General features: G+C 59.2%; 101 protein-coding genes, 2 pseudogenes and 1 riboswitch (2 of these 104 cut by a window edge). Of the genes and pseudogenes, 55 read left to right on the top strand and 48 right to left on the bottom strand.

Annotation, left to right across the window (positions count from 1 at the left end; genetic code table 11):
- From ACIQAL_RS25345 to ACIQAL_RS25335, 3 genes are all read left to right on the top strand, one after another.
- Nucleotides 1–221: the 3' portion of an FAD-dependent oxidoreductase gene (locus tag ACIQAL_RS25345; protein ID WP_401150308.1), read on the top strand. Its footprint begins 1,558 nt before the window's first position; the window shows 221 of its 1,779 coding nt (coding positions 1,559–1,779); its start codon lies beyond the left edge, outside the window; it ends in the stop codon at nt 219–221.
- A 379-nt stretch (nt 222–600) separates the two neighbouring features.
- A complete protein-coding gene (locus ACIQAL_RS25340) occupies nt 601–1,152 on the top strand; it encodes a cytochrome b (RefSeq protein ID WP_401150307.1) in 552 nt (183 codons plus the stop codon).
- A gap of 29 nt (nt 1,153–1,181) precedes the next feature.
- Complete coding sequence (locus tag ACIQAL_RS25335) at nt 1,182–1,778, top strand: YceI family protein (protein WP_401150305.1); 597 nt, start codon at nt 1,182–1,184, stop codon at nt 1,776–1,778.
- Nucleotides 1,779–1,838: 60 nt separating this feature from the next.
- Here the strand turns inward: ACIQAL_RS25335 and ACIQAL_RS25330 are convergent, their stop codons facing one another.
- From ACIQAL_RS25330 to ahcY, 5 genes are all read right to left on the bottom strand, one after another.
- Complete coding sequence (locus ACIQAL_RS25330) at nt 1,839–3,758, bottom strand: DEAD/DEAH box helicase (protein WP_341961402.1); 1,920 nt, start codon at nt 3,756–3,758, stop codon at nt 1,839–1,841.
- 218 nt (nt 3,759–3,976) lie between these two features.
- Complete coding sequence (locus ACIQAL_RS25325; protein ID WP_401150304.1) at nt 3,977–4,801, bottom strand: substrate-binding periplasmic protein; 825 nt, start codon at nt 4,799–4,801, stop codon at nt 3,977–3,979.
- Nucleotides 4,802–4,884: 83 nt separating this feature from the next.
- Nucleotides 4,885–5,967, bottom strand: a complete 1,083-nt coding sequence (locus tag ACIQAL_RS25320) for a hypothetical protein (RefSeq protein ID WP_401150303.1) — start codon at nt 5,965–5,967, stop codon at nt 4,885–4,887.
- 107 nt (nt 5,968–6,074) lie between these two features.
- Complete coding sequence (gene metF, locus ACIQAL_RS25315) at nt 6,075–6,920, bottom strand: methylenetetrahydrofolate reductase [NAD(P)H] (RefSeq protein ID WP_166595721.1); 846 nt, start codon at nt 6,918–6,920, stop codon at nt 6,075–6,077.
- 189 nt (nt 6,921–7,109) lie between these two features.
- Nucleotides 7,110–8,519, bottom strand: a complete 1,410-nt coding sequence (ahcY, locus tag ACIQAL_RS25310; protein WP_341961407.1) for an adenosylhomocysteinase — start codon at nt 8,517–8,519, stop codon at nt 7,110–7,112.
- A gap of 20 nt (nt 8,520–8,539) precedes the next feature.
- Nucleotides 8,540–8,648: riboswitch (S-adenosyl-L-homocysteine riboswitch) on the bottom strand.
- A 190-nt stretch (nt 8,649–8,838) separates the two neighbouring features.
- Between ahcY and ACIQAL_RS25305 the strand changes: the two genes are divergently transcribed.
- Nucleotides 8,839–9,243 carry an acyl-CoA thioesterase gene (locus tag ACIQAL_RS25305; protein ID WP_074752526.1) on the top strand — a complete coding sequence of 135 codons (405 nt, stop codon included), beginning with the start codon at nt 8,839–8,841 and terminating at the stop codon, nt 9,241–9,243.
- A 196-nt stretch (nt 9,244–9,439) separates the two neighbouring features.
- Here the strand turns inward: ACIQAL_RS25305 and otnI are convergent, their stop codons facing one another.
- The 5 genes from otnI to ltnD form a co-directional block, all read right to left on the bottom strand.
- Complete coding sequence (otnI, locus tag ACIQAL_RS25300; RefSeq protein ID WP_401150300.1) at nt 9,440–10,231, bottom strand: 2-oxo-tetronate isomerase; 792 nt, start codon at nt 10,229–10,231, stop codon at nt 9,440–9,442.
- A gap of 68 nt (nt 10,232–10,299) precedes the next feature.
- Nucleotides 10,300–11,757, bottom strand: coding sequence for an SLC13 family permease (locus ACIQAL_RS25295; protein WP_341961411.1), 1,458 nt, complete (start codon nt 11,755–11,757; stop codon nt 10,300–10,302).
- 235 nt (nt 11,758–11,992) lie between these two features.
- On the bottom strand, nt 11,993–12,631 hold the full coding sequence (locus tag ACIQAL_RS25290; RefSeq protein ID WP_401150406.1) for an aldolase: 639 nt from the start codon (nt 12,629–12,631) through the stop codon (nt 11,993–11,995).
- A gap of 8 nt (nt 12,632–12,639) precedes the next feature.
- Nucleotides 12,640–13,932, bottom strand: a complete 1,293-nt coding sequence (gene otnK, locus ACIQAL_RS25285; protein WP_401150298.1) for a 3-oxo-tetronate kinase — start codon at nt 13,930–13,932, stop codon at nt 12,640–12,642.
- 10 nt (nt 13,933–13,942) lie between these two features.
- A complete protein-coding gene (ltnD, locus tag ACIQAL_RS25280) occupies nt 13,943–14,848 on the bottom strand; it encodes an L-threonate dehydrogenase (protein WP_401150296.1) in 906 nt (301 codons plus the stop codon).
- Between the two features lie 662 nt (nt 14,849–15,510).
- Between ltnD and ACIQAL_RS25275 the strand changes: the two genes are divergently transcribed.
- Nucleotides 15,511–15,795, top strand: coding sequence for a hypothetical protein (locus tag ACIQAL_RS25275; RefSeq protein WP_401150295.1), 285 nt, complete (start codon nt 15,511–15,513; stop codon nt 15,793–15,795).
- A 117-nt stretch (nt 15,796–15,912) separates the two neighbouring features.
- Here ACIQAL_RS25275 and ACIQAL_RS25270 read toward each other — a convergent pair.
- A pseudogene (locus ACIQAL_RS25270) lies at nt 15,913–16,188 on the bottom strand (hypothetical protein); the annotation flags it as partial.
- Between ACIQAL_RS25270 and ACIQAL_RS25265 the strand changes: the two are divergent.
- Nucleotides 16,118–16,465 (top strand): hypothetical protein, encoded by a 348-nt coding sequence (locus ACIQAL_RS25265; protein WP_401150413.1) that lies wholly within the window; start codon nt 16,118–16,120, stop codon nt 16,463–16,465. The pseudogene ACIQAL_RS25270 and the gene ACIQAL_RS25265 overlap by 71 nt on opposite strands.
- 104 nt (nt 16,466–16,569) lie before the next feature.
- Entirely contained in the window at nt 16,570–17,079 is a 510-nt protein-coding gene (locus ACIQAL_RS25260) for a hypothetical protein (RefSeq protein WP_401150294.1), read from the top strand.
- A 145-nt stretch (nt 17,080–17,224) separates the two neighbouring features.
- On the opposite strand, the gene ACIQAL_RS25255 is transcribed toward ACIQAL_RS25260, so the two are convergent.
- The gene (locus ACIQAL_RS25255) at nt 17,225–18,043 is read right to left on the bottom strand and encodes a DeoR/GlpR family DNA-binding transcription regulator (protein ID WP_341961416.1); all 819 of its coding nucleotides are present in this window, start codon (nt 18,041–18,043) and stop codon (nt 17,225–17,227) included.
- A gap of 226 nt (nt 18,044–18,269) precedes the next feature.
- Between ACIQAL_RS25255 and ACIQAL_RS25250 the strand changes: the two genes are divergently transcribed.
- The 3 genes from ACIQAL_RS25250 to ACIQAL_RS25240 all read left to right on the top strand — a co-directional run bounded on the left by ACIQAL_RS25250 (nt 18,270) and on the right by ACIQAL_RS25240 (nt 20,070).
- Nucleotides 18,270–19,109, top strand: coding sequence for an EamA family transporter (locus ACIQAL_RS25250; protein ID WP_401150292.1), 840 nt, complete (start codon nt 18,270–18,272; stop codon nt 19,107–19,109).
- A gap of 13 nt (nt 19,110–19,122) precedes the next feature.
- Complete coding sequence (locus ACIQAL_RS25245; protein ID WP_166595711.1) at nt 19,123–19,509, top strand: MAPEG family protein; 387 nt, start codon at nt 19,123–19,125, stop codon at nt 19,507–19,509.
- A gap of 135 nt (nt 19,510–19,644) precedes the next feature.
- Entirely contained in the window at nt 19,645–20,070 is a 426-nt protein-coding gene (locus ACIQAL_RS25240; RefSeq protein WP_401150405.1) for a c-type cytochrome, read from the top strand.
- 186 nt (nt 20,071–20,256) lie between these two features.
- Here ACIQAL_RS25240 and ACIQAL_RS25235 read toward each other — a convergent pair whose 3' ends face one another.
- Nucleotides 20,257–20,673 (bottom strand): DUF1090 domain-containing protein, encoded by a 417-nt coding sequence (locus tag ACIQAL_RS25235; protein WP_401150290.1) that lies wholly within the window; start codon nt 20,671–20,673, stop codon nt 20,257–20,259.
- A 58-nt stretch (nt 20,674–20,731) separates the two neighbouring features.
- Nucleotides 20,732–22,417: an NAD-dependent DNA ligase LigB gene (gene ligB, locus ACIQAL_RS25230; RefSeq protein WP_401150289.1), complete on the bottom strand. Its 1,686-nt coding sequence runs from the start codon at nt 22,415–22,417 to the stop codon at nt 20,732–20,734.
- 193 nt (nt 22,418–22,610) lie between these two features.
- On the opposite strand from ligB, the gene ACIQAL_RS25225 reads away from it, so the two are divergent.
- Nucleotides 22,611–23,231: a LysE family translocator gene (locus ACIQAL_RS25225; protein WP_401150287.1), complete on the top strand. Its 621-nt coding sequence runs from the start codon at nt 22,611–22,613 to the stop codon at nt 23,229–23,231.
- Between the two features lie 83 nt (nt 23,232–23,314).
- Here the strand turns inward: ACIQAL_RS25225 and ACIQAL_RS25220 are convergent, their stop codons facing one another.
- From ACIQAL_RS25220 to ACIQAL_RS25200, 5 genes are all read right to left on the bottom strand, one after another.
- A complete protein-coding gene (locus ACIQAL_RS25220) occupies nt 23,315–30,988 on the bottom strand; it encodes a neuraminidase-like domain-containing protein (protein WP_401150286.1) in 7,674 nt (2,557 codons plus the stop codon).
- Nucleotides 30,989–31,263: 275 nt separating this feature from the next.
- Nucleotides 31,264–31,569 carry a DUF6124 family protein gene (locus tag ACIQAL_RS25215; protein WP_401150284.1) on the bottom strand — a complete coding sequence of 102 codons (306 nt, stop codon included), beginning with the start codon at nt 31,567–31,569 and terminating at the stop codon, nt 31,264–31,266.
- Between the two features lie 291 nt (nt 31,570–31,860).
- Nucleotides 31,861–32,838, bottom strand: a complete 978-nt coding sequence (locus ACIQAL_RS25210) for an antitoxin Xre/MbcA/ParS toxin-binding domain-containing protein (protein ID WP_401150283.1) — start codon at nt 32,836–32,838, stop codon at nt 31,861–31,863.
- Nucleotides 32,839–33,079: 241 nt separating this feature from the next.
- Nucleotides 33,080–34,270, bottom strand: coding sequence for a methionine adenosyltransferase (gene metK, locus ACIQAL_RS25205; RefSeq protein ID WP_341961421.1), 1,191 nt, complete (start codon nt 34,268–34,270; stop codon nt 33,080–33,082).
- Between the two features lie 20 nt (nt 34,271–34,290).
- Nucleotides 34,291–35,286 (bottom strand): ArsR/SmtB family transcription factor, encoded by a 996-nt coding sequence (locus tag ACIQAL_RS25200; RefSeq protein ID WP_401150281.1) that lies wholly within the window; start codon nt 35,284–35,286, stop codon nt 34,291–34,293.
- A gap of 258 nt (nt 35,287–35,544) precedes the next feature.
- Here ACIQAL_RS25200 and tkt point away from each other — a divergent pair, with 258 nt between their 5' ends.
- From tkt to ACIQAL_RS25155, 9 genes are all read left to right on the top strand, one after another.
- Complete coding sequence (tkt, locus tag ACIQAL_RS25195) at nt 35,545–37,542, top strand: transketolase (protein WP_166595704.1); 1,998 nt, start codon at nt 35,545–35,547, stop codon at nt 37,540–37,542.
- Between the two features lie 142 nt (nt 37,543–37,684).
- Entirely contained in the window at nt 37,685–38,734 is a 1,050-nt protein-coding gene (gene epd / locus ACIQAL_RS25190; protein WP_401150279.1) for an erythrose-4-phosphate dehydrogenase, read from the top strand.
- A 16-nt stretch (nt 38,735–38,750) separates the two neighbouring features.
- Nucleotides 38,751–39,914: a phosphoglycerate kinase gene (locus ACIQAL_RS25185; RefSeq protein ID WP_401150278.1), complete on the top strand. Its 1,164-nt coding sequence runs from the start codon at nt 38,751–38,753 to the stop codon at nt 39,912–39,914.
- Nucleotides 39,915–39,942: 28 nt separating this feature from the next.
- Nucleotides 39,943–40,170, top strand: a complete 228-nt coding sequence (locus ACIQAL_RS25180) for a hypothetical protein (protein WP_401150276.1) — start codon at nt 39,943–39,945, stop codon at nt 40,168–40,170.
- A 99-nt stretch (nt 40,171–40,269) separates the two neighbouring features.
- Nucleotides 40,270–40,593, top strand: coding sequence for an MliC family protein (locus tag ACIQAL_RS25175; protein WP_341961428.1), 324 nt, complete (start codon nt 40,270–40,272; stop codon nt 40,591–40,593).
- Between the two features lie 124 nt (nt 40,594–40,717).
- Entirely contained in the window at nt 40,718–41,782 is a 1,065-nt protein-coding gene (gene fba / locus ACIQAL_RS25170) for a class II fructose-bisphosphate aldolase (protein WP_401150274.1), read from the top strand.
- 369 nt (nt 41,783–42,151) lie between these two features.
- Nucleotides 42,152–43,171, top strand: coding sequence for a PdxA family protein (locus ACIQAL_RS25165; protein ID WP_401150272.1), 1,020 nt, complete (start codon nt 42,152–42,154; stop codon nt 43,169–43,171).
- A gap of 74 nt (nt 43,172–43,245) precedes the next feature.
- On the top strand, nt 43,246–44,124 hold the full coding sequence (locus ACIQAL_RS25160) for an alpha/beta hydrolase (protein WP_341961430.1): 879 nt from the start codon (nt 43,246–43,248) through the stop codon (nt 44,122–44,124).
- Between the two features lie 91 nt (nt 44,125–44,215).
- Nucleotides 44,216–45,484, top strand: a complete 1,269-nt coding sequence (locus ACIQAL_RS25155; protein WP_341961431.1) for an MFS transporter — start codon at nt 44,216–44,218, stop codon at nt 45,482–45,484.
- Between the two features lie 78 nt (nt 45,485–45,562).
- Here the strand turns inward: ACIQAL_RS25155 and ACIQAL_RS25150 are convergent, their stop codons facing one another.
- From ACIQAL_RS25150 to ACIQAL_RS25140, 3 genes are all read right to left on the bottom strand, one after another.
- Nucleotides 45,563–46,039, bottom strand: a complete 477-nt coding sequence (locus tag ACIQAL_RS25150) for a thioesterase family protein (RefSeq protein ID WP_401150271.1) — start codon at nt 46,037–46,039, stop codon at nt 45,563–45,565.
- A gap of 165 nt (nt 46,040–46,204) precedes the next feature.
- On the bottom strand, nt 46,205–47,170 hold the full coding sequence (locus tag ACIQAL_RS25145) for an L-carnitine dehydrogenase (RefSeq protein WP_401150269.1): 966 nt from the start codon (nt 47,168–47,170) through the stop codon (nt 46,205–46,207).
- A 149-nt stretch (nt 47,171–47,319) separates the two neighbouring features.
- Nucleotides 47,320–48,207, bottom strand: coding sequence for a 3-keto-5-aminohexanoate cleavage protein (locus tag ACIQAL_RS25140; protein ID WP_166595694.1), 888 nt, complete (start codon nt 48,205–48,207; stop codon nt 47,320–47,322).
- Between the two features lie 221 nt (nt 48,208–48,428).
- Here ACIQAL_RS25140 and ACIQAL_RS25135 point away from each other — a divergent pair, with 221 nt between their 5' ends.
- Nucleotides 48,429–49,388 (top strand): GlxA family transcriptional regulator, encoded by a 960-nt coding sequence (locus ACIQAL_RS25135; protein ID WP_401150268.1) that lies wholly within the window; start codon nt 48,429–48,431, stop codon nt 49,386–49,388.
- A 13-nt stretch (nt 49,389–49,401) separates the two neighbouring features.
- Here the strand turns inward: ACIQAL_RS25135 and ACIQAL_RS25130 are convergent, their stop codons facing one another.
- Entirely contained in the window at nt 49,402–49,539 is a 138-nt protein-coding gene (locus ACIQAL_RS25130) for a hypothetical protein (RefSeq protein ID WP_401150266.1), read from the bottom strand.
- A 111-nt stretch (nt 49,540–49,650) separates the two neighbouring features.
- Here ACIQAL_RS25130 and ACIQAL_RS25125 point away from each other — a divergent pair, with 111 nt between their 5' ends.
- Nucleotides 49,651–50,625 carry a hypothetical protein gene (locus ACIQAL_RS25125; RefSeq protein ID WP_401150265.1) on the top strand — a complete coding sequence of 325 codons (975 nt, stop codon included), beginning with the start codon at nt 49,651–49,653 and terminating at the stop codon, nt 50,623–50,625.
- 128 nt (nt 50,626–50,753) lie between these two features.
- On the opposite strand, the gene ACIQAL_RS25120 is transcribed toward ACIQAL_RS25125, so the two are convergent.
- Both ACIQAL_RS25120 and ACIQAL_RS25115 read right to left on the bottom strand, forming a co-directional pair.
- The gene (locus ACIQAL_RS25120) at nt 50,754–51,176 is read right to left on the bottom strand and encodes a DUF3010 family protein (protein WP_401150264.1); all 423 of its coding nucleotides are present in this window, start codon (nt 51,174–51,176) and stop codon (nt 50,754–50,756) included.
- Between the two features lie 48 nt (nt 51,177–51,224).
- Nucleotides 51,225–51,629: a lysozyme inhibitor LprI family protein gene (locus ACIQAL_RS25115; RefSeq protein ID WP_166595691.1), complete on the bottom strand. Its 405-nt coding sequence runs from the start codon at nt 51,627–51,629 to the stop codon at nt 51,225–51,227.
- A 228-nt stretch (nt 51,630–51,857) separates the two neighbouring features.
- Here ACIQAL_RS25115 and ACIQAL_RS25110 point away from each other — a divergent pair, with 228 nt between their 5' ends.
- The 6 genes from ACIQAL_RS25110 to ACIQAL_RS25085 all read left to right on the top strand — a co-directional run bounded on the left by ACIQAL_RS25110 (nt 51,858) and on the right by ACIQAL_RS25085 (nt 59,589).
- Nucleotides 51,858–52,835, top strand: a complete 978-nt coding sequence (locus ACIQAL_RS25110; RefSeq protein ID WP_166595690.1) for a dipeptidase — start codon at nt 51,858–51,860, stop codon at nt 52,833–52,835.
- Between the two features lie 75 nt (nt 52,836–52,910).
- On the top strand, nt 52,911–53,441 hold the full coding sequence (locus ACIQAL_RS25105) for a DUF5943 domain-containing protein (RefSeq protein ID WP_166595689.1): 531 nt from the start codon (nt 52,911–52,913) through the stop codon (nt 53,439–53,441).
- Nucleotides 53,442–53,456: 15 nt separating this feature from the next.
- Nucleotides 53,457–55,517 (top strand): dimethylglycine demethylation protein DgcA, encoded by a 2,061-nt coding sequence (gene dgcA, locus ACIQAL_RS25100; protein ID WP_166595688.1) that lies wholly within the window; start codon nt 53,457–53,459, stop codon nt 55,515–55,517.
- Nucleotides 55,518–55,629: 112 nt separating this feature from the next.
- Nucleotides 55,630–57,576 carry a dimethylglycine demethylation protein DgcB gene (gene dgcB / locus ACIQAL_RS25095; protein WP_401150262.1) on the top strand — a complete coding sequence of 649 codons (1,947 nt, stop codon included), beginning with the start codon at nt 55,630–55,632 and terminating at the stop codon, nt 57,574–57,576.
- The gene (locus tag ACIQAL_RS25090; protein ID WP_401150261.1) at nt 57,576–58,796 is read left to right on the top strand and encodes an electron transfer flavoprotein subunit alpha/FixB family protein; all 1,221 of its coding nucleotides are present in this window, start codon (nt 57,576–57,578) and stop codon (nt 58,794–58,796) included. Before dgcB ends, ACIQAL_RS25090 begins: the two co-directional genes overlap by 1 nt.
- Nucleotides 58,786–59,589, top strand: coding sequence for an electron transfer flavoprotein subunit beta (locus ACIQAL_RS25085; protein WP_341961445.1), 804 nt, complete (start codon nt 58,786–58,788; stop codon nt 59,587–59,589). Before ACIQAL_RS25090 ends, ACIQAL_RS25085 begins: the two co-directional genes overlap by 11 nt.
- Nucleotides 59,590–59,637: 48 nt before the next feature.
- Here the strand turns inward: ACIQAL_RS25085 and ACIQAL_RS25080 are convergent, their stop codons facing one another.
- Together ACIQAL_RS25080 and gbcA are read right to left on the bottom strand one after the other, a co-directional pair.
- Complete coding sequence (locus ACIQAL_RS25080) at nt 59,638–60,153, bottom strand: hypothetical protein (protein WP_401150259.1); 516 nt, start codon at nt 60,151–60,153, stop codon at nt 59,638–59,640.
- A gap of 1,037 nt (nt 60,154–61,190) precedes the next feature.
- Nucleotides 61,191–62,489 (bottom strand): glycine-betaine demethylase subunit GbcA, encoded by a 1,299-nt coding sequence (gene gbcA / locus ACIQAL_RS25075; RefSeq protein ID WP_166595684.1) that lies wholly within the window; start codon nt 62,487–62,489, stop codon nt 61,191–61,193.
- Between the two features lie 331 nt (nt 62,490–62,820).
- On the opposite strand from gbcA, the gene gbcB reads away from it, so the two are divergent.
- Nucleotides 62,821–63,921: a glycine-betaine demethylase subunit GbcB gene (gbcB, locus tag ACIQAL_RS25070; protein ID WP_166595683.1), complete on the top strand. Its 1,101-nt coding sequence runs from the start codon at nt 62,821–62,823 to the stop codon at nt 63,919–63,921.
- A 138-nt stretch (nt 63,922–64,059) separates the two neighbouring features.
- Here gbcB and ACIQAL_RS25065 read toward each other — a convergent pair whose 3' ends face one another.
- Nucleotides 64,060–65,685: a methyl-accepting chemotaxis protein gene (locus tag ACIQAL_RS25065; RefSeq protein ID WP_401150257.1), complete on the bottom strand. Its 1,626-nt coding sequence runs from the start codon at nt 65,683–65,685 to the stop codon at nt 64,060–64,062.
- A 217-nt stretch (nt 65,686–65,902) separates the two neighbouring features.
- Entirely contained in the window at nt 65,903–67,528 is a 1,626-nt protein-coding gene (locus tag ACIQAL_RS25060) for a methyl-accepting chemotaxis protein (protein WP_401150255.1), read from the bottom strand.
- 320 nt (nt 67,529–67,848) lie between these two features.
- On the opposite strand from ACIQAL_RS25060, the gene ACIQAL_RS25055 reads away from it, so the two are divergent.
- Together ACIQAL_RS25055 and ACIQAL_RS25050 are read left to right on the top strand one after the other, a co-directional pair.
- The gene (locus ACIQAL_RS25055; RefSeq protein ID WP_166595680.1) at nt 67,849–68,082 is read left to right on the top strand and encodes a hypothetical protein; all 234 of its coding nucleotides are present in this window, start codon (nt 67,849–67,851) and stop codon (nt 68,080–68,082) included.
- Nucleotides 68,079–68,381 (top strand): cell division protein ZapA, encoded by a 303-nt coding sequence (locus ACIQAL_RS25050; RefSeq protein WP_166595679.1) that lies wholly within the window; start codon nt 68,079–68,081, stop codon nt 68,379–68,381. Before ACIQAL_RS25055 ends, ACIQAL_RS25050 begins: the two co-directional genes overlap by 4 nt.
- A 168-nt stretch (nt 68,382–68,549) precedes the next feature.
- Here the strand turns inward: ACIQAL_RS25050 and ACIQAL_RS25045 are convergent, their stop codons facing one another.
- Complete coding sequence (locus ACIQAL_RS25045) at nt 68,550–69,590, bottom strand: low specificity L-threonine aldolase (RefSeq protein WP_166595678.1); 1,041 nt, start codon at nt 69,588–69,590, stop codon at nt 68,550–68,552.
- A gap of 114 nt (nt 69,591–69,704) precedes the next feature.
- Between ACIQAL_RS25045 and ACIQAL_RS25040 the strand changes: the two genes are divergently transcribed.
- From ACIQAL_RS25040 to fdhA, 9 genes are all read left to right on the top strand, one after another.
- Complete coding sequence (locus ACIQAL_RS25040; protein WP_401150252.1) at nt 69,705–70,448, top strand: TraX family protein; 744 nt, start codon at nt 69,705–69,707, stop codon at nt 70,446–70,448.
- A gap of 263 nt (nt 70,449–70,711) precedes the next feature.
- Nucleotides 70,712–71,929 (top strand): alanine transaminase, encoded by a 1,218-nt coding sequence (alaC, locus tag ACIQAL_RS25035; protein WP_341961458.1) that lies wholly within the window; start codon nt 70,712–70,714, stop codon nt 71,927–71,929.
- 324 nt (nt 71,930–72,253) lie between these two features.
- Entirely contained in the window at nt 72,254–73,507 is a 1,254-nt protein-coding gene (locus tag ACIQAL_RS25030) for a serine hydroxymethyltransferase (RefSeq protein WP_166595675.1), read from the top strand.
- A gap of 15 nt (nt 73,508–73,522) precedes the next feature.
- Nucleotides 73,523–74,773 carry a sarcosine oxidase subunit beta family protein gene (locus ACIQAL_RS25025; protein WP_401150251.1) on the top strand — a complete coding sequence of 417 codons (1,251 nt, stop codon included), beginning with the start codon at nt 73,523–73,525 and terminating at the stop codon, nt 74,771–74,773.
- Nucleotides 74,774–74,788: 15 nt separating this feature from the next.
- Nucleotides 74,789–75,103, top strand: coding sequence for a sarcosine oxidase subunit delta (locus ACIQAL_RS25020; protein ID WP_166595674.1), 315 nt, complete (start codon nt 74,789–74,791; stop codon nt 75,101–75,103).
- Complete coding sequence (locus tag ACIQAL_RS25015) at nt 75,100–78,120, top strand: sarcosine oxidase subunit alpha (protein WP_401150249.1); 3,021 nt, start codon at nt 75,100–75,102, stop codon at nt 78,118–78,120. Before ACIQAL_RS25020 ends, ACIQAL_RS25015 begins: the two co-directional genes overlap by 4 nt.
- 124 nt (nt 78,121–78,244) lie before the next feature.
- The gene (locus tag ACIQAL_RS25010; protein WP_401150248.1) at nt 78,245–78,877 is read left to right on the top strand and encodes a sarcosine oxidase subunit gamma; all 633 of its coding nucleotides are present in this window, start codon (nt 78,245–78,247) and stop codon (nt 78,875–78,877) included.
- Nucleotides 78,878–79,291: 414 nt separating this feature from the next.
- Nucleotides 79,292–80,149: a formyltetrahydrofolate deformylase gene (purU, locus tag ACIQAL_RS25005; protein ID WP_401150246.1), complete on the top strand. Its 858-nt coding sequence runs from the start codon at nt 79,292–79,294 to the stop codon at nt 80,147–80,149.
- Nucleotides 80,150–80,381: 232 nt separating this feature from the next.
- Entirely contained in the window at nt 80,382–81,581 is a 1,200-nt protein-coding gene (fdhA, locus tag ACIQAL_RS25000) for a formaldehyde dehydrogenase, glutathione-independent (RefSeq protein ID WP_401150245.1), read from the top strand.
- Nucleotides 81,582–81,629: 48 nt separating this feature from the next.
- Here the strand turns inward: fdhA and ACIQAL_RS24995 are convergent, their stop codons facing one another.
- Entirely contained in the window at nt 81,630–81,992 is a 363-nt protein-coding gene (locus ACIQAL_RS24995) for a hypothetical protein (RefSeq protein WP_401150243.1), read from the bottom strand.
- Nucleotides 81,993–82,182: 190 nt separating this feature from the next.
- On the opposite strand from ACIQAL_RS24995, the pseudogene ACIQAL_RS24990 reads away from it, so the two are divergent.
- Together ACIQAL_RS24990 and ACIQAL_RS24985 are read left to right on the top strand one after the other, a co-directional pair.
- A pseudogene (locus ACIQAL_RS24990) lies at nt 82,183–82,299 on the top strand (glutathionylspermidine synthase family protein); the annotation flags it as partial.
- Nucleotides 82,300–82,490: 191 nt separating this feature from the next.
- Nucleotides 82,491–83,141: a DUF1190 domain-containing protein gene (locus ACIQAL_RS24985; RefSeq protein ID WP_401150242.1), complete on the top strand. Its 651-nt coding sequence runs from the start codon at nt 82,491–82,493 to the stop codon at nt 83,139–83,141.
- A gap of 7 nt (nt 83,142–83,148) precedes the next feature.
- Here ACIQAL_RS24985 and ACIQAL_RS24980 read toward each other — a convergent pair whose 3' ends face one another.
- Both ACIQAL_RS24980 and ACIQAL_RS24975 read right to left on the bottom strand, forming a co-directional pair.
- Nucleotides 83,149–83,823 carry an anti-sigma factor domain-containing protein gene (locus tag ACIQAL_RS24980; RefSeq protein WP_401150241.1) on the bottom strand — a complete coding sequence of 225 codons (675 nt, stop codon included), beginning with the start codon at nt 83,821–83,823 and terminating at the stop codon, nt 83,149–83,151.
- Nucleotides 83,820–84,458 (bottom strand): sigma-70 family RNA polymerase sigma factor, encoded by a 639-nt coding sequence (locus tag ACIQAL_RS24975; protein ID WP_401150239.1) that lies wholly within the window; start codon nt 84,456–84,458, stop codon nt 83,820–83,822. The genes ACIQAL_RS24980 and ACIQAL_RS24975 overlap by 4 nt, the downstream gene beginning before the upstream one ends.
- A 243-nt stretch (nt 84,459–84,701) precedes the next feature.
- Here ACIQAL_RS24975 and ACIQAL_RS24970 point away from each other — a divergent pair, with 243 nt between their 5' ends.
- Nucleotides 84,702–85,250, top strand: coding sequence for a DUF2780 domain-containing protein (locus ACIQAL_RS24970; RefSeq protein ID WP_401150404.1), 549 nt, complete (start codon nt 84,702–84,704; stop codon nt 85,248–85,250).
- 223 nt (nt 85,251–85,473) lie between these two features.
- Here the strand turns inward: ACIQAL_RS24970 and ACIQAL_RS24965 are convergent, their stop codons facing one another.
- Nucleotides 85,474–86,367, bottom strand: a complete 894-nt coding sequence (locus ACIQAL_RS24965) for an acyltransferase (protein WP_401150237.1) — start codon at nt 86,365–86,367, stop codon at nt 85,474–85,476.
- Between the two features lie 194 nt (nt 86,368–86,561).
- Between ACIQAL_RS24965 and ACIQAL_RS24960 the strand changes: the two genes are divergently transcribed.
- The 4 genes from ACIQAL_RS24960 to creD all read left to right on the top strand — a co-directional run bounded on the left by ACIQAL_RS24960 (nt 86,562) and on the right by creD (nt 90,698).
- Nucleotides 86,562–87,062, top strand: a complete 501-nt coding sequence (locus ACIQAL_RS24960) for an ATP-dependent zinc protease (RefSeq protein ID WP_166595662.1) — start codon at nt 86,562–86,564, stop codon at nt 87,060–87,062.
- Between the two features lie 76 nt (nt 87,063–87,138).
- Entirely contained in the window at nt 87,139–87,822 is a 684-nt protein-coding gene (gene creB / locus ACIQAL_RS24955) for a two-component system response regulator CreB (protein ID WP_401150236.1), read from the top strand.
- Entirely contained in the window at nt 87,822–89,237 is a 1,416-nt protein-coding gene (gene creC, locus ACIQAL_RS24950; protein ID WP_401150234.1) for a two-component system sensor histidine kinase CreC, read from the top strand. The genes creB and creC overlap by 1 nt, the downstream gene beginning before the upstream one ends.
- An 87-nt stretch (nt 89,238–89,324) precedes the next feature.
- Nucleotides 89,325–90,698, top strand: coding sequence for a cell envelope integrity protein CreD (creD, locus tag ACIQAL_RS24945; protein ID WP_401150233.1), 1,374 nt, complete (start codon nt 89,325–89,327; stop codon nt 90,696–90,698).
- Between the two features lie 196 nt (nt 90,699–90,894).
- Here creD and ACIQAL_RS24940 read toward each other — a convergent pair whose 3' ends face one another.
- The 8 genes from ACIQAL_RS24940 to ACIQAL_RS24905 all read right to left on the bottom strand — a co-directional run bounded on the left by ACIQAL_RS24940 (nt 90,895) and on the right by ACIQAL_RS24905 (nt 100,225).
- Complete coding sequence (locus ACIQAL_RS24940; RefSeq protein ID WP_401150402.1) at nt 90,895–91,509, bottom strand: glutathione S-transferase family protein; 615 nt, start codon at nt 91,507–91,509, stop codon at nt 90,895–90,897.
- A gap of 98 nt (nt 91,510–91,607) precedes the next feature.
- On the bottom strand, nt 91,608–91,799 hold the full coding sequence (locus ACIQAL_RS24935; protein WP_401150232.1) for a hypothetical protein: 192 nt from the start codon (nt 91,797–91,799) through the stop codon (nt 91,608–91,610).
- On the bottom strand, nt 91,796–92,929 hold the full coding sequence (locus ACIQAL_RS24930) for a PepSY-associated TM helix domain-containing protein (protein ID WP_401150230.1): 1,134 nt from the start codon (nt 92,927–92,929) through the stop codon (nt 91,796–91,798). Before ACIQAL_RS24930 ends, ACIQAL_RS24935 begins: the two co-directional genes overlap by 4 nt.
- Before the next feature lie 84 nt (nt 92,930–93,013).
- Nucleotides 93,014–95,449 carry a TonB-dependent siderophore receptor gene (locus tag ACIQAL_RS24925; RefSeq protein ID WP_401150228.1) on the bottom strand — a complete coding sequence of 812 codons (2,436 nt, stop codon included), beginning with the start codon at nt 95,447–95,449 and terminating at the stop codon, nt 93,014–93,016.
- Between the two features lie 340 nt (nt 95,450–95,789).
- Entirely contained in the window at nt 95,790–96,773 is a 984-nt protein-coding gene (locus ACIQAL_RS24920) for a FecR family protein (RefSeq protein WP_401150400.1), read from the bottom strand.
- Nucleotides 96,774–96,775: 2 nt separating this feature from the next.
- Complete coding sequence (locus tag ACIQAL_RS24915; protein ID WP_401150227.1) at nt 96,776–97,294, bottom strand: RNA polymerase sigma factor; 519 nt, start codon at nt 97,292–97,294, stop codon at nt 96,776–96,778.
- A 266-nt stretch (nt 97,295–97,560) separates the two neighbouring features.
- A complete protein-coding gene (locus ACIQAL_RS24910; protein ID WP_401150226.1) occupies nt 97,561–98,280 on the bottom strand; it encodes a PolC-type DNA polymerase III in 720 nt (239 codons plus the stop codon).
- A gap of 10 nt (nt 98,281–98,290) precedes the next feature.
- Complete coding sequence (locus ACIQAL_RS24905; RefSeq protein ID WP_401150224.1) at nt 98,291–100,225, bottom strand: putative nucleotidyltransferase substrate binding domain-containing protein; 1,935 nt, start codon at nt 100,223–100,225, stop codon at nt 98,291–98,293.
- 226 nt (nt 100,226–100,451) lie between these two features.
- On the opposite strand from ACIQAL_RS24905, the gene ACIQAL_RS24900 reads away from it, so the two are divergent.
- Complete coding sequence (locus ACIQAL_RS24900) at nt 100,452–100,898, top strand: response regulator (protein ID WP_166595652.1); 447 nt, start codon at nt 100,452–100,454, stop codon at nt 100,896–100,898.
- Nucleotides 100,899–101,140: 242 nt separating this feature from the next.
- Here ACIQAL_RS24900 and ACIQAL_RS24895 read toward each other — a convergent pair whose 3' ends face one another.
- Nucleotides 101,141–103,318, bottom strand: coding sequence for a malate synthase G (locus ACIQAL_RS24895; RefSeq protein ID WP_401150222.1), 2,178 nt, complete (start codon nt 103,316–103,318; stop codon nt 101,141–101,143).
- 431 nt (nt 103,319–103,749) lie between these two features.
- Here ACIQAL_RS24895 and ACIQAL_RS24890 point away from each other — a divergent pair, with 431 nt between their 5' ends.
- A complete protein-coding gene (locus ACIQAL_RS24890; protein WP_166595650.1) occupies nt 103,750–104,265 on the top strand; it encodes an ACT domain-containing protein in 516 nt (171 codons plus the stop codon).
- A 261-nt stretch (nt 104,266–104,526) separates the two neighbouring features.
- Here ACIQAL_RS24890 and ACIQAL_RS24885 read toward each other — a convergent pair whose 3' ends face one another.
- The 5 genes from ACIQAL_RS24885 to ACIQAL_RS24865 all read right to left on the bottom strand — a co-directional run bounded on the left by ACIQAL_RS24885 (nt 104,527) and on the right by ACIQAL_RS24865 (nt 110,134).
- Nucleotides 104,527–105,501: a serine/threonine protein kinase gene (locus tag ACIQAL_RS24885; protein WP_401150221.1), complete on the bottom strand. Its 975-nt coding sequence runs from the start codon at nt 105,499–105,501 to the stop codon at nt 104,527–104,529.
- Nucleotides 105,502–105,757: 256 nt separating this feature from the next.
- Nucleotides 105,758–107,686 carry a PhoX family protein gene (locus ACIQAL_RS24880; RefSeq protein WP_401150220.1) on the bottom strand — a complete coding sequence of 643 codons (1,929 nt, stop codon included), beginning with the start codon at nt 107,684–107,686 and terminating at the stop codon, nt 105,758–105,760.
- A gap of 105 nt (nt 107,687–107,791) precedes the next feature.
- Entirely contained in the window at nt 107,792–108,556 is a 765-nt protein-coding gene (locus tag ACIQAL_RS24875; RefSeq protein ID WP_401150219.1) for a TOBE domain-containing protein, read from the bottom strand.
- 280 nt (nt 108,557–108,836) lie between these two features.
- Complete coding sequence (locus ACIQAL_RS24870) at nt 108,837–109,280, bottom strand: hypothetical protein (protein WP_401150217.1); 444 nt, start codon at nt 109,278–109,280, stop codon at nt 108,837–108,839.
- A gap of 119 nt (nt 109,281–109,399) precedes the next feature.
- Nucleotides 109,400–110,134, bottom strand: a complete 735-nt coding sequence (locus ACIQAL_RS24865) for a ComF family protein (RefSeq protein WP_401150215.1) — start codon at nt 110,132–110,134, stop codon at nt 109,400–109,402.
- Between the two features lie 107 nt (nt 110,135–110,241).
- Between ACIQAL_RS24865 and bioB the strand changes: the two genes are divergently transcribed.
- The 6 genes from bioB to ACIQAL_RS24835 form a co-directional block, all read left to right on the top strand.
- The gene (gene bioB, locus ACIQAL_RS24860; protein ID WP_166595644.1) at nt 110,242–111,297 is read left to right on the top strand and encodes a biotin synthase BioB; all 1,056 of its coding nucleotides are present in this window, start codon (nt 110,242–110,244) and stop codon (nt 111,295–111,297) included.
- A gap of 173 nt (nt 111,298–111,470) precedes the next feature.
- Nucleotides 111,471–112,661 carry an 8-amino-7-oxononanoate synthase gene (gene bioF / locus ACIQAL_RS24855; protein ID WP_401150213.1) on the top strand — a complete coding sequence of 397 codons (1,191 nt, stop codon included), beginning with the start codon at nt 111,471–111,473 and terminating at the stop codon, nt 112,659–112,661.
- Nucleotides 112,654–113,385: an alpha/beta fold hydrolase gene (locus tag ACIQAL_RS24850; protein WP_401150212.1), complete on the top strand. Its 732-nt coding sequence runs from the start codon at nt 112,654–112,656 to the stop codon at nt 113,383–113,385. The genes bioF and ACIQAL_RS24850 overlap by 8 nt, the downstream gene beginning before the upstream one ends.
- Nucleotides 113,378–114,226: a malonyl-ACP O-methyltransferase BioC gene (gene bioC / locus ACIQAL_RS24845; RefSeq protein WP_401150211.1), complete on the top strand. Its 849-nt coding sequence runs from the start codon at nt 113,378–113,380 to the stop codon at nt 114,224–114,226. Before ACIQAL_RS24850 ends, bioC begins: the two co-directional genes overlap by 8 nt.
- 88 nt (nt 114,227–114,314) lie before the next feature.
- A complete protein-coding gene (gene bioD, locus ACIQAL_RS24840; RefSeq protein WP_401150399.1) occupies nt 114,315–114,995 on the top strand; it encodes a dethiobiotin synthase in 681 nt (226 codons plus the stop codon).
- A gap of 136 nt (nt 114,996–115,131) precedes the next feature.
- Nucleotides 115,132–115,343, top strand: partial view of a pyrroloquinoline quinone biosynthesis protein PqqE gene (locus ACIQAL_RS24835; RefSeq protein ID WP_166595640.1) — the 5' portion only. It continues 85 nt past the right edge of the window; 212 of the gene's 297 nt are visible here — the first part of the coding sequence; the start codon lies at nt 115,132–115,134; the stop codon falls past the right edge of the window.

The raw sequence follows: 115,343 nt of genomic DNA, 5'->3' as shown, positions 1-115,343 counted from the left end.
CGCCGCCGCCTGCGCCGGTGGTCGAGCCCGCCAAACCTGCCGAGCCTGCGAAAAAGGCTCCGGCGAAGAAAGAACCGACCAAAAAGGAGCCTGCGAAAAAGGCCCCTGCGAAGCCAACTGCCACCCACAAGGCACCTGCCAAAGCCGATGCCGCGAAGAAGGCCCCGGCGAAGCCAGCCGCCGACAAAGCGGCAGCTCCGGCAACGGACAGCAAAAACTGATCGTTGAGATGAGGCAATGAGAAAGGCGCGGTTTGATACCGCGCTTTTTTTGCCCGCGAATAAAAGCGACGTCTAGAGTGTTGTACACCCGGTGGGCGCGAATTTATTCGCGAAAGCATGTGGGCGCTGAACGTGTAGGAGCCGGCTTGCTGGCGAAAGCGTCAGCCCGGACACCCCAATATTGGCTGAACCACCGCCTTCGCCAGCAAGCTGGCTCCTACAGGAATGAGGGATTCCATAATGTTCCGTTAATCCAGCCAAAGGAAAAATACGACGACCCGTTTCTATCGTATTCCTTGATATTTCAAAGCAGTATTTTGCGCTTTCTTTCGATAGATAAACCGATAATCTTCCACTCAGCTTCTACAGGAAAGAAACCATGCAGTTACGCAACTCTTCTTCTCGATATGGCTGGGTCAGCATCGTTTTGCATTGGGGTGTCGCGCTGACTGTGTTTGGCATGTTTGCCTTGGGGCTGTGGATGGTCGGTCTTGGCTACTATGACCCTTGGCGCAAGGCGGGACCTGATCTGCACAAGAGCATCGGCCTCACGCTGTTTCTCTTCATGCTGATTCGGGTGGTCTGGCGTCTTATCAGCGCACCGCCACCGTCTCCGCCGAACCACAGCCGATTCGTGCGTATCGCGGCAAAACTGGGGCACGCGTTCCTTTACCTGGATCTGTTCCTGGTGATGTTTGCCGGTTACCTGATTTCCACTGCCGAAGGCGTCGGGATACCGGTGTTTGGATTGTTTGAAGTGCCTGCGCTGATCAGCGGACTGCCCGACCAGGCGGACGTGGCTGGCGAAGTGCACCTGTATCTGGCCTGGACGCTGGTGATTTTTGCGGTACTCCACGGGCTGGCCGCCTTGAAGCATCACTTCATCGATCGTGATGCCACACTCATTCGCATGCTGGGCCGCAAGGCCTGAATTCGACTCACTAAACAGGAAGACGACGTATGTTGAAAAAGACTTTTGCTGCACTGGCTCTGGGTACCGCTCTGCTGTCGGCCGGTCAGGTAATGGCGGCTGACTACACCATCGACAAAGAAGGCCAGCACGCCTTCATCGATTTCAAGATCAGCCACCTGGGCTACAGCTTCATCCACGGTACGTTCAAGGACTGGAAAGGTACATTCAGCTTCGACGCTGCCAAGCCTGAAGACAGCAAAATCAACATCGAGATCAAAACCGCCAGCGTTGACACCAACCAGGCTGAGCGTAACAAGCACATCAGCAGCAAAGACTTCCTGGAAGTCGATAAATACCCGACCGCCACGTTCGTATCCACCAGCGTCAAGTCGACTGGCAAGAATGCTGACGGCAAAGACACAGCTGACGTGACTGGCGATCTGACCCTGCACGGCGTCACCAAGCCTGTCGTCATCAAGGCTGTATTCATTGGTGAAGGCAAGGATCCATGGGGCGGCTACCGTGCCGGCTTCACCGGCACCACCACCATCAAGCGCTCTGATTTCGGCAAGATGATGGACCTGGGCCCACAGTCGGACACCGTCACCTTCGACATCTCATTCGAAGGCGTCAAAGCCAAGTAACACGGCTGCAGCACCGAAAACGCCCCGAACCAGTCGGGGCGTTTTCGTTACAGCCTGTGCTTAACCTTCGCGGTTGCGGGTCAGCAGGGCAGGTTTTTCACCCCGTGGGCGGCTCGGCAGTTGATCGAGCAGCTCGGCAGACGGGAAACGGTCGCTCTTGGACTCTTTGTGCATGATCTTCGGACCAGGCTGGCCATCACGAGGACCACGAACGGCCGGCTCCTGACGAGCAGGCTGTTGATCGTCGCGAGCCGGACGACGGTTGCGTGGTTGGTCTTCGCGACGGGCCTGGCCATCACGACCGGAACCGTTGCGCGGGCCACTGCGCTTGGCAGGCGCGCCTGCACCTGCGGCGGCACCTGTGCTGGCGCCGCCACCGGAACCACTGCGAGGGCCGCTACGGCCCGGTGCCTGACCACGCGCTGCCGGAGCTGCGCCAGTGGCCGGGGCACCAGGACGACGGTTACGGCCCTGCTGGTTCTTGCCTTGATAAGGGCTCACGTAGTCAGCGCGGTTGCCGAAGTTATCGACTTCGTCATCAAGAAACTCATCCGGTGCGCGGTCCGCACGAGGCGCTGGCGGCTGTTGTGCCGAACGCGCCTCGTTGGACGGCGTGCCCTGACGAGGCTTTTGCTGACGGGCTGGACGCGCCGGGCGTTCGCCCGAGGCTGCGGCGGCTGCCGGTTTTTCCTTGCCCTTGTCTTTGCCTTTGTCCTTGCGACCGCCACCACCACCGCCGCCGTTCGGACCATCGCCACGCGGGCCACGGGCGTTGCGCGGGTTGCGCACGTCCGGACGCTCGCGAACTTCCGGCTTCTCGGCCTCGACGGCGTTGATGTCGAAGCCCATCAGATCACCGTCGGCGATCTTCTGCTTGGTCATGCGCTCGATGCTTTTCAGCAGCTTCTCTTCGTCCGGCGCCACGAGAGAGATCGCCTCACCGGTACGGCCTGCACGACCGGTACGGCCAATGCGGTGCACGTAGTCTTCGTCGACGTTCGGCAGTTCGAAGTTGACCACGTGAGGCAGTTGGTCGATGTCCAGGCCCCGTGCCGCGATGTCGGTGGCAACCATGATGCGCACGGTGCCGGCCTTGAAATCGGCCAGCGCTTTGGTCCGGGCGTTCTGGCTCTTGTTGCCGTGGATCGCCACAGCGCTCAGGCCGTGCTTGTCCAGGTACTCGGCCAGACGGTTGGCGCCGTGCTTGGTGCGGGTGAACACCAGCACCTGCTCCCACGCGCCCTGAGTGATCAGGTGCGCCAGCAGCGAACGCTTGTGGTTGGCGGGCAGGCGGAAAACGCGTTGTTCGATACGCTCGACCGTGGTGTTCGGCGGCGTGACTTCGATGCGTTCCGGGTTGTGCAGCAGCTTGCCAGCCAAGGCGGTGATGTCAGCCGAGAAGGTGGCCGAGAACAGCAGGTTCTGCCGCTTGGCAGGCAGGCGGGCGAGGACTTTCTTCACGTCGTGAACGAAGCCCATGTCGAGCATGCGGTCGGCTTCGTCCAGCACGAGGATTTCGACGTGGGACAGATCGACGCTGCCTTGGCCAGCCAGGTCAAGCAGGCGACCCGGGCAGGCGACAAGGACATCAACGCCACGGGCCATCGCCTGAACCTGCGGGTTCATGCCGACGCCGCCGAAGATGCAGGCGCTGACGAACTTGAGGTTCTTGGCGTAGATCTTGAAGCTGTCGTGAACTTGGGCCGCGAGTTCACGGGTTGGGGTCAGGACCAGTACGCGTGGTTGGCGCGGGCCGTGACGCTGGGATTTGTCCGGGTGGCCGGCGGGGAAGAGGCGCTCCAGAATCGGGAGGGCGAAACCGCCGGTTTTACCAGTACCTGTCTGAGCGGCGACCATCAGATCGCGGCCTTGCAACACGGCGGGAATGGCCCGCTGTTGCACCGGAGTAGGCTGGGTATAGCCAGCAGCCTCGATGGCGCTGACTAAAGCCTCGGAGAGACCGAGGGAAGCAAAGGACATGAGTAATCCTGTCTTAAGTTGGGGCACTGTGGCCCGAATAGGAATGAGCTGCGCGGCGCGAATTGGCATTCAAATGGCGCGATCCCGGGGTCTGTAAGTTCAACTCGTGGCATGAGCGCGAGAAAGAGAATGCGCTGCTGACGTGATCGAGAAGTCTTCTGTGAGACCGAGCATCCGGGCGATAAGCCTGGCGGGAAGGCCGGAGTATAACAGAGCAATCACAACGCGCTGCGTTCATGCTGCTCAACGGTTTTTTCCACGCTGATCGCTGACGAAACTGTCGGCGACTGCTGTGGCGTCTGCAACGTTTCCCCGGTGTAGTGCGCCACCAATTGCGCATACGCCGGTTCGCGCTTGAAGCGTTTCAACTCGGCACCGAAACGTTGTACCAGTAAATCCATGCCTGCGTTACGGCGCACTGCAAGAAATTGCTCTCGCGTGCTCAATACAGTGGGCAATTGGCTGACCTGATCCCGGAGCTTGAGTTGGTCGAGCATCTGCTGGCCCAGCCTGCGGTCGGTCACCAGCAAGTCGATGCGTCCCCGAATCAGCTTGCCGAAGTTCGCTTCGTGACTGGGGGCGGGCTCGCGGATAAAGGTCGTCGAGCTGTCGAATTCAGGCGAATACAGGTAGCCCGGCGAAACGCCCACCGTCAGTCCTTTGAGGTCGTCGAGGCTGTTAAAAGGGTGCGGGCGGGCGTTGGCTTGAAACAGCACCCAGTTGACGTCGGACATTGGCTCGCTGGGGTACAGCAACAAATCGTCGCGCTCGCTGACCTTGAAGATATCCAGCGCGCCATCGGCTTCGCCTTGCTGGAGCATCATCAGGCAGCGCTTCCAGGGCAGGAACTGCCACTGCACGTCGATCCCCAGTCGTTGAAAGACGATGGCCGTGGTGTCGTAGTCCAGACCGGACGCCTTCCCGTTTTCGACCATCACATAGGGGGCCCACGGCTCGGTGACGATGCGAATCTTCTCACCCAGTGCGCTGAAACTCAGGCAGGCGAGGAGGGCAGCGAACAATAGGCGGAAGGCTAGAGGCATGGCAGGAGATTACGACGCTCGACCCGCAAATAGAAGAGGTGGCACTTGCGAGGCGGCAAAACCCGAGCGCTCTACCTCAATGCTCAACGCGTCGATCGGGCTTGAACCAGGTGCCGATAAATCGCGATGCGCCTGCGTCCGAGTAACCGTTTCACCGCCCAGTGCTCCAGCCATTGATTCAGCTGTGACGGGGCAATCGGGCCTTTATGGCGTTTTTCAGCGTTGTGAAACGCCTTCTCCCACCAGACCGCCGAGCAGGCCCGGTCGAATTCGTTAGCGTGTTCGCAGCAGCCGTAGAGCAGTTCACGGATGAACTGGCGCTGGGCCTTGGGAACGGCCAGTGTCGCGCCTTTGTACAGCAAGCGCTGCCATGTGCTGGGGCGAGGAAGACGGGCCGACACGTTGCGCGTATCGGCCAATGCTTCATGACTCAAGGGCGCATCTTCGTGTTTGCGCAGCCAGGCGCGAACCTTGGCACGGAACACTTGCTTGCGACTCCAGTAGTGATGAATCACGTCCGTGCACTGATCGATTTTCAGCGTCCGGTACGTGGCCACTCCCAGGCAGAACTCCTCCAGCGTCACGGCGCCCGGCGTGATGGGGTAGAACTCGTCCATCAGTGCGATGGACCGGTCGAGTATCGCGACGTTGGCGTGGGTCAGTCCGATCACACCTGAATTCACCAGGCGCATGTGATCGTCAGCCAGATCCCGCTGCGCCAGCGTTTCGGCCAGCGCGGTGTAGAGCACGGTTTCCTTGCAGTCGTCGTAACGTAACTGGAAGGCATTGCAGAGGAGGGTGTCGGGCTGGACCCTTTCGAACAGCTTCATGGGGCTGTCCTGGAAGAACGTGTCGGTGTCGATCAGCACGACTTTTTCCGACTCCTGCAGCACCTTGCGGGCGACGACATGCTTGCAGCGGAAAGCGTATTGATGAGGACCGCTCCATTCACGACGTTGCTCGGCGTCGAGTGCCCGGACACGGACCGGCAATGGGCGATAGGGCGAAGGGTTGTCGGTGAACACCTGGATGTCGAATGAACGCCCGTCGCCCGCCTGCGCCAAAGCGCTCGCGATGCTGAACACGGCTTCCTGATGGTAGGTGTCGGCGCCGAAAACCAGGTAGACAAGCTGGGGGCGCGCAAGGATAGGTCTGAATGAAGTCACTGGATGTCCGTCTTAATCAAGGCTTCAGCAAGCCTCGTCATGACGAAGCCTGCTGGAGAAACGTTGCCTTAATGTGACCGGAGCATCCCGATGGGATTCCGACGACTTTAGCGGGGGAGTTGCAGGTTGTTCCAGATGGCCAGGCTCGGTTCGGCCTGATTCAGCGTGTAGAAGTGCAAACCCGGGGCTCCGCCTTGCAACAAACGGTCACACATCTCTGTGATGACCTGTTCGCCGAACGCCTGAATGCTCGCCGAATCGTCGCCGTAGGCTTCGAGTTGCTTGCGAATCCAGCGAGGGATTTCCGCACCGCAGGCGTCAGAAAAACGCGCCAGTTTGCTGTAGTTGGTGATCGGCATGATCCCCGGCACCACCGGAATGCTGACGCCCATCTTCTGCACGCGCTCGACGAAATAGAAATAGCTGTCGGCGTTGAAGAAGTACTGGGTGATGGCGCTGTCGGCACCGGCATTGGCCTTGCGCACGAAGTTCTTCAAATCGTCTTCGAAGTTGCGCGCTTGCGGGTGCATTTCCGGGTAAGCGGCGACTTCGATGTGGAAGTGGCTGCCGGTCTCTTCGCGGATGAAGCTCACCAGATCGTTGGCGTGACGCAGCTCACCGCTGGCCATGCCCATGCCGGACGGCAGGTCGCCGCGCAGGGCCACGATACGGCTGATGCCCGCATCCTTGTACTGAGTGAGCAGGCCACGCAGATCGGCCTTGCTGTCTCCGACGCACGACAGGTGCGGCGCGGCGGGAATGTTCACTTCTTTTTCCAGTTGCAGCACGGTGTTGATCGTGCGGTCGCGCGTGGACCCACCGGCACCGTAAGTGCAGGAGAAGAAGTCAGGGTTGTAGCCAGCCAACGTGCGAGCGGTGGCGAGCAGTTTTTCATGACCAGCGTCGGTCTTCGTGGGGAAGAACTCGAAGCTGTAGCGACGGTCTTGGGACATGAGAGGCTCCAGCTATGAGCCGCGAGCTGCAAGCTGCAAGAGGGCGGTGCGCCGAATCCTGTCGCTTAAGGCTTGAGGCTGGGTGCTGCTAAGGGCGTGAAGACGAAGAAGTGCAAGCCTGGCGCTGCAAATGAAGGCGATGCGGATCGCTTTCACTTGCAGCTTGTAGCTTGCCGCTCAAAGCTGCTTTTAGTACCGGTAAGCGTGCGGCTTGAACGGGCCTTCGACAGTCACGCCGATGTAGTCGGCCTGAGTCTTGGTCAGTTTGGTCACAACGCCGCCGAAGCCACGTACCATTTCCAGGGCGACTTCTTCGTCCAGCTTCTTCGGCAGCACTTCAACGGTCAGGCGCTCGGCTTTCTGAGCAGGGCTCAGGTCAGCGTATTTCTGGCCGTACAGGAAGATCTGAGCCAGAACCTGGTTGGCGAACGAACCGTCCATGATGCGGCTTGGGTGACCGGTGGCGTTGCCCAGGTTCACCAGACGGCCTTCGGCCAGCAGGATCAGGTAGTCGTCGTTCTGCGCGTCGAATTCGCCAGCGCCGGTGCGGTGAATCTTGTGCACTTGCGGCTTCACTTCTTCCCATGCCCAGTTCTTGCGCATGAAGGCGGTGTCGATTTCGTTGTCGAAGTGACCGATGTTGCAGACCACGGCGCGTTTTTTCAGCGCTTTGAGCATGTTGGCGTCGCAGACGTTGACGTTGCCAGTGGTGGTCACGATCAGGTCGATCTTGCCCAGCAGCGCTTTGTCGATGCTGGCTTCGGTGCCGTCGTTTTCACCGTCGATGAACGGCGAAACCAGTTCGAAACCGTCCATGCAGGCTTGCATGGCGCAGATCGGGTCGACTTCGGTGACCTTGACGATCATGCCTTCCTGACGCAGCGACTGAGCCGAACCCTTGCCCACGTCACCGTAGCCGATGACCAGCGCTTGCTTGCCGGACAGCAGGTGGTCGGTGCCGCGCTTGATGGCGTCGTTCAGGCTGTGACGGCAGCCGTATTTGTTGTCGTTCTTGCTCTTGGTGACCGAGTCGTTGACGTTGATCGCAGGGATCTTCAGTTCGCCCTTGGCCAGCATGTCCAGCAGGCGGTGAACGCCGGTGGTGGTTTCTTCGGTGACCCCGTGGATTTTTTCCAGCATCGCCGGGTATTTCTTGTGCAGCAGCTCGGTCAGGTCGCCGCCGTCGTCGAGGATCATGTTGGCGTCCCATGGCTGACCGTCCTTGAGGATGGTCTGCTCCAGGCACCACTCGTACTCGGCTTCGGTCTCGCCTTTCCAGGCGAAAACAGGGATGCCGGCAGCGGCGATGGCGGCAGCGGCCTGGTCCTGAGTCGAGAAAATGTTGCAGGACGACCAGCGCACTTCGGCACCCAGGGCAACCAGGGTTTCGATCAGCACGGCAGTCTGAATGGTCATGTGGATGCAGCCGAGGATTTTCGCGCCTTTCAGCGGTTGCTCACCGGCGTATTTGCGACGCAGGCCCATCAGGGCAGGCATTTCGGATTCAGCGATGATGGTTTCGCGACGACCCCAGGCTGCCAGGGAAATGTCGGCGACCTTGTAGTCGTTGAAATCGTTGGGCGTCAGTACAGCGCTCATAAGAGTCTCCATTCGTAGGGTGCGAATGGGCGCCGTTGTGCGTTTAAGGCTTGATCGGCGGAACGCCAGACCAAACAACGCCCTCTCCGAGCCTGACAGGTCTGACCTGCTGCAGCGCCCCTCGGACAGGTGGCGGGAAAACGGTATCAAGCGGTGATGACCGTTTTTTGAAGCGGTGCCGATTATAAGGCTTGGGCGGCAAGCTGCAAGCTGCAAGCGACAAGTGAAAGCGGATCTGCTTTTACTTGCAGCTTGTGGCTCGAAGCTTGAAGCTTGGGGGCACAAACGCCACGATTTCCCAAACGCCTTGGAGCCACCCATGAACTTCCACACTCGCAAATGGGTAAAACCCGAAGACCTCAACCCGAACGGCACGCTGTTCGGTGGCAGTCTGCTGCGCTGGATCGACGAAGAAGCGGCGATCTACGCCATCGTTCAGTTGGGCAACCAGCGTGTGGTGACGAAGTACATTTCCGAAATCAACTTCGTCAGCGCCTCGCGTCAGGGCGACATCATTGAACTGGGCATCACGGCCACCGAGTTTGGCCGGACGTCCATCACCCTGACCTGCCAAGTGCGTAACAAGATCACCCGCAAAAGCATTCTGACCGTCGAGAAGATGGTGTTCGTCAACCTGGGGGAAGACGGCCTGCCTGCGCCGCACGGCAAGACCGAGATCACGTACGTGAAAGACCAGTTCAAGGATGAAGTGATCAACGAGTGATCGGTAGGCTGCGTCCTTACCCGTGAACGACGCAAAACGTGGAGCTGGCTTGCTGGCGAATGCTGAGTCTCAGGCACATCAAGGGTCGATGACGCACCGCCTTCGCCAGCAAGCCGGCTCCTACAATAAAACAGGGTTCGCACGCTCGCTGATCATGCCCACGCAGATCATGGGTACGATCGAGTAGCGGATAACGTTACTCCGGATTACTCGCCTTCCAATCCCGCAACCACTGCAACCCTTCGCTCGTATCACCACGCGGGCGGTATTCGCAGCCGACCCAGCCGGTGTAGCCCAGGCGGTCGATTTCTTCGAACAGCCACGGGTAATTAACTTCGCCCATGTTCGGCTCGTGACGATCCGGTACGCCTGCGATCTGGATGTGGCCGACGCCTGCAAAGTCGCGGCGCAGTTTGCTGGTCACGTCACCTTCGACGATCTGGCAGTGGTAAAAATCGAACTGCACTTTCAGGTTGTCCGCGCCAACTTCCTTGCACACCGCCTGACCCTGGTCCTGGCGATTGAGGAAGAAACCCGGCATGTCGCGGGTGTTGATCGGTTCGATCAGCACCGTGATGCCGACTTTGGCCGCTTCTTCTGCCGCGTGGGCCAGATTCTCCAGGTACACGGCGTGGTGTTTCTGGCGCAGGTCTTCGCTCGGGAGCAAACCCGCCATTACGTGAATCCGGTCATTGCCCAATACCGCTGCGTATTCGAGCGCTTTCTGAATGCCGCTGCGAAACTCGCTCTGCCGACCCGGCAGCGATGCAATCCCGCGTTCGCCCTTGGCCCAGTCACCCGGTGGCGCGTTGAACAACGCTTGGGTCAGGCCGAAGTCTTCCAGGCGCAGCTTGATTTCGGCTGCACTGAAGTCGTACGGGAACAGATACTCCACGCCTTTGAAGCCGTCAGTCGCCGCAGCGCCAAAACGGGCCAGAAAGTCGTGTTGCGGATACAGCATGCTGAGGTTGGCAGCGAAGCGAGGCATAGCAATCTCCAAAAAATGCCAATCTGTCTGGAAGCGCCGCGAGCGCAGCAGCTTCCAGACAGGCCGGGTTATACGAAGGGCCAGAGCAGCAGTGTCATCAGGAAGCCGAGAGTCCCTAGAACGGTCACCAAAAAGGTCCAGGTGCGCAGGCCGTCACCGACGTTGAGACCAGCCAGTTTAGTGAACATCCAGTAACCGGCGTCGTTGATGTGCGACATGGCCAGACCGCCACCGCCCATGGCCAGACATAGCAGGGCCATGTGGTTAGCGCTCAGGTTCAGGGTCGCGATCAGCGGGCTGAGAATGCCAGCGGTGGTGACCAGCGCCACTGTGGTCGAGCCTTGAACGGCGCGCAACAGCAGGGTCAGGATGAAGCCCAGCGCCAGAACTGGCAGGCCGGTGCTGCGCAATGCTTCGGAAACGACCGCACCGATACCGGTGTCGACCAGCACTTTACCGAACACACCACCAGCACCGGCGATCAGGATCACCATCGCCACGCCCGGCAGCGCCGAACCGATCACGTCAGAGACCTGACTGCGGCTCCAGCCACGGCGCGAACCCAGCACCCAGGCGCACAGCAGGGTGTCGATCAGCAGCGCAACCAACGGTGCACCCAGCACGGTCAGGATGCTGCGCAGGCCGGAGTCGGCAGGCAGCATGGTGGTGGCCAGCGTGCCCAGCAGGATCAGGATGATGGGCAGCAGGATCAGAGCAACGATGAGGCCCGCACCCGGTGCTGGCGCCTTTGGCAAGCGAGCGGCCAGGCTGCTGGCGCTTTCTTCCAGCCCCAGTTCTTTGGTCTGAGTCGCTTCTTTGCTGGTTGAATAGTCGTTGTTCGCCCACGCCACCAGGTCTTCGTTGGTGATGTGCGGGCCGTAGACTTCACTGCGAATGTCGTCGGTCATCGGGTAGGTCTTGCGAGTCATGCGACCGGCAATCACATAGCCGATCAGGCATAGCACCGCGACGATCGGGATGCCGAACATCAGCACACGGCCCAAGTCCGCGCCCAATTGACCGGCAGCCGCGACGGCGCCCGGGTGCGGCGGCAGAAACGCGTGCACCGACAGCAGCGCAGCACACATCGGCAGGGCGAAAATCAGCAGAGGCTTGCGGGCCGCGCGAGCGACGCCATAGGCCAGCGGCATGAGGATAATCACGCCCACTTCAAAGAACACCGGAATGCCGACCATGAAGCCCGCGACTGTCAAGGCCAGCGGCGTGCGCTTGTTGCCGAAACGGTTGATCAGCGACTTGGCCAGTGCTTCCGCGCCGCCCGAGAGTTCGATGATCCGACCGATCATGGCACCCAACGCAATGATGATCGCGATGTGGCCGAGCGTCTTGCCCATGCCGCCTTCGATGGTCGCCACCAGATCAGCCGGTTTTACCCCGGCGACCAGCGCGACGATGATGCTGACCAGCATCAGGGCCACGAACGGCTGGAATTTGTATTTCAGTACCAGAAGCAGCAACAGCGCGATGCCGGCTCCGGCGATGATCATCAGTAATAGTGGGGTCATGTTATGTGTAGTGTCCTGTTCAGGCTGAGTGAAAACTACTGCGCTCGGCAATACGGCGTTAAAAACAGGCGGAAAATGCTCATTTAGAACACCTAGACTCCGCTTTTCCGCCTGTTTTTGCCTTGTCTTGCCTTCGCTCGCTACGTTTTCACATCAGCCTTTGTTGTTATTGTTTCCGGCAAAACCGGGTCGCCGGAGACCGCCGCGACAGTCTCCGATCAAAACACTGAGTGGATTACCAGGTCACGCCAAAGGTCTGGCGCAGTTCTTCCAGAGCCGTTGCGTCCAGCGGCTCGGGTTTGGGGTTGCTCATCAGCCACAGCCGCGCGGTCTCTTCCAGCTCTTCCAGGGCGTAGGCCGCCTTGGCTACCGAGCTTTCCCAGACCACAGGGCCCAGTCGTTCAAGCATGACGCCGCGCACGCTGTTCGCCAGTTTAGCCACCTGTTCGGCGACTTTTGGCGAGCCGGGACGCTCGTAGGCAATCAAGGGGATATGCCCGACTTTCATCACCTGATACGGCGTGATCGGCGGCAGGATGTCGTTCGGCTGCCAGACGCCCGCAAGGGTCAAGGCCACCAGATGCGTGGAGTGGGTGTGCACCACGCCGCCAACGCCCGGATTACGGTCGTAGACTTCGCGATGCAGCATCAGCGTCTTGGACGGCTTGTCGCCCGACACCCATTCACCGGCCAGATTGACCTTGGCAATCGCCGTCGGATCGAGACGACCGAGGCACGCGTCGGTCGGGGTGATCAGCCAGCCATCTTCCAGACGCGCACTGATGTTGCCCGCGCTGCCCACGGTGTAACCGCGACCGAACAGCAGACGACCGATGTCGCAGATTTCGTCGCGCAGTTTGTTTTCTGCGCTCACTTGGCTGTTCATTGGGCACCCCCTGCCAACTGCTTCAGGGCTTTGTCGAAGAAGTCACGGCCGCCGAAGTTGCCGGATTTCAGCGCCAGTGCCAGCGGTTGATCGCCGCTGCTGATGGTCGCCGGAACGCCCGGATCGATCTGCGCGCCGATTTTCAGCAGGCTCACGCCCAAGGCCTGAACCACCGCGCCCGAGGTTTCGCCACCTGCGACGACGAAGCGCTTCACGCCCGCGTCCAGCAGGCCTTTGGCGATCTTGCCCAGTGCGTGCTCAACCATTGCGCCTGCGCGCTCGACACCCAGTTCTTGCTGCACGGCTTTGACTTCTTCCGGACTGCTGGTGGCGTAGATCAGAACGGTTTGACCGGCATCACGGGCGAAGGCCAAGGCGTCTTCAACCACCGGTTTGCCGTCGGCCAGCGCCAGTGGGTCGATGCGCAGGGCAGGGCGTTTGGCGTCCAGCCACGCTGCCACCTGGCCATTGGTCGCGACCGAAGCGCTCCCGGCGAGGACCACTTCGCCACCTTCGACCTGCTCCAACTGGGCCGCGTCAATGTCGCGCAGTTTGCCCGCTTTACGGAAGTTGCCAGGCAAGCCCAGCGCCAGCCCCGAGCCACCGGTCAGCAGCGGGAGGTCGGCGCAGGCTTCGCCAAGGGTGTACAGGTCGGCATCAGACAGCGCATCGGCAATCGCCATGGTCACGCCATCGGCACGCAATTCAGCGATACGCGCCCGCACGCCTTCCACGCCCTTGGCGATGCTGTCATAGCGCAGTAGCCCGACTTTTTTCTCGGTCTGCGATTGCAGCACGCGCACCAGGTTGGCGTCGGTCATCGGCGTCAGCGGGTGATTCTGCATCCCGCATTCGTTGAGCAGTTGATCCTGCACGAACAGATGACCGCGAAAGATCGTGCGACCGTTCTCGGGGAAGGCCGGGCAGGCCAGGGTGAAGTCACTGCCCAGCGCCTGCAACAGCGCTTCGCTGACCTGGCCGATGTTGCCTTTGGCGGTGGAATCGAAGGTGGAGCAGTACTTGAAGAAAATCTGCTCGCAGCCACGATCACGCAGCCATTGCAGCGCTTCGAGGGATTCCTCGACAGCTTCGGCAGCGGGTGTGGTGCGGGACTTCAGCGCGATGACGATGGCGTCAGCGTCCAGCTCAGACAGGCTGTTTGCGCTCGGAATCCCGATGCTTTGCACGGTGCGCATGCCGCCCCGCACCAGCATGTTCGCGAGGTCAGTGGCGCCGGTGAAGTCGTCGGCAATGCAGCCCAATAGAGGGCGCGGAGTGGTGGTGCTCATGGGCGAATCCTCAGTCGTTGGCGGCTTTGGCGACAGGCAGGGTGATGCCCGGGAAGATTTTGATCACGGCGGAATCGTCTTCGCGGCCAAAGCCTGCGGTCGAGGCCTGCATGAACATCTGGTGCGCGGTGGACGACAGCGGCAGCGGGAATTTGCTGGCGCGGGCGGTATCCAGCACGAGGCCCAGGTCCTTGACGAAGATGTCCACGGCTGACAGCGGCGTGTAATCGGCCTTGAGGATGTGTGGCACGCGGTTCTCGAACATCCACGAGTTACCGGCGCTGTTGGTGATCACTTCGTACAGCGCATCAGCGTCGACACCTTCGCGCAGGCCAAGAGCCATGGCTTCGGCGCTCGCGGCGATGTGCACGCCCGCCAGCAGCTGATTGATGATTTTGACTTTCGAGCCCAGGCCGTGAACGTCGCCCAGACGATAGACCTTGCCCGCCATGCCGTTGAGGATTGCGTCGGCTTTGGCGTAGGAGTCGGCAGGGCCGCTGGTCATCATGGTCATCTGACCGGCAGCGGCCTTGGCAGCACCGCCCGAGATCGGCGCATCGAGGTACAGCAGACCTTTTTCGGTGAGGCGCTGGCCCAGCTCGATGGCGAAGGTCGGGGCGACAGTGGCGCAACCGATGACCAGGCTGCCGGGCTTGAGTGCAGCCACGGCGCCGTTCTCGCCGAACAACACGGTTTCAGTCTGCTCGGCGTTGACCACGACGGTCACGATCACGTCGCAGAGCGCGGCCATCGCAGCAGGAGAATCACAGGCAACGCCGCCTTCGCTGGCGAATTGCTCTGTCACGGCAGCGCGGACGTCGCAGGCATGAACATTGAAACCGCTGCGCAGCAGGGAGCGGGCGATGCCCAGACCCATCGCACCCAGTCCAACGACGCCGACATTCTTGTTATTCATGAAGCTCTCCTCGGGTTGAGCGCCATCATTGCGTCAGGCACTCGAACGGCGTTTGTTCTGATCTGTTAAAGATAGTGAACCTGTGAGCGGATAATGTGAAGTGATTTTTCGAGTTAACAAATATTAACATTGGTTGTTTTTTGATCAGGGAAGTGGGCAGCGGTTTCGAGCAGCGCTTTGAGTCGAGCTTGAACCATTCCTTAGCGGCGCGCCTGCGGGCTCGTTTACTGATCCAGAGCCGGTGCATACGGCGAAGAGCCTACGTTATAAGCGGCGGAACTTCATGAAGGCGGTTGTTTTTTTGAAATTATAAAAAGAGTTTTTATTTCGAAATGCGCTCTGACAAGTTCCGGTTGAGTATTTGAGTTGGCCGTTGGTCGGAGGCAAAAAATGAGAAGCTGCTGTGCCATGATTTTTATAATGCTTGGATTAATAGTGAGCACGTCACTGGTGAAAAGCTCGTGGCTGGGAGCAACAGGTAAATAGGGAGATTTCAAATGCTAAAGCTAATGGATATCAAGTTAAGCCTTAAAACTGATTCCAAATCGGACGCCACATTCGACGGGACATTGTATGCAAAAGATACTTTAGGGTATGCATTTTCCGGCAAGCTCGTTGCTAGCTGTCCTTTAGATCGCAGCGCCAAACCATTTTAGAACATTGTGCGGCTTGGGCATGGAAGCTCGTCTGCGGAGTTTACTTATCTGGAATACACGCTTGGTAATAACTCTGAGAAAGTTACTTTTGAAGTCAAGGGTGAGGGTAAGAGAAAGGCAAAAGAGAAAGTAGATCTTTGTCTGGGCTTTAATGATGAGAGTGACGGTAAGTTTGTTAACGGACCTAAGAGCAGTTATGACATGGAAGCGGCTGAGAGAAAACTCATCAATTCCGAGCCTGACCACGAAGAGGAAGAAGAGACTGAGCCGGATATTGATGAAGAGCAGTAAAGTGAGCAACGAGCCGTACTGGAAACTGTTTGGTTGAGTTAATTTAGCAACATGATGCAATCCCTGGCGGTGACAGGTGATGCTTCAAACGCTGGGACGGCCGCTGGCACGTCGCTTTCAATTTACGGCCCACCTCAACTGACGGCTGGGGTGGGCATTGGCCTTTATGTAGGAATCCACCGACGCCAACATCAAATCCACTCCGTACGCCCGGATGCTTGCCGCTGCCGCCTGCGCCATCCTGTCATCATTTATGATCGCATCGAGCTGCTCCAGTCTTGCCACTTTGTACATTCCGAATGTGCCGTAATTCGAGCGGGTGGTGAGCAATACGCCGCGCGATGCCGCTTGCATTGCTGCCTGTTTGACTTCGCCTTTCAAAGCCGAGGGCGTGAACATCCACTGGCGGGACGCGATGACGTGTGCGCGTTGGGAGGTCGAGCAGCGCTGCTCTTGCAGAGATGTCGTCAAGACGGTGTCTACAGGTGAGGGCTTGGTTCAACACTTTTTTGCCGATGGCGCAATCAATGCCTTCACGCGCATGGGCTTTCGATTCTCGTTTGATACCTTTGATCCTGCAAAGACATTAAATACTTCACATATTAATATTGGCGATATAAGTCGCGCTGGTGATTCCGATAATGTTAAACGAATCGCTATAGAAGTTTGATGGATTATCGCGGATGCTTATTGAGCCGTGTTTTAATAAGCCATCCGTCAGTTTTTACCGAGTTTAAGGGCTGTCGACTTGACCTTTCAAGGATTGAGTTGATAGTGAGTGCATGGCTGGCCGAACTTTTCGGCAGTCGGAATCAAAACAATATGGAGATTATCATTATGACTGCTATTAAGTTAGACTTGAACGCGAGTGTGCAACCAGAGGCTCGATTCGAGGGAGAAATCAGCGCGGAGGACCCGTACAGTTATGAATTTTCCGGCAAGCTCGTCGCTCGTGCCCCTCTGAGCAAACCCGACTCGATATTCGTCGTGCGGCTTGGACACGGTGGTAATACAGGTGCGTATTCATATTTGGAATATACTTTTAAAGGCGCAGGCGATAACACCTTTTCAGTAGAGGGAAGCGGCAAAAGAAAAAAAGATGAAAAGGTAGATTTCAGGCTGGGTTTCAAAGAAGGGTCAGAGGGTCAATTCAGTGATGGTGATAAATCGACTTATACACTGGATATCTTTAATGAGGATCGAATGGATATTTCTAAAATTAAAACAACCAACGATATGGAGGCTGGTTATTCCGTATCCGGCTACCCAAAAAAAGAGTATTGAATAAGTGTTGTAACAGTGATTCGGTGGCTTGGTTGCAAACAATCTTCGACACACCGCTTCGCTGTAGCCGCGCGGCATGCCTGCAATGGCGATGTCTTGAACACCGCCGCCGGCAAGTCGTGCTGCTACGGATGCCCTCGTGAGATCAGCGCTTCTCCACCGACGCCAACATCAACTCCACCCCCTGCGCCCTAATGCTGTCAGCCGCCGCCTGCGCCAATCCGTCATCGCTGATGATCGCGTCGAACTGCTCAAGCCCCGCGACCTTGTACATGCCGAACGTGCCGTATTTCGAGCTGGTGGTGAGCAATACGCTGCGCGACGCCGCTTGCATCGCTGCCTGTTTGACTTCGACTTTCAACGCCGACGGCGTGGTGGTGCCCCGTTGCAGATCCCAGGAGCTGGTGGACATGAAGGCGACATCCGTCGCGAGTTGGCGCAACGTCGCCGCAGCCAGGCCCCCGACGCAGGAGCGGTTTGGGTGGTCGAGTTGGCCCCCGGTGTGAATCACTGCCACGTGGGTCGCGTCGGCCAATGCATTCACCACGCCGAAGTCGTTGGTGACGACGGTCATGCCTGACAGCGCGACGATGTACGGCACGATTTCCAGCGTGCTGGTGCCTGCGTCCAGGTATACCGTCATTTCCGGGTGCAGCAATCCGGACGCGAGTTTCGCCATCGCCTGTTTGTGCGGCAGCTCGACCACGGCTTTCGATTGGTGGCTCGGTTCGCTGTGCACCTGGCTGGCGATGCGCACGCCGCCCGTTACGGAATAAGCCCGCCCGCTCTGTTCCAGCAGGGCGATGTCTCGGCGGATGGTCATGTGCGAGCAGTCGAACATCTCCATCAGTTGATGCACGCTCAGCACTTGGTGCTTGCGCAACTGGCGCAGCATCAACTCCCTGCGCTGGTCGGGAATCATGGGCGCTGCACCACTGACGGTGGTGTCTTCTTCGCTGGACATTCAGGCTCCTGAGGATCGGCTTACCGCGACGGTGGCAGGCATCTTAGCCAATCGTTCGGCTTGTGGCAGCAGCGAGAAATACAGGCACACCTAAATGAGGCAGATGTCTTCTGTCATGGAAAATCCCTTATCCTCAACAGCCACGGGGCTTTGGCGGTTGTCGATGCCTGCGTTGCCCGGAAGAAAAATCGCTCGGCGCTTTCGCCAGGGCGGATAAGGAGAACACGTGTTCGCAACAACGCTGGTCCTGCTTGCAGCGGTGCTGCATGCCACTTGGAACGCCCTCATCAAATTCAGCGGCGAACGCCTGCTGGTCATCGCCAGCATGGACGTGGTCGCGTTCGGTCTGTCCCTGATCGCATTGGGTTTCGTGTCGCCGCCTCCGCTGCACATCTGGCCGTGGCTGGTGGCGTCGGCGTTGTTCGAGCTGCTGTATCGCGCGCTGCTGATCAAAGCCTATCGGGTCGGCGACCTTGGACTGGTGTATCCCCTGATGCGCGGATTGTCGCCTTTGGTGGTACTGGCGCTGACTCTGATCTTCGCGGGAGAGCATCTGAGCACTCAGCAGATTCTCGGGATTCTGCTGATTCCATGCGGCATGGTCTGCCTGCTTTGGCAGGGCGGGGGTGGCGACCGTTTGCCATGGTCGATGCTGCCAGTGGTAGGGCTGATCGGACTGTGCATCGGTTTCTACACCTGGATCGACGGTCAGGCGCTCAAGCGGGGCGTCGCGCCGCTGGACTATCTGGTGTGGCTGACGTTTATCAGCGCGTGGCCCTTCCCGTTGCTGGCGGTGGTCAACAAGCGTCCGGCCTTCATGCTGTTCTGGCGCGAGCAATGGAAACTCGGCCTGAGCGTCGGTTTTTGCGTGCTGGCCAGCTATGCCCTGGTGTTGTGGGCGATGCAGCTTGGCTCGGTCGCTGAGGCCGCCGCGTTGCGCGAAGTCAGCGTGGTGTTGGTGGTGCTGTTCGGCATGCGCTATCTGAAAGAACCTTTTGGCCGGCCACGGCTCTTAGCCTGTGGGTTGGTGCTGCTTGGAATGCTTCTAATGAAGCTCAAATTTTAAAAGGAAGATGTTCATGACCGTTGCCTTCTGGTGCGTGTTGATCGTGATTTTGCTGCCGCTGGTGTGTACGTCCATTGCCAAGTTCAGTGGCGGAAAATTCGGCGCCCGGCAAAACCACAATCCCAGGGACTTTCTCGACAATCTCGAAGGCCTGCCGCGCCGTGCCCACGCCGCACAGCAGAACAGCTTCGAAGCGATTCCAGGGTTCGCCGCAGGGGTTCTTATTGCCCACGTCGCGGGTGTCGCGCAGTTGGTGACCATTGATGTGCTCGCGGTGCTCTTCGTTACCAGCCGTCTGCTCTACATCATTTTTTACCTCGCTGATCTCGCGGCCCTGCGTTCGCTGGCATGGTTCATTGGCTTGGCTTTGGTGGTCGCGCTGTTCGGGGTTTCCGTTTGACGGACACCCACCTTGGATTTTTCACGGCGGGCGCAGATACTGGCCGCCATTTTTCAGCCCAGAGCCGCCATGAAATCGAAGAGCGTTGCCGTGGAAAAACCCTATGTACCCCCGACCCTGAAAGCCGTTGGCCTGATGCTGATGGTGGGCGTGATGCTCAGCGCGTGTAGCGGGGAAGATCCGAATTCGCCGCTGTCGCAGCGCAAGGCGATTTTCAAGCAGATGCTCAAGACCAGCGAAGACACTGGCGGGATGTTACGTGGCCGCTTGCCATTCGATGGACCTAAATTCGCCGAAGGCGCTGTGAAGCTCGATGCCCTGGCGCACGAGCCGTGGAAGCATTTTCCGGCAGTGAAAGAGTCCGAGCACACCAGTGCGAAAGATGCGGTCTGGGAACGCCAGGCGCGTTTTCAAGAGCTTGCCCGGGCGCTGGAGGCCCGGACCGGGGAGTTGGTGATTGCCACCCAAACCCTTCAACTGACCCCCGCGAACATGATCCCGCCGATGAACAACGTCGAAGACGCGTGCGACGCGTGTCATAAAGAGTTTCGCAACCACTGATGCTGAGCCTGCTTCTGGCCGCAGGCCGTAGGAGCCAGCTTGCTCGCGATCTGCCGGGAACCGGCAGTAAAACCTGCAAATGCGGTGTACCTGACCCAGCCGAGGTCGTTTGATCTTGCTGGCGCTGCGCACCAGATCGCGAGCAAGCTGGCTCCTACGGCCTGCGGCCAGAATCAAATGCGGTTTTTAGTCGTCTTCGTCAGGCTGCAATTGCTCCAGCTTCTGCTGCTCGTCTTGCAACTCTTTGCGCGCCTCGGCCAGTTTGTCCTTGCGCTTGTTGATCTTGTCCGCGTCGCCTTTCTTCATGGCCTTGTCGAGATCAGCCTGACGGGTGCTGACCTCACGTTTGGCGTCGAGCACTTTCTTTTCCTGCTCTTTGAGCAAGCCTGCGTCAGTGCAGTTGGCAGTGACTTCACTCAAGGCTTTTTCAAGCCCGGCCTGTTGGTTGCTGTTGCCTGCGGCCTTGGCCTGTTCGAGCTGGGTGTTGATGTCTTGACGCTTGGCGGCGCAGCCGGTCAGCGCCGGGGCTTGTTCAGCGGCGAACACCGGTGAGGCCAACAAACCGCATGCGGCGAAGGCAATAAGGGATGACAGAAACTTCATGACGAATCCTCAAAAATACACATCCGGCCAGCCGACACGACTGACCGGGACACAATGACTAAAAACCGTTGATCCCTTGCTCCCGCAATTGCGCGCTCAACGCCTGCACCTGCGGGTCTTGAAAGAATGCGTGCAACTGCTTCGCACGACCTGGGCCAATGCCCGGCTCGGCGCGCCACTGATCGACGTTACGAACCGATAGCGTGTCCCACGAATCGCCTAGATCCGTACTGGCAGCGGGCGGTAAACCGATGGCTTTGAGCCAAGTTTCGAAGGATTGTTCGCGCGCGGCGTCAAAACTCTTCAACAGTTTAGCGCTGCTCAGCTCACCAAGGCCGGGAATGTTCGACATTTGTGCACTGTCCAGGTGCATCCAGTCCAGCAAGCCTGTTACCAGGCCGGCCTCGATGAGCTTGTCCCATGTGCCAGGTCCTACGCCCTTGAGCGCCAAGCCTTTCTTGCCGCTTAGCCATTTCAGACGTTCGCGGAACTGCCCTTCACAGCCTTCGGTGGGCTGCCAGCAACTCAGTGCGTGAAACTCTGTTGCGTCTGGAACCTCCATGGGCGCCCGTTCCGCACTGCGTGAAACCACACCGTCCAATCGGGGAATGGTCAGACCCGCTAGGCTGATTGCCACTTGATCACCCGGACGAATGTCCATCTTTTGCCACCTTTTAAAGGAACCGACACTGATCCGGGACACGGTTCGGTCATCCAGTCGCACCGGTTCGATGTCCAGCACCGGCGTGATTTTGCCACTGCGACCGATGTTGAAATGAACCTTGCGCACATCGCCCAGCACCTGCGCGAACGGGTATTTCCACGCCGCGAGCCAGTAAGGGGCCTTGGCCTGCCAGCGATCCGCCGAGGGGCGCTCACCCTGGCGCAGCACCACGCCATCGGTCGCGAACGGCAGTGGGTGGGTGTACCAGTGCTCACGCCATTGCTTAGCCTGCGCGAAGGTTTCCAAGGGCTCGCTGAACCGGGCGCTGTCATCAAACCCCAGCGTCTTTAGACGCTCTAACCGCTCATTCATGTCGCGGGGACCCTCCGGCCAGTCCCAGACGAACAGTCCGATCTGCGCACCCTCGACCCCATCAATGCTGTTTCTCGCCAGCAACCCTGCCACCTGGCTTCGCGCATTCAGGCTTCCCGCTTCAGCCTGCACGTGGTCTGAGAGGCGCCAATACAGCTCGCCTTGCAGCACCAGGCTTTCCTTTTCCGCAACGTGAGTTGGAATGCATGAGATCTTCAAGGCGTGGGCCGTCCAGTCTTGCCCGTTGATTCCGTCGCCTCGGCTGATGGCTTGAACCAGCTTGCCATTCTCATAAACGAGGGTGACTGCGACCCCGTCCACTTTGGGCTGAATCCAGAGATCGCTTTTTTCTTTGAGCCATTGCTCCACCGCTCGCTCGTCTGCCAGTTTGGCGATGCCGGTGTGGGGCACGGGATGAAGGCGTTCACCTCTTGCTGTCTTGAGGGGATTTTCAGCAGGTGGGGACGAGGGCGCGAAGCAAGCCTTCAGCTGCGAAAGGCGCTGTACGGACTGGTCGTACAGCTCGTCAGCCACCAATGAAATGCCTTGGCGATGATAACTGTCGTCCCACTGTGTGATTTGATTTTGCAGCGTCGACAGCTCCCGCTCGGCCTGAGCAGGAGGCCAGTCTGGGCAGCTTTGCGCGTGGGCGACGTTTAAACAGAGAGCAGCCAATACACCTGCGACAACTCGGGGGGAGAGCAGCATCGAAGCATCCTTGCAGGGAAGTGAGACGTGAAAGGCTAGGGTTTGAAACGTCGTTGTTCTCCTGCGCCGCCGTTACCGGATTTGTCTGCGACCCGTACAGTCGAGGTCCGTTTCACGGCCCAGCTGTCCCTTGAGCGGATTTAGGACGAGTGCAAAATGATGTTTCCACCAGCGCCCTATAAGGACAACGATCATGGAGCTGTCGACCCTTGCCGTTTTCATCCCTGCCTGCTTCGCGCTCAACATGGCGCCCGGCCCTAACAACCTCCTGTCGATCAGCAACGCCTCGCGCTATGGATTCGTCCGCGCGTGCACGGGAGGCCTGGGTCGCTTGCTGGGCTTCGCGATCATGATCGCGCTCGCCGGGGTGGGCCTGACTGCTGTGTTGCACACCTCGGAATGGCTGTTTCACGCGATCAAGATCGTGGGCGCTGCATACCTCTTCTACCTCGCCGTTCAGCTGTGGCGTGCGCCGGCGGATGCTCACGTGGATGCAGCCGTGAGAGAGGTCGGATCGGGCCGACTGGCGCGTCAGGAATTTCTGGTGGCGATGGGTAACCCCAAGGCCATCCTGTTGTTCACCGCATTTCTGCCTCAGTTCGTCGATCATTCCCTGGCGATAGGCGGGCAATTCGCACAACTCGGCGCGATGTTTCTGGCACTGGAATGCATCGCCATCGGCCTGTACTGCTACATGGGCATTCATGCGCGTCGATTGTTTGCCAAGCCGAGCGGTAAGCGGTTGTTCAACCGGGCCTGTGCGGGGTTGTTGGCGGGGGCTGCGTCGTTTTTGTTGGTGGCGCGGCGGGGCTAAGTTCAGAACGCAGTCTGGAGCGGCAATGGCGATTGCAGACCCCTGCCATCGCCGCGCCAGCCGAGCGCTGCATCAACACATCACTATTTCTTTTTGGCCGCTGCCGCCGCAGCTTTCGCCTTGGCATCCGCGGCAGCCTTGGCTTTGGCGGCTGCATCAGCGGCTGCTTTGGCTTTGGCAGCTGCATCTGCAGCCGCTTTGGCCTTAGCCGCTGCGTCAGCGTCGGCCTTGGCTTTTGCGGCAGCATCGGCGGCGGCTTTGGCTTTCGCTGCGGCCTCCGCATCGGCTTTGGCTTTCGCCTCAGCCTCGGCTTGCGCTTTTGCCGCTGCATCCGAATCCGCCTTCGCCCTCGCCCTCGCCCTCTCGTCTGCGTCGGCATCTCGTATCGACTTGGTGACGGGATCTGCTCCGCCCAACTTGGACGTGGACGTGGACGTGTCGGAATCGGATGAATTTGTGTTGTCAGCGTGCTTCGCGGGCGCTGCCTTCGGTTTCTTCAACACCTTCTCTGTCAGTGCTTCATCCGAACGCGCCGTGTAAACCAGATTGATCTGGATGTCGCTGATATTCGGTGTGTTGGATGAAGCATCGAGCAAGGTCTTGGCGAATTCCGCGTCGGGAATTTTCAGCTCCCATTGCGAAATCGCCCCTGTGCCTTCGAAGGGCAGGTAGCGGCCGTCGTGGAACATCAGTTCGTGGACCGACTCGCCCGGGTTGTAGCCCAAACCGTCTTCAGCCACCGCAGACGACAGCGCGATGGCCTGTTTGGCCCGCAGATTGCGCTTGATGCTCGACGGCACGGTATTGGCCTGACCATAAAAATAGTCCACGCCCTCCTGGTTCGGCTCCACCAACGTCGTGCTGCCGGTCTGCGTGAGGATCGCGCACAGGGCATCGGTGCTGAAACCTTCTTCCTCGCTGATGAACGATACGGTCACGTAACGCAGTTGGCGCAAGTAATGGCCGGGATAGTTCTTGTCGAAATCCTCAGCCTTGAAGTCGAACAGCAGTGGTTGACCTTCGGACAACTCCAGAACGGCGTTCAGCCACGGCGTGACCGATTTGTCTTTGAGCGGCGCCTGAGTTCGGGTGATCGTTGCAGGAGAATGGTCGGTGAGCCACTTATTCAGGCTGAAGGTCTTGCGGATAGTCAGGCGACGTTCGTTGGCGAGCAGGAACGCGTTTTCCATTTCCATCAGGTCCACCAGCAGTGATTCGCCTGCGAGTAACCCTTGGTAGGATTCATTCCACGCGCCGGTCTTAATGAATGCGTCACGCTTGTAGTCTCCAATCTCATATCGCCAAGCTGCTTCAAGGCTCAGACAGAGAGATAGCACTGCGTCGTAGGCTTTCCCGTAGATGACCTCCTGGCGCGCGACGAGCCAGTTGTAGACAGGGACGTTTAAAAAGTCGGTTGTCATGCCGAGATAGACTTCCTCCAGATCCTGACGAGCCTGTCTGGATTCTTCGAGACTGATTGTTGCAGCTCGCAGCTCAATATCCGCTTCGATCATTTCCTGATCGATCAATCGAACGTCCCAATCGGCTAGACGCTCTTCAAGTTTCCATTCCGCTGCCGCCCTTTCGAATTCAGACTCAAAGAGCAACTGCTGAGCGACAAAATCTGCCGCAGTGCTGGCCATCCGCATGGTATCGGCGCCCAGACGGGTGAGTTCAGCCGGTTTCATGCCGCCAAACGCCAGTCCGACGATGGTAGGCACTGTTCCGTCCATTACATCGGCGACGATTTCAATGGGTATGGCGGCATACTGCAAATAAGCGGCCGTCCAGGTCAGCGCCGTTGCTACTTCTTCTTTCGCAAGCTTGCCGTTGTCTACGAGTTCGGCGTAATGGTTTTTCCTGAATTCAGCGGCCTGTTTGCTCAATGCCAACGCTTGTTTTTTCGCCAGGACAGCGTTGATATCTTCCTTGCCCAAACGAAGCGCGAACTCCGACATTCGGATTTCTTGAGCCTTTTCCATGAGGGCATCGCCCGTATCGTCATCAAGCTGGATCAGCTTCATGTAGTAACGACCCAAATCCAGCAACTGTTTCACGGCTGTGCGGGCGGCGGGCAGCAGTTGGCGGAAGCGGTAGACCGGGATTGCAGCGTGGTCGCTGTTGTAGCGAGCCGGGATGATGTTCACGCCCCCTTTGGCGGAGGAAAACGGGTCTGTCTCCTCGTCGTTCCAACCGAGGTCTGGTAATGGCTTGCCATTGATGGTCAGTCCATGTCGCAAGTTGTAAAGCCGGTTTTCCAGGGTTTTTCGTGCCTCGATGACGCGTTGGTTGATCGGATTGCGGAAGCTGTCTTCGTTGATCTCGGACAATGCCACGGGTGTCCAGCGCGACACGGCAGCACGCTCAGGCAACGGGCCTATCAGCTTCAGCGCCTGCTGATAACACAGCCAGGCGTGGTTGAGGGTGCTGAGGGTCAGTTGCCGGTAATAGTGGTCACCCTGCAGTTGCCAGTTCTCCACCAGATTCAAGAACACCGCTTGGCGGTAGAAGCGGGAAAGGATGAACGCGCGGGCTGTTGGATCAACGGCTTTGTTCAACTCCGATTTGCCGGAGCCGACCTCTGCCAAAGGGCGTGTGTTCCAGTAGGCAGGACGCCCGTCTTCCTCAGTCGTTGCGCGATAGGGGTCGAACAGGTAGCGCAGGTACCAGCTTTCAGCGTCCTCGAATTGTTGTTGCTCGGTGAGGCGAGTGGCGATCAGGACAGGGAGGTGCAGGAATAGCTCGCGGAAATACAGGCCGTTGGCGCCGTGGAAGTCTACGGGGGGGGTCGGATAGGCGTCGTCGATGGTCGGTTCCTGAATTTTTTGTGCTACCCAATCCAGAGCCTGTTCGACGCTTTGGCTGGCGCGGGCGACGAGTTTTTTGCCGAATAGGGTGTTTAGGCGGACTTTGTTTGAAGGAGTTTTGGGGGGCTGTTCTTTTATTGAATCAAGATCAAGATAATGACTCTGGTCATGATTTTTGATTATGGAAATGGACCACGGCGCATCTGTTTCTGGTTTATTAATGGTAAAGGTGCCCAGCTTAAACTTAGTCATACGAACGTCGTAACAGAATGCGACGTGATATGTGCCGTTGTCGGGAGGAAGAAATTTCGCTTGAATACATGTATTTGTTATTTCGAATGATTTTTTCGATATTGGGTAGACGGATTCCTCTTGACTTAGCAGTAATACGCATTTCGAGTATCTTTCTAGGGAGTTACGGTCGTAATTAATGATCAGCTGCGTTTCATTAGTTTTATTGTTGGTGAGTCGGGCCTGAAACGATTTGATAGAGGTTCCACTGTATGGTGTAGATGGATCAATGGTTGCATTCGGCGTTCTCGGAACGTTCTCAAATGATAATGTTGTGATTATTCCGTTATAGATGTGTTGGATTTTTCGTATGTCTTTAAAGGACGCTACGCTCGTGGTGTAAAGCTTTGATAGCTCTTCTGTGGGCAGTTCTTGTTTTTTGATGAGCAGTAGATCGCGCATTTCAACGTAATAACCCTTGTTTATCTCCTTGTGCTTTTCTTCCGTGATGTTGCAATTATAAAGAATGACAGTCAGCCAAGGATCTGTTTCTCGTTCACCCTCGGTGTTGACGAATACGATCAAGCCTGGAATCCACAAGTCTGATTTCATCCACTCGTTATCATCATCTTGAATGGGCTGCCCCTTGTCGTCTTTCGGCCGCTCGCCGTTGACAAACCCATCCAGTGCCATCAATTCGTTAGCCGTGCTCCAGAATCCGTCGCTTTGCAAATAAGCGTAATGAACCGATATTTTTTTGTAGGGGGTCGGGTCTTTTATTTTGGGGTCAGTGCTGGGTAGACCAGTGGTGCCCCTTTCGACCCAGAACACATAGAGCCGGCCGGAGATCACCACCAGGCGAATGGCATCGCCTTTATGAGTCGTTTTCTTTCCATCGGCGTCTTCAATGTAAAAGCTCTGCGCGATCTTGCCTGTCGTCGTCAAGCCGATTTTCTGCCACTCGCTCCACGCCAGAGGGCTCAACCGCTGCTGATCATCCCGCAAACCCATATCCACCGAGCGCCAGTAATACTCTGACGGGGTGGCGTTGGTTTTACCGACTAGATAGTAGGTATCGTTCTTGGGGTCGCGGCCATCCAGATAGCCGCTGATGATTTGCAGGTTGCTGAGCCTTTCAAACTTCGTCAGGTAATTACAGATCGCGGTCTGCAGCAGTTCGGTGTCCAGCTTGCCCTGATTGACTTCCACCTCAAGTTCTTCAAACGCTTTGCTCTTTTTCGGGCGATTGGCGTAGTAGATGAGGTTTTCCGGATGGTTGAACTGCGCTTTCCAGACCTTCCAGCTGCCGTATTGGCTCAAGTATTGCTCCCACGCGCTGTTGGCGTGTTCAGGCATTTTTGCCGCGTCATAGCCGGGTTCAAGGTGTGAGAACAGGCGGAACAGATAATGTTGCAGGCTGGAGATGGCTTGGGTGATGGGCGTGGTTTGCATCGCTTCCCACGTGGGGCTGATATCGGTCAGGAAGTAGCTGGAAAGGTCGTCGACCGTTTTCAGTTCGGCTTGGCGACTCGCATCCGCTGACGCCCAATAGCCAAGCAGGTAATCGGCCAGTGCGTCACGCCATTTCGCTTTTAGATAAGGTTCGATTGCTTCGCGTGCTTCGTCCGAGCAAGCCCCCACCAGCACCTGAGCGACGGTCTGAAACTCCGAATGGCTGGACTCTTCGTTCAACCAGGCGAAGTCGAGCAAAGACTGGCATGAGAGGCCCGTGCATTTGCTCAGGTTCTGTAGCCGAAGTGCAAAGTCCACATCGGTCACAGTCGAATAGGCTTCGAGAGTCTGTTCGACTACTTTTTCGGTTGCCTCGTACTTCTGTAGCTTAAGAGGCTCAGAGATCTTGTAATCAGTGGTCAGAAGTTTCCATGTGGCAGGCAGGGTCTCGGGCAGGTAGTCCTTGGCCTCGACCTTGAGTGGGCCGGGATTGTCTTTCAGAAACTTTACGAACTTGTTGTAGATGCTGTTGGCGTTGGGGTAACTGCTGCCATTGTTGTTGAATTTCTGAATGAGGACTCCCAGGCCTTTCTTGTCGACGTTTTTATCACAATAGTTGTAATAATAGAGTTCATCGGAGTCCAGCAATTCCAGAAAGTCTTCCAAAGAGCCTTTTTCTGTCGGTTTTTTAACACGGGTTGTTTGAGTGAGGTAAGGCGTTGCAAGTAACGTTTCGCTGCTGCTCCACCCGATTAACAGGCCAAGTTGTGCGGCCGCAGCGCCGGCATCTTCTGTTTTTTGGCTGGGACGTAACCCGGTCAGATAGGTAATTGCCTTATCTTCGCCAAATTTGTTTTCACGGCATATGCCTACCCAGTCGTGATAACGCATCAACTGGTACATCAGATCGAGGGACAGTTTGATCGTGGAACTCGCACCTTCTGTCTTTTTATCCGATTTGGGCTGGGTGTTTTCTTCGAGGGCAAATCGCTGCGGATGGCTGATCAACGCCCCCAGCCCCGCAGGGCTTAACCCCGTCAGCCGAATCGCGAGGGTATAGCGTGTCATGTCCCGCCAGAATTCAAAGGTCTGTTTGTCGACAGCGTTAGGCGCCTGATAATCCGCCAGCAAATCTGCAGGACCTTTGCCGATCCAGTTCAGTACGGGCAAAGCATAGGCAGCGGCCGTCCCCGCATTGCCCAGCAGCTCGCCGAATGCTTTGCCAAAAATCCCCTTGGCCAGGTCTTCCTGCGCGATTCGGGCGTTGGTGATTGCCGATGCAAGGCTTTGCGAGATTCGGTCTGCGGCCGGATCTTCTTTCGCATCTTTTTTTGCCGAATCAGTATCTTTGGATGTGTCGTTGAGCAGCGTCATCAGGGCTGCTCTCAGATCACCCTCCTCAGGCAGGTTAGACCTGATCAGCCCTTGCGCTGACACGTAATCCTTGAGCAACGCCAGCCAAGTGCCTGTTGTAGGGGCGTCACCGGCCTGCAGCACGTTCTTGATCAGGTCTTCAGTCAGGCAGGAAGCTGCCACATCAAAAGGCTTGTCCTCGCGCAGGTTCTGGCGAGCTTTCTCGACGGCCTCTAGGTCAGCGTTTGTTTGTCCAGGTACGGTCAGCAATGCGAGGACGGCAGAGGCGGACAGTCCGTTGCGCTTCAGCCATTGCCGAACGTTGATGAAGGCGATCAGCACGTCGAGGGTATCGGCCTGGTCCGGGTCGTCGCTGATCTGCCCCTTGCCCGCGACGATGCTTTGTACCTGAGGGTTGTCGAGCGCCAGCAGCGCGATCAGGTCGGCGCCTTCATTCAGGCTCAGCCCCAACAAGCGCGGCAGGCGACTCAGGCGGTAAAGGGCAGAGATCAATGACAGTGACAGGCTGGGTTTCTTCTGCTTCAACGCTTGAATGGCTTGAGCCAGATAGCGCCGGGTCAGGCGCTCGTCGGTGCCCATGGCGCTGCTCAGATGACCGATGATGGTGTTCGACGGGCTTCTTCCTTGTTCGTCAGCTGTGTCCGCCAGTTCGAACTCGCCGTCGTCGATGATCAGCCCGTCTTCAGTGTTCGCCAGCGCGCCAGCACCGGGGCCATCGAGCACGCGATCGAGCAGAGGCACCTTGCCCGAAACGGCATAGGGCGACACTTCGTGAATGAGCGCAGCGAATTGTTCGGCGGTGACTTCATGCACTTCATTGAGGTAGCGAAACACGCCGATGGCACGCAGGGTGTTTGCCGTGATTTGGAAATCCTTGGTCTGCCCCTCGGCCCGTAGCGCGGACATCACCAGCAGGTCGGTTTCGGCGAACGACAGTTTCAGGGCGTGACGCAAATGGATGATCTGATTCATGCGGCCAAAGTGCGCAGCCGTGGCGCCCTTGATGCCGAGCGTGATGCCGGCCTCAGCGAGGGTGTCTTCCAGTGACACGGCGGCCTTGCCGTTGTTGATGAACGACGCGCCAAAGACACTGCCATCCACCGCAGCCTTGCCCGAGGGCTGGTAGGCGGCCGAGCGCCTGACGTTGGTGAAGCCCTTGGCGGCGTTGTCGTCCACGCCTTCGATGGCCAGCATGTCCTGCACCTCTTCGGGTGTCAGGCCGGTTTTCAGGCAGAAAAATTCGACGTTGTTCAGCTGTTCGGCGACAGCAGTGTTCGTCCCGGTGACGCCAAAGCGTTTGGCGAGAAAATCATCTTCGTCCGCTTTACTGTCATCGAGCAGCAGTTTTTGCAGCGCCGGGCTGAAGCCTGTTGATGTGCGCATCACCTGCCGTAATTCTTCGGTGCGAAGGTTGCCGTAACAGAAGTTGGGGTAGCTGTATTCCGCCTGTTGCAGCAGGTCGAACAGCGGGATTTTCTTGTGTTTCAGCACCGCCTGGATTTGCTCGAATGGGTAATGAAAAGGCAACCCGGCGCGTTGGGTTGATTCGCTGATGACTTCGGTGAGGCTCTTGTCTGCCCCCGCGTGGGTTTTGGCCTGGCGGGTCAGGGCGTTGATCGCCAGCGTCAGGGGCGCAACCTTGGTTTCCAGCCCGGCCTCATCCAGCAAAAGCTCGCCAATGTCCGGGCGACGATTGGCGAGGGTGAAGCGCTTGTCCGATGTGCTTGTGGCTTCCAGTGCCAGCGCCTGTTGGTAAAGCGCGTGCAGATAGGCGATGGGACCGCTGTTGGATTCCAGGGCGTCGGGGGCGCAACGGTCGGCGAGTTGTTCCGGAAAGAGCTTGGCGTAGGTGGCGGCTTCAGGTGCGACGGCGGGAGCTTTTGTATCGGCCATGACGATGCTGTCCTTTGCATTAAAGCGAGGAGGCGTCATCCATGAACGGCAAGGCATAACGCTCGGTGGGTAAGCGGTGTGCTTCTCGCAGAAAAGGCTAGCAGCGGGGGATGGGACTTGAGATGCGGTGGCTAGTTGAGTTTGCGATAGGGCCGATTGCCAGTCGCTATATCCCGGCAGGTTGTGATCGTGACGGCACTTTGTAGCAGTGCGGCTTGCAAGCGGCGCCCGTGAGATCGCGACCGCCGGCAAGCCGTGCTGCTACACCCGCCGAGTCAGGCTTTTTGCGGGTCTCGCAGGATGTCGCTCAGGCCTGCGATGGAGGCTTCCACCAGCGCTTTTGCCGCTTCGATCTGATGCACGACGGAGCGGGCCAGTGGGCGGAATTCGCTTGAGGCGTTGTCGGCTGATTCGTAGGCAGTGGCTGCGGCGCAGTTGAGGTATTCGGAGACGAGAACCAGGGCGTCTTCGAGTTTGACGCCGGGCTGGACGCTGAACAGGCTGCGACTGCCGAAGTTGACGCCGAAGGGGATGGATTTGGTGACAGGGAGTTCGGGTGGGTGTGGCGTGGATCTGATCATGATTTCTTCCTGAAGGCTGAGCAGACACCCTCTGCTGTCAATCAGAACGGGTGGCGGCTGTAAGCGGGTTGACAGACCAGTCCAGGGACCTGGCGCACACGAATGTGCCCCACATACAGCCGCCATTAGAGCACCAGCCGATTCATGACCTGCGGGTGGTTTCCAGCGTTGCGTTTCCAAGAGTTCGGTCTGTCAAAACCGGTCGCCGAAATAGTGACGCGGAGGAGGGTAAGCCTCGATCCAGAGGGTCGCAACGCGCCGGGGAGGATAGCGAGTAAATTCAGAAGCGTCCTACACGATTTGGTTTGTTTTGTGGGGGGATGTTTCGGCAGTTACGACGATTGACTGCTCTGCGATGAAGCCTCGAATGTAGTCGAGCACCCTATGGGCGCCTTGTGCTGTATCTACCAGCTCAATGGGCCGCTCTCCCTCCAAATGCAGGTTAGGCGTTTCCATCCACTTGAACACCGCAGCCCGGCTTCCTCGGATGGGGATCGCCAGCTCAAGAATCTGCGCGAGCAGATCGGGATGCGCATACCAGGAATCTGGTTTGACTGTTGGTTTCCTGCCGGGAATCACCCTCGGAAGTTGGCAAGTTGCCAACTCATGTGCGGTGACGTGGTTGCGCACCCAGTCAGCCAGCTCGGCAAGCTCCGTATTGGGATGGCGTTGATGATTCCGGGTAGGGATGACCAGGCCGATTCGAGCACTGGTGTAGGTTCGAATCATCTGTAGGGCAGGCGCCAGGTCAGTGTCATTGGTGACGATGACGACCTGATCGACAGCTTGCGTTATCGCATCATGGTAGGCGTGCAGCGCGAGATTGACGTCTGACTGCTTTTCCTCGACTTTCCAGGCAAGTACGTCCTGACAATCTCTTGGAGGCAGGTTGGGTGTTTCGGCATCGACAAGCTTCACCCTCATCTCGTTGACGGCATAGTAGCCCTCAACGATCTGGACGCGCTCAGCGTGCACCTTGCGCAGTGCCGTATGGTAGCGAGCCTGGGACGATACCGAGTCCGAGGATCTGGCTACCCTCTCTACGATTTTGGCGGTGAAGAATTTTACGCAGTGCTCGGTCGTCAGGATCGAACGCTGGTGTCGTTGGGAGGCGTCGCCTGCGAAGACCGAGGGCAGGATCTGCTCCTCAAAGAGCTTTACCAGATCCAGCCATTTCCAAGGGGTACCCTTCAAACAGCCGTAATAGAAGTTGTAGCCGTCTACGTAAATTCGCGTTCGCATTGGCTCCCTGCCCGGCGATCCCTGCATTTTATTTCTCCATAAATGAAAAAACCGGCTTTCGCCGGCTTTTTCCCCCTCCAACCAGATGGTCGAGCCACACCGGTCATGAGGGTTAGTTGTTGCCGCAAATTTTCCGGCAAGTGGGTGACGGTGTCAAACACGTCGACACGCCTGAGGGTTTCAAAAGGCTTCAGCGCGCCCACAAAAAAGCCCCTGACGACTCACATCGCCAGGGGCTCGTCTTACTGCGCTGTACAGCTAACGCGTATTACAGACCGGCAGCAGCGCGCAGGGCGTCGGCGCGGTCGGTTTTTTCCCAGGTGAATGTGGTGAAGGTGTCTTCGCCCACGGTCTTGGTTTGCGGCGTGCGGCCGAAGTGGCCGTAGGCTGCGGTTTCCTGGTACATCGGGTGCAGCAGGTCGAGCATTTTGGTGATTGCGTATGGACGCAGGTCGAAGTGCTCGCGGACCAGTTGGACGATCTTGTCGTCGCTGATCTTGCCGGTGCCGAAGGTGTTCAGCGAGATCGACGTAGGCTGTGCAACGCCGATGGCGTAGGACACTTGAATCTCGCAACGCTCGGCCAGGCCAGCCGCGACGATGTTTTTCGCCACGTAACGACCGGCGTAGGCTGCCGAGCGGTCAACCTTGGACGGGTCTTTACCCGAGAACGCCCCGCCGCCGTGACGGGCCATGCCGCCGTAGCTGTCGACGATGATCTTGCGACCGGTCAGACCGCAGTCGCCGACCGGGCCGCCGATGATGAACTGACCCGTCGGGTTGATGTGGAACTGGGTGTCTTTGTGCAGCAGGTTGGCTGGCAGCACGTGCTTGACGATCAGCTCCATCACGCCTTCACGCAGGTCGGCGTAGGAGACTTCCGGGTTGTGCTGGGTCGACAGAACGATGGCGTCGATACCGACCACGATGCCGTTTTCGTAGCGGCAGGTGACCTGGGATTTTGCGTCCGGGCGCAGCCATGGCAGCAGGCCGGATTTGCGCGCTTCAGCCTGGCGCTTAACCAGTTGGTGCGAGAACGCGATCGGCGCAGGCATCAGTTCTGCGGTTTCGTTGCTGGCGTAGCCGAACATCAGGCCCTGGTCGCCCGCGCCCTGATCTTCAGGCTTGGCGCGGTCCACGCCCTGGTTGATGTCGGGGGATTGCTTGCCGATGATGTTCATCACGCTGCAAGTGGCGCCGTCGAAACCGACGTTGGAGCTGGTGTAGCCGATGCCGCTGATCACGTCACGAACGATCTGTTCCAGATCGACCCAGGCGCTGGTGGTGACTTCACCGGCGACGATGGCAACGCCGGTCTTGACCAGGGTTTCCACAGCAACGCGTGCGTGTTTGTCCTGGGCAATGATGGCGTCCAGCACCGCATCGGAGATCTGGTCGGCGATTTTGTCCGGATGCCCTTCGGACACGGACTCGGAGGTGAAAAGGGAGTATTCGCTCATCTCGACGATTTTCCTGAGTGTTACCGATGGTGAGTGTTGCCAGATGGCCGCTGAAAATGGCGGACCTGAATCTGGAAACCATTACGTAAACCTACATACAGACTTTCTCCGGGGACCAGCCCCGCAGCGATGGCCCAACGGGCCAGGTCTTCCTGTTCGAACCCCAACCACAGATCGCCACAGGCCTCCCTGGCCCAGCTCTGGTCGTGGCTGCACAACTCTGTGATCAGCAGGCTTGCGCCCGGTTTCAACAGGTTGGCCAGTTGTTTTAATGCTTCGGCCGGTGCCGCGAAATGATGAAGCACCATATTCAAGACGACGCAGTCACCGAAAACATTAGCGTCCGACAACGCATCGGCCAGCTTCAGCTCGACGTTGTGCAGCGCCTTCTGCTCACAGATGGTACGCGCCAGATCAAGCATGGCCGGGCTGTTGTCCAGCCCCGTGACATGCCGAAAACGCTGCGCCAGATCCGGCAGAAAACCGCCGTCACCGGGGCCGACTTCCACTGCCGTGGCGTCAGGCGCGAAGCTGAGTTTGTCCAGCAGCGACAACAGGCTGTCGCGGTACTGAGGCAGTCCTGCGATCAGGTCCTGCTGGGCACGAAATTTTTCTGCAGTGCGTGCGAAAAAGTCCTGACTGGCGGTGGCGCGCTGGCGATGAACCAGACCGATGCGGGCCCGAACGTCTTCCGGCAGGGCGAGACCGTCGACCTCTTCGAGCAGCGCTGCGTGCAGCTTGCCGCCCACCTGTTCGGTGTGGGGCAGGGCGCGGCGGTAGAAGATCGCGTTGCCTTCGCGACGGGTCGCCACCAGATCGGCCTGGGCCAAGACTTTCAAGTGATGGCTCATGCCCGACTGACCGATGGCGAAAATCTGCGCCAGCTCCAGCACACCGAAGGAATCGTTGGACAGCGCGCGCAGCACATTGAGCCGCAGCGGATCGCCACCGGCCTTGCACAAGGCAGCCAGTTCGTCGCTTTGATCGTGGTCAAGGGCAGGCGCGTGGAGATTCATAGGGTTGGCAGTCTAGTTATCGACCGGGTCCGCTGCAATACCAATATCAAAAAGTTTTGATATTGGTGACGAGTGTCAGAGGTTGAGCGCCGCGAATACGCCGTTTCAAGGCGCAAGCCGCGCATGGTTGGACGAAAAACACCTGCAACTCAGGAAAAACGCGCATCAGGCCGCATCTGTCATTGCCCCGAAGCAGTGCCTGAGGGAAAATGGCCGCCTTTTTCAGATCCCACTTCTTTCTGCCCCAGGAGATCAGCGATGCCAAGCCGTCGTGAGCGTGCCAATGCCATTCGTGCACTCAGCATGGATGCCGTGCAAAAGGCCAACAGCGGCCACCCAGGTGCCCCGATGGGCATGGCGGATATCGCTGAAGTCCTTTGGCGCGACTATCTGAAACACAACCCGAGCAACCCGTCGTTCGCTGACCGTGACCGGTTCATCCTGTCAAACGGTCACGGCTCGATGCTGATCTACTCGTTGCTGCACCTGACCGGTTACGACCTGTCGATTGAAGACCTGAAAAACTTCCGTCAATTGCACAGCCGTACCCCGGGTCACCCTGAATTCGGTTACACCCCAGGCGTTGAAACCACCACCGGCCCGCTGGGTCAGGGTTTCGCCAACGCTGTCGGTTTCGCTGTCGCGGAAAAGACCCTGGCGGCCCAGTTCAACCGTCCTGGCCACAACATCGTTGATCACCACACCTATGTATTCATGGGTGATGGCTGCATGATGGAAGGTATTTCCCACGAAGTCGCTTCGTTGGCGGGCACGCTGCAACTGAACAAGCTGATCGCCTTCTACGACGACAACGGCATCTCCATCGACGGCGAAGTCGAAGGCTGGTTCACCGATGACACGCCGAAGCGTTTCGAATCCTACGGCTGGCTGGTGATCCGCAACGTCGACGGCCATGACGCCGACGAAATCAAGACCGCTATCGACACCGCTCGCAAAAGCGACAAGCCGACCCTTATCTGCTGCAAGACCACCATCGGTTTCGGTTCGCCGAACAAGCAGGGCAAGGAAGAGTGCCACGGCGCGCCACTGGGCAATGACGAAATCGCCCTGACCCGTGCCGCACTGAAATGGACCCACGGTCCGTTCGAAATCCCGGCCGACATCTACAAAGAGTGGAACGCCAAGGAAAAAGGCCTGGCGACCGAAGCCGAGTGGGACCAGCGTTTCGCGGCCTATTCCGCTGCATTCCCGACAGAAGCCAACGAGCTGATCCGTCGCATGAGCGGCGAGCTGCCGGCTGACTTCGCTGAGAAATCGGCGGCTTATGTCGCTGAAGTCAACGCCAAAGGCGAGACCATCGCCAGCCGTAAAGCCAGCCAGAACGCCCTGAGCGCCCTGGGCCCGCTGCTGCCAGAGTTCCTCGGCGGCTCGGCTGACCTGGCCGGTTCCAACCTGACAATCTGGAAAGGCTGCAAATCGATCACCGGTGAAGACGCCAGCGGCAACTATCTGCACTACGGTGTGCGTGAGTTCGGCATGGGCGCGATCATGAACGGTATCGCCCTGCACGGCGGTTTCGTGCCTTACGGCGCGACCTTCCTGATTTTCATGGAATACGCCCGCAACGCGGTGCGCATGGCTTCGCTGATGAAGCAGCGCACCATCTACGTGTTCACCCACGACTCCATCGGTCTGGGCGAAGACGGCCCGACGCACCAGCCAATCGAGCAACTGACCAGCCTGCGGACCACGCCGAACCTGGACACCTGGCGTCCAGCCGACGCCGTGGAATCGGCTGTGGCCTGGAAGCACGCCATCGAGCGTAGCGACGGTCCTTCGGCGCTGATCTTCTCCCGTCAGAACCTGCCTCACCAGGCACGTGATGCGCTGCAACTGGAGAACATCAACCGTGGCGGTTACGTGCTGCGCGACTGCAACGGCGAGCCGGACCTGATCCTGATCGCCACCGGTTCGGAAATCGGTCTGGCCGTTCAGGCATTCGACAAGTTGACCGCCGACGGCAAAAACGTGCGTGTCGTTTCGATGCCGTGCACCAGCGTTTTCGAATCCCAAGACGCTCTGTACAAGCAGTCGGTCCTGCCGCTGGAAGTCAGTGCGCGTATCGCCATCGAAGCCGCTCACGCGGACTACTGGTACAAGTACGTCGGTCTGGAAGGCCGCGTGATCGGCATGACCACCTTCGGTGAGTCGGCGCCTGCGAACCTGCTGTTCGAAGAGTTCGGCTTCACGCTGGAGAACGTCATCAGCACGGCTGAAGAGCTGCTGGAAGACTAAGAAGCCTGCGCAATCACTGTAGGAGTGAGCTTGCTCGCGATAGCGGTTTGTCGGTGATGAATTCGTCGACAGATGTACCGCAATCGCGAGCAAGCTCACTCCTACAGGTTCTCTAAACATCACGAAATATTTGAGAACCCCCATGCCTCATTCACGCCCTTATAAAGTCGCCCTCAATGGTTACGGTCGGATCGGCCGCTGCGTGCTGCGCGCGCTGTGCGAGCGAGGTGCGAAGGCGGGCTTTGAAGTGGTGGCGATCAACGATCTGGCCGACATGGCCAGTCTCGAATACCTCACGCGCTTTGACTCCACACACGGCCGGTTTCCCGGCGAAGTGCGGGTCGAAGGCGATTATCTGCACATCAACGATCACGTCATCAAAGTGTTCCGCAGCGCGACGCCGGAAGGCATCGACTGGAACGAGCTTGACGTCGATCTGGTGCTCGAATGCTCGGGCGTCTACAACAGCCGCGCTGATGGCGAACGTTTTCTGTCCGCCCGCGCGCCGCGTGTCCTGTTCTCGCAGCCGATGGCCAGCGAAGCCGATGTCGATGCCACGATTGTCTACGGCATCAATCAGGAAACGCTGACGGGTGAGGAACTGCTGGTGTCAGCGGCGTCCTGTACCACCAATTGCAGCGTGCCGTTGCTGGACCTGCTGAATCGCGAGCTGGGCCTGGAATACGTCACCATCACCACGATTCACTCGGCGATGAACGACCAACCCGTGATTGACGCCTATCATCATGAGGATTTGCGGCGCACGCGCTCGGCCTTCCAGTCGATTATTCCGGTGTCCACTGGTCTGGCGCGGGGCATTGAGCGGCTGCTTCCGGAACTTGCCGGCCGAATTCAGGCCAAAGCAGTTCGTGTGCCGACGGTGAACGTCTCCTGCCTGGACATCACGTTGCAGGTGGCGCGTGACACCGACGCGTTCGAGATCAACCGCATTTTGCGCGCGGCCGCCACCAGCGGCCCGCTCAAGGGTTTGTTGGCCTACACCGAATTGCCGCACGCCAGTTGTGATTTCAACCATGACCCTCATTCGGCCATCATCGATGCCAGCCAGACACGGGTCTCCGGCCCGCGACTGGTCAACGTCCTTGCCTGGTTCGACAATGAATGGGGTTTTGCCAACCGAATGCTGGATGTCGCTGATCACTATCTGCGCAGTATCCATAAACAACAGTAAAAACAGGGAACGCCTCATGACCGTGTTGAAGATGACCGACCTCGATCTGCAAGGTAAGCGTGTACTGATCCGCGAAGACCTCAACGTCCCGGTCAAGGACGGTGTCGTCACCAGCGACGCACGCATTCTTGCTTCGCTGCCGACCATCAAACTGGCGCTGGAGAAAGGCGCGGCCGTCATGGTTTGCTCGCACCTGGGTCGTCCGACCGAAGGTGAATTCTCCGCCGAGAACAGCCTCAAGCCGGTTGCCGATTATCTGAGCAAGGCCCTGGGCCGTGACGTGCCGCTGGTGGCTGATTACCTGGACGGCGTCAGCGTCAAGGCAGGCGATATCGTGCTGTTCGAAAACGTGCGCTTCAACAAGGGCGAGAAGAAAAACGCCGACGAGTTGGCGCAGAAGTACGCAGCCCTCTGCGACGTCTTCGTGATGGACGCCTTCGGCACCGCTCACCGCGCTGAAGGCTCGACCCACGGCGTCGCCAAATTCGCCAAAGTCGCTGCGGCCGGTCCTCTGCTGGCCGCCGAGCTGGACGCGCTGGGCAAAGCGCTGGGCAACCCGGCCAAGCCGATGGCGGCCATCGTCGCTGGCTCCAAGGTTTCGACGAAGCTGGACGTGCTCAACAGCCTGAGCGAGAAGTGCGATCAACTGATCGTCGGTGGCGGCATCGCCAACACCTTCCTGGCCGCAGCCGGTCACAAGGTGGGTAAATCGCTGTACGAACCGGACCTGCTGGACACCGCCAAAGCCATTGCGGCCAAGGTCAGCGTGCCATTGCCGGTGGATGTAGTGGTTGCCAAGGAGTTCTCGGACAAAGCCGAAGCGACCGTGAAGTTGATCGCCGACGTGGCCGACGACGACATGATCCTCGACATTGGCCCGAAAACTGCCGCCCAATTCGCCGACTTGTTGAAATCTTCCAAGACTATTCTGTGGAACGGCCCGGTGGGCGTGTTCGAGTTCGACCAGTTCGGTGAAGGCACCAAGACGTTGGCCAAAGCAATTGCCGACAGCTCGGCGTTCTCCATCGCGGGTGGCGGCGATACGCTGGCGGCCATCGACAAATACGGTGTGAAGGACGACATCTCTTATATTTCCACGGGTGGCGGCGCGTTCCTCGAGTTCGTCGAGGGCAAGGTCTTGCCAGCCGTGGAAATTCTGGAACAACGCGCCAAGGCCTGAATTTCAGGCTGAGGTGAAGGGGAGTGAGATGGTCAAGCCATTACCGCTGTTGATCATGGCGGGTTTGCTGGTCGGCTGCGCGAGCAAGCCCGAAGCCCAGACGGCGCTGAATACGGCACCGGAACAGCTTCAGGTCAGCTGCTATCAGGCGGGCTGGCAGGCGGAAACCGTGCCGATCGTGTACAAGCGCGGCGGTCCCGACGTCTGGGAAAAGTACGAGTTCATGCCCGCTGTCGGGCCGGTAGCCTGTCGCTGAATCTGAACTGACAGCGAACAGAAACATCAGAAACAGAACTGCCCCTGGGTATCGGAACGTTGATGGAAGTCGCGTCCCGCAGGGGTTCCAGGAGTGGTAATGAAAGGCTTGATTGCCCTTGCGACACTGATGCTGCTGGGCGGTTGCGCCAGCATGAAGGCTTCTGAACCCGCTACGCCCTGGACCCATTGGGTCTGTGACAGCAAGGCGGAGATTTACTGGCGCTATGCTGACCCTGCGAAGAAAGAGGTTGATGTGCGCCTGAACCAGAGCGAGCAGGTATTCCGTCTGCAGGCCGCGCCCGGTGCTTCGGGTGCGCTGTACAGCAACGGGGTCCTGGCGTTCGACAACAAAGGTAGCGAAGGCCTGGTCTATTGGGACGCTACCAACGATTTGATCGGTCGGGGCTGCACGGCGCCTTGATGCGCCAAGCGGTTCGACCGATGCAACACCGGGCGGTGATCAGCAGTAACGCCCCTATAATTTGAATAGCCGCCGTTACGGCAGGCACACGCGATTAACGACCCTACCGGGAGAGAGACAGACAATGGCACTTATCAGCATGCGCCAGATGTTGGACCACGCCGCCGAATTCGGCTACGGCGTTCCAGCCTTCAACGTGAACAACCTGGAACAGATGCGCGCCATTATGGAAGCGGCCGACAAGACCGATTCCCCGGTGATCGTTCAGGCCTCGGCCGGCGCGCGTAAATACGCAGGCGCCCCGTTTCTGCGTCACCTGATCCTCGCGGCAATCGAAGAATTCCCGCACATCCCGGTGGTCATGCACCAGGACCACGGCACCAGCCCTGCCATCTGCCAGCGTTCGATCCAATTGGGCTTCAGCTCGGTCATGATGGACGGCTCCCTGCGTGAAGACGGCAAGAGCCCGGCCGACTACGAATACAACGTCCGCGTCACCCAGGAAACCGTCGCCATGGCGCACGCCTGCGGCGTTTCCGTTGAAGGTGAGCTGGGTGTTCTCGGTTCGCTGGAAACCGGCATGGCCGGTGAAGAAGACGGCGTTGGCGCCGAAGGTCAACTGGATCACAGCCAGATGCTGACCGACCCGGAAGAAGCCGCTGACTTCGTGAAGAAGACTCAGGTTGACGCCCTGGCCATCGCCATCGGCACCAGCCACGGCGCGTACAAGTTCACCAAGCCGCCAACCGGCGACATCCTGGCGATCGAGCGCATCAAAGAGATTCACAAGCGCATTCCGAACACTCACCTGGTGATGCACGGTTCGTCGTCCGTTCCTCAGGAATGGCTGAAGATCATCAACGAGTTCGGCGGCGACATCAAAGAAACCTACGGTGTGCCGGTTGAAGAAATCGTTGAAGGCATCAAGCACGGCGTGCGCAAGGTCAACATCGACACCGACCTGCGTCTGGCGTCCACCGGTGCCATCCGCGAGTTCATGGCCAAGAACCCAAGCGAGTTCGACCCACGTAAATATCTGGCGAAAACCGTTTTGGCTATGCGCGATGTCTGCATCGCCCGCTACGAAGCCTTCGGTACCGCTGGCAACGCCTCCAAGATCAAACCGATCTCCCTGGAGAAGATGTTCGAGCGTTATGTCAAAGGCGAGTTGAACGCCAAGGTCAACTGATCATTATTTGATCGGTAAGCAATACGAAGAAGCCCGCAGCGATGCGGGCTTTTTTGTGGCTCGATTGTGAGCTTTGATTCTGCCCGGAGGGCGTGGGAGCCTGGCTTGCCAGCGATCTGCCGGGCACCGGCAGCAAATTCGGCTCAAGCGGTCTGTCTGAAGAAAACCATGCGCAGGTTTTACTGGCGCTGCGCACCAGATCGCTGGCAAGCCAAGCTCCCACGCCCTCCGGGCAGAAGCGCCGAGTTTCGGGTACCTCAAAACCACACTCCGTGAATCGCCCTGCCACGGTTTGCACGTTGTTGGGGAACAGGGCAGGTCTAGGATGAGGATCACTACAAAAACAAAACCGAACCGGAGAAACACCTGATGAAGCCTCTGATTGGACTTATGCTCGGTGATGTCACAGGCATCGGCCCTGAGCTGGTGGTGAAGCTGCTCTCGACTCCCCAGGCACGTGAACGGGCTGACGTGGTGATCATCGGTGACGAACGTGTCCTGAAACTGGGGATGCATGACACAGGCCTGACCATCCCCTACACCGTTATCTCGACCCTCAGCGACGCCGATCACAGCGGCGAAGCCGTTCCCTTGCTGGACCTGCACAACGTTGACCCTTCGCTGTTCGAACGCGGCCAGGTCAACGCCGAATCCGGCCGCCTGACCGGCGAAACCCTCAAAGTGATGACCGACCTCGCGCTGGCTGGCGAACTGGACGGCATCTGCTTTGCGCCGCTGAACAAGGCAGGCCTGCACCGTGGCGGCTGGAATTACCACGACGAACATCAGATGTTCGCGGCCTGGACCGATCATGTCGGCTACTTCGGCGAAGTGAATATCATCCCGCAGTTCTCTACCTTTCGTGTCACCTCCCACGTTGCCCTGCGCAAAGCGGTCGATATGGTCCAGCCGGATCGCATCGAAGGCGCTCTGCAACTGGCCCACGACACCTTGAAAGCGCTCGGTAATCCAGCCCCGCGCATTGGCGTTGCCGCGCTCAATCCGCACAACGGCGAGAACGGCCTGTTCGGCGACGAAGAAATCACGATCATCCGCCCGACCCTCGAAAAATTGCGTGCCAAAGGCTTGGCCAGTGAAGGTCCATTCCCGTCCGACACCGTGTTCATCAAGGCCCGCAACGGCGATTTCGACGCGGTGGTGATCATGTACCACGACCAGGGCCAGATCGCGACCAAGCTGCTCGGCTTCTCCCAAGGCGTCACCCTGACCGGTGGACTGAAAACGGTCTACGCGACGCCTGCCCATGGCGTGGCCTACGACATCGTTGGCACCGGCAAGGCGGACGTAGGCGCGATGGCTGCGGCCTTCCGCGTCGCCACCGACAACGCCGCCGCTCGCAAAATCAAGCGCGAGGTGGCCACCGCATAAGGACAGGGAATTCACCCGGTTGGTAAAGGACGTTCGTACTCAAGAATAAAACCGATAAGAAAGAGGCTGGCGATATGTTCGAAAATTTCACCAAAACCACCGTCAAAACCAGCGGCGCCGAGATCGTCACCGTCGTCGGCGGCGAAGGACCACCCCTGTTGCTGATGCACGGCAACCCGTTCAATCACCTGTCCTGGCACAAGATCGCGCCGCGTCTGGCCAAGGATTTCACCGTTGTCTGCACCGATTTGCGCGGCTATGGCGACAGCTCCAAACCCGAAGGCGGTGGCGACCATTCGGCTTATTCGTTCCGCTCCATGGCGCAGGATCAGGTCGAAGTCATGCAATCGCTGGGCTTCGAACAGTTCAACGCCGCCGGGCATGATCGCGGCGCCCGTGTTTTGCACCGTATGTGCCTCGATCACCCTGAAAAAGTGCTCAAAGCGGGATTCGTTGACATGCTGCCTCAGCACCACTTGCTCAATAACGTCACCCGCCAATGGGGAAAGTTCTCGTGGCACTGGTTCTTCATGGCGCAGGACTACCCGACCCCGGAAACCATGATGAACGCCGACCCCGAGTTCTTCATCCTGCGCAAACTCTCGAAAACCGCGCAGGGCACGGCCTTTTTCGGTCCCGAAGCGCTGGCCGATTACATTCGCTGCATCAAGAATCCGGCCACCACCCACGCCATGTGTGAAGACTACCGGGCCACATTCGGCATCGATCTGGACATGGACACGGCGGACTTCGATGCAGGCCGTAAGGTGCAAACCCCGTCGCTGATCGTGTGGGGCGAGAAAGGCGGCGTGGGCCGCAATCACAACGCCGCCGAAGTCTGGGGCCGTTACGCGACCAATATCGTGCAGACGGCCACCGTGCCCTCAGGTCATTACCTGCAGGAAGAGTGCCCCGACGAGACCTACGAGGTGTTGCAGGGCTTCTTCAAGTAAGTCGCAGTTGTCAGCAGTAGCGACGCGAGCGGCCTGACCCAAATCAGGAAGGCCGCTCGTTCCACGATAAAGATAAGAACAGGTGGAAAAAATGTTACCGACTCATGCGCAAAAGCGCAGGGCGACACTGACCTTCGTGTTGCTTTGCGTCATGGCTTTCATCATGTATGTCGACCGCACCAACCTGGCGGTCGCCGCCCCCACCATCAGTAAAGAGCTGGGTTTCAGCAACACCAACCTCGGCATGATGTTCTCGGCCTTCGCGGTGGCCTACAGCTGCTTCATGATCCCTGGCGGCTGGCTCAGTGACCGTATCGGCTCGCGCAAGGCGATGCTGCTGTACGGCGTGATCTGGTCGGTGGCGACGATTGCGACCGGCCTGGTCAGCGGGCTGGTCGTGCTGGTCATTGCCCGATTCGTGGTCGGTATTGGCGAGGCGCCGATCTACCCGACTGCCGCACGGATGATCGCGCGGGCCATTCCCATCACCCAGCGGGGCACCGCCCAAGGCGTCATGCATGCGTCAGGACGACTGGCCAACGCGCTGGCGCCGCTGATCGTGACTTTCCTGATCCTGCAGTTCTCGTGGCGCATGGCATTCATCATTCTGGGCGTGCTGACGCTGATCTACATGTTTGTCATGTACTTCATTCTCGGCGAGTCGAAGAAACAGGTCGAAGCCGTGGTCATGGAGCCGGTTCGTGCACCGACGCCGGTGCATTGGCCGACGATGTTGCGCAAAGTCTGGCCGGCTGCAGCGACCTGTTTCTGTCACGGCTGGGTGTTGTGGTTTTTTCTGAACTGGATTCCGTCGTTTTTCACGCAGCGCTACGGGATGGATCTGTCGAAGACCGCGCTGTTTTCCACCTTCGTATTGCTGGGCGGGACGGTCGGTACGGCAGTGGGCGGAATGCTCTCGGATTGGCGGTTCAAGGTGACCGGCAACAAGCTGCGCTCGCGTCGTGATCTGATCATCTTTGGCTTTCTGGCGTCGATCATCGGGCTAATCCCACTGATGTTCACGCAAAACATCTACATCTGTGCGGCAGGCCTGAGCTTTTCGTTCTTCTGCTCGGAGCTGGCGGACTCGCCGTTGTGGGTGATCGGGACGGAGGTCTCTCACGAGCATTCGGCCACCTCCAGCGCGTGCACCTTCTTCGGCATGGCCGTGGCAGGGGCGGTGTCGCCGGTCGTGATCGGCTGGTTGCTGGACGTGACAGGCACCAACTGGATGGCGGCCTTCTCGGCGTCCATCGTCGTGGTGCTGTTGGGGCCGGTGTTGGCGATGTTCATCAAGCTGGACGATGAACCGGCTGTCAGCGCCGTTTCACCGTCCACCGGGAAACGGGTGGTGGCGTAGATCATCGATGGCCGTACGGCTCGTAAGCGGAAGCGATTTTCACCCATTCCGCCGACGAGCCGCGCGGCTACAAAGACATCAGCGTTTCGGTAGACCGATCACTCGACCGACATACGTCGGAGACGGTTGGTCGTGCTGCGCTTCACTGAGCAAGCGCAATGCTTCCAGCGATTGCTCACTGAACGGCGCCGATTTGGGACCTGCTGCGAGGTCCACATGCAGCAGCATCTGATCGCTGGCCGCCAGTTCTTCGTCGCCCCCCGCTTTGTAGAGGCTGTGATAGAGCTGCACGCGTTTGAGGTCATGAGCAACGATCTGCGTACGCACCTCGACGTCTTCGCCAAGTTTCACTTCGTGCAAGTAGTTGATGTGTGCTTCCAGGGTGAACAGCGAGTTGCCGCTGGCATCCCGGTCGTCGCTGGCCAGGCCGATACGGTCCATGAACGCGTCGGTTGCATAGCTGAAGATCAGCAGATAGAACGCATCGCGCAGATGGCCGTTGTAGTCCACCCAATCCTGGAGGATCGGGGTTTTGTGAGTGATCAAAGCGGGCATGGCAAACATCCAGAAAGGTCACAGAGTGGCGGGCTAGCGCGGTCCCCTGTAGGAGCGAATTCATTCGCGAGAGGCCGGTACACCCGACGCGGATTCATCGTTTGTACCACCGCATCGCGAATAAATTCGCTCCCACAGGTTGCGCGTTATTCAATCAGGTGCTGATCAGTCCTCAAACGCCATCCCGTGCTTGGCCTTGGTGGCCTTCACTGCTTCCAGCACCGCCAGCAGGCAGTCATCGCGATAACGCTCCAGCGCCGAGATGCTGTGCGTGCCGAGCTGATCGCTGGTGCCATCGACCACATCGTCGATCAGCTTGTCGGTCAGCTCAGGCGCTGGCAGGTACGTCCACGGCAGTTGAAGGGCCGGACCAAACTGCGCCATGAAGTGCCGCATGCCCGCATCGCCGCCTGCCAGGGTGTAAGTCAGGAACGTGCCCATGAACGACCAGCGCAGCCCGGCGCCAAAGCGGATCGCATCGTCGATCTCACCCGTGGTCGCCACGCCATCGTTGACCAGGTGCAGCGCCTCACGCCACAGCGCTTCGAGCAAGCGGTCAGCAATGAAGCCCGGGACTTCCTTGCGCACGTGAAGAGGGCGCATGCCAAGGGATTCGTACACTTTGATCGCCGCCTGAACGGCTTCGGGCGAGGTGTTCTTGCCGCCGACGACCTCGACCAACGGCAGCAGGTAAACCGGGTTGAACGGGTGACCGACCACGCAACGCTCAGGGTGGGTCGCGCTTTCGTAGAATTCCGACGGCAGCAGACCCGAGGTGCTGGAGCCGATGATCGCGTTGGGCTTGGCCGCGGCGCTGATCTTGCTGTGCAAATCGAGCTTCAGGTCCAGACGCTCCGGGGCGCTTTCCTGAATGAAGTCAGCGTCGCGCACGCATTCTTCGATAGTCGCGACGAACTTCAGGCGATCTTGAGAGGCGCCAGCGGCCAGGCGTTTCTGCTCCAGCGCAGGCCAGGCGTTGGCGACGCGTTTGCGCAGGGCGGCTTCGGCACCCGGTGCCGGGTCCCAGGCGACGACGTCAAGGCCGTGGGCGAGGGCGCGGGCAACCCAGCCGCTGCCAATGACACCGCTACCCAGCGCGGCGAAGGTTTTGATTTCGGTGATGAAGGTCATGGTGATGTCCTGACAAGAATTCTGTGGTCGATGCGATCTGATGTGGGAGCCGGCGTTCCGACGAATGCGGTGTGTCAGTGACCTGTATCGTCACAGATGTACCGCATTCGCCAGCAAGCCGGCTCCCACAGGGGATAGAGGTGTCCCGTTTAGAAGCGCTTTTTCAGGCCCATCTTCACGCGGCCTTCAGCTGGGGTCATGACCCGGGCACCCATGCGGCTGAGGATTTCGCTGGCGCGTTCGACCAGTGCGCCGTTGCTCGCCAGCACGCCCTTATCCAGCCAGATGTTGTCTTCCAGACCGACCCGCACGTTGCCGCCCAGCAGCACCGCTTGCGCCGCCATTGGCATCTGCATGCGTCCGATCCCGAAACCGGCCCAGACCACGTCCGCTGGCAGGTTGTCGACCATGGCCTTCATCGTGGTGGTGTCCGCCGGGGCGCCCCACGGGATGCCCAGACACAGCTGGAACAGCGGGTTGTCGAGCAGGCCTTCTTTCATCATTTGCTTGGCGAACCAGAGATGGCCGGTGTCGAAGATTTCCAGCTCGGCCTTCACGCCCAGTTCCTGAATGCGTTTAGCACCTGCACGCAGTTGCGCGGGAGTGGACACATAAATGGTGTCGCCGTCGCCGAAGTTCAGGGTGCCGCAGTCCAGCGTGCAGATTTCCGGCAGCAGCGCTTCGACGTGGGCCAGACGGGCCAGCGGGCCGACGAGGTCAGTGTTCGGGCCGAAGTCGGTCGGGCGCTCGCCCGGGCCGATTTCCAGGTCGCCACCCATGCCTGCGGTCAGGTTGACGATGATGTCGATGTCCGCTTCACGGATGCGGTCCATGGTCTCGCGGTACAGCTCGACGTCACGACTGAACTTGCCGGTCTGCGGATCACGCACATGGCAATGCACGACGGTCGCACCTGCTTTAGCTGCCTCGACGGCGGCCGCAGCGATCTGTTTCGGGGTGATCGGGACCAGATGGCTTTTCCCGGTCGTGTCGCCAGCACCGGTGAGTGCGCAGGTGATGATGACGTCGTGATTCATGAGTGAGGTTCCTTGCAGGCCAGGGTCGTGTGAGGCGCAGGCTTTTTAGCACCTGCTTTTGAGGTGCAAAGCTACGCAGCCCAAGGCCCCTCAAAACGCACAGCGGCGACAAGCTCTTGCACGGGAGCGACCTGTGTTATTGCCTCGGTGTCTGAACAGGCGTATCTCATACCGGCTATAGAGGCTTTGCCCGACAAAAATCCCCAAGGAACGCGCCAACGATGTCCCAGGATTTCTATTTTCTGCTCATGCCCGGTTTCTCCATGATGGGCTTCGTCTCGGCGCTGGAGCCTCTGCGCGTGGCCAACCGGTTTGGGGGCGAGTTGTATCGGTGGCATGTGCTGAGCGCCGACGGCGGGCCGGTGATCGCCAGCAACGGGATGTCGGTCAACGCTGACGCCGCGCTGGAGCCGCTGAAAAAGGGCGCGACGTTGTGCGTCATGGCCAGCGTAGACCCGCTGAAGTGTTACACCTCGACGTTGGAGCATTGGCTGCGACGCCTTGATCTGGAAGGTGTGACCTTGGGAGCCATCGACACCGGCAGTTTCGTACTGGCCGAAGCGGACCTGTTGGACGGTTACCGTTTGACGCTGCATTGGGAGGCGCTCGACGCCTTCAAGGAAACCTACCCCAAGGTGCAAGCGACCCAGGAACTCTTCGAAATCGACCGCCGCCGCATCAGCTCGGCAGGCGGCACGGCCTCCATCGACCTGATGCTCGACCTCATCGGCCAGGCCCACGGCCCGGATCTGGCGATCAAGGTGTCAGAACAGTTTGTGCTGGGCCGCATCCGTCAGCGCAAAGACCACCAGCGCATGCAGATCGCCACGCGTTACGGCATCAATAACAAGAAGCTGGTGCAGGTGATTGGCGTGATGGAGCAGCACACCGAGCCGCCACTGAGCACACTGGAACTGGCGGACGGCATTCAGGTGACACGCCGTCAGCTGGAGCGGCTGTTTCGTCTGCACTTGAATGACACACCAAGCAACTTTTACCTCGGCCTGCGCCTTGAGAAGGCCCGGCAGTTGTTGCGGCAGAGCGACATGAGTGTGCTGGAGGTCAGCATTGCGTGTGGCTTTGAGTCACCGTCGTATTTCACCCGCAGTTACAAGGCGCGGTACGTGGTATGTCCAAGGGAGGACCGTGGGCGGGTGGCGCGGGAGCCCAAGGTCGTTTGACTCTGAATTATGGTCAATTATACTGGCGACCATAAATTATGGTTGTAGCAATAATTGGGTATAAATTATGACAAAGCGCACCGGCTTTGTATTCAGACGCGACAGCCTTGCCCTCTCCATTGCGCAGGGCCTGATCGGCGAAGGCTTGCACGATTATTCCTCAGGGCTGTTTTTGGCGGCTCCCCGTCGCACGGGTAAAAGCACATTTCTGCGCGAAGATCTGGTGCCTCAATGCCTGAAGCAGGATTGGGAGCCGGTCTACGTGGATCTGTGGGCGGATCGGGAGAAGGACCCTGCGGAGCTCATCAGTGCAGCCATCGCCGCAGCGTTGGTCCCCTACGAGAAAGGCATACGTAAGCTCGCCAAATCAGCCGGCATCGAAAAGCTCAATTTCCTGCGCACGCTCTCTTGGGACTTCACCAAGCCGCAGTTGCCTGTCGGCGCAACGCTCACGCAGGCATTGGAGCTGCTGCACAGTGCTGCACAGAAAATGATCGTGCTGATCATCGACGAGGCACAGCACGCGTTGACCAGCGAGGCAGGGGTGAACGCGATGTTTGCGCTGAAGGCCGCACGGGATGAGTTGAATCAGGGGCTGGAGCGCGGGGACGGTGGATTGAGGCTAGTTCTCACCGGCTCTAATCGGGACAAGCTCGCTCATCTGGTGCTGAACAAGAACCAGCCTTTTTATGGGTCGAGCATCACACCATTCCCCCTGCTGGGCAAAGACTTCGCCAAGGCCTACACCGCCCACCTGAACAGCCATCTGGCGCAAACCAACCAATTCTCGGCAGTTGATATCGACGCTGCGTTCGATTTGGTGGGACGTCGACCTGAAATGCTCCGCACGATCATCGGCGATGTCGCGCTGGAGCTTGGGGAGGCGCAAAACCTCGGCGAATTGCTGCGTAATAGCGCCGAATCGCTGCGCGCTGGCGTCTGGGAAGAGTTTGAGAGCGCCTATAACGCGCTGACGCCGCCGCAACGCGGTGTGTTGGAAGTCATGGCTCATCGCGCGCATGACAACCAACCGTTTGCGCCGTTTGCCGATGCGACGGTATTGGCAGTTGGTAAAGCATTGGAGAGCCTCGGCAGTGACGTCGTGCCTGGAACGCAAACCATTCAGGCCGCCATCGAGTCCTTGCGTGAAAAGGAGCTGGTCTGGAAATCGAGCCGGGGCGCCTATGCGTTGGAAGACAAGGCGTTTGGCGAGTGGTTAAGACAGCGCAGACCGTAGCCGGATTCATCAGGACCTGAGGGACCGATTCATTCGCGATGGCCGGAACATCCGATGGAGATTTGGCGGCTGATCAATTGATTCGCGAATGAATTCGCTCCCACAGGGTAGAACGTTGACCCCAACTGTTACTTCAAGCCTTTCATCAACGCCGAACACGCCGCCTTGTACGCCTCATGCTGATACTTGTTCAGCCCCGCAGGCAGTTCGAAGTTGTGCTTTTTCATCTGCGCGTTAATGGTCTGGGGCGACAACAGCACGACGTCACAGTCATCCAGCAGCTGAAAAATCGTTTCGATCTTGAACGTGGTCGGGCCGCCCGCGAATTCGCCTTTTTTGCTGCGCTTTTTGATGGCGATGTGGGTGATGGCGTTTTCGTGAATGAAGGTCGAGATTTGGCGCCCGAACGCTTTGACGTTGGCGGCTTCGTCATCGTCTTCCAGGGCGATCTTTTTGGTTGCCAGTGGCAGATGTTCAGGCGCGCCGGAGGCGCGAGTGGCGACAGCGAAAATGGCTTCGCTGCCTTTGATTTCTACGCCGCAGATATTCATGTGCTGACCTTGAGCCTGTAAAAGGCGTCAGGGTAGCGCATTCGAACGTCATTCAGACTGGGCGATGCTTTCCAGATACTCAGACCGCTCGTCGCTCGTGCGCGCCAGGCAGTCGTTCTGGCCGATGTTGAATTCCTTGGTGCCGGGTTTGGCAGGGAAGACTTCCACGGCGCAGTCGGCGTCGCGCAGTTTTTTCCAGGCATCCTGGGCGGTTTTCAGCTTGGCGATGAATTCGTTGGCCTGTGCTTTGTTGGCGCCGAACTGGGTGTTCACGCGCTCTTGCAGGTTGTCGAAGTTCTCGTCCAGCAGCTTCACCGCCGTGTCGCGGCTGTACACGGAGCATTCCAGGGTCTGTTTGTCCTCGTCCACGCCGTCGCAAGGGGTGGCGTCCGGATTTGCCGCTGCATGTGCGCCAGTCGCGAATAGAGCCAGAGCCAGAAAAATCGTCTTCATTGGGGTTTCCCGATTCAGTGATGTCGGGAATTCTCGCCCAACCCGGCGGCAAAGAACAGTTATCAAACGCAGGCGGCAGACGCATGCGGTCGCCCTTTGTCGTTTCTTGACGCTTTCGGCAATTCCCCTGTCGTTTTTGCACCCGGCTCGTCCGACCCTCAGGCATATGCTGGCCCCAAAGCGCCGGCAGACGTTTCGGCGCGTGATTAACCTAGAGGGGACAGCCTGATGAGCCCAGCCGAATTGCACGCAGACAGCATCGTTATTGACGGTCTGATCATTGCCAAATGGAACCGTGAGCTGTTTGAAGACATGCGCAAAGGCGGCCTGACCATGGCCAACTGCACAGTGTCGGTGTGGGAAGGCTTCAAGCAGACTGTCGACAGCATCGCTGCCAGCCAGAAGCTGATCCGCGAGAACAGCGACCTGGTGATCCAGGTGCGCAACACCGCTGACATCCGCAAGGCGAAAGAGCTGGGCAAGACCGGCATCCTGTTCGGCTTCCAGAACGCCCACGCGTTCGAAGACCAGATCGGCTACGTCGAGATCTTCAAGCAACTGGGCGTGGGCATCGTGCAGATGTGCTACAACACCCAGAACCTCGTTGGCACCGGCTGCTACGAACGCGACGGCGGCCTGTCGGGCTTCGGTCGTGAAATCGTCGCGGAAATGAACCGCGTCGGCATCATGTGCGACCTGTCCCACGTCGGCTCCAAGACCTCCGAAGAAGTCATCCTCGAATCGAAGAAGCCAGTGACCTATTCCCACTGCCTGCCTTCGGGTCTGAAAGAACACCCTCGCAACAAATCCGACGCTGAGCTGAAGTTCATCGCTGACCACGGCGGTTTTGTCGGCGTGACCATGTTCGCGCCGTTCCTGGCCAAGGGCATCGATTCGACCATCGACGACTACGCCGAGGCCATCGAATACGTGATGAACATCGTGGGCGAAGACGCCATCGGTATCGGCACCGACTTCACCCAGGGTCACGGCCAGGAATTCTTCGAATACCTTACCCACGACAAGGGCTACGCCCGCCGCCTGACCAACTTCGGCAAGATCATCAACCCGCTGGGTATCCGTACCGTCGGCGAGTTCCCGAACCTGACCGAAACCTTGCTCAAACGCGGCCATTCGGAGCGCGTTGTACGCAAGATCATGGGCGAGAACTGGGTTCGCATCTTGGGCGATGTCTGGGGCGAGTAACCCTTTCTACTGAATTTCTCCCCCTCCCGTCCGCGGAGGGGGCATCCAACAAAATTTTTCTGGAGTTAAGTTTCCATGGCCAAGATCGCCCCGCAATTGCCAATCGAAGTCGACAGCGAGACCGGTGTCTGGACCTCCGACGCCCTGCCAATGCTGTACGTGCCGCGTCACTTCTTCGTGAACAACCACATGGGCATCGAGGAAGTGCTGGGCGCTGAAGCCTACGCCGAGATTCTTTACAAGGCCGGTTACAAGTCCGCCTGGCACTGGTGCGAAAAAGAAGCCGAATGCCATGGCATCGAAGGCGTCGCGGTATTTGAGCACTACATGAACCGCCTGTCGCAGCGTGGCTGGGGCCTGTTCAAGATTCAGGAAATCGACCTGGATAAAGGCACCTGCAGCGTCAAGCTGGAGCACTCGGCGTTCGTGTACGTCTACGGCAAGGTTGGCCGCAAGGTCGATTACATGTTCACAGGCTGGTTCGCCGGCGCCATGGACCAGATTCTCGCTGCCAAAGGCAGTTCCGTTCGCACTGTAGCCGAGCAGGTTTACGGCGGATCGGAAGAGGGCCACGAAGATGGCCTGTTCGTCGTAAAACCGTTGTAAGCCGAGGACCGTGAGATGGCTTTCGAAGCAATGTTTCAGCCGATTCAAATCGGCAAACTGACAATCCGCAACCGCGTCCTCAGTACCGCGCACGCCGAGGTTTATGCCACCGATGGCGGCATGACCACCGACCGTTACGTGAAGTATTACGAGGAGAAAGCCAAAGGCGGCATCGGCCTGGCCATTTGTGGCGGCTCTTCCAGCGTGGCGATCGACAGCCCGCAAAGCTGGTGGAAGTCGGTCAACCTGGCCACCGACAAGATTATTCCGCACTTCCAGAATCTCGCGGACGCCATGCACAAGCACGGCGCCAAGATCATGATCCAGATTACCCACATGGGCCGTCGTTCCCGTTGGGACGGCGACCATTGGCCGACGCTGATGTCGCCATCGGGTATCCGCGAGCCTGTTCACCGCGCGACCTGCAAAACCATCGAGCCGGAAGAAATCTGGCGCGTGATCGGCAACTACGCCAGTGCGGCCGCCCGTGCCAAGGCCGGTGGCTTGGACGGCGTTGAACTGTCGGCCGTGCACCAGCACATGATCGACCAGTTCTGGAGCCCGCGCGTCAACAAGCGTACCGACGAGTGGGGCGGCAGCTTCGAGAACCGCATGCGTTTCGGCCTCGAAGTGATCAAGGCCGTGCGCAAGGAAGTCGGTCCTGACTTCTGCGTAGGCCTGCGCATCTGCGGTGACGAATTCCACCCGGACGGTCTCAGCCATGAAGACATGAAAGAGATCGCCAAGTATTACGACCAGACCGGCATGATCGACTTCATCGGTGTGGTGGGCTCAGGTTGCGACACGCACAACACCCTGGCCAACGTTATCCCCAACATGAGTTATCCACCGGAGCCGTTCCTGCACCTGGCGGCCGGTATCAAGGAAGTGGTGAAGGCCCCGGTACTGCACGCGCAGAACATCAAGGACCCGAACCAGGCCACGCGTATTCTGGAAGGCGGTTACGTCGACATGGTCGGCATGACCCGCGCGCACATCGCCGACCCGCACCTGATCACCAAGATCAAGATGGGCCAGGTGGACCAGATTCGTCAGTGCGTCGGTGCCAACTACTGCATCGACCGCCAGTACCAGGGTCTGGACGTGCTGTGCATCCAGAACGCCGCGACCTCCCGTGAATACATGGGCGTGCCGCACATCATCGAGAAAACCACCGGCGTGAAACGCAAAGTGGTGATCGTCGGTGCCGGCCCTGCCGGTATGGAAGCGGCGCGTGTGTCGGCCGAGCGTGGTCACGACGTGACCTTGTTCGAGAAGAAGGACGCCATTGGCGGCCAGATCACCACGGCGTCGAAAGCGCCGCAGCGTGATCAGATCGCGGGTATCACCCGCTGGTATCAGCTGGAGCTGGCGCGTCTGAAAGTCGATCTGCGCCTGGGCACCGCGGCCGATGTCGCCACCATTCGCGACTTGCGTCCGGATGTGGTGGTGCTGGCAGTGGGTGGTCACCCATTCATCGAGCAGAACGAGCATTGGGGCGCGGCGGAAGGCTTGGTGGTCAGCAGCTGGGACGTGCTGGACGGCAAAGTTGCACCGGCCAAGAACGTGCTGGTCTACGACACCATCTGTGAATTCACCGGGATGTCGGTGGCCGACTTCATGGCGGACAAAGGCAGTCAGGTCGAGATCGTTACCGACGACATCAAGCCGGGCGTGGCCATGGGCGGTACGTCGTTCCCGACTTACTACCGCAGCATGTACCCGAAAGAAATCATCATGACCGGCGACATGATGCTGGAGAAGGTCTACCGCGAAGGCGACAAGCTGGTGGCGGTCCTGGAGAACGAATACACCGGCGCCAAAGAGGAGCGGGTGATCGACCAGGTGGTGATCGAAAACGGTGTGCGCCCTGACGAAGAGCTGTACTACGGCCTGAAGGAAGATTCGCGCAACAAGGGCCAGATCGACATCGACGCCCTGTTCGCGATCCAGCCTCAGCCGTTGTTGAGCCAAGCGGGTGATGGCTACTTGCTGTACCGCATCGGTGACTGCGTGGCGCAGCGTAATACCCATGCCGCCATCTATGACGCGCTCCGGCTTTGTAAGGATTTTTGACGGCATAGCTGCGAGCTTTGAGCTGCAAGCTTCAAGTTAAAAGCGCTGCGTTCACCGTTGCTCTTTCTTGCAGCTTGCAGCTTGTGGCTTGCACCTCGCAGAGGTGAGTCTGATGTTGAGTACCCTTCTTCCAATCCTGCTGTTCGCCGCCCTGGGTCTTGCGATCCTCGGCGCCTTGCGGCGGGTGTCCATGTGGCGCAACGGCCGTGCGTCCAAGGTCGATCTGCTGGGCGGCCTGCTGGCGATGCCCAAGCGCTACATGGTCGATCTGCACCACGTGGTCGCCCGGGACAAATACATCGCCAACACCCACGTCGCCACGGCCGGTGGTGCAGTGGCATCGATCATTCTGGCGATTCTGGTCCACGGTTTCGGCCTGCATAATCGCATTCTCGGTTACGCGCTGCTGCTGATGACGGCAGTGATGTTCGTCGGTGCGATCTTCGTTTATATGCGTCGCCGCAACCCGCCAAGCCGCCTGTCGAAAGGCCCGTGGATGCGCCTGCCGAAAAGCCTGCTGGCGTTCTCCGGTTCGTTCTTCCTCGTGACCTTGCCGGTCGCAGGCATCCTCCCGGAAAACTTCGGTGGCTGGCTGCTGGCAATCATCCTGGGGATCGGCGTGCTGTGGGGCGTTTCCGAATTGTTCTTCGGCATGACCTGGGGCGGACCGATGAAGCACGCCTTCGCCGGTGCGCTGCATCTGGCGTGGCACCGCCGCGCCGAGCGCTTTGGTGGTGGTCGCTCGACCGGCCTGAAACCGCTGGACCTGGCCGACCCGACCGCGCCGCTGGGCGTGGAAAAACCCAAGGATTTCACCTGGAACCAACTGCTGGGCTTCGACGCCTGCGTGCAGTGCGGTAAGTGCGAAGCAGCGTGCCCTGCGTTCGCCGCTGGCCAGCCGCTGAACCCGAAAAAGCTGATTCAGGACATGGTCGTCGGTCTGGCGGGCGGCACTGACGCAAACTTCGCAGGCAGCCCTTATCCAGGCAAAGCAATCGGCGAACACAAAGGCAACCCACATCAACCGATCGTTAACGGCCTGGTCGATGCCGAAACCCTGTGGTCGTGCACCACCTGCCGCGCCTGCGTGGAAGAGTGCCCGATGATGATCGAGCACGTGGACGCCATCGTCGACATGCGCCGCCACCTGACCCTGGAAAAAGGCGCGACCCCGAACAAGGGCGCCGAAGTGCTGGAAAACCTCATCGCCACCGACAACCCGGGCGGCTTTGCACCCGGCGGCCGGATGAACTGGGCGGCTGACCTGAACCTCAGCTTGATGAGCGAGAAGAAAACGACCGACGTGCTGTTCTGGGTCGGTGATGGCGCGTTCGACATGCGCAACCAGCGTACGCTGCGCGCCTTCGTCAAAGTGCTGAAAGCGGCGAAAGTCGACTTCGCAGTACTGGGCCTGGAAGAGCGCGACAGCGGTGACGTGGCCCGTCGTCTGGGCGACGAAGCGACCTTCCAGATGCTCGCCAAACGCAACATCCAGACGCTGTCCAAATACAGCTTCAAGCGCATTGTCACCTGCGATCCACACAGTTTCCACGTGCTGAAAAACGAGTACGGCGCCTTTGACGGCAACTACCTCGTCCAACACCACAGCACCTACATGGCCGAGCTGATTGGCGGTGGCGCGCTGAATTTGGGCCAGCACAAAGGCTCCAGCGTGACCTATCACGACCCGTGCTACTTGGGGCGTTACAACGGCGAGTACGAAGCGCCGCGTGACGTGCTCAAGGCGTTGGGCATCGAGGTCAAGGAAATGCAGCGCTCCGGTTTCCGCTCCCGTTGCTGCGGCGGCGGTGGCGGCGCGCCGATCACCGACATTCCGGGCAAACAGCGTATCCCCGACATGCGCATGGAAGACATCCGCGAAACCGGTGCCGAACTGGTGGCCGTGGGTTGTCCACAGTGCACTGCGATGCTGGAAGGTGTGGTCGAACCACGCCCGATGATCAAGGACATCGCCGAACTGGTGGCCGACGCGCTGCTCGAAGACGCTGCACCGGTCAAACCGGCACCGACCAAACGTGAACCTGCGGAGGCGCATTGATGAGCGACATTATCCGCCGCGACCCTCGTGCCGAGTGGATCGCTCGCAACCGCTTGCACCCGCTGCACGCCGCAATGCAACCGGCGCAGTCCAGCTGGATGGGGCCGAACGGTATCATCCGCAAGAACCTGCACGGCGTTGGCTTTATAGGGCCCAACGGCATCAAGCGCATCGACCGCAGTGGCGCACAGCAGGGCGGGACCACGAAGCGTTCGGCCTCCGTTGAAGTGCAATTGCCGCTGCATCAAGTGGCCGATCCGGCGTTCTTCATTGCGGTCGTTCCCGACATGGTCGGTGGTCGCCTCAGCAGCCACGACCGCGACTTGCTTGGCCTGGCCCACAGCCTTGCAGGCAAGGACGGCGCAGTATTGGCCGTGGTCTTCGGTGAGCACAAAGAAAGCGGGTTCGACACCGCAGGCGTTGACCGTCTGCTGGTATTGGAAGGCAGCGAATTTGCCGGTTATTCACCCGAGCAGCGTGTGCAAGGTCTGCGGGCTGTGGATAACCAGTTCGACCCGCACCACTGGTTGTTGCCCGACAGCCGCACCGGCGGCGGTGAATTGGGCCGTCGCTTTGCCGCCAGCTTGGGTGAACGCCCGGCCACGCGTGTCTGGCAGATCAAGGATCAACAGGCCACAGGCCGCGCAGGTGCAGGACGTGAAGACCTGTCGCGCCCCGTTTCCCGCCTGATTCTGGGCGCTGCCGAGTGCGCAGAGCCGGTCAGCGAAACCCGTCACGAAGCACTGCCAGTCGAGTTGTCCACAACCATCGCCCGTAGCCTGCCGCGCATCGAAGACCTCGGCGCGGTGGCAGTTGATCCAGCACTTGTCCCCATGGCCGAAGCGGAGTTTATTTTCTCCGGCGGCAACGGCGTGAAAGATTGGGGCTTGTTCCATCGGACAGCTGCCGCACTGGGCGCCACCGAAGGCGCCTCCCGCGTGGCGGTGGACGATGGCTTCATGACCCGCGATCGCCAGGTCGGCGCATCGGGCACTTGGGTCACGGCCCGGGTTTACGTGGCTGTGGGTATCTCCGGCGCGATTCAGCACTTACAAGGCATCGGCGCGTGCGACAAAGTCGTGGCGATCAACCTTGATCCAACGTGCGACATGATCAAACGTGCTGATTTGTCAGTCATTGGCGAAAGCGCTGAAATCCTCAACGCGCTCATCGAAGCCGTCGAGGCCTACCGGAACGAGGCGAAACGCGATGCAGCCTGAAAAAAAACTGCCTGTGGATAAAGCCGCCTTGCACGTCATTAGCCTCGTGTCCATTGGGGCGCACCCGACTTCCGGTCGGCCGCGCCGTGCCGAGCAGGATGCCCGCGCTGTCGAGCTGGGCCTGCAATTGGCTGGGGATAACTTACACGTCCTGCATGCCGGTAGCGCTGAGGAGCCCGCGCTGCGTGCCTACCTTGGAATGGGCCTGAAAGAGTTGCACGTTCTTGACCAACCCCAAGGTGCCGACGCGCTGCCGGGGCTGGCTGATTACATTCGCGAATCCGGCGTACAGCTGGTGCTTGCTGGTACCCAGGCTGAAACGGGCGAAGGCTCCGGCATGCTGCCCTACCTGCTCGCCGAGAAACTCGGCTGGCCGCTGGTGGTGGGCATGGCGGAAGTGGAATCCATCAGCAATGGCAGCGCCCAAGTGCTCCAGGCGTTGCCACGCGGTCAACGCCGCCGCCTGAAGGTGCGTCTGCCATTCCTCGCCACTGTGGATAACGCCGCGCCGAAACCGCGCCAAAGCGCCTACGGCCCGGCGCAGCGCGGCACGCTGGACGTGGAAGACATTGAAGTCACCATCGACGAGTTATTCACAGGCGCCGAACTGACCCCGGCCAAACCGCGTCCGAAACGCTTGAAAGTGATCAAGGCGAAGAGCGGCGCGGACCGGATGAAGGCTGCGACAGCGAAAGCCAGCGGCGGCGGTGGGCAGGTGCTCAAAGGTGTGAGCCCGCAGGAAGGTGCTGCGGCGATTTTGAAGTTGTTGGTGGAGGAAGGGGTGGTGCGTTAAGGCGCACCTCTTCAAAAGCACAAGGCGCCTGTTTGGCGCTTTTTGTGTTTAGAGTTGCAGATCATCCACGGCAACCGTCGGCCCGCTGGACACGATATCGACGATGGTCACATCGAAAACCTTCTCTATCACGTGGCGAGGGCCTTGCTTGAGGCTCCAGGTGAAGAACACCAGACATCCGATCAAGAGGGTGAACGCTCCAGACCCCAAAACGCTCTGTGATACACCTTTCCAGAATCCTGGTCTGGCCGAGCGGATCTCATTGCTGGCTTTCTCTGAATAAAATTGTCGGAGCCCGTCCACTTCGGAGGCTAGCGAAGCCTCGGAAAACGCCTTTACAAGCTTTGCGGCTTGGGTGCGGTAGTTTTCCAGCTGGCAAGGCCCGTTGCTGATGTCGTGGAATGGAACAAGATCTTCGTCCTCTGGATCGGTGCCGTTCTTGTCTTTGAAAGCTTGAATGAACTCAATTTTCTGGCGCTTATAGGCGGCGTAAGCCAATTGTCCAAGAATGTCGTCTTCGTCGGCGACCAGCGCGTTGAAAATGTGGTTGTAGCGCGCGTTCATTACGCTTGGGTCCCTTGTCTAAGCTTTCGAGAAGCCGCTCGGAATGCTTCGCCAAGTTCCTCGGTAGTCTTCGGCCTGAAGTTGAAGATTCCTGTCAGTTCCGCAGGCAGTGCGAAAGAGGTTCCTTGTTTACGCTGGGATAACCGGCGATTCGCTTCGAGAATTACTTTGGGAGAAAAGGGAGTCCATTCGTACATGGGTAAATTCCTCTACGTTTGCTGTATCGGCAGTCTATGGAATGAGAAGTCATTTGACTGTCAGACGCTTCCGATTCTTACGCCCTCCAACCTGTCCACATACCCACAATCCCTGTTAACCCACCTGTGGATAAACTGTTCGGCCATTGATGCAGGCCTTGTATTGCGTGGCTTACAAGTCGAAGGTTAAAAATTAACCAACCTATCTTGCGGTTTTTAGAGGGTTTTTTCTCCACAGCCAACTCGAAATTGCGCGCAGTTCTGCCCACATTCTTTGTGCGCGTCTATGTGGATAAGATGTTCGCTATCCGCTACAGACCACATAAATAGGTGCCTGCACGCGATTGTGCAAATATTGATCAATCTGACGTTTCTCTGACGGCCAAGCCTTTCAGTTTCCTGAATCTCGCCAGCTATCGCTCTTTTCCACAGCCTTGAGCTTATCGCGCGAAGTTGCGCACATTCTCTGTTGGCTGTTCTGTGGATAAGGTGTTCGCGGTCCTCTGCGAGCCTTACATTACGCGCCCTGCAGAGGGCTGGTCAAAATATGATCAGCTATTTCACATTCACGCCAAGTTGAATAAGTCACGGTTTTTTCTGGTTTTTTACTCAGGCACAGATCGGCTTCCCCACAATTGCTGTGGGTTGTGCTGTGGATAAGTTGTTTGCGGATGTTGGAGAGGGGCGGCGGGGTTGATGTGAAACAGGGTTGAGCGTTTTTTGACCGACTTTGCAATTCCAGCCGGTAAACGCATCGCGGGCAAGCACGCTCCTACAGGCTGGTGTCTGTAGGCGCGCGCTTGCCCGCGATGACGTTGTAACAAGCGCGTAGGTCTAAGCCTACTCGTGATTAACCGCCACACCCTTCAAATAAGGCGCAGGTTCGGCCCCCATGTTTTCCAGCAGCTTGGCGCTGTACCAGTCGATGAAGTTGACCACGCCGAACTCGTAGGTTTGCGAGTACGGGCCAGGCTGGTAGGCGACGGAGTTGATGCCGCGCTGATTTTCTTCGGCCAGGCGACGGTCCTGGTCGTTGGTGGCGTCCCAGACTTCGCGCAGGCGCGCGACGTCGTAGTCCACGCCTTCTACGGCGTCTTTGTGCACCAGCCATTTGGTGGTGACCATGGTTTCCTGTGCGCTCAGTGGCCATACGGTGAACACGATGACGTGATCGCCCATGCAGTGGTTCCAAGAATGCGGCAGGTGCAGGATGCGCATCGAGCCCAGATCCGGGTTCTTGATGCGGCCCATGAGTTTCTTGCTGCCTTGCTGGCCGTCCATGGTCATGGACACGGTGCCTTTCAGCAGTGGCATGCGCACGATACGGTTACGCAGGCCGAAGCTCTTGTGCAGGTAAGGGATCTTCTCGGCTTCCCACGCAGCAGCGGATTCAGCGACGTGATCCTTGAATTTCTGGTCGGCGCGCGGATCGTTGGTGTCGTCCCACTCCAGCAGGGTGTTCAGCAGCTCGGGGTGCGAACCGCTGCAGTGGTAGCACTCGCGGTTGTTTTCCAGCACCAGCTTCCAGTTGGCCTTCTCGATCAAGGTGGTTTGCACCGCCACCTTGGTGTTCTCCATGTCGTACGGTTCCATGTAGTGATTCAGCGTCTGCAGGAACTCGTCGATGGCCGGCGGATTTTGCGCCAGGCTGATGAAGATGTAGCCGCCCGAGACTTTGCAGTGCACAGGCTTGAGGCTGAACTTCTGCATGTCGAAGTCGGCGCCCATTTCGGTGCCTGCGTACAGCAGGCGGCCGTCGAGCTCGTAGGTCCACTGGTGGTACGGGCACACCAGTTTGGCGACCTTGCCTTTCTCTTTGGTGCACAGCCGCGAACCGCGGTGGCGGCAAACGTTGTGGAACGCGGCGACGGTGCCGTCAGGCTTGCGCACGACCAGGATCGGGTTCTTGCCGATCTCCAGTGTCAGGAAGTTACCTTTGGCCGGAATTTCGCTGGTCATGCCCGCGATCAGCCATTCCTTTTGAAAGATTTCCTGCATGTCGATTTCAAACAGCCGCTCATCGCTGTAGAAAGGCTGCGGGAGCGAGTAAGTGCGCTCGCGGGTCTGCAGCATTTCGGCGGTTGCCTTGCGTGCGGGTTCCAGCGGATCGCCCAGGCTCAGAGTTGCGGTGACGTCCATCTTTCAAGTCCTCAGGTCGCGGTTTCAGCGGCCTACGAATGTGGCTAATACGGTTGTGTTGTGTGTCTGGCACGCGAGGCGACGGTGTTGGAAGTCGCTCATGTTTATTAGGTAAAAAATCTGTATTCGATTGACGGCGAGTGTGTAGCCGGTCGCGACACGAACCTTATCCATGGGCGACATGGCCGAATCCGTTTCCGACTACGCAGCCCCTATAGATCGGGGCTGGTCGCCATAAGTATGTGAATGTCGCTGATAGGTAAATAGGCGGCTCGTGCGTTACGCAGAATCGCCACCATAAGAGGCCGACAGTCGGCCGTGGAGAGTGAGTATGTCCCAGAGTTTCCTCAGCCCGGTTACCACGCAGACCTGGGCCAATGGCCGCCACCTTGTGCGCGTCGTCAAAGTGATCCAGGAAACCTGGGACGTTCGCACTTTTTGCTTCATGGCCGACCAGCCGATCCTGTTCTTTTTCAAGCCGGGCCAGTTCGTCACCCTGGAGCTGGAAATCGACGGCGTGCCGACCATGCGCTCCTACACCATTTCCAGCTCGCCCTCGGTGCCGTACAGCTTCTCGATCACCATCAAGCGCGTGCCGGGCGGCAAGGTCTCGAACTGGCTTCACGACACCCTGCATGAAGGCCAGGAGCTGGCGGTTCACGGGCCAGTCGGGCTGTTCAACGCCATCGACTTCCCGAACCCGAAGATTTTGTACCTCAGCGGCGGCGTCGGCATCACGCCGGTCATGTCCATGGCGCGCTGGTATTACGACACCAACGCCAATGTCGACATGGTGTTCGTTCACAGCTCCCGTTCGCCAAAAGACATCATCTACCACCGCGAACTTGAGCAGATGGCGTCGCGTATCAATAACTTCTCGCTGCACATCGTCTGTGAGAAGCACGGCCTGGGCGAACCATGGGCCGGTTATCGCGGCTACCTGAACCAGAAGATGCTGGAGCTGATGGCGCCGGACTTCATGGAACGTGAAGTCTTCTGCTGCGGCCCGACCCCGTACATGAACGCGGTCAAACGCCTGCTGGAAGCCAACGGCTTCAACATGGCCCAGTACCACGAAGAATCCTTCGGAGCGACGCCGCCCGAAGCCCGCGCCGATGCCGTGGAACACGCCGAACAGGCCGCCGATGCGCCGGAAATCGACATTGCCGAATTGCACCAAGTCGAGTTCACCGACACGGGCAAGAGCATCCGCGTGGCGCCGGGCGAAACCGTTCACGCCGCCGCTGCCAAGCTGGGCCTGATGATTCCGAAAGCCTGCGGCATGGGCATCTGCGGCACCTGCAAGGTGATGAAGCTGAGCGGCGAAGTCGAGATGGAGCACAACGGCGGCATCACCGACGACGACGTGGAAGAAGGCTACATCCTGTCGTGCTGCAGTATTCCGAAAGGGGATGTGCGGATCGAGTATTGATCCACTCGCTGCGATCAAAACTGTGGGAGCGGATTCATCCGCGATAGGTCTTTCAGTCGATAGATAACTATCGTCTGGCTTGGCCTCATCGCGAATGAATTCGCTCCCACAATGCTTATGCGTTTTGGTAGAGGGTTATTACACCCTGAACCGCGCCACCATCCCGTTCAAATCCACCGCCAGTCGCGACAGTTCGTTGCTGGCTGCGCTGGTCTGGCTGGCGCCGGTGGTGGATTGCGCAGAGAGGTCGCGGATGTTGACCAGGTTGCGGTCCACTTCTCGCGCCACTTGTGCCTGTTCTTCGGCGGCGCTGGCGATCACCAGGTTGCGTTCGTTGATCTCGACCACCGCGGTGTTAATGGTGTCCAGCGCAACGCCTGCGCCTTTGGCGATGTTCAGGGTCGATTCGGCGCGTTCGGTGCTGCTGCGCATCGAGTTGACGGCTTTTTCGGTGCCCCCCTGAATACTGCCGATCATGCGTTCGATTTCGCTGGTCGATTGCTGGGTGCGGTGGGCGAGGGCGCGTACTTCGTCGGCCACGACGGCAAAACCGCGACCGGCTTCACCGGCACGTGCGGCTTCGATGGCGGCGTTGAGGGCGAGGAGGTTAGTCTGGTCGGCCAGGCCACGAATGACGTCCAGCACCTTGCCGATGTCGCGTGATTCATCCGCGAGGTTGCCGATCAGGGTGGCGGTGCTTTGCACGTCTCCGCTCATGCGTTCGATGGCGCTGACGGTTTCCTGCACCAGATCACGGCCGTCGCTGGCCGAAGACGTAGCGTTCTTCGAAGCTTCCGAGGTGCTGACTGCGTTGCGGGCCACTTCTTCGACGGCGCTGGTCATCTCGTTGACAGCGGTCGCGGCCTGTTCGATTTCGTTGTTCTGTTGCGACAGGCCTCGGGCACTCTCGTCGGTCACGGCGTTCAGTTCTTCAGCGGCAGACGCCAGTTGAGTGGCGGAGCCGGAAATGCGTTGCAGCGTGTCGCGCAGCTTTGATTGCATCTTCAGCATGGCCGTCAACAAGCGACCCGCTTCGTCAGAACCGTCCGCGACAATCGTCGACGTCAGGTCGCCCTCGGCGATTTCTTCGGCGGCCTTGAGCGCAGCGCCGATCGGGCGAGTGATGCTGTTCGTCAGCAGCCAGGCGAACATCAACGTCAGGACCGTCGCAAGGATCAGCAACCCGACCACCATGTTGAACGCCATGTTGTATTGCTCGCCCGCAGAGGCGTTGGCGGCGTCAGATTCTTTGCTGTTGATCTCCACCAGCTTCGACAGCACGGCATTCATCTTGTCGGAGTTTTCCTGCAAGTCGACGTTCAAAAGCCGGGCGAGCTCTTCCGTTTTTCCGTCTTGGCTGAGGGCGCGCATGCGGTCTTCGAGTTGACGGTACTGGGTCAGCAGCTGCTTGAATTCGGCGTAGTTGGTTTTTTCGTCCGCTGTCGTCGGCAGCTTTTCATAAACAGCCTGTGCGATACCCATTTGTTGGAAGCGGGACGTCATCGAATCGAGGGTCTTCTGTTGCACTGCCGGGTCACGGTTGACCAGCAGCCGGAAAGACAGGACGCGTAAGCGCACGCTGGTGTCGATCATCTTGTCCAGGCTGCGAATACTCGGCACTGTGTTCTTCGCGATTTCGTTGCCTTCAGAGCGAATCTTGCTCATCTGCGTCAACGAAAAGATGCCGAGAAACAGCATCAGGGCGCCTATCAGGGCAAAACTGAAAAACGCGCGTGGAGCGATGTTCATGTTGCGCAATGACATAACCGATCATCCGAGAAATGGGCGTGGACACTCGCCCTGGCAGTTTTTTAAACGAGTCTGGTTACTGCCTATCGGTCGTAAATCCGGGGCCTTGAGCGGATTTGCATTATTTTGCAATAAATAGCTAGCTGTCGATCCGAAGGTTTTCGAAGCAGCAGGGACGAAAAAAGGGGAATACGCGTTGGCGCATTCCCCTTTTTTCATTGCTGTCAGCAGGTTACAAGCGGAAGCGGGCGACCATGCCGTTCAAGTCCACGGCCAGACGCGACAGCTCGTTGCTTGCGGCGCTGGTCTGGTTGGCGCCGGTGGCCGATTGAGTCGACAGATCGCGAATGTTGACCAGATTGCGGTCCACCTCGCGAGCGACTTGAGCCTGTTCTTCGGCGGCGCTGGCGATTACCAGATTACGTTCGTTGATTTCCACCACCGCACCGTTAATGGTATCCAGCGCAACGCCTGCGCCTTTTGCGATGTTCAACGTCGATTCGGCGCGCTCGGTGCTGCTGCGCATCGAGTTGACCGCTTCCTCGGTTCCGCCCTGAATGCTGCCGATCATGCGTTCGATTTCGCTGGTCGATTGCTGGGTGCGGTGGGCGAGGGCGCGCACTTCGTCGGCCACGACGGCAAAACCACGACCGGCTTCACCGGCACGTGCGGCTTCGATGGCGGCGTTGAGGGCCAGCAAGTTGGTCTGGTCGGCCAGACCCCGAATCACGTCCAGGACCTTGCCGATGTCGCGGGACTGCTCGGCGAGGTTGCCGATCAGGTTGGCGGTGCTTTGCACGTCTCCGCTCATGCGTTCGATGGCGCTGACGGTTTCCTGCACCAGATCACGGCCGTCGCTGGCCGAGGTGGTGGCGTTTTTCGATGCTTCGGAGGTGCTGACCGCGTTGCGGGCCACTTCTTCGACGGCGCTGGTCATCTCGTTAACAGCGGTCGCGGCCTGTTCGATTTCGTTGTTTTGCTGGGAAAGGCCACGGGCGCTTTCATCGGTGACGGCGTTCAGCTCTTCAGCGGCAGACGCCAGTTGAGTCGCGGAACCGGAAATGCGTTGCAGTGTGTCGCGCAGCTTTGATTGCATTTTCAGCATGGCGGCCAGCAGACGGCCCGCTTCGTCATTCCCGTCTACCTGAATGGTGCGCGTCAGATCACCCTCGGCGATTTCCTCTGCCGCCTTCAGCGCAGAGGAGATTGGGCGAGTGATGCTGTTCGTCAGCAGCCAGGCGAACAGTAGCGTCAGCAGAGTGGCAATGATCAACAGCGTGACCACCATCGTGAAGGCCGTTGAATACTGGTTCGAGGCGTCTTTGTTGGTGTCGTTGAGCTGCTGGGTGTTGATTTCCACCAGCTTGCTCAAGACCACGTTCATCTGGTCCGAGTTGGTTTGCAGGCCGTTGTTAAGCAAAGCCGTCAGGTCGTCCAGCTTGTTAGCGCTGCTCAACGATTTCATGCGGTCTTCGAGCTGGCGATAGTCGCCCAGCAGTTTCACGTATTGATCGTAGGCTGCCTGCTCTTCAGGGGCGGAGATCAATTTCACATAAACGGCGCGTGCTTCTTCGATTTGCCGGTTACCGGTGGCCAGCAGGTCGAGCGTCTTTTGCTGGGTATCGGCTTCGCGGTTGAGCATCAGACGATAGGACAGGACGCGTAGGCGAACGCTGGCCTCGGTCAGCTTATCCAGCGCCTTGATGCTGGGCATGCTGTTGGTGGCCATGACTTCGGTGGCATCGTTGATCTTGCTCATCTGCGCGAGCGCGAAGATGCCAAGCACCAGCATCAGCAAGCCGATGATGGAGAAGCCGAGAAAAGCACGGGGCGCGATGTTCATGTTGCGAAGGGACATGACTGTTCCTGAATAGGGCGCGATCCATGCGAAACAAAAGGGAGGTATGAAAAGGAATACTTGCTTATCGGTCAGGCATGCCAGGACTTGAACTGGTTGGTCCATAGTGCGCGCATATGTCGCAGGCCGGTCGATCTGACGAACAGCAGGAACAAGAGGGGGAAAACGCAGTCAATCAGGTCCGTTATGCGTTTGCGGAATTGAAGCGGTATCTGTGCTTTTTGTGTCGGTGTTGTGGCGTGAATGCCCTGATTTCACTGGTAGCTGAAGTGACTTTTCTTTATCGTACGCGCCCTTTGAAATTTGCCTGAGAAATCAAAATGTTGGAAGCATCTCTAAGCCAGTTGGAAAAACTCGTCGGTGACCTCGTTCAGCAGAATCAGACGCTGCAGAACACGAATGTTCAGCTCGCCGAAGAATTGAAACAAGCCAGGGATGACAACGACAGTTTGCAGTTGAGTCTGCTGGAACAGGAAGAGAAGCAGGGCGCCACCGCCGCCCGTATCCAGGCGTTGGTCGATCGCGCCACCAGCGCAAGCGCGGTCGGCGCATGATTCTCGACCGCGACACCACCAAGGTCATTTCCATTCTTGGCAACGATTACACGATCAAGGCGCCTGAAGGTCAGGAACAGACCTTGATGGATGCCGTGGTCATGCTGAAATCGGCGTTGTCTGAAACCAAACGCAGCTATCCGACTTTGATCGGTGATCGTCTGTTAGTGCTGGCGGCGCTGAACCTGTGTTCGAAGCAGATCGAACTGAAACAGCAGCACGCCGAAGCGCTGAGCCGCTATGAAGACAAGGTCAGTGCGACGGTCGAGGTGATTGAGAAGGTGATTGCGCAGGGGTGAGCGTCTCTGTAGAGCTCGGTTAGCTCACTCGGTGGGACTGACGGATGCGGCTTTCTGTAGGAGCGAATTCATTCGCGAGAGGCCAGAGGGGTCGACGTACTTCTGTTGTAAGTACCGCCGTCTCGCGAATGAATTCGCTCCTACAGTTATACAGCGCCGTTTCTTGGATCAGGCCCCCATCACCAGACGGATATCCGCTGCCAGCTCTCGCACGCGGGCTTCTTCGGTGTCCCACGAGCACATGAAGCGTGCGCCGCCGCTGCCGATGAAGGTGTAGAACCGCCAGCCCTTGGCGGTCAGTGCGGCGATGGCTGCCTCCGACAGTTGCAGGAATACGCCGTTGGCCTGCACCGGGAACATCAGCTCAACGCCCGGAATGTCCTTGACCAGGTCGGCCAGCAATTGCGCACAGGCGTTGGCGTGGCGAGCGTGTTTGAGCCACGCATCGTTTTCCAGCAGGCCCACCCAGGGGGCCGACAGAAAACGCATTTTCGACGCCAGTTGCCCTGCCTGCTTGCAGCGATAGTCGAAGTCTTCGGCCAGCTTGTGGTTGAAGAACAGAATCGCCTCACCCACTGCCATGCCGTTCTTGGTGCCGCCGAAGCACAGCACATCGATGCCGGCTTTCCAGGTCAGTTCAGCCGGTGAGCAGCCCAGAAACGCGCAGGCGTTGGCGAAACGCGCGCCGTCCATGTGCAGGTTCAGGCCCAGTTCCTTGCAGGTGTCGCTGATGGCTTTCAGCTCTTCGGGCAAGTAGACGCTGCCGACTTCGGTCGCTTGGGTCAGCGTCACGACGCGAGGTTTTGGGTAGTGGATGTCGGCGCGCTTGAGCGCGACTTCACGAATCGACGCGGGCGTCAGCTTGCCATTCTCGCTGCGAGCGGTGAGCAGCTTCGAGCCGTTGGAAAAGAACTCCGGCGCGCCACATTCGTCTGTTTCGACGTGGGCGGTCTCGGAGCAGATGACGCTGTGATAGCTCTGGCACAACGACGACAGTGCCAAGGAGTTGGCTGCCGTGCCGTTGAAGGCGAAGAACACTTCGCAGTCGGTTTCGAACAGCTGGCGGAATTGATCGGCCGCGCGTGCTGTCCACTGATCGTCGCCGTAGGCACGCTGGTGGCCATGGTTGGCTTGCTCCATGGCCGCCCACGCTTCCGGGCAGATCCCCGAATAGTTGTCGCTGGCAAACTGCTGGCTTTGGTCTGACATGGCCGGTTCCCTGTAATCGAAGGTTGCGACTGTAACCAGATTTCAATGCAGAGGTCATGCATTCTTGCGTCAGAACATTCAGTAAAACGGAGGGCAGCAAACAGGTGAAGCGCGATGACTAAGACGTTTTCGGCTGTGCACCCCGAGCGCGACCGGGCCTTGGACCTGCTCAAGTGGCTGGCAATGCTGAGCATGGTGCTCGATCACCTGCGTTATGTCGGCTGGCATGTCGACGGGCTGTACGTACCGGGGCGATTGGCGTTTGCGTGGTTCTGTCTGGCGATTGCGGCGAATGTCGGACGCAGCCTGTCGCGCGGGGTGACGCCTCGTCCGGACTGGAAATATCTGACGTGGCTGGTGGTTTTTTCCGTGGTCGCCGAGTTTCCCTATCGGCTGTACATGGCGGATGAGGTCACTACGCTGAACGTCCTGCCGACCTTGGTGCTGGGGCTGCTGGTGGCGCAAGGCGCGGTTGCTCGTTCATCGATGCCCCGCATTTTGGGTGTTGTCGCACTCGGTATGGGTGTCGCGTTTGGCGAGCAACTCATGTTCGGGGCCTATGGCGTGTTGCTGCCGACGGCCTTTCTGTTGGTGCTGCGCGGGCCGTTGTGGCTAGCGGTGGTGCCGGGGGTGGTCTGCCTGTTGAGCAATGAATGGCCGAAGATCATCGACGGAATGATGTGGGGTGATCCGATTTCGATTGGGGCGTTGATCGCGTGTCTGCTGGGGCCGTCCCTGGGGCTGGCGCTGTTGCGGTGGCGGCCGAGGTTTGGTGTCTGGCCAATGCGCAGGTGGGCGTATCTGATCTATCCGCTGCATTTTCTGGTGCTGCTCGTTGTGCGCGATCTGCTCCTTTGACGTATTCAAACATCACGATGATTCTGCGTCTGGTGGCGAACCTATGGGAGCGAATTAATTCGCGAAGAGGCGGTACATTCGATGGAGATGCGTCGCCTGAAAACCCCATTCGTGAATGAATCCGCTCCCACAGTCGGAAATGTAGTCAGGCTGAAATCCCTGTAGACAAACCGCCATCACGCCCCTTATCTTCCGCACCAGGCCACCGCAGTGGCCAGCGTCGCTCGGACGGTTCCGGGCGCTTACGTCTTCTTGAGGTTTCCATGGCTGACCAAGGTTCGCCGCGCCGCTTTGCGCGCATCGATCGACTCCCCCCTTATGTGTTCAACATCACTGCCGAGCTGAAAATGGCCGCTCGTCGTCGTGGTGAGGACATCATCGACCTGAGCATGGGCAACCCCGATGGGGCAACGCCGCCGCATATCGTCGAAAAACTGGTCACGGTCGCCCAACGTGAAGACACTCACGGCTACTCGACTTCGCGTGGCATTCCGCGTCTGCGTCGGGCGATTTCCAGTTGGTACAAAACCCGCTACGAGGTCGACATCGACCCCGAAACCGAAGCCATCGTCACCATTGGCTCGAAAGAGGGCCTGGCGCACCTGATGCTCGCTACCCTTGACCAAGGTGACACGGTGCTGGTGCCGAACCCCAGCTACCCGATCCACATCTATGGCGCCGTGATCGCAGGCGCACAAGTGCGTTCCGTGCCGCTGGTGCCGGGCGTGGATTTCTTCGCCGAGCTGGAAAAGGCCATTCGTGGCTCAATCCCCAAGCCGAAGATGATGATTCTGGGCTTTCCGTCCAACCCGACCGCCCAGTGTGTCGAGCTGGATTTCTTCGAGCGTGTCGTCGCGCTGGCCAAACAATACGACGTGCTGGTGGTCCACGACCTGGCCTACGCCGACATTGTCTACGACGGCTGGAAAGCTCCGTCGATCATGCAGGTGCCGGGCGCCAAGGACATTGCGGTGGAGTTCTTCACCCTGTCCAAGAGCTACAACATGGCGGGCTGGCGTATTGGCTTCATGGTCGGTAACCCTGAGCTGGTCAACGCCTTGGCCCGAATCAAGAGCTACCACGACTACGGCACCTTCACGCCGCTGCAAGTGGCGGCGATTGCTGCGTTGGAAGGCGATCAGCAGTGCGTGCTCGACATCGCCGAGCAGTACCGTCAGCGCCGCAACGTCCTGGTCAAAGGCCTGCATGAACTGGGCTGGATGGTGGAAAACCCGAAAGCGTCGATGTACGTCTGGGCCAAGATTCCTGAGGCCTACGCGCACCTGGGTTCGCTGGAGTTCGCCAAGAAGCTGCTGCTCGAAGCCAAGGTCTGCGTCTCGCCAGGCGTCGGTTTTGGTGAATACGGCGACGATCACGTACGTTTCGCCCTGATCGAGAACCAAGACCGGATTCGTCAGGCGGTGCGCGGTATTCGCGGGATGTTCCGGACTGACGGACTGCTCCCTGCAAAATCGGTCTGATTGCGACATTCGTTATTTCAGAATCCCCGGCTCAGGCTGGGGATTTTTGTTTTTACACGCGTTCCCCACATACCCTGTAGCAGTCCGGCTTGCCGGCGGTCGCGGGCTCTAGATCGCTGCCGCCGGCAAGCCGGACTGCTACAGAATGTCGGTGTCGCATCCGCGCATCTGCCTCTCCCCGCAAAACCATGTCGTAAACGCGCCTTTGTGTGGCGTGCGTAGGCATCTGGCCTGTCTGCGTCGGCCCTACCATCGCTGCCAAGGGGTGATCCAAAAGCCCCAACACGACAATTCAGGCGCCGCGCCGCCGCTGGGAGAACCGCGATGTTCAGCAAGCAAGACCAAATCCAGGGTTATGACGATGCACTGTTGGCAGCGATGAATGCCGAAGATCAACGTCAGGAAGATCACATCGAGCTGATCGCCTCGGAGAACTACACCAGCAAGCGCGTGATGCAGGCTCAGGGCAGCGGCCTGACCAACAAATATGCCGAAGGCTATCCGGGCAAGCGTTACTACGGTGGCTGCGAGCACGTCGACAAGGTCGAGCAACTGGCCATCGACCGCGCCAAGCAACTGTTCGGCGCCGATTACGCCAACGTTCAGCCGCACTCCGGTTCGTCCGCCAACAGCGCCGTTTACCTGGCCCTGCTGCAAGCTGGCGACACCATTCTGGGCATGAGCCTGGCCCACGGCGGTCACCTGACCCACGGCGCCAAAGTGTCGTCTTCGGGCAAGCTCTACAACGCCGTTCAATACGGCATTGACACCACCACCGGTCTGATCGACTACGACGAAGTCGAGCGTCTGGCCGTTGAGCACAAGCCAAAGATGATCGTTGCGGGCTTCTCCGCTTACTCCAAGACCCTGGACTTCCCACGCTTCCGCGCCATCGCTGACAAAGTCGGTGCGCTGCTGTTCGTCGACATGGCCCACGTGGCCGGTCTGGTCGCTGCCGGTCTGTACCCGAACCCGATTCCGTTCGCTGACGTGGTCACCACCACCACCCACAAAACCCTGCGCGGTCCACGTGGCGGTCTGATCCTGGCAAAAGCCAACGAAGAAATTGAAAAGAAACTGAACGCCGCTGTATTCCCCGGTGCTCAGGGCGGCCCGCTGATGCACGTCATCGCTGGCAAGGCTGTTTGCTTCAAGGAAGCCATGGAGCCAGGCTTCAAGGCTTATCAACAGCAAGTGATCGACAACGCCCAGGCCATGGCGCAGGTGTTCATCGATCGCGGTTACGACGTTGTGTCGGGCGGTACCGACAACCACCTGTTCCTCGTCAGCCTGATCCGTCAGGGCCTGACCGGTAAAGAAGCCGACGCCGCGTTGGGCCGTTCGCACATCACCGTGAACAAGAACGCCGTGCCGAACGATCCACAATCGCCGTTCGTGACTTCGGGTCTGCGTATCGGCACCCCGGCCGTCACCACCCGCGGTTTCAAAGTTACCCAATGCGTCACGCTGGCCGGCTGGATCTGCGACATTCTCGACAACCTCGGTGATGCCGATGTCGAGGCCAATGTTGCCAGCCAAGTCGCCGCGCTGTGCGCCGATTTCCCGGTTTACCGCTGAGTCAGGAGTCGCACCATGCAGCATTACTCGGGCTTCGGCCTCTTCAAACACTCCCTCAGCCACCACGAAAACTGGCAGCGCATGTGGCGCACGCCGACCCCTAAAAAGGTCTACGACGTGGTCATCGTTGGCGGTGGCGGTCACGGTCTGGCGACCGCGTACTACCTGGCGAAAGAGCACGGCATCACCAACGTGGCCGTGGTCGAAAAAGGCTGGCTGGGCGGCGGCAACACCGCCCGGAACACCACCATCGTGCGCTCCAACTACCTGTGGGACGAATCCGCTCACCTGTACGAACACGCGATGAAACTGTGGGAAGGCCTGTCTCAGGACCTGAACTACAACGTGATGTTCTCCCAGCGCGGCGTCTACAACCTGTGCCACACCCTGCAGGACATGCGTGATTCCGAGCGTCGTGTCAGCGCTAACCGCCTGAACGGCGTTGATGGCGAACTGCTCAACGGCAAACAGGTGGCGGAAGAAATCCCGTATCTGGACTGCTCGAAAAACACCCGTTACCCGATCATCGGCGCGACCGTCCAACGTCGCGGCGGTGTAGCGCGTCACGACGCCGTGGCCTGGGGCTTTGCCCGTGCCGCCGACGCCCTGGGCGTGGACCTGATCCAACAGACCGAAGTCACCGGTTTCCGTAAGGAAAACGGCGTGTGCATCGGCGTTGAAACCAACAAAGGCTTCATCGGCGCCAAGCGAGTCGGTGTGGTGACCGCCGGTAACTCCGGTCATATGGCCAAGCTCGCAGGCTTCCGTCTGCCGGTCGAGTCGCACCCGTTGCAAGCGCTGGTCTCCGAGCCGATCAAACCGATCATCGACAGCGTGATCATGTCGAACGCCGTTCACGGCTACATCAGCCAGTCCGACAAGGGCGACCTGGTGATCGGCGCCGGTATCGACAGCTGGGTTGGCTACGGTCAGCGCGGTTCGTACCCGGTGATCGAGCACACCATTCAAGCCATCGTCGAGATGTTCCCGGTGCTGTCGCGCGTGCGCATGAACCGTCAGTGGGGCGGCATCGTCGACACCACGCCGGACGCCTGCCCGATCATTTCCAAGACGCCTGTGCCGAACATGTTCTTCAACTGCGGTTGGGGCACCGGTGGCTTCAAGGCGACTCCGGGTTCGGGCAACGTGTTTGCTGCAAGCCTGGCGAAGGGCGAAATGCACCCGCTGGCCAAACCTTTCTCAATCGACCGTTTCCACAACGGTGCGTTGATCGACGAACACGGCGCTGCGGCCGTCGCCCACTAACAGGAGAATTACCTCATGTTGCATATCTTCTGTCCTCACTGTGGCGAACTGCGCTCCGAAGAGGAATTCCACGGTTCGGGTCAGGCTCACATTCCGCGTCCACTGGACCCGGCTGCCTGCACCGACGAACAGTGGGGCGACTACATGTTCTTCCGCGACAACCCGCGTGGCCTGCACCACGAACTGTGGATTCACGCCGCCGGTTGCCGTCAGTACTTCAACGCCACGCGTGACACCGTGACTTACGAAATTCTCGAGACCTATCTGATTGGCACCAAGCCACAGTTCGTGAACCCTGTGCCTGCGGTCGGAAAGGGAGACAAAGCATGAGCCAGTCCAATCGTCTGCCCAATGGCGGCCGCATCGACCGCAGCAAGGTCCTGAACTTCAACTTCAACGGCCAGACCTATCAAGGCTTTGAAGGCGACACCCTGGCCGCAGCCCTGCTGGCCAACGGCGTTGACGTCATCGGCCGCAGCTTCAAATACTCGCGTCCTCGCGGCATCTTCGCGGCAGGCTCCGAAGAGCCGAACGCAGTGCTGCAGATCGGCGCGACCGAAGCCACCCAGATCCCCAACGTGCGCGCCACGCAACAAGCGCTGTACTCGGGCCTGGTCGCCACCAGCACCAACGGCTGGCCGAGCGTGAACACCGACATGATGGGGATTCTCGGCAAGGTCGGCGGCAAGCTGATGCCACCGGGCTTCTACTACAAAACCTTCATGTACCCGCAATCGTTCTGGATGACCTACGAGAAATACATCCGTAAGGCCGCCGGTCTGGGCCGTTCCCCGACCGAAAACGATCCGGACACCTACGACAACATGAACCACCACGCCGACGTGCTGGTGGTTGGCGCAGGCCCTGCTGGCCTCGCGGCGGCACTGGCGGCTGCACGCAGCGGCGCCCGCGTGATCGTGGCTGACGAACAGGAAGAGTTCGGCGGCAGTCTGCTGGATTCCCGTGAAAGCCTCGACGGCAAGCCCGCTGCGGAGTGGGTGGCGACCGTCGTTGCCGAGCTGAAAGGCCTGGCCAACGTCGTTCTGCTGCCGCGCTCTACTGTGAACGGCTACCACGACCACAACTTCCTGACCATTCACGAGCGTCTGACCGACCACCTCGGCGACCGCGCACCGATTGGCCAGGTGCGTCAGCGTCTGCACCGCGTTCGCGCCAAGCGCGTCGTGCTGGCGACGGGTACTCACGAACGTCCGCTGGTCTACGGCAACAACGATGTGCCGGGCAACATGCTGGCCGGTGCCGTTTCGACTTACGTCCGCCGTTATGGCGTGGCACCGGGCAAGAAACTGGTGCTGTCTACCAACAACGACTACGCCTACCGCGTGGCGCTGGACTGGCTCGACGCCGGTCTGCAAGTGATTGCCGTCGCCGATGTGCGTCACAACCCACGTGGCGCGCTGGTCGAAGAAGCCCGTGCCAAAGGCATCCGCATCCTGACCGGCAGCGCTGTGATCGAAGCTCGCGGCAGCAAGCGCGTCAGCGGTGCCCGCGTGGCCGCGATTGACGTGAAAGCGCACAAAGTCACCAGCCCAGGCGAATGGCTTGATTGCGACCTGATCGCCAGCTCCGGTGGTTACAGCCCGATCGTTCACTTGGCCTCTCACTTGGGCGGCAAGCCGGTCTGGCGTGAAGACATCCTCGGTTTCGTACCGGGTGAAGCCCCTCAGAAACGCGTCTGCGTGGGCGGGATCAACGGCGTTTACGCGCTCGGCGACGCGCTGGCTGACGGTTTCGAAGGCGGCGTGCGCGCAGCCACTGAAGCCGGTTTCCAACCTGTAGAGGGCGTGATCCCGAAAGCGTTGAGCCGTGTGGAAGAGCCTACCTTGGCGATCTTCCAGGTGCCGCACGAGAAGGGCACGTCCCGCGCGCCGAAACAATTCGTCGACCTGCAAAACGACGTCACCGCCGCCGCCATCGAACTGGCGACCCGCGAAGGCTTCGAGTCGGTCGAGCACGTAAAACGCTACACCGCGCTGGGCTTCGGCACCGATCAGGGCAAACTGGGCAACGTCAACGGTCTGGCCATCGCGGCCCGCTCGCTGAACGTCACCATCCCTGAGATGGGCACCACCATGTTCCGCCCGAACTACACGCCGATCACCTTCGGTGCGATTGTCGGCCGTCACTGCGGTCACATCTTCGAGCCTGTGCGCTTCACCGCGCTGCACGCCTGGCACGTCAAGAACGGCGCCGAATTCGAAGACGTCGGTCAGTGGAAACGTCCGTGGTACTTCCCAAAAGCCGGTGAAGACATCCATGCCGCCGTGCGCCGCGAATGCAAAGCCGTGCGCGACAGCGTCGGCCTGCTGGACGCCTCGACGCTGGGCAAGATCGACATTCAAGGCCCGGATGCGCGTGAGTTCCTGAACCGCATCTACACCAACGCCTGGACCAAGCTCGATGTGGGCAAGGCGCGCTACGGCCTGATGTGTAAAGAAGACGGCATGGTCTTCGACGACGGTGTCACCGCTTGCGTCGCTGACAACCACTTCATCATGACCACCACTACGGGCGGCGCTGCACGCGTCCTGCAATGGCTGGAAATCTATCAGCAGACTGAATGGCCGGACCTGAAGGTGTACTTCACCTCCGTGACCGACCACTACGCGACCCTGACCTTGTCGGGCCCGAACAGCCGCAAGCTGCTCAGCGAAGTGACCGACATCGACCTGGATCGTGAAGCCTTCCCGTTCATGACCTGGAAAGAAGGTCTGGTCGGTGGCGTACCGGCTCGTGTGTTCCGGATCTCCTTCACCGGTGAGCTTTCCTACGAAGTGAACATCCAGGCCGACTACGCCATGGGCGTTCTGGAAAAAATCGCCGAAGCAGGCAAGAAGTACAACCTGACCCCGTACGGCACTGAAACCATGCACGTACTGCGTGCGGAGAAGGGCTTCATCATCGTCGGTCAAGACACCGACGGCTCGATGACCCCGGACGACCTGAACATGGGCTGGTGTGTTGGTCGCACCAAACCGTTCTCGTGGATCGGCCAGCGCGGCATGAACCGTGAAGACTGCGTGCGTGATCAGCGCAAGCAACTGGTTGGCCTCAAGCCAATTGACCCAAACAAGTGGCTGCCGGAAGGCGCACAGTTGGTGTTCGACCCTAAACAGTCGATCCCGATGACGATGGTTGGTCACGTGACGTCGAGCTACGCGGCGAACTCGCTGGGTTACTCGTTCGCCATGGGCGTGGTCAAGGGCGGTCTGAAGCGTATGGGCGAGCGTGTGTTCTCGCCGCAAGCGGATGGCAGCGTGATCGAGGCGGAAATCGTTTCCTCGGTGTTCTTCGATCCGAAGGGCGACCGGCAGAACGTGGAGTAAGCCGGTTCGCGGATGAGTCCGCTCCCACATTGGACGCGGTGTCCCGTGGGAGCGAATTCATTCGCAATAGCCGCACCGCAGATGTTTCGTCTGGTGTAACAACAGAATTCAAGACAGGTGCTCTATGACCACAGCCAACGTTTACCAACAGCGGCCAACGACCGACGCTAAAGTCGAGTCGCCTCTGTTTCACGCCGACCTGAAAAGCTTGGTCAGCAAAGGCCGCACCAACCCGGGTGTGGTGCTGCGCGAGAAAAAACTGCTGGGCCACCTGACCATTCGTGGCGATGCCCATGATCCGGCCTTCGCTGCGGGTGTTCACAAAGCGCTGGGCATGGAACTGCCTGCCGCGTTGACGCTGGTTTCCAGCGGCGACAGTTCGATCCAGTGGATGGGCCCGGATGAGTGGCTGCTGATCGTCCCGACCGGCGAAGAGTTCGCTGTCGAGCAGAAACTGCGTGAAGCGCTGGCTGGCCTGCACATTCAGGTGGTCAACGTGTCCGGCGGCCAATCCATTCTGGAGCTGACCGGCCCGAACGTGCGCGACGTGCTGATGAAATCCACCAGCTACGATGTACACCCAAGCAACTTCCCGGTCGGCAAGGCCGTCGGCACGGTGTTCGCCAAGTCGCAATTGGTGATCCGTCGTACGGGCGAAGAGACCTGGGAACTGCTGATCCGTCGCAGCTTCTCCGATTACTGGTGGTTGTGGTTGCAGGACGCGAGCGCCGAGTACGGTCTCGGGATCGCTGCTTAAGAGATTCAAAACACGGCTCCGTCTGATTCTGGCCGGAGGCCTTGGGAGCTGTCAGCAGACGCGGGATCGCAAGCTTTTGATTCTGGCCGAAGGCCGTAGGAGCTGGCTTGCCTGCGATCTGTCGCGAAGCGGCAGTAAAACCGATACCTCGGTGTGACAGACATAACGGGGTATTCGATTCGCGACTGCTGCGCAGCCGATCGCAGGCAAGCCAGCTCCCACGCCTGCGGCAGAAGCGAGACCATGGGGTAAGGCGAGCTTTTGATTCTGGCCGAAGGCCGTAGGAGCTGGCTTGCCTGCGATCTGTCGCGAAGCGGCAGTAAGTCTGGCGAACACGATTAATCTGGCAGAACCGAAGCATCTGCAGTACGCAACACAGCGTCAACCGAACGATTCAAACAGGAGCAACACCCCATGAGCCGCGCCCCCGATACCTGGATTCTGACCGCCGACTGCCCCAGCGTACTGGGCACGGTGGATGCGGTGACGCGCTTTCTGTTCGAGCAGGGCTGCTACGTGACTGAGCACCATTCGTTCGATGACCGGCTGTCCAGCCGCTTTTTCATTCGCGTTGAATTCCGTCAGCCCGACGGCTTCGACGAGGCATCTTTTCGCGCGGGCCTGACCGAACGTGCCGAAGCCTTTGGCATGAATTTCGAGCTGACTGCGCCGAATTACCGCCCAAAAGTGGTGATCATGGTTTCCAAGGCCGATCATTGCCTCAACGACTTGCTCTACCGTCAGCGCATCAATCAGCTGTCGATGGACGTGGTCGCCATGGTCTCCAACCACCCCGATCTCGAACCACTGGCGCGCTGGCACGACATTCCCTACTACCATTTCCCACTTGATCCCAACGACAAGCCTGCGCAGGAAGCCAAGGTCTGGCAGGTGATCGAGGAATCCGGCGCCGAGCTGGTGGTGCTTGCGCGTTACATGCAGGTGCTGTCGCCGGAGTTGTGCCGCAAGCTCGATGGCAAGGCGATCAACATTCACCACTCGCTGCTGCCGGGCTTCAAAGGCGCCAAGCCGTATCACCAGGCCTACAACAAAGGCGTGAAGCTGGTCGGCGCGACGGCGCATTACATCAACAACGATCTGGACGAAGGTCCGATCATCGCCCAAGGCGTCGAGGTGGTGGACCACAGTCACTACCCCGAGGACCTGATCGCCAAGGGCCGTGACATCGAAGGCCTGACCCTGGCGCGAGCGGTGGGTTATCACATTGAACGGCGTGTGTTCCTCAACGCCAACAGGACAGTCGTCCTCTAACCTGTAGGAGCGAATTCATTCGCGATGCGGGAGTACAACCGATAGAGATGCAGGGGATGTACGGGCCTCTCGCGAATGAATTTGCTCCTACAGGGACAAGCGTTCCTCCAGATGGACGCGAATATTTTCAAACGAATCACCCAGAGCAACTATTGCGTTGCAGCAACACCCAAGCAACGCAGTTATCCGCGACACAGCTGTATCCATAACAACAATTCAGCGAGGTGAAAGCATGTCTGGTAATCGTGGTGTGGTGTATCTCGGCGCAGGCAAGGTCGAAGTACAGAAGATCGACTATCCCAAAATGCAGGACCCGCGTGGGAAGAAGATCGAGCACGGTGTCATCCTGCGCGTGGTATCCACCAACATCTGTGGCTCCGACCAACACATGGTTCGCGGCCGTACAACTGCCCAGGTTGGTCTGGTGCTGGGCCATGAGATCACGGGTGAAGTGGTCGAAAAGGGCGCTGGCGTCGAAAACCTGAAGATCGGCGATCTGGTTTCCGTTCCTTTCAACGTGGCGTGCGGCCTGTGCCGCTCCTGCAAAGAGCAACACACCGGCGTGTGCCTGACCGTCAACCCGGGCCGTCCGGGTGGTGCTTACGGCTACGTCGACATGGGCGACTGGACCGGCGGCCAAGCCGAATACGTCCTCGTGCCATACGCTGACTTCAACCTGCTCAAGCTTCCTGATCGCGACAAGGCCATGGAAAAAATCCGTGACCTGACCTGCCTCTCCGACATTCTGCCGACTGGCTACCACGGCGCTGTCACTGCTGGTGTAGGCCCAGGCAGCTCGGTGTACATCGCCGGTGCCGGTCCTGTCGGTCTGGCGGCGGCGGCTTCGGCGCGTCTGCTGGGCGCGGCGGTCGTGATCGTCGGTGACGTGAACCCTGTTCGTCTGGCGCACGCCAAGGCTCAGGGCTTCGAAATCGCTGACCTGTCCACCGACACCCCGCTGCACGAACAGATCGCCGCATTGCTGGGCGAGCCTGAAGTGGACTGCGCCGTCGATGCCGTGGGCTTCGAGGCTCGTGGTCATGGTCACGCGGGCGTCAAGGAAGAAGCGCCGGCCACCGTGCTCAACTCCCTGATGGGCGTCGTGCGCGTTGCGGGCAAGATCGGTATTCCTGGCCTGTACGTCACTGATGATCCGGGCGCTGTCGATGCCGCCGCGAAAATGGGCAGCCTGAGCATTCGCTTTGGTCTGGGCTGGGCGAAATCCCATAGCTTCCACACCGGTCAGACCCCGGTCATGAAGTACAACCGTCAGCTGATGCAAGCCATCATGTGGGACCGCATCAACATCGCTGAAGTGGTGGGTGTGCAAGTCATCAGCCTCGATGACGCGCCACGCGGTTACGGCGAGTTCGACGCAGGCGTTCCGAAGAAATTCGTGATCGACCCGCACAAGCTGTTTAGCGCGGCGTAAGCCAAGGCGGCAGAGAATGAAAAGGCGACCTTCGGGTCGCCTTTTGATTTATTTGTCCAAGGTCATCTTCAAGTAGGGCTTGGATGTCGTCGTCCCTCGTTGAACCGATTTTCCTCCATAACTACAAACGATCTTCGTCCCCTGTTCGTCCATGGCCACTGGTTTCAACTCGTACTCTTTTTCAAGAAAGCTGTCTGTCGATGCCAACGTTTCACCTTCCCATTTTTTTCCGGTTGAAGACGCCGCTTCATATTTGAAGCCTTCGTTGTAAGGCTCCGGGATAGTTGCATCCGGACTTTTGAATGCGGATGCTTTAATGTCCTCCGCCTTTGGGCAAACTGATGTGTCCGCATGAGCGCTAGTCGCCAATAGCAAGCTCGTCAATACGACCGAAATCATTTCATTTCGCATGACTGAATACTCCGTAATCTGGGAGAGCGCTTATTCTGCAAACTGCGTGCTGAACTGAATACTGGTAGAAATAGCAGTTTTAGGATTGATTCGAAGTAACAGAGAGTTCGGTCATCGCGGCAGATAAGCGGCAGCGAAAAATTTGTTGATCGATTGAAATATCCTGAGAGGATTGTCTGTTTTCGGCCATTACACCGTCATCGGCAGCTGGATGATTGGTGATCAGCCTGCCGGGATCGGCATTCGCGAGGATGATTCGTTGATTACCAAAGACACCAGCCGCTTTCTGCCCCACGTCATTCGATGATTGCGGATGACTGAACAGGGCGACCTTCGGGTCGCCTTTTTTACGTCTGGCGTAGGGCGAAGCCTTGGGCGATGTAAGGTGTTTCTGTGATTGCCTGGGGAATTTTTGATTTCTATTCCCGCTTGTTTCTAGAGGTGTGATCGCGTGCTATTTGTCTGCCCGGTTTTTTTGGGTGCGGGTACAGCATGTCGATGGGGGCGTTGAAAGCGGGGTTTCTCGTGGGGATTGGCATCGGGTTGATTGCTGTGCCCGCCGTGTTGGCCAAGGCGGATTCAGACGCGCAAGCGCCGCGCTGGATTTCCTCTGTGGTCTTCTTCGAAAACGCCAATGCCTGCCAGTGGGCCGGTATGCCTGCGCAGATTTGCCAATCCGGCTATCGCTCCGCCTACCGTCAGCACGTTCGAATCGCACCGGCTTATCACGACGAAGCCAGCTGTGAGGCCGATTTCGTTCCGGGGGAATGTTTTGTCGGTGGCGTGTCACGTCTGTGGACGCCTTGGCTTTCGGGCTTCTCCCTGATCACTCAGGCGCAATTGCCGCCCACCAAAGGGCATGAACCGTTCGCTAACGTCAGTCAATCGTGGTCACAGAGATTGCAAGGGGTCGGTGAGGCACCGGAACCTGCGACACGGGTGCGTTACTTCAGTGAGCCGCTGTACTGGGAGCGTGATCATCAGGGCGGCGCTCGCCTGACGAGCCTGCGAGAAAAACTGCGCAATGGCGAGCGCTTCGCCAACGCCTTCAGCAAACGCCCGCCAGTCCAGTCGGGTTCGGTGTTATGGACCCGTCAGTTGGCGCGGTTTTTCGAGCCGCAACGCCTGATTGACGTTGCGATTCCCTGAGCCGCGCTTACAGCGACGCCAACTGGCCTTTGTACAGAATCGGTCCTGTCGGCTTGCCTGACGGCGAGCCCCCTTTCGGCTCCAGCGTAATCGCCATCGTCGTTTTCCCGCTCAGCAACTTGCGCTGAGCATCGCTCAAGTCCACGCGTCCTTTGCCGTCGTCGGGAATCACGCCCAGCGAGACAGGCACGCCATCCAGCGGAATCGCCCACAGCTCCAGACTGCGGCCCGGATCGACCGAGGCTACGGCCACTGGCTCGACTTTCAGATAGCGCTCGAACGCCTGAACGGTCAGGGCCGGCTGTTGGTCGTTGGCCACCAGTGTGGCGTTGAAGTCCGGTTTGTCGCGGGTATAGATCACGCCCACGATGATCGCGACCAACAGCGAGCAGGCGACAGCGGCCACGCGCATCCAACTCCAGAACGAGCGTTTTTCCGGCACGTGCAGACGCTGCGGCTCTATGCGCGCGACGATCTGTTGCCACACGCGATCAGGCACCGGTTCTGGCCGCAACTCCGTCGTCAGCCCGATCAGGCTTTCCTGCCACTGAGCGACTTCAGCGCGCAGATTAGGATCGTCCAGCAGCAGGCTTTCGAAGCGCCTGCGGGCAGTCGAGGGCATAAGACCGATGGCGTAGTCGGCGGCGAGGGCACGGCGCAATTCAGGCTGAAGGTAATTCATGATTCAAGGCACCTGCGCAGACGCTCCATGCCTCGGCGAATCCACGATTTGACCGTGCCCAGCGGCGCGGCGAGTTGCGTGACCAGATCGCCGTGGGACGCGCCGTGAAAATACGCGGTGATAATCGACTGGCGCTGCATGCCTTCCAAGGTGTCGAGGCAGCGACGCAGCGCCGTGGCATCGCGCAGGCTTTCCATCTGCTCATGGGCTGATGGCGCCTGATCGAACAGGGCTTGCGCCTGCTCGTCGGTCAGCGGGTCCTCTCGGTGCTTGCGCAGTTGGTCGATGGCCTTGTTGCGCGTGATGCTGACCATCCAGGTCATCGGCGCCGAGAGATTCGGCTCGTATTGCGAAGCGCTGTTCCAGATCCGCACGAAGGCTTCCTGCAACACATCCTCGGCCTGATCGCGATGGCCCATGCAACGCAACGCCACTGCGAACAATTGGCCGGACACCTTGCGGTACAGGGTTTCGAACGCCCGGCGATTGCCCAGCGAGCATTGCGCCAGCAGTTGCCGGAGTTCATCGGCGTCGACAGAAGAGATAAGCGTGCTCCCGGCATGGGTTCGGCGGCGGCCACGCAGGTGGCCAGAATGCTGGCAGATTAGTCCAGGTTGAGCCGCAGTTCCATTCACCGTTTTTACTCGCGAAAAGGAATCGGGAGCGCCACCGCCCATCGGGCAGGACAATGCGCGCGTTTTCGTCCATGCAGGGGATACGTCGCGGTGGATCAACTGGATGCACGGCAAACGCAGATATTTCGCAGGCTCTGCGGATTCTGGCGGGTTTGAACTTCCATCGGGGCAGCGGTCCAACGCGGAGTTACGCCGGCCCCGGCCGGTTCTTTTGCATGTGAGGTTGGCTCAATGAACGTTTCACTGAAAAACGCACGCGGCGCTGTTCTGGCGACGCTGATGGCACTGGCGGCGACCCCGGTTTTCGCCTTCAACCTGAACGACGCCGCTAACGCTGTTTCCAACGTCACCGGCGGCCAACAAAAAGCCACCGCAGCCCCTGAGGCCGCCGGACTGCTCAACACCCTCGGCACCCAACTGAATGTCACCCCGCAGCAAGCCGTCGGCGGCACCGGCGCACTGCTGGGGCTGGCCAAGAACAAGCTCTCTGGCAATGACTACTCGCAACTGAGCCAGTCCGTCCCCGGCCTTGATCAACTCGCCGGCACGTCTGCACTCGGCAGCCTCGGCGGGTTGGGCGGCATGCTCGGCAACTCCGGCAGCCAATCGGCCGTCAACAACGCACTGGGCAACGTGCAAAGCATGGGCGACGTGACCAAAGCCTTCGGCGCACTGGGCATGGACGGCAACATGGTCGGCCAGTTCGTCCCGGTGATCCTGCAATACCTGGGTCAGCAAGGCGCAAGCGGCTCGGCGCTGTCGGCGTTGGGTGGGGTGTGGGGGGCGAAGTAGTTGCATCCACTCCACCGGGCCTCTAGGGCCGGATATATGGGGCTCACGTAGTCGGGATCATCGGTACAGGCGGCACGCCTTTGTCGCCTGACCCTTCTTTCGCGAATGAATTCGCTCCCACAGTTAAGCCAGCGGCAGCCCTTCATTCCTCCGTTGCACAGACTTCTGTAGGCGCGAATTCAATCGCGATCGGGTGGTGGGTTCGGTAAATTTCTATCGACCTTCAACCCTGTGATCGATCCCCACGCAACTCGGCAATCCTCGCATTTTTCTCGGTCCACAGCCGGTTCACCCAGTCCTGCACGTATTCGCGAAACACCGGGTCGTTTTCGTAATCGCCTCGCCAAAGCGCCGGGTCGAGTTCGCGGGTTTTGATGTCGATGATGACCTTTGGCACTTGCCCTGAGATCAAGTCCCAAAAACCGGGAATGCGGTCGCCGGGGTACACGACGGTGACGTCCAGCACGGCGTCCAGCTGTTCACCCATAGCGGCCAGCACGAAGGCCACGCCACCGGCCTTGGGGCGGAGCAGGTAGGAATGGGGCGACGCCTGTTCCGCGTGTTTGGCGGGTGTGAAACGCGTGCCTTCCAGGTAATTCACGATGGTGACGGGCTGGCGTTTGTACAGCTCGCAGGCTTCTTTGGTGATTTCCAGATCTTTGCCTTTCAGCTCGGGGTTCTTCGCCAGAAACGCTTTGGTGTAGCGTTTCATGAACGGGTAGTCGAGCGCCCACCACGCGAGACCGAGAAACGGCACCCAGACCAGCTCTTTCTTGAGAAAGAATTTGAAGAACGGCGTCCGGCGATTCAACGCCTGAACCAACGCAGGAATGTCGACCCACGATTGATGATTGCTGATCACCAGATACGACGTATCGTCTCGCAGGCCTTTGTCGCCGTTGATCTCCCAGCGCGTCGGAATGCACAGCTTGAAGATCAGCTTATTGACCTCGGCCCACGTCTCTGCGATCCACATCACCGCCCATGAGCAGCGGTCGCGCATTTCGCTCTGGAACACCAGTTTCAGCAGCGCGAAGACCATTAATGGCCCGAACAGCACAAGGGTGTTGAGCAGAAGCAGCAGCGTGACAGCAATTCCGGTGAGCAGGTGACGCATAAATCACTCAGGGTCGAGGGCAGGGGGGGGCATGATAAGCAGCTTGGTTCAGGTAGCCAAATCCGGCCAGCGCTGACAAATGTTTCACTCGGTTATCTATAGCCTGACTTCTTTCTTTGTAAGCGAACGAACCCCAAAGTTGCGGTCTAAAATCGGGCTCGTGCAACGCCCACCCATTGCGAGGAACCTGTTACGTGAAATCCCTTCTGGCGCTTCTGTCTCTGCTGGCGTTGCCTGTCATGGCCGCCGAACCGACGTTGTACGGTCGCTACGAGTACATTCAGGTTTCGGAATTCGGCGAAACCTTCAAGGCCAAGATGGACACCGGCGCGCTCACTGCCTCGTTGTCGGCCAAGGACATTGAGCTGTTCAAGCGTGATGGCGATGACTGGGTGCGCTTCCGTCTGGCCACCAAAGACGCTGATAACAAGGTCTACGAACACAAGGTGTCGCGCATCAGCCGCATCAAAGGCCGGTCCGATGGCGATGATGACGACGAGCCGGTCGATCCCACCAAACGCCCGGTGGTGGATCTGGAGCTGTGCCTCGGCAACGTCAAGCGCACCGTCGAGGTGAACCTGGTGGACCGCAGCCATTTCAACTACCCGTTGCTGATTGGCGCCAAGGCCCTGCGTGAATTCGGCGCGGCCGTGAACCCGGCCCGTCGCTACACCGCCGACAAGCCCGAGTGCTGATGGAGCCGTAGCGCCGATTGACGTGCGGACCTGATATCCGGCACCGTTCCGGCTTTATGCCAAGTGCTCGGATGCCATGCCCCACATTCTGATTGTCGAAGATGAAGCCGCCATCGCCGATACCCTCGTCTATGCCTTGCAGGGCGAGGGTTTCACCACCACGTGGCTGACGTTGGGACTGGCGGCCGTCGAGTATCAGCGTGCGACACCTGCCGATCTGGTTATCCTCGACATCGGTTTGCCCGATATCAGCGGCTTCGAAACCTGCAAGCAACTGCGCCGTTTCACCGAAGTACCGGTGATGTTTCTGAGTGCTCGCGATGGCGAAATCGACCGGGTAGTGGGGCTCGAAATCGGCGCGGACGACTACGTCGTCAAGCCTTTCAGCCCCCGGGAAGTCACGGTGCGAGTCAGGACCATCCTCAAACGTATGGCGCCACGCCCCGAACCCTCGGCCGCAATTAGTGGTCATTTTTTGATCGACGCGGATCGCGTGCTCATCACCTATCGCGGCCAACCACTGAGCCTCACACGTCACGAATTTCGGCTGTTGCAGTGCTTGCTGGAACAACCCCAGCGGGTATTCAGTCGCGAGCAATTGCTCGACGCGGTAGGCGTGCCGAGCGATGCGGGCTATGAGCGCAGCATCGACAGCCACATCAAGAGCGTGCGCGCCAAACTGCGCATGATTGCGCCCGATGCGGAGCCGATCCAGACCCATCGTGGCTTGGGGTACAGCTATAGCCCGGACCGTAGCTGATGCGCCTGGGCATCCGGATCTTCCTGGTCTACGCGCTGTTCATCGGCCTCACCGGCTATTTCGTGCTCAGCACCGTCATGAAGGAAGTGCGCCCCGGCGTTCGCCAGTCCACGGAAGAAACGTTGGTCGACACTGCCAACCTGTTGGCCGAAGTGCTGCGTGAGGACGTCAAGAACGGCACTTTGAGCCAGAGCCATTTCCCCGAGGTGTTGAAGGCCTACGGTCTGCGTCAGCCCGGCGCGACGATCTGGGGATTGCCGAAGAATCAGGTCAACAACCGAGTCTATGTGACCGACGCCAAAGGCATCGTGCTGCTCGACTCCAGCGGCGAAGCGATGGGGCAGGATTACTCGCGCTGGAACGACGTTTACCTGACCTTGCGAGGCGAGTACGGCGCGCGTTCGACGCGCCTCGATCCACACAATCCGGACTCGTCCGTGATGCACGTCGGCGCGCCGATTCGTGACGGCGGCCAGATCATCGGCGTCGTGACCGTCGCCAAACCCAACAGCTCGCTGCAACCCTATGTGGACCGGACCGAGCGACGCTTGCTCTGGTACGGCGCCGGGCTGGTGGTGTTGGGGCTGTTATTCGCCGCGCTGCTGTCGGGTTGGCTGAGCCACTCCTTACGTCGGCTGACGAGCTACGCGCAGGCCGTGAGTGAAGGGCGACGCGCCGAGCTGCCGCATTACCGGGGCGGTGAGCTGGCGCAACTTTCACACGCGGTGGAGCACATGCGCACACAGCTTGAGGGCAAGGCCTACGTCGAGCGGTATGTACACACGCTGACTCACGAGCTGAAAAGCCCGTTGGCGGCCATTCGTGGGGCAGCGGAATTGCTCCACGAAGACATGCCGTCCGACCAACGCCAGCGCTTCGTTGGCAACATCGACAACGAGAGCGCACGGATGCAGCAGTTGATCGAGCGACTCCTGAACCTGGCGATGGTCGAGCAACGCCAGGCGCTGGAAGAGTCTGTCAGCGTACCTGTTGCGGAATTGATCGATGACGTTCTCGCGGCCCAAAGTGGGCGCATTGAGCGCAAACGGCTGAAGATCGAGCAATCGATTGCGCCGGACGTCAGCGTCACGGGCGAACGTTTTCTGTTACGTCAGGCGTTCGCCAATCTGGTGGAGAACGCGCTGGACTTCACTCCGGGCGAGGGGTTATTGCGCTTCTCCGCCGAGCGAGAAGGTGGGCGGCTGCGCGTTAGTCTGTTCAACAGCGCCGAAGCCATTCCCGACTACGCACTGCCTCGCTTGAGTGAGCGCTTTTATTCACTGCCAAGGCCTGACAGCGGCCGTAAAAGCACGGGGCTTGGACTCAATTTCGTTGAGGAAGTGGTGCAGCTGCACGGCGGTGAACTGCACATTGGAAATGTTGAAGGCGGCGTTCTGGTCAGCGTTCTTCTGTAGTCGATCTCCACACAAACTCCACATTCACCCCATCATTCCTCCACACGGGCTTCTCACACTCTTCCTATCGAAAACCGGGAGAGTCACATGAACAAAGGCGTGTCGTTGTACAAACTGGGGATGATCGGGCTGCTGATGCTGCTCTTGTTGATCCCGCTGATGATGATCAACGGGATCATCGGAGACCGCCAGAATCGACGCGACGGGGTGATCGACGACATTGCCCGCAGTTCCAGCTACAGCCAACAGCTGACGGGGCCGCTGCTGATCGTGCCGTATCGCAGGACCGTTCAGGTCTCTCGCTACAGCGCGGTCACCCAACAGCGTTACGAAGAGCCCGTCGAAGAACGAGGGCGGCTGTATTTCCTTCCCGATCAATTCACCCTCGACGGCAATGTGCAGACCGAGGTGCGCGCTCGGGGTATTTACGAGGCGCGGCTCTACCATGCGACTAACACGATCGCGGGCAATTTCGTTTTGCCTGAACGTTTCGGGTTAGGCGACGAATACAAGAATTACCATTTCGACGAGCCGTTCCTGGCGGTGGGTATCAGCGATATTCGTGGCATCGAAAATGATCTGAAGCTCAACCTTGACGGCAAGACATTCGATTTCGTGCCCGGCACCGATGTCCCGCTGCTTGGCGAGGGAGTCAGGGTCATGCTGCCAACGGAAGACGGCGCTGAAAAGACGACGCTGAAGTTCACATTCGACCTGCGCCTGCAAGGCACCGGGCAGCTTCAGGTCACGCCGGTCGGCAAGTCCAGCCACGTGGTTCTTTCAGCGGACTGGCCGCACCCCAGCTTCATCGGCAACTACCTACCCACCGCTCGCAACGTGTCCGACACGAATTTCAATGCCACTTGGGAAACCTCATTCTTCTCAACCAACGTGCAGGACATTCTCAATCGCTGCTCGGCGTCGGAAATCTGCAACGAACTCAAGGCCCGCAGTTTTGGCGTCAGTTTCATCTCGCCGGTCGATCAATACCTCAAGGCGGATCGTTCGATCAAATACGCGCTGCTGTTCATCGCGCTGACGTTTGCAGGTTTCCTGCTGTTCGAAGTGCTCAAGGGGCTGGCCGTGCACCCGGTTCAATACGCCCTGGTCGGTGCGGCGCTTGCGCTGTTTTACCTGCTGCTGTTGTCGCTGTCGGAGCACATCGGCTTTGGACTCGCCTATCTGATCTCAGCAACGGTCTGCGTCGCGCTCATCAGCTTTTATGTCTCCCACGTGCTGGGTAGCGTGGCGCATGGGACGGGGTTCGGCATTGGACTGGGCACGTTGTACGCGCTGCTTTATGGGTTGCTCAGCGCCGAGGATTACGCACTGCTGATGGGTTCGTTGCTGCTGTTCGGTTTGTTGGTGGTGTTCATGGTGCTGACCCGCAAACTTGATTGGTACGCCATCGCCCAGCGACCGGCCAAACCCGTCGTAGCCTCCTTGGAGGTCGCCCAATGAGTCACTGGCTAGGGTTGCGGGAGGATCAGCGGATGGGCCGTGGGCTGTCCAGGGAAATCGGTCGTTGGCTGACGCTGGATATCTGTGGGGGCGAATGTAAACGCGAGAGGCGGGCACAACTGGCGGGTTTGCGTGGACCCAACCTTTCTTCGCGAATGAATTCACTCCCACAGAGTCCGCTTGAGCTGCAGAAAGACTAAGCGGGTGGCTGGGTCTCCAGCATCGAGGGTCGCTGGCTGACCTCGTAATACCAGCTGGCCAGGCGGGGATAGGTGCTGCGCCAGCCCAGGTCGGGCTGGCGGAAGTCCAGATAGCCCAACCCGCTGGCGAGGCTGATCGACGCGATGTCGAAACGCGCATTCAGCTCAGTCACCGCTTCGGTTTCGAAATAGGAAAGCGATCGGGCGATTTTTTCGCTCTGGTTTTCGAGCCAGTCATTCCACTGTTTTTCCTCGGGGCGAAGAAAGGTCTCGTAGCGGATCAATACAGCAGCGTCGAGAATAGCGTCGGCCAGTGACGCCAGTGTCAACCGTCGCCAGCGCGACGGGCCTTCGCGGGGGATCAGCGGGTTACCGACGTGTTGATGGTCCAGATAATCGAGGATGACCCGGCTGTCGTGGATGACGTTGTCGTCGGCGAGGACCAGCGCGGGGATTTTGCCGGAAGGGTTGTCGTGACACACCTCGGGATTGGGATTGACGGGCGTGACATTGACCGGCTTGAGGTGGACTCTCCCTGTCTGTCCCGTTTCGTGAAGCAGAATCAGCACCTTGCGCGAGAACGGCGAGGCCGGGTTGAAATACAGCGTCATGCTGGGGGACATGAATATTCCTCTGAGCGAACTGGCCCTAAGACTAGTCAGGGCCAGTGCCCCGCGCAATGTTCGACCGGGTTTCGCTGGATCGGCAGTCAAGCCCGTCGCCGCACCATCAATCCCTTGAGGCTTAACCAGGCCGGAATGCCCATGCCGACCCATGACAGCACGTCCCACGCGCCATCACCCAGCAGCGCGGCGAACAGGCCGGCGCCGGTGAGCGCGGCGATCCATGTCGGTTTGGCGAAAGTCTTCCAGAACCCCGAATGCTTCCTATGCCGGGTCATGCTGCCTCCACTGCCTGACGAATGCTGGCGGTCGACGCTGCCCGACGCCGCACCCACCACAGGTACACGCCGCTGCCCAGCACGATGATGGTCAGCACATCCAGCACGCCCCACAGGATTTTCATCGGCATGCCGCCGTAATCGCCGAAGTGCAGCGGTTGCGACAGCAGTAGCGCGTCCATGTACCACGGGCTGCTGACGATGGCCGTGACGGTCAGGTGTTTCGCGTCGATCAGCACGGGTGTCAGCAAGTGCGAGGTCAGGTGCGTGTCGCCCTTCATGAACACCGAGTAGTGGTGCTCGCTGGAAAAGCGCGAGCCGGGAAACGCGATAAACGAAGGCTCGGCGCCCGGCACCGTGGTCTTGGCGATGTCCAGCAAGCGCGTGGCGGGTGCGCGGTCAGTCAGCGGCGGGGCGTCCTTGTAGGGTGCGACCATCGCGGCGAGTGAGTCGTTGCGCCATTGCGCGATCACCAGGTCTGCGCAGGCGTTGAGCACGCCGGTGATGCCGACCACGGAGGCCCAGGTCAGAGTCACCACACCAATGAGGTTGTGTAGATCGAGCCAGCGTACGCGGGTCGATTTGTTTGGACGCACCGTGGCGAAATCCAGCCGTCGCATGAACGGCGCATACAGCACCACGCCTGAAATAATCGCTAATACAAAAAGCAGCCCCATGAAGGCCAGCAGCAACTTTCCGGGCAGCCCGGCGTACATGTCCACATGCAAACGCAGCATCACCATCATGAAACCGCCGTTGGCTGACGGTGTTTCAACCGCTTCGCCGGTGCGGGCGTCGAGCATGAAGGTATGGGTATCGTTGGGGTCGCCGCCCGCTGTCTTGCCCATGTACGCATAGATGCCGTTGGGCTCGTCTTCGTCCCAGCCGAAGTATTGGACGACCTCGCCAGGGCGATGGGCTTCGGCGGCTTTTACCAGTTGCTGGAGGTCCATGCGCGGCGTATCGGCGGGCATTTCCTTGATTTCAGGGGCATCGCCGAGCAGGTGATCGATCTCATGATGAAACACCAGCGGCAGGCCGGTGATCGACAACATCAGCAGAAACAGCGTGCAAATCAGGCTGCTCCACGTGTGGATGAACGACCAGCGGCGGATGGTTTGGCTCTTCATGGTGCGGGTACCGGGTTTAAGCGAAAGCAAAAGGGCCGCTGTTGCGAGCGGCCCTTGTTTTACAGGTTTCGAGAGTTTAAACGATTACCATTTGTAGTCCACGCTTGCGAGCACGCTACGGCGATCACCGAAGTAGCAGTAGAAGCCGTCGCACGTGGAAATGTATTCCTTGTCGAACACGTTATTCGCGTTCACCGAGACGCTCACGCCTTTGAGGGAGTTGTTCATGCGACCGAGGTCGTAGTGAACGGCCGCGTCATAGACGGTGTACGCATTGCTGTGACCGTAGTTCGAGTCAGCAACGAAGCCGTAGCTGCCAATGGCAATGTTGTCGGTTTCGCCGATGTAGCGTGCACCGAAGCCTAGACCGAAGCCGTCGAGCAGGCCGGTGTGCCAGGTGTAGTCCCCCCAGATGGAAGCGGCGTTTTCAGGCGTCAGCGGCAGGGGACGGTTCTTGTCCAGCGGGTCGGTGACTTTGGTCATCTTGCTGTTGGCGTAGGTGTACGACGCGGTCACTTTCAGGTTGTCGGTGACGTTACCGACGGCTTCCAGTTCAAAACCGCGCACTTTCGCTTCACCCAGAGGACGCTGCACGCCCAGTGTGTCGCTCAGCACGATATCGCGACGGGTCAGGTCGTAAGCAGCGGCTGTGAACAGCAGGTCGGTGCCCGGAGGCTGGTACTTGATCCCTGCTTCGTACTGCTTGCCAGTGCCCGGCTTGAAGGCGTTGCCATTGGCGCCACCTTGTTCCGCCTGGAACGATTCGGCGTAGGAAACGTAAGGAGTAAAGCCCGAATCGAAGACATAGCTCAGTGCCGCGTTGCCGGTGAAGGCGCTGTCGGTGCGGTCGTCTGACTGATTGGTGTTGTAGAACGTGCTGTCGGTCTTGAGCAAATCTTGTCGACCCCCGAGGGTCAGGCGCCAGTTATCCAGAGCCATCTGGTCCTGAACGTACACTCCGAAGTCATCGGTCTTCTGGTTGTAGTTCTGGAACGCTGTGTAGGCGACGTTGCTGAAATCCTGACCATAGATCGGGCGAGCGATATTGCTGGTCGGCGCGCTGCCGTACAGCCACTTGTAGTTGTGATTGATGCGCTGATAGTCGGCACCCAGCAACACGGTGTGCTTGATCGCGCCGGTATCGAAGTCGGCCTGGAAATTGTTGTCGAGGGCGAACTGGCTCATGTCCTCGTTCACGACGTTGGCGCCACGCTGCACCGTTCCGTCATCTGAAACGGAGCCGAAGTAACCTCCTGCCGTGATGGTGTGGAATGTCAGGTCACTCTTGGTGTAGCGCAGGTTTTGCTTGAACTGCCAGACGTCGTTCAGGCGCGTTTCGAAGGCATAACCCAGTGCGTAATAGGTTTTGTCGTAGTTTTCCCAGTGGGGATCGCCCAGGTTTTCGTGGTATTTCACATGACCGGCGGCCGACGGGTACTTGGTGCCCTGGATCGGCAGGAACTGGCTGGTGCTGCCGGTATCATCACGGTTGAACTGGCTGAGGAAGGTCAGCTTGGTGTCCGGGTTGATGTTCCAGGTCAGGCTCGGCGCGATGTTGTAGCGCTTGTCGTCGATGTGATCGACGGTCGTGCCGCTGTCGCGAACCACCCCACTGACGCGGTATTCGAACGTGTCCGCGTCGTCGATTTTGCCGGTGCTGTCGAAGCTGATCTGCTTGCGGTTGTAGCTGCCGACCTGAGCCTGGATTTCATGGCTGGCTTCGGCTTGTGGGCGACGGCTGACCATGTCGATCATCCCGCCGGGCGGGGTCTGGCCGTAGACCGAGGACGCCGGGCCGCGCAGCACGGCAACGCGTTCCAGGTCCCAGGTTTCCATTTTCGGCATGACGTAGGCACCTTTCGGCAGCGGCAGGCCATCAAGGAACTGAGTCGGTTCGAAGCCACGGATCTTCAGCCATTCGGCGCGGCTGTCACTGCCGTAGCTGCTGGCGACCACACCCGGCATGTAGCGCACGGCGTCGTCGAGGTTTTGAACGGCGCGGTCCTGCATTTGCTGGCGCGTGGCAACGGAGATAGAACGCGGTGCTTCGGCCAGCGCGGTATCCGTTTTGGTGCCCGCAGCGGTGCGAGTGGCGGCATAACCCTCAGCCGGACCCCATGCGCTTTCAAATCCGTCCTGGCGACCTTGAATGCTGGTTTCCGGAAGCGCCATCACGCCTTCTGGCGCGGCGATCACGCTGTACGTGCCCGCTGACGTCTGGCTCAGTTGCAGGCCCGTGCCACGCAACGCCTGGGCCATGGCGCCCGGCGCATCGAACTGACCCTGAACCGGCGCCGACGTGCGACCCGCTGCCAGCGACGGGTCCAGCGACAGCGCGACGCCCGCCTGGCTGGCAATCTGGGTCAGTGTCGTGGACAGCGACGCCGCAGGCAGGTTGTACGGACGAACGCTGGACGCCTGCGAGGCGGCCATGACGTGCGTGCTTGCCAACGGAACGGTCAGAGCAACGGCGACAGCCAACAGGCTCGGTCGCAGAAGGGTTTGAAGCGTGCGGGACATGGGCGGCTCCTGAGTGGAATTGTTCTCAATGCCTATGTGCCGCACGAGATCACAAAAGTGATAGGGCCGAATCGAAAATAATTTAGATTTACAATTTGGCATGATTTGGTCGAACGGGTGGCTTCTGGCCGGAGGCCGTAGGAGCTGGCTTGCCTGCGATCTGACGCATTGCGGCAGCAAAATCATGCAACCCGGTTCAGCCTGACACCCCGCATTTGCAGGGTTTGCTGCCGGTGCCCGGCAGATCGCAGGCAAGCCAGCTCCTACGGCCTTCGGCCAGAATCAAACGCTTTAACCGTGCATCAATCCCACGCCTTCGGTAGAAACGCTTCCGTATGTTTCAAAGCTTCCGCGTCTGTTTGGCATCGTTGGCCACCACCGTCACCCACCAGTGCGTGCGCGCTTCGATGGCCACGGGCAGGGTGGGCATCAGGGCCTTCAGGGCGAGGTCGGTGTCGTTCAGCGGGAAGCTGCCGGTGATTCTCAAATCAGCTACTTCCGGCGCCACGCTCAAAAAACCTGCCCTGTATCGGCCAATCTCCGCGATGACGTCCTTGAGCGCGGCGTTGTCCACCACGAGCATGCCGCGCATCCACGCGTCTGCACCGGGCGCAATCGCGATCATCGGCCCCAGGCTGTGGCGCTGGATCAGCATTTGCTGACCCTCACGCAAAATCATCTCGTTGTCGGACGCCTGGGGATGAGCCGCCACGGCGGATTGCAGCACGCTCACCAAGGTGCCGTCGTCCCGGCGCTTGACCAGAAATTTCGTACCCAGCGCCCGCATCTGGCCTTCGTCGGTTTCAACGATAAACGGCCGCGGGTCTTCGTGGCTGCCGGTTTCGACGAAGATTTCGCCCTCTTGAAGAATGACCCGACGCTGTTTGGCGTCGAACTTCACATCAAGAGCGCTGTGGGTATTGAGACGAATGAGGGTGTTGTCCGACAGTCGAATGGTGCGTTGCTCACCGGTGGCCGTGCGTTGATCCGCCAGCCAGTAATTCATCGGCAAAAAGCGGTCGCCCAGAAACAGGGTCAACCCCAGGGCCAGGGCAAAACCTGCCACTCCGCGCCCGACTTTACGCATTTGTCGGCCAAAGCCTTCGCGGGAGCGCAGCAGCGCCGAACGGGCAGGGCCGGTAGTGCGTACGAATCGCTGATCGAGCATGCCCAGTTGCGACCATGCCCGGGCGTGTTCTTCGCTGGCGGCGTACCACTTGGCGAACTCTTCACGCTCGGCCTCGCTGCCTTGTCCGCAGTCCAGGCAAAGCTGCCAGGCGATGGCGGCGTCCAGCACGTGCGATGAAACCGGGCGCGTCGAAATGCTCATGTCGGCTCGCCATAAAGTGCGACATAGCACTGACGCATGCCTTGAGCGAGGTACTGCCGGACGCGAGGGATGGAGACGCCAACTTTCTCAGCAATTTCGGCGTGGCTCAGGCCGTCCAGACGGTTATAGAGAAATGCGGCCCGCGCCTTGCTCGACAGCTTGCCGAGCATGTAGTCGATGGCTTTGAGGTCCTCGAGGATCAGTTGCTGCTCTTCGAGCGAAGGGTATTCGGCTTCGGGAATCAGCATCAACTCATTGAGGTAGGCCTGTTCCAGCGCTGCACGCCGGAAGTAATCGAACAGCAGACCCTTGGCGACCTGCACGAGAAACGCCCGGGGCTCGCGTGGCGCTTCCAGTTGCTCGCGCCCCAGCAGGCGAATGAAGGTGTCCTGGCTCAAGTCCTCGGCACGGTGCGGGCAGGCAACGTTGCGCTTCAGCCAGGCCAGCAACCAGCTGCGATGGTCGCGATAGAGCGTTCCGACAAGCTGATGTTGAGGACTTTGGAGTGACGACACGTACGCACCGAAGAGAACAAAGTAACTAACGAGAATTATTCGCGATTGTGTCAGAGCGCGTCGGTGCTGGCAATTGGCGCCGATCGGATTGGGCTGAACGGTTGCTGTAGGAAATGGCGAGAGAGAATGTGCGAAACGAACTGTAGGAGCGAATTCATTCGCGAGGCGGTGGTACAGTCCGACCTTCTCTATCGTCTGAAACATCTTTCGCGAATGAATTCGCTCCCACAGAGAAGCATCTGTGCAGCCAGGCGACGTGTTCTCACTCAAAAAGAGTGCGACTGCTGCCGACGCCGCCATTTCGCCAGACCTTGCTCAAGCAGCAATGGACTGTCCATTTCCTGCCGTCGCGCATGGCTCATCAGGATCAGCGCCAGTTCGGCCGTGACGAGCGCGTCGGCACTGGCGTGATGGCGCTCCTCGGCATGCAGTCCGAAAAAGCCGGTCCAGTCGTCCAGCCCCGCCTGCCGCAAACAGGCTTGGGGACAAAGCAGGGGTGCGATGTCCGCCACGTCTAAAAACGGGTGCTGCAGTTTGTAGCCAAGGCTTTCTTTTAATGCACGCCCGAGCATGTGCTGGTCGAAGGGCGCATGAAACGCCAGCATCGGGCTGTCTCCCACGAAGTCCATGAAATCCAGCAGTGCTTCGACCGGCTCGCTGCCCGCCGCAATCGCACTCGGCCCCAAACCGTGGATCAACACGCTGGGACTGAGTTTGTGATCGGGGCGCAGCAGGGTGCGCTCGAATTGCTGACCCAGGTCGATGGCGCCGTCTTCGATCACCACCGCGCCAATCGACAGCACTTCGTCGCGGCTCATGTTCAGGCCGCTGGTCTCAAGGTCCATCACTACCCAGCGTTGTGCGCGCAGCGAATCTGCACTCAGCGCAGCAGCTCGGGGGAGGTTGCTCAACCGCTCTTTCTGTTCGGCAGTGAGATCAGGCGCCTTGTTGCGTTTGGGTGGCTTGAGCCACTGGAACAGGTTCATGGCACGTCGCTTAGAGTTGGTAACGCAGGGTCAGACTGGATTGCAGGCGCTGTGCCTGGCGGAACGACTCGCGCAGGATGCGACGATCCAGATGATTGAGCACATCCGGGTCGATCCGGTTTGAATACGGCAGGTTTTGTCGGCTCTGCTGTTGGTGCTGCTGCATGCGGGTTTGCTGAATGAAGTGATAGGCCTCTTCATACGCCGCGCCGTCCAGCGGGTCGATCACTTCCTTCGTGACCAGTTGGCGCAGCCGTTCAAGGGTGTTGTTGGCGGCGATGCCGTTCGCCAACGCCAGCAGCCGTGCGCCGTCGACGAAGGGCGTCAGGCCTTGGGTCTTGAGGTCGAGCGTGTCTTTTTCGCTGCCTTTGCGCGCCACGACGAAATCCTTGAAGCGCCCGACTGGAGGCCGCTGGCGCAACGCGTTGTCGGCCAGCATACGCTGGAAGAGTTTGTTGTCGGCCACTTGAGCCAGAATGCTCTGGCGCAATTGCTCGCCACCGCTTTCGTCGCCCCAGACCACCCGTAGGTCGAAATAAATGCTGGAAGACAGCAGGTTTTCCGGCGTTGCCTCGCGAATGAACGCGCCAAACCGCCGCGCCCATTCGACCCGCGACAGGCAAAGCTCCGGGTTGCTGGCCATGATCCCGCCCTTGCACAGCGCGAAGCCGCACAGCGCAAGACTCTGGTTGATGCGTTCGGCAATCGGCAGCAGGCGCCCGCGCATTTCAGCGGCTTCGGCGGCGTCCTTGGCTTCGAACAGAATGCCGTTGTCCTGATCGGTGTACAGCGTCTGTTCGCGGCGGCCTTCGCTGCCGAAACACAGCCAACTGAACGGCACGCCGGGGTCGCCTTTTTCTTCCAGCGTCAGCTCGATGACCCGACAGACCATGTGGTCGTTGAGCAGCGTGATGATCTGGGTGATCTGTGTCGACGAGGCGCCGTGGGCCAGCATGCGATCCACGAGTTGCACGATGTCGCCGCGCATGTTGCTCAGCGAATCGATACGCGGGGCGCTGCGAATGGTCCGCGCCAAATGCACCAGGTCCACCCGTTGCAGGGAGAACAAATCGCGCTCGGAGACCACGCCGCACAGGCGCTGATCCTTGACCAGACACACATGGGCAATGTGCCGCTCGGTCATGGCAATGGCGGCGTCGAAGGCGCTGGCGTCGGGACTTAAGTAGAAGGGCGCCTGGATCATGCTGTGACGGATCGGCCCGCCGAAGTCAGCGTTCACGTCGGCGACCACCTGGCGCAAGTCGCGCAGCGTGAAAATTCCCAAGGGCGCTTTGTCTTCATCGACGATCACGATGCTGCCGACCTGTTGTTCGTCCATCTGCTTCACGGCTTCGCGCAGCGGGGTGTCCGGCGAGCAGGTTACGGGGTGACGCATCGCCAATTCGCCCAGGCGGGTGTTCAACGAGTATTGCGTGCCGAGTGTTTCCACGGCCTTCTGCTTTACTTGCTGATTCACCTGTTCAAGCAAGCTGCTGACGCCCCGCAACGCAAAATCTCGAAAGACGCTGGAGAGCGCGAAGAGTTTGATGAAAGCCTGTTTGTTCAGTTGCAGGCAGAACGTGTCTTCGGCCGCCAGATGCTCGGTGCGCGTGGCCCGTTCGCCCAGCAGGGCGGCGAGGGGGAAACATTCGCCGGTGGTGATTTCAAAGGTGGTTTCGGTGCCGCCCTTCGCGGAATGAGGGCGTTCCCCGACGACGCGACCCTGTTTGACGATATAGAAGTGCTCTACTGGCCCATCGCCAGGCTTGATGATGCTCTCATCCGTAGCGTAGAAACGCAGCTGGCACTGTTCCACCAGATAGGCAAGGTGGGCGCTTTCCATCTGATTGAATGGCGGGAATTTTTGCAGGAACTGCATCGTGCCGTGAATGTTCTGCAGCACGGCTGTCTTGCCTGCCTGGGTGAAAGCGTCCGCTTTGCTCATGACCGATACCGCTTGTTTTTATGGCTCCATGGTCGACCGCTTATCGGGCAGTGCCCATTGGACGTAAGTCTTAGGTCGCATAAAAGGCGTTGGAGTGCGAGGGAGCGTGGTGTAAAACCGCATCACGCAGGTGGCCGAAATGGCCAGGCATGAAGCCGACAAAGTGCGCAGCGTATTCAGTCTGTTTGCGCTGTCAGAATGAAGTCGACGGGAAAATGAGACGGGTATGTTCGATCACGACATTTTGAGTGATGAAGAGCGCGAAGCCCTCAATGAGGTCATGATGGCGCCGCCATCACAATCGCCACAACGGGTATTGATCGTCGATGACGACAAGGATGCTCGGGAAATTCTTGCCGAGATCCTCAGCCTCAATGACATCAGCTGCATTACCGCCGCAGGCGGGACCAGCGCCATGCACCTGCTGCAAACCCGACCGTCCATTGCGCTGCTGATCACCGATCTGCGGATGGCGCCGTGCGACGGGCTGGATCTGATTCGACAGGTCAGGGATTCCGACCGCGCCGCGCTGCCGATCATCATCGTCTCGGGCGATGCCCACGTGCGCGATGCCATCGATGCCATGCATTTGAGCGTGGTGGATTTCCTGCTCAAGCCGATCAATACCAAACAGCTGTTGAGGCTGGTGAAGCGGGAATTGGGGATGTCGTGAAGGTGCAGAGTTCCCTCTGTAGGCGCGAACGACTCAAGTATTGAGGTGCTGCCGGACTCGGTGGGAGCGAATTCATCGCGAAGCAATTTCACATTCGATGGAGATGTTTCGGATGTACCGGCCTCGCGCGAATGAATTCGCTCCCACAGGTTGATCTGCATTCGTCAGAGCGACCGCGCAACGATGGGAATAAAAAAGGCGGTGTGTCCTGCGACACACCGCCTTTTTGGTTTGGGCCCGAGTTACAGCCCGTTCTTCGCCTTGAACTCCCGGCGACGGCGGTGCAGCACCGGCTCGGTATAGCCGTTCGGCTGTTTCGTGCCTTCAATCACCAGTTCGACCGCTGCCTGAAAGGCGATGTTGCTGTCGAAGTCCGGGGCCAGCGGGCGGTACAGTGCATCGCTGGCGTTCTGACGGTCCACCACCGGCGCCATGCGTTTAAGGCTTTCCATCACCTGCGCCTCGCTGACTACGCCATGACGCAGCCAGTTGGCGATGTGCTGGCTGGAGATTCGCAGTGTCGCGCGGTCTTCCATCAGGCCAACGTCATTGATGTCAGGCACCTTCGAGCAGCCCACGCCCTGATCGATCCAGCGCACCACGTAACCGAGGATGCCTTGTGAGTTGTTGTCCAACTCATTCTGAATCTCCTCAGGCGTCCAGTTCGTGTTCGGCGCCAGCGGGATGGTCAGAATGTCATCGACCGACGCCGGTGCCCGTTGGGCCAGTTCGGCCTGACGGGCGAACACATCGACCTTGTGATAGTGCAGCGCATGCAACGCTGCTGCGGTCGGCGACGGCACCCATGCCGTGTTGGCACCGGCCAGCGGGTGAGCGATTTTCTGTTCCAGCATCGCGGCCATCAGGTCCGGCATGGCCCACATGCCTTTACCGATTTGCGCGCGCCCTTGCAGACCGCATTTCAAGCCGATATCGACGTTGGAATTCTCGTAGGCACCGATCCATTTCTCGGCCTTCATTTGCGCCTTGCGCACGACGGGGCCTGCTTCCATGGAGGTGTGAATCTCGTCGCCGGTGCGGTCCAGGAAGCCGGTGTTGATGAACACCACGCGCTCGCTGGCCGCTTTGATGCACGCCTTGAGGTTGACCGTGGTACGGCGTTCCTCGTCCATGATCCCGACTTTCAGCGTGTTGCGCGGCAGGCTCAGCACGTCTTCGATGCGACCGAACAGCTCGTTGGTGAACGCCGCTTCTTCGGGGCCGTGCATCTTCGGTTTGACGATGTACAGCGAACCCTTGCGGCTGTTGGCGCGCGAGGTGGCGCCCTTGAGGTTGTGAATCGCCGCAAGGCTGGTCAGCAGGCCGTCGAGAATGCCTTCCGGCACCTCGTTGCCTTGGCTGTCGAGGATTGCGTCGATGGTCATCAGGTGACCGACGTTGCGCACGAACAGCAGCGAGCGGCCGTGCAACGTCACCGGCTCGCCTTTTGGCGAGGTGTAGACGCGGTCCGGATTCATGGTGCGGGTAAAGCTGGCACCGCCCTTCGACACTTCTTCGGACAGATCGCCCTTCATCAGGCCCAGCCAATTGCGGTAGACCACGACTTTGTCGTCGGCGTCTACGGCCGCAATGGAGTCTTCGCAGTCCATGATGGTGGTCAGCGCGGCTTCCATCAGCACGTCTTTGATGCCCGCTGCGTCGGTCTGGCCGACGGGGGTGGTCGCGTCGATCTGAATTTCGAAGTGCAGGCCATTGTGCTTGAGCAGGAGGGCGGTCGGCGCCGAAGCATCGCCCTGGAACCCGATCAGTTGCGCATCGTCACGCAGACCGGTGTTGCTGCCACCTTTGAGACCGACGATCAAAACGCTGTCGACGATCTTATAGCCGGTGGAATCGACGTGGGAGCCCGCGGCCAGTGGCGCGGCTTCGTCGAGGAAGGCCCGGGCGAAGGCGATGACCTTGTCACCCCGGACCTTGTTATAGCCTTTGCCCTTTTCAGCGCCGTTGGCTTCGGAGATGGCGTCGGTGCCATACAGCGCGTCGTACAGCGAACCCCAGCGGGCGTTCGAAGCATTCAACGCGAAGCGGGCGTTCATCACCGGGACCACCAGTTGCGGGCCGGCCATGGAGGCTATTTCTTCATCGACGTTTTGCGTCGTGATCTGGAAGTCCGCCGCTTCTGGCAGCAGATAACCGATTTCCTGCAGGAACGCCTTGTAGGCAACGGCGTCGTGGGCCTTGCCGGCGTTGGACTGGTGCCAGGCATCGATGCGCGCCTGGAAGTCGTCACGTTTGGCGAGCAGGGCTTTGTTCTTCGGTGCCAGCTCGTGGATGAGCGCGTCGGCACCGGCCCAGAACGCCGAGGCTTCAATACCGGTTCCGGGAATGGCTTCGTTGTTCACGAAATCCAGAAGGACTTTGGCGACCTTAAGGCCACCGACTTGAACGTGTTCAGTCATTGCTTGCCTCACTCTGCTCAGCTATCCGCGCCTCTTGGCGCTTTCTTGTTAAAGCCACCGACATCGCTGCTCACCCTCGCCAGAACATGCCTTCGCAGGCGGCTGGGCGTAAGGGTTGACGAGCAGAGATACCGAGTCAGGCATCATCCCAACGTTTATGTAGTGGACGCGGCGGAATACTACATGATGAGTTGCGGCGTGAAAATCAGACTAAATATGTCACCGAACGACTGGTTTTTCACAAATGGTCACGCTGGGGTTACATATGTTCTCAAAAAATAGGAGAATTGTTCCAGATAATTATAAAAACGGTACACAAATCGTTTCCCGAGGAAGCATTCAGGCGCACCTCCAGCCCTTGCCTATACTTGCCGGGCAGCCGCAAGCGCCGAGGTTCGGCCAGCGGACACATAAAGCAGAAGGAGTTCACAGTGCATCAGCTCATCTTTACCGTCACTGCCCCGGACAAACCAGGGCTGGTCGAACAGATCGCCTCGTGCATTGCAAATCACGGTGGCAATTGGCTGGAAAGCCGTATGGCTCATTTGGCCGGTCAGTTCGCCGGCATTGTTCGCGTCGATGTGCCCGCTGAATCGCAAAATGATTTGAGGAGTGCACTGCAGGGGCTCTCCCACGGTATTCGCGTGCAGTTCGCTGACGTCGGCGGCGAGCCTGTTTCGTACTCGAAACCCATCACTATGGAGTTGGTGGGCAATGATCGGCCGGGGATCGTTCGAGACGTGACTCGCCTGTTGAGCGAGCAGGGCGTTAACGTCGAGCGTCTGGTAACCAGCGTCGAACCGGCGCCCATGAGCAATGAAACGCTTTTCCGCGCCCAGGCACTCTTGGGTCTGCCGGTGAACCTCTCGCTCGATGCGTTGCAGGAACGGCTGGAAACATTGGCGGACGAGCTGATGGTGGAATTGAAGATCAAGTCTGACGACTGAGCCGTCGCACAGTTATCCAGTTTTTCCATGAGTCTGCCTGTGGATAAGCTGCGGATACAGGCGCGCAGCCCTTACTGGTCAACGCTTTGAGACGGTTGATCAAAAAACCAGCAAATTCAGGGGCTTGTGCACAAATAACTTGAACCAGGCTGTGGATAACCTGCGCAAACATCGCTGTAAGCCACGGGCGGCGGGGCTTACAGCGATTTGTTTGTTATTTGATCAGTTCGCGCAGGTGCTATCGACCGGTAGTGGCACGGTTCAAAACAGCTTCAACGGCTCTTCGTTCAGTGCCGCCAGTTGCTCGCGCAGCGCCAGCACTTGATCGCCCCAATAGCGTTCAGTGCCGAACCAGGAAAAGCTGTGGGGGAATGCCGGGTCATCCCAGCGGCGGGCCAGCCAGGCGCTGTAATGCAGCAGGCGCAAGGCGCGCAGCGGTTCGATCAGCGCGAGTTCGCGAGGATCGAAATCGTGAAACTCGTTGTAGCCATCCATCAATTCCGACAGCTGACTCAGACAATCCTGACGGTCTCCGGCGAGCATCATCCAGACGTCCTGCACAGCAGGCCCCATCCGGCAGTCGTCGAGGTCGACGATGTGGAAGATCTCATCGCGAGTCATCATGTTGCCGGGGTGGCAGTCGCCGTGCATGCGGATGTTCTGGTGCGGCGTTGCGGCGTAGGCATCTTCGACACGCTTGAGCAGATCTTTGGCAACCGACGAGTAGGCAGGCAGAAGGCTGCGCGGGATCACGTCATTTTCCAGCAGATAATTCAGCGAGTCGTGGCCGAAGTTTTTCACGCCCAGCGCTTCGCGGTGCTCGAAAGGCCGAGTGGCGCCGACCGCGTGAATCCTGCCCAGCAGTTGGCCGAGGCGATAGAGCTGGTCGAGATTACCCGGCTCCGGTGCGCGACCGCCACGACGCGGGAAGAGGGTAAAGCGAAAGCCTGCGTGTTCGAACAGCGTTTGCCCGTTGTGGATAAGGGGTGCGACCACCGGGATTTCCACTTCAGCCAGTTCGGCAGTGAAGCTGTGTTCTTCGAGAATCGCCTCGGTTGTCCAGCGATTAGGGCGGTAAAACTTGGCGATGAGGGGCTGGCTTTCATCGATGCCAACCTGATAGACGCGGTTCTCGTAGCTGTTGAGCGCGAGAATGCGAGCGTCGCTGACAAAACCGATGCTTTCAACGGCGTCCAGGACAAGGTCGGGTGTGAGTGTCGCAAACGGGTGGGCCATGCTGACTCCTGCGCGCAGCAGGCTGCCGCGTCGGGCCCGTCATGGTAACTCAGGCATGGGATGGCCGACACAACGCGTTATGTGCTCGGGGTTTAAGGGCTGCACGAAATGTTGTCGGCGCCTCAGTTGAACTGTGGGAGCGAATTCATTCGCGATACGGTGGTACATCCCAATCAAATGCATCGGATGTACCCTCGATTCGCGAACGAATTCACTCCCACAGGTGCGCCTTATACCGCCTGGGGATGGCGCTGAATCAAGCCCCAATCACCCCGCCATCTTCCCGCGTGATCACCATCACCGACGACCTCGGTTTGCCATTGGGCAGATGCTCCGGGAAAGTCGAGCCGCCTTTTTCGCCGGGGTGCTGAATCCCCACGAACAGCGCTTTCTGGTCTGGCGCAAAACTGATGCCAGTCACTTCGCAACCCACCGGCCCGACCATGAACCGGCGAATCTCGCCAGTGGCAGGGTCGGCGCACAGCATCTGGTTATTGCCCATGCCCGCAAAATCCCCGGTATTCGAGTAATCGCCATCGGTGAGAATCCACAACCGCCCGGCCTTGTCGAAACCTAAACCGTCGGGGCTGTTGAACATGTTCTGCGGGGTGATGTTGCTCGAACCGCCTTGAGGCTTGCCCGCGTGCACCCCGGGATTGCCCGCGACCACGAACAGATCCCACGCAAAATCCATCGATGCCGCATCCGAACCGGTTTCCTGCCAGCGCAGAATCTGGCCGTACTGGTTTTTCTCCCGCGGGTTCGGGCCGCCCACTGGCTGGCCTTCCTCGCCACGCTTGACGTTGTTGGTCAGCGTGCAATAGACCTGACCGTCCTTGGGGCTGACCACGATCCACTCGGGCCGATCCATTCGCGTCGCTTTAACCACACTCGCCGCCAAGCGCGCATGAATCAGCACCTCCGCCTGATTCGCAAAACCGCTCGACGCATCGACCCCGTTTTTGCCATGAGTCAGTTCCACCCACTTGCCTTGGCCTTTGGGGTGATCGGCATTGCTGTCGCCGTTATCGAACTGCGCAACGTACAAGGTGCCGTGATCAAGGATGTCGCGATTGGCTTTTAGGTTCTTGTGATTAACCTTGTCGCGGCTGACGAACTTGTAGATGAACTCACCGCGCTCGTCGTCGCCCATGTAAACCACTGCGCGGCCATCTTTCGTTTCTGTGATCGCCGCGTTTTCATGCTTGAAACGGCCCAGGGCCGTGCGTTTGACAGGCGTGGATTTCGGGTCGAACGGATCGATCTCCACGACCCAGCCATGACGGTTTAATTCGTTCGGGTTTTTGGCGACGTCGAAGCGCGGGTCGTGGGGATGCCAGTTCACTTCCTTGCTGGTGGCGACAACGCCGTAGCGCTTGGCAGCGGCGTCGAATTGCTGTGCAGGATCACTGCTGCCGAAGCAGTCGGTGAAGTTCTCTTCGCACGTCAGATAAGTGCCCCACGGCGTCTTGCCATTGGCGCAGTTCTGAAAGGTCCCGAGAACGTTCTTACCGGTTTTATCGGCGGCCGTCTTTAGCCACTCGTGTCCCGCTGCCGGGCCGCTGAGATGAATCGGCGTGTTGCCGTGCACGCGGCGGTTGTATTTTGAGCGTTGCACGAACTTCCACTGGCCACCTTCACGCTTCACTTCGATCACCGAAACACCTTCGCTGGCCAATGCCTTGTGCACGTCATCGGCGGATTGTGGGTCTTTGCCGTGATCGAACAGGTAGCGGTAGTTGGTGTATTCGTTGTTGATGGCCATCAGCGCGCGGGTGGCGTTATTGACGTCGTCACCGGGAAAGGTGAACAGGCTCATGCCGTCGTTGTTATCGCCGAATTGAAGTTCCTGCGCCTTCGCGGTGCCCTTGCCGGACGGGTCGAAAGCGGGGCCGCCCGCGTGAAGAGGCTGACCCCAACTGATCAGGACGGAAGATGTGTAGCCGGGCGGCAGCGCAATGCTGTCAGCGGAGGAAGAGGCGATGCTGTCAAAGCCAAGCAACGTGCGGTTGCCCGCGCTGACACCGGCAGCCATGGCACTGCGACTGATCAGGTTGCCACCCAGAAACATCGCTGCGCCACACAGAGCGCCCGCGCTGATGAAGCCTCGCCGGGTGAGGCCGATACTGTTTTGCTGCACCAGTGTTTCGAGGTCTGTGGACTGATGTTCTTCTAATAATTTCATCACGGGCTTCCTGCGGTTTTTGCGCAGACCATATTCCGCCCGGATGACGCTATTGTGTCCGTCCGATGACGACGCTGGCTCCCCTGTGAGCCTTTTTCAAACGATTTACAGCGGCGTTCCGATCAATACATAAGAGGGCGCGAACTGTACTTTCACGTCGCTGCCCGCCTTTAATTTCAAGGTGTTGACATGATCGGGCTCTGCCACCGCGCACAGAATCTGGCTGCTCGACAGGGCGATCCGTACCTCGCTGGGGCCGTCTTCGCCGTCGAGAATCTCGTCGATTTTGCCGCTCAGGCAATTGTGACCAGGTGTTGCAGATTGGTCCGGCGACAACAACTCCAGCCAACTGGCCTTGATCAGCGCGAACACGTCGGCACCTTTCTCCAGCTCCAGTCGTAGCGTGCTGTCATGGGTGATTTGCGCATCAATGGACAGGCCACCGGCGAGGGTCAATCCGATCATGTCATTGCGACCCGAGGGCGTGATGCTCGCGACCTGGCCGTGTAACTGATTGCGGGCGCTGGTGCGCAGCATTAAACGACTGAGCAGCGCCAAATCGCTCGACTCTTCAGGGGTTTCCAGCAACTGGGTCTGTAACGCCTGCAAGCGCTGATAAAGACGCAACACTCGCTCGCCTTCCGCCGACAACTTCGCCCCGCCGCCACCACGCCCGCCGACACTGCGCTCTACCAACGGTTTCAGCGCCAGATTGTTCAGCTCATCAATGGCATCCCACGCTGCCTTGTAACTCAACCCCGCACTCTTCGCCGCACGGGTGATGGACCCCTGCTCGGCAATATGCTGCAACAGCGCGATGCGATGGGGGCGACGGACCATGTGTTGCGAGAGAGAGGGCGGTAGGGACATGTCGGGTCGGATTTTTTGTGGTGATGACGGGCGGGAGTGTAAGCCAGAACGGCTAAAGCCGGTTCACTCGTCTGCATCAGTGGGTTAGCCCTGGACAGGATTGTTTGATATAGTCGCTGCCGTCGATACAGACCGGAACCTTCTTTGAAGGGGTATCGATTTCGGAGCGAAAGCTCTCCTAGCCCGTGAGCAGGATAAGGTGGCGACACCGAAAGGACAGGCCGATTTCAGATTTAGCAAAAGCCCCGGGTGCGAAAGCTCCGGGGCTTTTTGCTTCTTGCTATACCGACTTCCCTTCGTTACGCAGCTTCAGGATGTAGCGCACGTTATAGGGCTTGCCTCTGGGCAAGGAATGGCGGCCCCAGTTTTCAACGACGTAGGCGGAAATCACATGAAGCCGAAGGTAGTTTGTTGTTTGGGCGGGCTTGCTGATCGAGAAGAAGATCGCGTACTCATGCAGATCCAGACAAAAGTACCGCTGGCCACCTTTGCGGCTGTTGTGAGGCACCGCTATGCCGTCGATGAAACGTCTGTCGATATAGTCCCGCAGCTGGCGGCTGCAGAAGTATCGGGTGGAGCAAAAGTAACGACGCTCGCCTTTATGGACCAATGCCTCACCGTTGCCCTTGTCGTCGGAAAAGCAGTGGAAACCGAACTCGAAGCGCACGGTGAGCGGTTGGCTTGCAACGTCGAAAACCATTTCGAACGGTTGCAGGTGAGCCATGCTTGTTGTGGCTCCATTGATGACCAGATCATTCCATTGCATTTGAAGCGGTTGGTGTCCGAGAGCCGAAAGGCGCGCATTGTAGCGCTGCAAAACCGCCAGACTCCGTCTTGAAACATTCAGTCACCAGGCTTCGCCGTCCTCGCCAAGCAGTACACATCCACCTTCTTCGCCCCGGCACTGATCAACAGCCTCGCCAGCGCATCGGCGGTCGAGCCTGTGGTGAGTACGTCATCAATGAGCGCGACGTGTTGGCCGACGATTTTCGCGGCGTCCGCCAAGGCAAATGCATCGCGCAAATTACGCTTGCGGGCCTTGGCATCGAGGCCTTGTTGCGCTGGCGTTTCCTTTACGCGTTTGATCAGCCGCTCATCTATCGATAGCCCCAATTGCGACCCCAGCCAGTGCGCGAGCATGGCAGCCTGGTTGTAACCCCGTTGGCGCAGCCTCTTGTGGGCGAGGGGCACGGGAATCATGAAGTCGGGTCGGGCCAGACCTTCGTCGAATCGATGTTGCAAGGTCTGGCCGAGCAATTCTGCGAGCAGCCTGCCCAACGGCCATTTGCCTTGGTGCTTGAAGCGTGTGACCAACGCGTCGATGGGGAAGTCGTAAAGCCACGGCACGATGACTTCGTTGAAGGCCGGGGAGTGTTGCGTGCACTGCGCACAGGTCAGGCCCTTCATCGGCATGGGCAGCGCGCAGCGGTCGCATTGATCGATCAACCAGGGCAGGTCGCTTTCGCACGGGGTGCAGATTGAGCTCTCTGAATCGGTCTGCTCATCGCACAATAAACAGGTTTGTACGTTTTTTAACCAGATGTAAACCTGATGCCCGTTGTGTGGTTGACAGCGCATGTCGCTTCCTTAACTATGCCGAACATCCGTGTTGCGCCTGTGGACTTTCAGGTTTGGTCGATTGCCGAACCGCCCGGGTACTTGCCAAATACATGAAGGAGCCGCCCATGAGCGCCAGCATCAATGCCACTTTGCGTCACGACTGGACCTTAGCCGAGGTCAGGGCGCTGTTCACACAGCCGTTCAATGACCTGCTGTTTCAGGCGCAAACCGTGCATCGCGCTCATTTCGACGCCAACCGCGTGCAAGTCTCCACCCTGCTGTCGATCAAAACCGGCGCCTGCCCGGAAGATTGCAAGTACTGCCCGCAATCCGGTCACTACAACACCGGCCTCGAAAAAGAAAAGCTGATGCAGGTCCAGCAAGTGCTGGAAGAGGCTGCTCGCGCCAAAGCGATCGGTTCGACCCGTTTCTGCATGGGCGCTGCGTGGAAACACCCGTCCGCCAAAGACATGCCCTACGTGCTGGAGATGGTCAAAGGCGTGAAAGCCATGGGCCTGGAAACGTGCATGACCCTGGGCAAGCTCGATCAGGACCAGACTAAGGCGCTTGCTGATGCGGGCCTGGACTACTACAACCACAACCTCGATACCTCGCCGGATTTCTACACCAGCATCATCACCACCCGCACCTACAGCGAGCGTCTGCAGACCCTGGCGTACGTGCGAGATGCGGGCATGAAGATCTGCTCCGGCGGCATCCTGGGCATGGGCGAGTCGCTGGACGACCGCGCCAACCTGCTGATCCAACTCGCCAACCTGCCAGAGCACCCGGAGTCGGTGCCGATCAACATGTTGGTGAAAGTCGCCGGTACGCCGCTGGCCAATGCCGAAGACGTCGATCCATTCGACTTCATCCGCATGCTGGCCGTGGCGCGCATCCTGATGCCGCAATCTCACGTGCGCCTCTCCGCAGGCCGCGAAGCGATGAACGATCAGATGCAAGCCCTGGCGTTCTTCGCCGGCGCCAACTCGATTTTCTACGGCGACAAACTGCTGACCACCGCCAACCCGCAGGCTGACAAGGACATGCTGCTGTTCTCGCGTCTGGGCATTCAGCCGGAAGCCCGTGAAGAGCATTCGGACGAAGTGCATCAGGCAGCGATCGAACAGGCGCTGATCGAGCAGAAGAGCAGCGAGATGTTTTACGACGCGGCGGTTTAAGACTGACGCTAGTTCACTGCCTATATACAACCTGTGGCATGCACAAAAACTGGAGGAGTGAGCTTGCTCGCGATTGAGATTTGTCTATAACACATAACGTGACTGACACACTGCAATCGCGAGCAAGCTCACTCCTACAGGGAAATGCGCATTGCATCTGACCCGAGGCCTGCATGTCTTTCGATCTGAGCGCACGTCTCGCTGCCCGTCGTGCCGACCACCTCTACCGCCAACGCCCTCTGTTGCAGAGCCCTCAAGGCCCTGAAGTCGTCGTGGACGGCCAGCCCTTGCTGGCGTTCTGCAACAACGATTACATGGGCCTGGCCAATCACCCCGACGTCGTCGCTGCGTGGAAGGCAGGCGCCGAGCGCTGGGGCGTGGGCGGTGGGGCGTCGCATCTGGTGATCGGCCACAGCACGCCGCACCATGAACTTGAAGAAGCGCTGGCTGACCTCACTGGCCGCCCTCGCGCATTGCTGTTCTCCAACGGTTACATGGCCAACCTTGGCGCCGTGACCGCGTTGGTGGGGCAGGGCGACACCGTGCTGGAAGATCGCCTCAACCATGCTTCGCTGCTCGATGCCGGCTTGCTGAGTGGCGCACGGTTTTCCCGTTATCTGCACAACGATCCCGACAGCCTGAACGCGCGGCTGGAGAAGGCGGTCGGCGATACGCTGGTGGTCACCGACGGCGTGTTCAGCATGGACGGCGACATCGCTGACCTGCCTGCATTGGCCAAGGTTGCCAAGGCCAAAAACGCGTGGCTGATGGTCGATGACGCTCACGGTTTCGGACCGTTGGGCGCCAATGGCGCGGGGATCGTCGAACACTTCGGCTTGAGCATGGAAGACGTGCCCGTGCTAATCGGCACCCTCGGCAAATCCTTCGGCACGGCCGGTGCGTTCGTGGCCGGAAGCGAGGAGCTGATCGAGACGCTGATCCAGTTCGCTCGCCCTTATATCTACACCACCAGCCAGCCACCCGCGCTGGCCTGCGCCACCCTGAAAAGCCTTGAGCTGCTGCGTCGCGAGCATTGGCGTCGCGAGCATTTGCAGGCGCTGATCAAGCAGTTCCGAGAAGGCGCTCAGGCTATCGGGCTTGAGCTGATGGACAGCTTCACACCGATCCAGCCGATCCTCATCGGCAGCAGCGACCGAGCCTTGCGCTTGTCACAGATGCTGCGTGAGCGCGGCCTGATGGTCACCGCGATTCGTCCTCCGACCGTTCCCGCAGGCAGCGCGCGTTTGCGGGTCACGCTCTCCGCCGCCCACAGTGAAGCCCAAGTGCAGCTATTGTTGGATGCACTGGAGCAGTGCTATCCGCTGCTGGGAACAGGCGAATCGGTGGAGCCACAACATGCGTGATCGGTTGATCCTGTTACCGGGCTGGGGGCTTGGCGTGACGCCGCTGGAGCCGTTGGCCGCCGCGTTGCGCGGTCTGGACGAACACCTGCACGTCGAGATCGAGCCGTTGCCGGATCTGGACACTGATGACCTCAACGAATGGCTCGATGAGCTGGATTCGACCCTGCCCGACAACGCCTGGTTGGGCGGCTGGTCCCTCGGTGGCATGTTGGCGGCAGAGTTGGCAGCGCGACGTGGCGAGCGTTGCTGCGGGCTGGCGACCTTTGCCAGTAACGTCTGCTTCGTCGCCCGCAGTCAGTGGCCGAGCGCGATGCCGCAAACCGATTTCGACGCGTTCATCGCGGGCTGCAAAGCCGATCCCGATGCCACGCTCAAGCGCTTCAGCCTTTTGTGCGTGCAAGGTGCCGAAGAGCCGCGTGCCCTGTCACGACAGCTCAAAGCGGGCGCGCCCCACGGCACCAGCAATGGCCTGATCGAAGGCCTCAAATTGCTCGAACAGATGGACACTCGCGCTGCGCTGCAAGCCTATCGCGGCCCGCAATTGCACCTGTTCGGTGGCCTCGATGCGCTGGTGCCTGCCGAAGCGTCGGCTGATCTGCTCACGCTGTTGCCGGATATCGAAGTCGGCGTGATCGAGCAGGCCAGTCACGCATTTATCCTGGAAAACCCCCACGGCGTGGCCGCGGCGGTCCAGGCTTTTTTACATGAGTCCGGTGATGACTGATCTTTCCCACTGTGCGGTGCTGAAGGCCGTGAAACAGCAACAGGCAAAAACCGAAAACCCTTTACCTGACAAACGTCAGGTGGCGGCGTCGTTCTCCAAGGCGGCGGCGAGTTACGACAGCGTTGCCGAATTGCAGCGTGCGGTCGGCACCGAGTTGATGGCGCGTCTGCCTGAGACGACGCCCGCTCGTTGGCTTGATCTCGGCAGCGGCACTGGCTATTTCAGTCGTGCGCTGGCTCAACGTTTCCCTCATGGCGAAGGCCTTGCGCTGGACATTGCCGAAGGCATGCTCAATCACGCACGGCCCTTGGGCGGCGCGGATCATTACGTGGTGGGTGATGCCGAAAACCTGCCGCTGCGCGACGCCAGCGTTGACCTGATGTTTTCCAGCCTGGCCGTGCAATGGTGCTCTGATTTCGCCTCGGTGTTGTCCGAAGCCCGTCGCGTGCTGAGGCCAGGGGGCGTGTTCGGCTTCGCCAGCTTGTGTGTCGGTACGCTTTACGAGCTGCGCGACAGTTGGCAGGCGGTGGACGGTATGGTCCATGTGAATCGCTTCCGTGAGTTCGACGAGTATCAACGTCTGTGCGCGGCGAGTGGCTTGCAAGTGCGCAGCCTGAGTGTGTTGCCCCATGTGCTGCATTACCCCGATGTCCGCAGCCTGACCCACGAATTGAAAGCGCTGGGTGCGCACAACATCAATCCGGGCAGGCCGGGAGGTTTGACTGGTCGGGTGCGGATTCAGGCGTTGATCGACGCCTACGAAACGTTTCGACAGGAAAAAGGCCTGCCTGCGACGTATCAAGTGGTTTACGCCGTGTTGGAAAAACCGGCGACTGTTTAAAAAGTGACCGGTTTCATGAGCGTCGTTCGCGTGAGCGCTATAGTGAGTGAGCAATAGTTTGAAAAAATCTGAACGGATGGTCGCCAAGATGAGTGCTGCGTATTTCATCGCGGGAACCGACACCGATGTTGGCAAAACCACCGTTGCCACCGGGCTGTTATATGCGGCGCGCCAATCCGGGTTGAGCACGGCCGCCGGTAAACCTGTTGCATCGGGCTGCGATGTGAAGCCGAAAGGGCTGCGCAATCCCGATGCCATCGCGTTACGCGCTGAATGCTCGATTCAGTTGACCTACGAAGAGGTGAATCCGGTCGCGTTCGAGCCGGCCATTGCTCCACACCTGGCCGCTCGCGAAGCCGGTGTTGCGCTGACCGTTGCGTCCCTGCTTGGGCCAATGCGCCATATCCTGGAAAAACAGGCTGATTTCACGCTAATCGAAGGCGCGGGTGGCTGGCGCGTGCCGCTGGCAGATCAGGCCAATCTCTCTGATCTCGCCGTCGCTCTGAGGCTGCCGGTCATTCTGGTGGTGGGCGTGCGTCTTGGCTGCATCAGCCATGCCTTACTGACGGCTGAAGCCATCGCCAATGACGGCCTGCAACTGGCAGGTTGGGTAGCGAACATCATCGACCCGAAGACGTCTCGCCTCGAAGAAAACCTCGCCACCCTGGCCGAGCGCCTGCCTGCGCCCTGTTTAGGGCGCGTGCCGCACATGAAGAAAGCGACGCCGGAAATGATTGCCGAGCATTTGCATTTGGAACTGTTGGATTAGCGGAAACAGCCCGTCTTTAGCGTGCCGTCTGTGACCTCTATCACAAGGCGCAATGCCATTAGTCTTTTTGCCGAGTGTTTCACGGCCTTTACTGGTTTAATGACGCTGTTCGTTTTATGAACAGAGGATTGTGGTCATGCAAATCACGCTGAACAACACGCTGTACCCAGGCCTGAGCGCAATGCAGGTCGGGCAAGATCGTGTCGATCAAGCTGCCACTCAGTTGGCAAGCCCTGGCACCGAAGTGGCAGGTCGCAGCCAGTCCTCGGACTTTCAGCTTGAGCGACTGCGCTCGGTTGACCGCCCTCAGCGTTCCGACATGGCAACGAATGTCGTCGAGCTGACCCA

It is taken from the genome of Pseudomonas sp. NPDC088368, from assembly GCF_044753445.1.
GTDB lineage: Bacteria > Pseudomonadota > Gammaproteobacteria > Pseudomonadales > Pseudomonadaceae > Aquipseudomonas > Aquipseudomonas bambusae.
This window is presented reverse-complemented; position numbering and strand designations above follow the sequence as displayed.

Coding starts and splice junctions, on each gene's coding strand:
- ACIQAL_RS25015 (WP_401150249.1), top strand. CDS start 75,100: ATGAGCCAGTCCAATCGTCTGCCCAATGGCGGCCGCATCGACCGCAGC.
- ACIQAL_RS25180 (WP_401150276.1), top strand. CDS start 39,943: ATGGTCAAGCCATTACCGCTGTTGATCATGGCGGGTTTGCTGGTCGGC.
- bioB (WP_166595644.1), top strand. CDS start 110,242: ATGAGCGCCAGCATCAATGCCACTTTGCGTCACGACTGGACCTTAGCC.
- ACIQAL_RS25255 (WP_341961416.1), bottom strand. CDS start 18,043: ATGTCCAGCGAAGAAGACACCACCGTCAGTGGTGCAGCGCCCATGATT.
- ACIQAL_RS24910 (WP_401150226.1), bottom strand. CDS start 98,280: ATGAACCTGTTCCAGTGGCTCAAGCCACCCAAACGCAACAAGGCGCCT.
- ACIQAL_RS24885 (WP_401150221.1), bottom strand. CDS start 105,501: ATGGCCCACCCGTTTGCGACACTCACACCCGACCTTGTCCTGGACGCC.
- ACIQAL_RS24865 (WP_401150215.1), bottom strand. CDS start 110,134: ATGCGCTGTCAACCACACAACGGGCATCAGGTTTACATCTGGTTAAAA.
- fba (WP_401150274.1), top strand. CDS start 40,718: ATGGCACTTATCAGCATGCGCCAGATGTTGGACCACGCCGCCGAATTC.
- ahcY (WP_341961407.1), bottom strand. CDS start 8,519: ATGAGCGCTGTACTGACGCCCAACGATTTCAACGACTACAAGGTCGCC.
- ACIQAL_RS24965 (WP_401150237.1), bottom strand. CDS start 86,367: ATGCGTCACCTGCTCACCGGAATTGCTGTCACGCTGCTGCTTCTGCTC.
- ACIQAL_RS25115 (WP_166595691.1), bottom strand. CDS start 51,629: ATGAAGACGATTTTTCTGGCTCTGGCTCTATTCGCGACTGGCGCACAT.
- purU (WP_401150246.1), top strand. CDS start 79,292: ATGAGCCGCGCCCCCGATACCTGGATTCTGACCGCCGACTGCCCCAGC.
- ACIQAL_RS25175 (WP_341961428.1), top strand. CDS start 40,270: ATGAAAGGCTTGATTGCCCTTGCGACACTGATGCTGCTGGGCGGTTGC.
- ACIQAL_RS25020 (WP_166595674.1), top strand. CDS start 74,789: ATGTTGCATATCTTCTGTCCTCACTGTGGCGAACTGCGCTCCGAAGAG.
- ACIQAL_RS24870 (WP_401150217.1), bottom strand. CDS start 109,280: ATGGCTCACCTGCAACCGTTCGAAATGGTTTTCGACGTTGCAAGCCAA.
- ACIQAL_RS25065 (WP_401150257.1), bottom strand. CDS start 65,685: ATGTCATTGCGCAACATGAACATCGCTCCACGCGCGTTTTTCAGTTTT.
- ACIQAL_RS25150 (WP_401150271.1), bottom strand. CDS start 46,039: ATGCCCGCTTTGATCACTCACAAAACCCCGATCCTCCAGGATTGGGTG.
- metK (WP_341961421.1), bottom strand. CDS start 34,270: ATGAGCGAATACTCCCTTTTCACCTCCGAGTCCGTGTCCGAAGGGCAT.
- ACIQAL_RS24895 (WP_401150222.1), bottom strand. CDS start 103,318: ATGACTGAACACGTTCAAGTCGGTGGCCTTAAGGTCGCCAAAGTCCTT.
- ACIQAL_RS25160 (WP_341961430.1), top strand. CDS start 43,246: ATGTTCGAAAATTTCACCAAAACCACCGTCAAAACCAGCGGCGCCGAG.
- ACIQAL_RS25120 (WP_401150264.1), bottom strand. CDS start 51,176: ATGAATATCTGCGGCGTAGAAATCAAAGGCAGCGAAGCCATTTTCGCT.
- ACIQAL_RS25305 (WP_074752526.1), top strand. CDS start 8,839: ATGAACTTCCACACTCGCAAATGGGTAAAACCCGAAGACCTCAACCCG.
- ACIQAL_RS25085 (WP_341961445.1), top strand. CDS start 58,786: ATGCAGCCTGAAAAAAAACTGCCTGTGGATAAAGCCGCCTTGCACGTC.
- fdhA (WP_401150245.1), top strand. CDS start 80,382: ATGTCTGGTAATCGTGGTGTGGTGTATCTCGGCGCAGGCAAGGTCGAA.
- ACIQAL_RS24980 (WP_401150241.1), bottom strand. CDS start 83,823: ATGAATTACCTTCAGCCTGAATTGCGCCGTGCCCTCGCCGCCGACTAC.
- ACIQAL_RS25210 (WP_401150283.1), bottom strand. CDS start 32,838: ATGCAGGGATCGCCGGGCAGGGAGCCAATGCGAACGCGAATTTACGTA.
- ACIQAL_RS24905 (WP_401150224.1), bottom strand. CDS start 100,225: ATGAGCAAAGCGGACGCTTTCACCCAGGCAGGCAAGACAGCCGTGCTG.
- bioD (WP_401150399.1), top strand. CDS start 114,315: ATGAGTGCTGCGTATTTCATCGCGGGAACCGACACCGATGTTGGCAAA.
- ACIQAL_RS25080 (WP_401150259.1), bottom strand. CDS start 60,153: ATGAACGCGCGCTACAACCACATTTTCAACGCGCTGGTCGCCGACGAA.
- ACIQAL_RS25335 (WP_401150305.1), top strand. CDS start 1,182: ATGTTGAAAAAGACTTTTGCTGCACTGGCTCTGGGTACCGCTCTGCTG.
- ACIQAL_RS25235 (WP_401150290.1), bottom strand. CDS start 20,673: ATGAAGTTTCTGTCATCCCTTATTGCCTTCGCCGCATGCGGTTTGTTG.
- ACIQAL_RS25090 (WP_401150261.1), top strand. CDS start 57,576: ATGAGCGACATTATCCGCCGCGACCCTCGTGCCGAGTGGATCGCTCGC.
- ACIQAL_RS25340 (WP_401150307.1), top strand. CDS start 601: ATGCAGTTACGCAACTCTTCTTCTCGATATGGCTGGGTCAGCATCGTT.
- ACIQAL_RS25110 (WP_166595690.1), top strand. CDS start 51,858: ATGAGCCCAGCCGAATTGCACGCAGACAGCATCGTTATTGACGGTCTG.
- ACIQAL_RS25225 (WP_401150287.1), top strand. CDS start 22,611: ATGGAGCTGTCGACCCTTGCCGTTTTCATCCCTGCCTGCTTCGCGCTC.
- ACIQAL_RS25045 (WP_166595678.1), bottom strand. CDS start 69,590: ATGTCAGACCAAAGCCAGCAGTTTGCCAGCGACAACTATTCGGGGATC.
- ACIQAL_RS25105 (WP_166595689.1), top strand. CDS start 52,911: ATGGCCAAGATCGCCCCGCAATTGCCAATCGAAGTCGACAGCGAGACC.
- epd (WP_401150279.1), top strand. CDS start 37,685: ATGCCTCATTCACGCCCTTATAAAGTCGCCCTCAATGGTTACGGTCGG.
- alaC (WP_341961458.1), top strand. CDS start 70,712: ATGGCTGACCAAGGTTCGCCGCGCCGCTTTGCGCGCATCGATCGACTC.
- gbcB (WP_166595683.1), top strand. CDS start 62,821: ATGTCCCAGAGTTTCCTCAGCCCGGTTACCACGCAGACCTGGGCCAAT.
- ACIQAL_RS25145 (WP_401150269.1), bottom strand. CDS start 47,170: ATGACCTTCATCACCGAAATCAAAACCTTCGCCGCGCTGGGTAGCGGT.
- creB (WP_401150236.1), top strand. CDS start 87,139: ATGCCCCACATTCTGATTGTCGAAGATGAAGCCGCCATCGCCGATACC.
- ACIQAL_RS25135 (WP_401150268.1), top strand. CDS start 48,429: ATGTCCCAGGATTTCTATTTTCTGCTCATGCCCGGTTTCTCCATGATG.
- ltnD (WP_401150296.1), bottom strand. CDS start 14,848: ATGAATAACAAGAATGTCGGCGTCGTTGGACTGGGTGCGATGGGTCTG.
- ACIQAL_RS25050 (WP_166595679.1), top strand. CDS start 68,079: ATGATTCTCGACCGCGACACCACCAAGGTCATTTCCATTCTTGGCAAC.
- creC (WP_401150234.1), top strand. CDS start 87,822: ATGCGCCTGGGCATCCGGATCTTCCTGGTCTACGCGCTGTTCATCGGC.
- ACIQAL_RS24925 (WP_401150228.1), bottom strand. CDS start 95,449: ATGTCCCGCACGCTTCAAACCCTTCTGCGACCGAGCCTGTTGGCTGTC.
- dgcB (WP_401150262.1), top strand. CDS start 55,630: ATGTTGAGTACCCTTCTTCCAATCCTGCTGTTCGCCGCCCTGGGTCTT.
- ACIQAL_RS25155 (WP_341961431.1), top strand. CDS start 44,216: ATGTTACCGACTCATGCGCAAAAGCGCAGGGCGACACTGACCTTCGTG.
- ACIQAL_RS25140 (WP_166595694.1), bottom strand. CDS start 48,207: ATGAATCACGACGTCATCATCACCTGCGCACTCACCGGTGCTGGCGAC.
- ACIQAL_RS25025 (WP_401150251.1), top strand. CDS start 73,523: ATGCAGCATTACTCGGGCTTCGGCCTCTTCAAACACTCCCTCAGCCAC.
- ACIQAL_RS25215 (WP_401150284.1), bottom strand. CDS start 31,569: ATGATCAGATCCACGCCACACCCACCCGAACTCCCTGTCACCAAATCC.
- ACIQAL_RS24935 (WP_401150232.1), bottom strand. CDS start 91,799: ATGACCCGGCATAGGAAGCATTCGGGGTTCTGGAAGACTTTCGCCAAA.
- ACIQAL_RS24995 (WP_401150243.1), bottom strand. CDS start 81,992: ATGCGAAATGAAATGATTTCGGTCGTATTGACGAGCTTGCTATTGGCG.
- ACIQAL_RS25030 (WP_166595675.1), top strand. CDS start 72,254: ATGTTCAGCAAGCAAGACCAAATCCAGGGTTATGACGATGCACTGTTG.
- ACIQAL_RS25185 (WP_401150278.1), top strand. CDS start 38,751: ATGACCGTGTTGAAGATGACCGACCTCGATCTGCAAGGTAAGCGTGTA.
- ACIQAL_RS24880 (WP_401150220.1), bottom strand. CDS start 107,686: ATGAAATTATTAGAAGAACATCAGTCCACAGACCTCGAAACACTGGTG.
- dgcA (WP_166595688.1), top strand. CDS start 53,457: ATGGCTTTCGAAGCAATGTTTCAGCCGATTCAAATCGGCAAACTGACA.
- ACIQAL_RS24900 (WP_166595652.1), top strand. CDS start 100,452: ATGTTCGATCACGACATTTTGAGTGATGAAGAGCGCGAAGCCCTCAAT.
- ACIQAL_RS24985 (WP_401150242.1), top strand. CDS start 82,491: ATGGGGGCGTTGAAAGCGGGGTTTCTCGTGGGGATTGGCATCGGGTTG.
- ACIQAL_RS25240 (WP_401150405.1), top strand. CDS start 19,645: ATGCTGATGGTGGGCGTGATGCTCAGCGCGTGTAGCGGGGAAGATCCG.
- ACIQAL_RS25220 (WP_401150286.1), bottom strand. CDS start 30,988: ATGGCCGATACAAAAGCTCCCGCCGTCGCACCTGAAGCCGCCACCTAC.
- ACIQAL_RS24850 (WP_401150212.1), top strand. CDS start 112,654: ATGCGTGATCGGTTGATCCTGTTACCGGGCTGGGGGCTTGGCGTGACG.
- bioC (WP_401150211.1), top strand. CDS start 113,378: ATGACTGATCTTTCCCACTGTGCGGTGCTGAAGGCCGTGAAACAGCAA.
- tkt (WP_166595704.1), top strand. CDS start 35,545: ATGCCAAGCCGTCGTGAGCGTGCCAATGCCATTCGTGCACTCAGCATG.
- metF (WP_166595721.1), bottom strand. CDS start 6,920: ATGTCCCAAGACCGTCGCTACAGCTTCGAGTTCTTCCCCACGAAGACC.
- ACIQAL_RS25295 (WP_341961411.1), bottom strand. CDS start 11,757: ATGACCCCACTATTACTGATGATCATCGCCGGAGCCGGCATCGCGCTG.
- ACIQAL_RS25245 (WP_166595711.1), top strand. CDS start 19,123: ATGACCGTTGCCTTCTGGTGCGTGTTGATCGTGATTTTGCTGCCGCTG.
- ACIQAL_RS24875 (WP_401150219.1), bottom strand. CDS start 108,556: ATGTCCCTACCGCCCTCTCTCTCGCAACACATGGTCCGTCGCCCCCAT.
- ligB (WP_401150289.1), bottom strand. CDS start 22,417: ATGCTGCTCTCCCCCCGAGTTGTCGCAGGTGTATTGGCTGCTCTCTGT.
- otnK (WP_401150298.1), bottom strand. CDS start 13,932: ATGAGCACCACCACTCCGCGCCCTCTATTGGGCTGCATTGCCGACGAC.
- ACIQAL_RS25010 (WP_401150248.1), top strand. CDS start 78,245: ATGACCACAGCCAACGTTTACCAACAGCGGCCAACGACCGACGCTAAA.
- ACIQAL_RS25200 (WP_401150281.1), bottom strand. CDS start 35,286: ATGAATCTCCACGCGCCTGCCCTTGACCACGATCAAAGCGACGAACTG.
- gbcA (WP_166595684.1), bottom strand. CDS start 62,489: ATGGACGTCACCGCAACTCTGAGCCTGGGCGATCCGCTGGAACCCGCA.
- ACIQAL_RS25165 (WP_401150272.1), top strand. CDS start 42,152: ATGAAGCCTCTGATTGGACTTATGCTCGGTGATGTCACAGGCATCGGC.
- bioF (WP_401150213.1), top strand. CDS start 111,471: ATGTCTTTCGATCTGAGCGCACGTCTCGCTGCCCGTCGTGCCGACCAC.
- ACIQAL_RS25060 (WP_401150255.1), bottom strand. CDS start 67,528: ATGTCCCTTCGCAACATGAACATCGCGCCCCGTGCTTTTCTCGGCTTC.
- ACIQAL_RS24930 (WP_401150230.1), bottom strand. CDS start 92,929: ATGAAGAGCCAAACCATCCGCCGCTGGTCGTTCATCCACACGTGGAGC.
- ACIQAL_RS25325 (WP_401150304.1), bottom strand. CDS start 4,801: ATGCCTCTAGCCTTCCGCCTATTGTTCGCTGCCCTCCTCGCCTGCCTG.
- creD (WP_401150233.1), top strand. CDS start 89,325: ATGAACAAAGGCGTGTCGTTGTACAAACTGGGGATGATCGGGCTGCTG.
- ACIQAL_RS25040 (WP_401150252.1), top strand. CDS start 69,705: ATGACTAAGACGTTTTCGGCTGTGCACCCCGAGCGCGACCGGGCCTTG.
- ACIQAL_RS25055 (WP_166595680.1), top strand. CDS start 67,849: ATGTTGGAAGCATCTCTAAGCCAGTTGGAAAAACTCGTCGGTGACCTC.
- ACIQAL_RS24940 (WP_401150402.1), bottom strand. CDS start 91,509: ATGACGCTGTATTTCAACCCGGCCTCGCCGTTCTCGCGCAAGGTGCTG.
- otnI (WP_401150300.1), bottom strand. CDS start 10,231: ATGCCTCGCTTCGCTGCCAACCTCAGCATGCTGTATCCGCAACACGAC.
- ACIQAL_RS25330 (WP_341961402.1), bottom strand. CDS start 3,758: ATGTCCTTTGCTTCCCTCGGTCTCTCCGAGGCTTTAGTCAGCGCCATC.